Raw genomic sequence first — 110,235 nt, 5'->3', positions numbered from 1 at the left:
CACCACCAGCGCGCGGTACTCGGGCCGGAAGTCGTGGCCCCACTGGCTCACGCAGTGCGCTTCGTCGATGGCAAACATCGAGAGCTTGCCGCGCTCGTACAGCGCGTCCAGCAGCGCCAGGAAGCGCGGCGTGGTCAGGCGCTCGGGCGCGGCGTAGAGCAGCGTGATCTCGCCACGCAGCATCTGCTTCTCGACCGCCTGCGCCTCTTCGCTGCTGAGACTGGAGTTGAGAAAAGCCGCTGCCACGCCCGCTTCCAGCAGGGCGCCCACCTGGTCGTGCATCAGCGCGATCAGCGGCGAGACCACCACCGTCAGGCCCAGGCCGCCGCGCGCACGCACGATGGCCGGAATCTGGAAACACAGCGACTTGCCGCCGCCCGTGGGCATCAGCACCAGCGCGTCGCCACCCTCGCTCACATGCCGCACGATGTCGGCCTGCGGGCCGCGGAAGGCGTCGTAGCCAAACACCTCCTGCAGGACACCGGCGCAGGTTTCCAGAGTTTCACCCGCGCTGGAAATGTCGATCATGGCGCTCACATCTGTTCCCAGGGTAGGCCGTCGTGCCGCCAGCCGTTGAGCGACGAACGTTTGAACGCGTCGTTGAGGTCGCCCTCAAAGCCGTGCACCACGTGCGCCACGTCGGAAAAACCGGCCGCCTCCAGCGCAGCGCCCGCGTCCAGGGTGCGCTTGCCGCTGCGGCAGATCAGCAGCACCGGGCGATCCTTCGCGCCCGCCTCCGCCTCCACCGCGGTGGCAAAGCGTGCCGAGTCGGGTGTGAGGTCCGGGTACTCGTACCAGGGGATGTTGTCCACGCCGGGTGGGCGGCCCACGTAAAGTGACTCGATCTCCATGCGCACGTCGACAAACAGCGGTGCGTCCTGGCCGAGCGCCACGCGGCGCTCGGTTTCGGCCTGCAGCCAGGCCCAGGCTTCCTTTGGGAGCAGGTGTTTCATAGGCGGTTATTGTCGGACATGCGCGGCAACAGCCGGTGGGGCCGCTCAGACCGCGACGGGTCGGAGGTGCGCCCAGATCAGAGGGTTCGCAGGAGGCTGACCCCGAACGCACCCTGCTTACTCAGCCGCCAGCCGGATCAGCCGCTTGCCCAGGTTCTCTCCCCGGTACAGGCCTGCAATGGCATCGGGCGCCTGCTCCAGGCCTTCCAGCACGTCTTCGCGGTAGCGAATCAGGTCGCCTTTCACCCAGGCGGTCAGGGCACTGAGGCCCTCGGGGAAACGGGCCGCGTGGTCGAAGATCAGAAAGCCCTGCATGCGCGCCCGCTTCACCAGCAGGTGTCGCTCCACCCGCGGCCCCTGCGGCGGCGGGTTCCACGAAGCCACGGAGGCCGTGCCACAGATGACGACCCGCGCGCCCACCGCCAGGTGCTTGAGCACGGTGTCGCTGATCTCGCCCGCCGTGTTGTCGAAGTACACGTCAATGCCCTGCGGGCAGGCCTCGGCGATGGCTTCGTCCAGGTTCCCGGCCCGGTAGTCGATGGCCGCATCAAAGCCAAATTCGCTGCGACACAGCGCGGTCTTCGCCGGCCCGCCGGCAATGCCTACCGTGCGGCAACCCTGGATCTTCGCGATCTGCCCCACGCACGACCCCACCGAGCCAGCGGCAGTGGACACCACCACCGTCTCGCCCGCCTGGGGCTGCCCAACGTCGAGCAGCCCAAAGTAAGCCGTCAGCCCATTGATGCCGAGCACGCCGAGCGCGGTGGAGATGGGCAGACCGCTGGCTTCATCCACCCGCCGCAGGAGCGCCGATGCATCCACCACCGCATGGTCCTGCCAGCCCAGCAGGCCCGTCACCACATCGCCCACTCGCCAGTCCGCGCTGCGCGAAGCCACGATGCGCCCCACGGCGAACGAACGCATCACGCCCCCGATGGGCACCGGCTCCGAGTAGTTGCCCACGCTGCTCACCCAGCCGCGCATCGCGGGTTCGACCGACAGGTAGAGGTTGCGCACCACCACCTGGCCATCGGCGGGCTCGGCCAGCGGTGATTCGACCATCTCAAAGTGTTCGGCCTGCGGGATGCCGCTGGGGCGGGCTTTCAGGAGGACCTGGCGGTTGATGGAGACGGGCATGATTGCTGTACTTTCTGAATTTCACGGGTCGCCACCGAGAAGGGCCGGAGCTTTCGCCGTGCGAGCTTGCGCCCAAACCGGCGGTTTGCCAATGTGGTTCCTGCCCATGTCTTGCCGGCGGGTTGTGGTGAGCTCCGGGGCGGCGTTCCCATGGCTGGCTGAATCCCGGCCTTGGGTGGGTCTACCACCAGCCGCGCAAGTCCGTCCCACGCACACTTCCTACAATCTCGCCATGACCGCTCAACTGAACTACACCCGCGCCCAGGCGCTGCCCGCCATCCTCTCGCAACGCATCGCTGTGCTTGACGGCGCCATGGGCACCATGATCCAGCGCTTCAAGCTGGGCGAGGCGCAGTACCGCGGCGAGGGCTACAGCGGCCCGGACGGCGCCGGTGAGCGTTTCAAGGATTTCCCGCGCGACGTGAAGGGCAACAACGAGTTGCTCAGCCTCACGCGCCCCGACGTGATCCGCGACATCCACGAGAGCTACCTTGCCGCCGGTGCCGACCTGATCGAGACCAACACCTTCGGCGCCACGACGATTGCGCAAGAGGACTACGGCATGGCCGATCTGGCGCGCGAGATGAACCTGGCCTCGGCCCGGCTCGCCCGCGCCGCCTGCGACAAATATTCCACGCCCGACAAACCCCGCTTTGTCGCCGGCGCCCTCGGCCCGACACCCAAGACCGCCAGCATCAGCCCCGACGTGAACGACGCCGGCGCCCGCAACGTCACCTTCGAGCAATTGCGCGCCGCCTACTACGAGCAGACCGAAGCGCTGGTCGAAGGCGGGGCCGACGTGCTGCTGGTCGAGACCATCTTCGACACGCTCAACGCCAAGGCCGCGCTGTTCGCCATCGACGAGTACTTCGAGAAAAGCGGCGAGCGCCTGCCCGTCATCATCAGCGGCACCGTGACCGACGCCTCGGGCCGCATCCTCAGCGGCCAGACGGTCACCGCCTTCTGGGCCAGCGTGCGCCACATCCAGCCCCTGGCCGTGGGCCTGAACTGCGCGCTCGGCGCCACGCTGATGCGCCCCTACATCCAGGAACTGGCCAAGGTCGCGGGCGACACCTTCATCAGCTGCTACCCCAACGCCGGCCTGCCCAATCCCATGAGCGACACCGGCTTCGACGAGACGCCGGACGTGACCAGCCGCCTGCTGCGCGAGTTCGCCGCCGAGGGGCTGGTGAACATCGTGGGCGGCTGCTGCGGGACGACACCGCAGCACATCGGGGCGATCCATGAGGCGGTGGCGAGCCAGGCGCCGCGGTCGGTGGGGCGGTCGGTGTTTTATCGGGAAGCGGCCTGAACCGACGCCGGTCAGGCGCCCTGCAGGAACATCCAGGCACACACGGCCATCACGGCCAGGTCCAGAACCCGGCCGAACAGTCTTTGCCCGGTGTTCGCTGGCATTGCTTCATGACGACCGACTCACGGGATGGATGTGGGTCGACCATGCGCGAAGGCCCAGCTTTCGTGGGCGCTGAACAGGCCCCAGCCCGACACCAGCAACACCACAAATCCGTCACTTGGTTGCGTTGACACCGCGTAGACCAGCCACGCGTACAGGACGAAGATGACGATCCCTGCAGCGATCACCTTCCCCATCTTTCGACCCAGCGGATCACGTCCGAGTGAAACCCAGGTCCAACGATGTTGGCGCAGCAGATCAGGGTCGGGGTAGGCGTTTTCTCACGCCTCCAGTGGCGCCCCAAATTCCCGGCCTCACGAGGGGCAGCCCTTGGAGCCTGTCACCACCTGCGCAAGGCAGTTCGGGCAGCGAGGGAGCTGATGTTGGTGCGGTGACGGCATGGACTGCGGGCTGGCATCGCATGTTGCTGGACCGTATCGTTCGCCACCGACGGGTACGCTGTTCAGCATGAGCTGGCAGAGCATTCTCTGAGGACGGGGGGTCAACCTTCAGTTTTTCCCTGAAGCACCTTCGCCTTGTGGGGCCAGCCATCCGCCCCCAGAATCGCGGCTTCCCATCAAGGGGAGTAACCAACCCGCCACCGGACGCACAGCCCGGCCCCGGCGGGTGGGGTTTCCGTCAGTACGTGGCCTGATCTTCAGTGAGCAGGCCACCGGAAACCCCGGGTCGGGCGCCATGCCCGGCTCCGGCCAGACCTTGGAGGGTGTTTGTTCATCAACACCGTCCGTTCAGAAAAGGTCTTGTCATTCATGGAAACCATCGTGCCCCTGTGGCTCTGGCTGGTGTTCGTCGGCTTCGTGCTGGCGGCGCTGTTTGTCGATTTCGCCGTGCTCAAGAAGCAGGGCGCCCACGCTGTGGGCATCAAGGAAGCGGTCAACTGGTCGCTGATCTGGGTGGGCCTGAGCTTCCTGTTCAACGGCCTGCTGTGGTGGGCGGTGAAGGACAGCACCGGCTCCACGGATCTGGCGAACCAGAAGTCGCTCGAGTTCCTGACCGGCTACCTGATCGAAAAGAGCCTGGCGGTGGACAACATCTTTGTCTTCCTGCTGATCTTCAGCTACTTCGCGGTGCCCGCGGCCTACCAGAAGCGGGTGCTGATGATCGGCATCGTCGGCGCCATCGTGCTGCGCACGGTGATGATCCTGGTGGGCGGCTGGCTGCTGGCGCAGTTCCACTGGCTGCTCTATGTGTTTGGCGCTTTTCTGGTGCTCACGGGCGTGAAGATGTGGCGCGGCGCGGGTGAGGAGCCGGCGCTGGGCGACAACCCGGCCCTGAAGCTGTTGCGTCGGCTGATGCCGGTGAGCCAGCACTACGAAGGTGAGAAGTTCTGGACGGTGGAGAACGGCAAGAAGATCGCCACCCCGCTGCTGATGGTGATCGCCATGGTGGGTCTGACGGATGTGATCTTTGCTGTGGACTCGATCCCGGCGATCTTCGCCATCACCAAGGACCCGTTCATCGTGCTGACCAGCAACGTGTTCGCCATCCTGGGCCTGCGCGCGATGTTCTTCCTGCTGCAGGCCGCGGCCAGCCGCTTCCACCTGCTGAACTACGGCCTGGCCGTGATCCTGGTGTTCATCGGCAGCAAGATGGTGCTGATCGACGTCTTCAAGATCCCGGTGGCGGTGTCGCTCGGTGTGGTGATCGGCATCCTGGCGATCACCATGGTCTGGAGTGCCAAGACGGCACCCAACACCTGAGGCTCAGGCGACCGGCAGGCCGACCAGCGCCAGCAGCGCGGCGGCGGCCGGCACGGTCTGGATGAAGAGGATCTTCTTGCTGGAGGTGGCCGCGCCATACAGGCCGGCCACTGCCACGCAACCCAGGAAGAAGGCGAGGGCGGGCGTATCGACCCGCCACAGCGCCCAGGCAATGCCGGCGGCCAGGAAACCGTTGTACAGGCCCTGGTTGGCGGCCAGCACCTTGGTGGCCTTGGCGAAGTCGGGCTTGAGGCCAAAGGCCTTGTGGCCCTTGGGTGTGTCCCACCACAGCATCTCCAGCACGACGATGTAGACGTGGATGAGGCAGACGATCAGGGCGAGGGCGATGGTCAGGGTGTGCATGGACAGGCCTTGGTGAATGAAGTGTTAGGTTTGTACCCGAACAGGCTCAGGCGCTGGGGTAGCGCCGGGCCGCCCCAAGGCAGGTCCAGTCCCCTCGGAGGGCAGCGACCCGCGCAGCGGCGGAGCCCCGGTCCGCGCCGGTAGAGGCGCGGGACGCAAGGGGGCGCTATCACTACAGCCGCCGGTCCGGTGTCGGCATCAGCGCGTCGATCTCCTGCTGCATGGTCTGCACCAGCTGGCTGTAGATCTGCAATTTGTGGCCGCTGTCGCGCAGCCGCTCGGCCAGGCGCTGGGCCACGGCGGTCATGAGCTTGGCGGCGGTGGCGGGCTGTTCGGCGATCAGGGCTTCGAGCGCTTCGCGCGTCAGCACGGCGCAGTGCACGTCGCTGCTGGCGGTGCACGAGGCCGAACGCGCGGCGCCGTCCACCAGCGACATCTCGCCGATCAGGCTGCCCGGGCCGAGCACCGTCACCGTGACGGGGTTGCTGCGGCGCGCGATCAGGGTCTCCACCGTGATCTCGCCGTCCAGCACCAGCACCATGAAGCCGGTGTCGGACGCTTCGCCCTGGCGGATGATGGTGGTGCCGCTCGCGAAGCGGCGCGGGCGCATGAAGCCCACCACCGTCAGCGCCTCGGTTTCGCTGAGCTGCATCAGCGCGGTGGGCGCGCGCAGCATGCGCGCGGCTTCGTGCGCGCTGGGCGAACCGTCCACCACGGCCTGGCGCTCGGCGGGCAGGCGCGACTCGGGGCGGTCTTCGGGGCGTGAGCCGAACAGTCTGTCGAACAGGGCCATGGCGAGCGTGGGTGGGGGTATCGCACCATTGTGCCGCGCCCGCCGGGGTCTGGGGGTGTGACCGAGTGCACCGCTTTGGCACATCCATTGCTTGGGAAGGGCATGCAGACCGATGCCCCCACCACCTTCCGCCACCCGCAGGCCCCGCCGGCCGAGGCCTGGCGCGACCCGCTGGCGCTGCTGCTCGCGTCCACGGGCGAAGGCATCTACGGCGTGGACCTTGACGGGGGTTGTGTCTTCATCAACCCGGCCGGCGCGCGCCTGATCGGCTACGAGCCCGAAGAGCTGATCGGGCTCAACATGCACGATCTCACGCACCACTCCCGCCCCGACGGCAGTGCCTACCCGGAAGCCGAGTGCCCGATCTTCAACGCCTTCCGCCAGGGCCTGCCCTGCCGCATCGACAGCGAGGTGTTCTGGCGCCGCGACGGCACGGCCTTTCCGGTCGAGTATTCCAGCCACCCCATCGTGGAAGACGGCCAGGTGCGCGGTGCGGTGATCACCTTCGTGGACATCACCGAGCGCCGCCGCGCCGCCGACGCGCTGCAGCGCGCCAAGGACCAGCTGGAAGAGCGCGTTGGTGAGCGCACGCTTGCGCTTGAAACTGCATTGAAGCAGGTTCGTGAACTGGCGGCCTGGTCGGAATCCGTGCGCGAGGACGAGCGCACGCGCATCGCCCGCGAGGTGCACGACGAGCTCGGCAGCCTGCTGGTGGCGCTGAAGATGGACGTCAACTGGATGGACAAGCGCCTGGCCGAGCAGGCGCAGCGCAGCGCCGACGCGGCCGAAGACATGCGCACACGCATGCGCTGCAAGTGCCAGAACATGAGCCGCCTGATCGAGAACGCGGTGGACAACGTGGGCCGCATCATCACCGACCTGCGCCCCAGCATCCTGGACCACCAGGGCCTGTGGGCGGCATTGGAGTGGCAGGCGCAGGAGTTCGTACAGTCCGCCGAACTGGCACTGAACTGGTGCATGGACGTGGACGACGCCCCCGACCCGCCCGAGCCGCTGGCCATGGCGGTGTTCCGCATCTTCCAGGAGATGCTGAGCAACGTGGGCCGGCACGCGCGCGCGCAGCACCTGCGGGTGGCGATCCAGGTCACGGGGGGTGAACTGTCGCTGCTGGTGCAGGACGACGGCGTGGGCGCACCCGCGCTCGCCTTCGAAGCGGCAGACGCCTATGGCGTGATGGGCATGCGCGAACGCGCGCGCCACTTCGGTGGCCGCATCGACATCGCCAGCGCGCCGGGCGAGGGCACCCGCATGTGCCTCACCATCGCCCTGCCACGGGGCGCAACATGAACGCCTCTGTCACCACCGACACCATCCGCGTGCTGATCGGCGACGACCACCGCATCGTGCGCGAAGGGCTCAAGCAGATCCTGGCCGACGCGCCCGACGTTCAGGTGGTGGCCGAGGCGCAGAGCGGTCCCGAGGTGCTGGATCAGGTGGCTGCGTTGCAGGGCCGCACCGGGCTCGACCTGGTGCTGCTCGACATCGCGCTGCCCGGCATCGACGGGCTCGACGTGCTGCAGGCGCTCAAGCGCGAGCACCCGAAACTGCCGGTGCTGATGCTCAGCACCTACCCCGAGAAACAGTACGCCGTGCGCTGCATCAAGCTCGGTGCCAGCGGCTACCTGAACAAGAGCGCCGACCCGGACGACATGCTCGCCGCGGTGCGCAAGGTGGCCGCGGGCGGGGTGTTCCTCACGCCGACCACGGCCGAAGCGCTGGCCGCCGCGGTGGGCCAGAGCGGTGCACAGGCCGGGCCCGAAGCGCTCTCGCACCGCGAGCACCAGGTCTACCGCCTGCTCACGCAGGGCCAGACCGTGAGCGAAATTGGTGCGCAACTCGGGCTGGCCCCCAACACGGTGAGCACCTACCGCGCGCGCATCCTCGAAAAGACCGGCACCAAGAACGATGTGGAGCTCGCGCTGTACGCCGAGCGCCACGCGCGCGCACCCAAAACGCCCTGAAACGGCCATCCATGTAGGGCCAGCCCTACACGGGGTCGGTGGGGTGTCTGCGAAATGCGGGTGGCGCCCCGAAATCCGCCGATCTGGCCCGCTGCTGGCCCGTCGCTTGCAATGCACACCCCGTCATCAACTCACGAGGTGTGCCATGTCCGAATTCTTCGATCCCTACAACGCCGACCGTCCGCTCATGATGAAGTGCAGCTGCGGGCGCGACCACACCGTGGCCGACCACCACGCCGAGGTCGCCGCCGACAGCGCGGCCATCGAGCTGCGCCGCCGCAGCGAGACCGCCGAGTTCGAGGCCTACAGCAACGAGTTCATCGAAGCCACGCTCGTGAAAGCGCTGTTCCCGCACGACGAGCAGCGCCGCCTGTTCCTGCGCGCGGTCGGCAAGGGCACGGCCATGGCCGCCATCGCCAGCGTGCTGCCGGTGGGCACCCTGCAGGCCATGGCGCAGGACAAGGGCGCGCTGGAAAAAACCAACCTCAAGATCGGCTTCATCCCGATCACCTGCGCCACGCCGCTGATCATGGCGCACCCGCTGGGCTTCTATGAAAAGCAGGGCCTCAAGGTCGAAGTCACCAAGACGGCGGGCTGGGCGCTGGTCCGCGACAAGGTGATCAACAAGGAATACGACGCCTCGCACTTCCTCAGCCCCATGCCGCTGGCCATGAGCATGGGCCTGGGCTCAAACGCCGTGCCCACCAACGTGGCAACGATCCAGAACATCAATGGCCAGGCCATCACGATGTCGATCCGCCACAAGGACAACCGCGACCCGAAGAACTGGAAGGGCATGAAGTTCGGCATCCCGTTCGACTACTCGATGCACAACTTCCTGCTGCGCTACTTCCTGGCCGAGCACGGCATCAACCCCGACACCGACGTGCAGCTGCGCGTGATCGCACCGCCCGAGATGGTGGCCAACCTGCGCGCCGGCAACATCGACGGCTTCCTCGGCCCCGATCCGTTCAACCAGCGCGCGGTGTACGAAGAAGTGGGCTACCTGCACACGCTCACCAAGGACCTGTGGCACGGCCACCCCTGCTGCGCCTTCGGCACCACCACCGAGTTCATCCAGAAGAACCCCAACACCTTCGCCGCGCTCTACCGCGCCGTGCTCACGGCCGCGGCCATGGCGCGCCAGCCGAAGAACCGCGAGCTCATCGCCAAGGTGATCGCGCCTTCGCAATACCTGAACCAGCCCGAGATCGTGGTCAGGCAGGTGCTCACCGGCACCTACGCCGACGGCCTGGGCAAGATCCAGAAAGTGCCCGACCGCGCCGACTTCGACCCCATGCCCTGGCAGAGCATGGCCGTCTGGATGCTCACGCAGATGCAGCGCTGGGGCTACGTGAAAGGCGACGTCGACTACAAGGCCATCGCCGAGAAAGTGTTCCTGATCACCGACGCGCGCAAGCACATGAAGGATTTGGGGCACGAGTTCAAGGCCGGCCCGACCTACATGAAGCACCAGATCATGGGCAAGGAGTTCGATCCGGCCAAGGCCGCTGCCTACGCCAAGAGCTTCGCGATCAGCAAGGCATGACATGAAACGCATCAGTCTCAACGCGCGCGCAGCGGTGGTCTCGCTGCTGCTGCTGTTCTGTTTTCTCGGCATCTGGGAACTGGCCACCGATGCGGCGTCCGTCGGTGGATCCTCGGCCGGCCTGACGGCCGAAGAGATCGAATACCTGCAGATGATGGGCAAGGACCCGGGTGCCGAAAAGACCGCCGGCGTGCCCGGGCCGCTGGCCGTGGCGCAGGCGAGCTGGGTGCACCTGTCGGACCCGTTCTACGACAAGGGCCCGAACGACAAGGGCATCGGCATCCAGCTCGGGCACTCGCTGGCGCGCGTGGCGGCGGGCTACCTGCTGGCCATGGTGGTGGCGATCCCGCTGGGCTTCCTGATCGGCATGTCGCCGCTGATGCGCAAGGCGCTCGACCCCTTCGTGCAGGTGTTGAAGCCCATCAGCCCGCTGGCCTGGATGCCGCTGGCGCTCTACGCGCTGAAAGACTCCGACGTCAGCGGCATCTTCGTCATCTTCATCTGCTCGATCTGGCCGATGCTGATCAACACCGCGTTCGGCGTGGCGGCGGTCAAGCGCGACTGGCTCAACGTGGCCAGCACGCTGGAAGTGAGCCCGCTGCGCAAGGCCTTCCAGGTGATCCTGCCGGCCGCGGCGCCCACCATCCTCACGGGCATGCGCATCAGCATGGGCATCGCCTGGCTGGTGATCGTGGCGGCCGAGATGCTGGTGGGTGGCACGGGCATCGGCTACTTCGTGTGGAACGAGTGGAACAACCTCTCGCTCACCAACGTGATCTTTGCCGTGCTGGTGATCGGCGTGGTCGGCATGTTGCTCGACCTGATGTTCGCGCAGCTGCAGAAGGCGGTGACCTATGTGGAGTGACACCAGCGTGCGCGAAAGCGCAGCCCTTGTGGCGCCTGCGAGCGCCCCCATTCAAAAGGTTTCTCCGATGTCCGGTTTCCTCAAGATCGAAAACCTGGCCAAGGCCTACCAGGCCGACAAGCCGGTGTTCGCCGACGTGTCTTTCGCCATCGACAAGGGCGAGTTTGTCTGCATCATCGGTCACAGTGGCTGCGGCAAGACCACCATCCTCAACGTGCTCGCGGGGCTCGACACCGCGACCAGCGGCCACTGCTTCATGGACGGCCGCGAGATCAGTGGCCCGAGCCTGGAGCGTGGCGTGGTGTTCCAGAGCCACGCGCTCATGCCCTGGCTCACGGTGCGGCAGAACATCGCCTTCGCGGTCAAATCGCGCTGGCCCGACTGGAGCAAGGCGCAGATCGACCAGCAGGTCGAAAAACACGTGGGCATGGTGGGGCTGCTGCCCGCCATCGACAAGAAGCCGAGCCAGCTCTCGGGCGGTATGAAGCAGCGCGTGGGCATCGCGCGCGCGTTCGCCATCAGCCCCAAGATGCTGCTGCTCGACGAGCCCTTCGGCGCGCTCGACGCGCTCACGCGCGGCACCATCCAGGACGAGCTGATGGCCATCGTGCGCGAGACGCACCAGACCGTTTTCATGATCACGCACGACGTGGACGAAGCCATCCTGCTGGCCGACCGCATCCTGCTCATGACCAACGGCCAGGAGACCGACCAGGGCTACCGCCCCGGTGGCATGGCCGAGGTGGTGGTCAACCCGCTGCCACGCAGCCGCACGCGGGCGCAGCTGCACCACCTCGATGGCTACTACGACCTCAGGAATCACATCGTTGATTTCCTCGTTTCCCGCGCAAGGGCTCATTGACCCCCTGCGCCGCTGCGCGTCTTCCCCCCAGGGGGACGGCGCTGGCCGTCCGGCAAAGCCGGCCCGGCGGCGCCCTTGATTGACTTCCCTTCTCTTCTCCGTTTCTTCCTTCTGTTTTAACCACCAAGAGGCAACACCATGAGCCGACTCGACGTCACCGAAAAAATCATTTCCACCAAAGTCAGCAAAGGCCTGAGCTGGGCCGACGTGGCCAAGAAGGTGGGCCAGTCCAAGGAATGGACCACGGCCCTGTGCCTGGGCCAGATGACGGCCACACCGGCCCAGGCCAAGGTGCTGGGCAAGATCTTCGGCCTGAGTGCCGACGAGCAGAAGTGGCTGATGGTCGTGCCCTACAAGGGCTCGCTGCCCACCAGTGTGCCGACCGATCCGCTGATCTACCGCTTCTACGAGCTGGTGAACGTGTACGGCACCACCTTCAAGGAACTGATCCACGAAGAGTTCGGCGACGGCATCATGAGCGCGATCGATTTCAAGATGGACATGCAGCGCCAGGCCGACCCGAACGGTGACCGCGTGAACATCGTGATGTCGGGCAAATTCCTGCCCTATAAACAGTATTGACCCCCCCGCGCCGCCTGCGGCGTCACCCCCCAGGGGGCGGCGCTGGCGGCCGGGCAAAGCCCGTTCCGCGGCGCCCTGGGTTTCGCGCACTGCGCGCCGGACGCAGCCGCTTTCGCCCTTTGTTTCTTCTTTGCTGAGGCTTCCATGGAACCCCGCCCACCGCTGCCGCCCTTCACCGCCGAGACCGCCGCGCAGAAGGTGCGCGGGGCCGAGGACGCGTGGAATTCACGGGACCCGGACCGGGTGGTCAAGGTCTATACCGAGGACACGCGCTGGCGCAACCGCGCGGAGTTCCCGGTGGGCCGGGCCGAGGTACACGCGTTTCTGGTGCGCAAGTGGGCGAAGGAACTGGACTACCGGCTCATCAAGGAGCTGTGGGCGTTTGACAGCCACCGCATCGCGGTCCGCTTCGTCTACGAATGGCGCGACGATTCGGGGCAATGGTTCCGTTCGCACGGCAACGAGAACTGGCAGTTCAATCCGCTGGGCTACATGGAGCAGCGCCACGCCAGCATCAACGACCGCCCGATCCCTGAGAGCGAGCGCCTGTTCCACTGGCCGCTGGGGCGCCGCCCCGACGACCATCCCGGGTTGACCGAGCTGGGGCTCTGAGCGGTCTCAGCCCGGCAACGGAATCCACTCGTCCTTGTCGTCCGGCGGCAGCGCAAAGTGGCCCGCCGCCCAGTCGGCCTTGGCCAGCTCGATGCGCTCTTTGCGCGAGGATACGAAGTTCCAGAAGATGTGGCGCTCGCCCAGCGGCTCGCCACCGAAGAGCATCAGCGTGGCGGGCGTGCGGGCGGTGATCACCGCGTCCACGTCGTCGCCGAACACCAGCAGCTGGCCGGGCTGGTAGACCTCGCCCGCATGTTGAATCTCGCCCTTGGCCACATACACGGCCTGCTCCTTGTGGCCGCCGGGCAGGGCCTTGCTGGCGCCGGCCTGCCATTCGGTGTGCAGGTAGAACAGCGGCGAGTGTGTGCGCACCGGGCTGCTCTCGCCGTAGGCGCTGCCGGCCACCAGGCGCATCCACACGCCGTCCGATTCGATCACCGGCAGGGCTGTCGCGGGGTAGTGCGTGAAGGCGGGTTCACACTCTTCGTCGGCCTCGGGCAGCGCCACCCAGAGCTGCATCAGCTCCAGTCCGCCGTCGGCATACGAATCGGGGTGCGTGAAACGCTCGCTGTGCGAGATACCGCGCCCGGCCGTCATCCAGTTCACCTCGCCGGGGCGGATGACCTGCAGCGTGCCCAGGCTGTCGCGGTGCGTGATCTGGCCGCTGAGCAGATAGCTCACCGTGGACAGGCCGATGTGCGGGTGCGGGCGCACATCGGCGGCGCGGTCGTACTGCGGCGGCAGCGGCACCGGGCCGGCGTGGTCCAGGAAGACGAAGGGGCCGACGTTGCGGCGCTTCGCGAAGGGCAGCACACGCCGCACCGTCAGGCCGTGGCCGAGGTCGGCGGCGCGGGCGTTGATCACCATTTCCAGCATCGTGTTCTCCCGTCTGTGGTTGCTCAGAGTCTGCCCATTCTTCCCGACTGGAAGTCGGCGAACGCCTGGTGGACTTCCGCTTCGCTGTTCATCACGAACGGACCATACCCCACCACGGGTTCGTCGATCGGTTCACCGGCCAGCCAGAGCAGGGTGGTGTCGGTCACCGCGGTCAGCGTCACGCCTTCGCCCGCACGCTCGTAGACGATCATCTCGGCGTCGGTGGCTTCGGCGCCGTCCTGCGTCTTCACCCGGCCTTTGAGCACCAGCGGCACGGTGGTGTGGCCTTCGGGTGCGGGCAGCGTCACGGTGTGTCCGGCCTTGATCCGCACATCCCACACCTGCATGGGCGTGAAGGTTTTGGCCGGGCCTTGCGCGCCGAGCAACGAACCCGCGATCAGGCGCGCCGTGCCGGCGCCATCGGGCAGGTCCACCGTGGGGGTCTGCGCGGCGGTGATGCCCTGGTAGCCGGGCGGCGCCATCTTGTCGCGCGCCGGCAGGTTCACCCAGAGCTGCACCATCTGGAACGGCCCGCCGCTGCGGCCAAAAGCCTCGCTGTGGAATTCCTCGTGCACGATGCCGGCGGCGGCCGTCATCCACTGCACGTCGCCCGGGCCGATGGTGCCGCCCGCGCCGGTCGAGTCGCGGTGCGAGACCTCGCCGTCGTAGACGATGGTCACGGTCTCGAAACCCCGGTGCGGGTGGGCGCCCACACCCCGGCGTTTCGTCGTCGGGTCGAAGGTGGTGGGGCCGCCGAAGTCGAGCAGCAGGAAGGGCGAGAACGCGCGCGGGTTGTCGTCGTACGAAAAGATGCTGCGCACCGGAAAGCCGTCGCCGACCCAATGGCCGTGCGGGTTGCGCTGGATATGGGACACGGATTTCATCGTGGGGTCTCCTGAGGAAGCGCATTGTCCGCCGCGGCACCGGATTCTTCCACCGACGTGGGCATGGTGCTTGTGGTACTTGCTGGGACAATCCACCCCATGCGCATCGAACAATTGCGCGAGCGCCTGCGCGCGCTCGGCGCCAACCCCCGCCACGAGCAGCGCGTGCTGCGCCTGTGGAGCCTGGCCCTGTCGCAGACCAGCGGCCGGCGCCAGGTGGAGCACTTTCTGCCCTCGGCCCTGGTGGCCGAGCTGCCGGCCATCACCGACGAGCTGGCCGCGCTGGCGCGCCTCGAATCACAACACCCGGGCGAAGACGGCTCGGCGCGCCTGCTGGTGAAGCTGGGTGACGGCCAGATGGTGGAGACCGTGCTGCTGCCGCGCGACGGGGTGTGTGTCTCGACCCAGATCGGCTGCGCGGTGGGCTGTGTGTTCTGCATGACCGGCACCACAGGGCTGATCCGCCAGGTGGGCAGCGCCGAGATCGTGGCGCAGGTGGCGCTGGCGCGCAGCCTGCGCCCGGTGAAGAAGGTGGTGTTCATGGGCATGGGCGAGCCCGCGCACAACCTGGACAACGTGCTCGAAGCGATCGACCTGCTGGGCACGGTGGGCAACATCGGCCACAAGAACCTGGTGTTCTCCACCGTCGGCGACCCGCGCGTGTTCGAGGCGCTGCCGCGGGGCCGCGTGAAGCCGGCGCTGGCGCTCTCGCTGCACACCACCCGGGCCGACCTGCGCGAGCAGCTGCTGCCGCGCGCGCCGCGTCTGTCGCCCGAAGCACTGGTGGAAGCGGGCGAGGTCTACGCCCGCGCCACCGACTACCCGATCCAATACCAGTGGACGCTGCTCGACGGCATCAACGACAGCGACGAAGAACTCGACGGCATCGTGCGCCTGCTCACCGGCAAGTACGCGATCTTGAACATGATCCCGTTCAACACCGTCGAAGGCATGCCCTTCCAGCGCCCGAGCTGGGAGAAGGCGGCCGACATCGCGCGCCGCCTGCACCGCCGCGGCATCCTCACCAAGCTGCGCCAGTCCGCGGGGCAGGATGTGGACGGCGGCTGCGGCCAATTGCGCGCCCGGGCGGAGAAGCCGGCGCGGCGCGTGATCCCGTTGCACGCCAGCAACTGAGCCCGGTCCTTACCGCTGGCGCTGGTTTCAGTGCAGCGTCATCGGGAGCGAGGTGGTCTTCACCCGCACCACCGCAGGCTTCGCCTCGTAAGGCGCTGGATCGCGGCCGCAGATGTGGGCCGCAATCGCCCGCGCCTGCCGCGCAATGGGTTCGATGTAGCGGCTGGCCTGGCCGTCGATGGTGATGCAGTCGCCCAGGGCGTGGACGCGCTCGTCGCTGGTGCGCAGCGTGGCCGCGTCCACGGCGATGCCGTTGTTCCAGTCCAGCGCGGCGCTTTGTGCCAGGCGCGGCGGGGTCATCAGGCCGGCGGCGGCGATCACCTGGTCGGCCACGAACTTCTGGCCGCAGGCGGTGGTGATGCGGTAGCTCTTGCCCAGCTTCTCCACGCTGGCCACCTGCACGCCGCCGACGAAGCGGATGGGCAGGTCCTGCCAGGCGCCGAGCAGTTGCGTGCCGGCCTGTTGTGCTTGCCAGCGCGCGAGCGGCTCGGTCATCACGTCGAGCAGGGTGATGCGGTGGCCGCCGAGCGCGAGGTCGTTGGCGAGCTCGCTGCCGATCAGGCCGGCGCCGACGATGACCACGTCTTTCGCCCCGGACTGCTCCACGGTGCCGAGCGCCGCGCGCAGGCGCTGGTAGGCGCCCAGGTGGTTGATGCGCCAGCAGTGGGCCGCGGGCAGGGCGGGCGGCAGCGCGGCCTGCGCGCCGTGGGCCAGCACCAGCTGGTCGTAGCGCAGGGTGCCGCGCGTGGTGCGCAGGCTGCGTGTGTCGGGGCAGATGCGCACCGCGTCGGTGTGGGCGAGCAGGCGCACGCCCAGGCGCTTCGCGGCGTCGGCGCCGGTTTCCTTCACCAGCTTGCCGGGGTCCATCTGGCGCGCCACGGCCACCGAGAGCAGCGGCTTGTCGTACACGTCGGCGGCGCAGGCGCTCACCAGGGTGATGGGCAGCGCGGCGTCGAGCGCGCGCAGGGCTTCGGCCATCTGCCAGCCGGCGCGCCCACCACCGACGATGAGCACGCCCGGCGTGCCGCCGCGTTTCGCCACCGGGGCCGCACTGCCGGCGCGCGCGCGCAGCTCGTCGAGGCTGGGTGCGCTGTAGGGTTCGAAGTCGCTCTTGGTCACGCCGCAGAGCGGGCAGGCCCAGTCGTCGGGGATGTCTTCAAAGCGCGTGCCGGCGGCCAGGCCGCTGTCGGGGTCGCCTTCGGCCTCGTCGTAGATGTAGCCGCAGGCGTGACAGATGTACTGCTTGAATGCAGGTGACCCCAGGGCTGCGGCGGCCTGGGCCACCGGGGTGGGTTGGAAGGCGGGTGTCATGCCGGCATCTCCTCGGCACTCAGCCGCGCGATCTCTTTGCGCAGGTGCTTGATGGCCGGCGTGACGATGGCGACGAACTGCGCCTCGCGCACGCGGCGCTGCACCTCGCTGCTCATCAGGTAGCCGCGCGCACCCTGGTGCATGAGCGCGGAGTTGGCGGCGCGCAGGCAGAGCTCGGCGCCGTGGGCGCGCGCGTCGAGCACGTCGATGAAGTAGTCGGTCGAGGTGTCGAAGGGCGTCTCAGCCAGCTTCATGATGCGCGCCACCAGCGCGTCGAACTCGGCCTGCAGCTCGGCGGGCCGGTCTTCCAGAAACTGGTTCACGTGGCCCAGCTGGCCCTCCACCGCCCACATGCTGTCGATCGCGCCCTGGATGATGCCGGCCGCGATGCCGCACTGCAGCAGCACGAAGCCGCCGCGGATGCGCGCGATATAGGGCTTGGCCGGGTCGGCCACCACGTCGTCGCTGCCGACGAAGAGGTCTTTGCAGTGCACGCTGTAGGTGCCCGTGCCCTCCATGCCCGAGAACTCGGGGCAGGCCTTGAGCGTGACGCCGGGTGCGTCGCAGCGCAGCATGAACATCATCTCGCGGCCCGCGCAGGCGCCGTCCACCTGCACCGACGCGATGGCGCCGAAGTAGTGGTCGGGCCCGAGGTTGCTGACCCAGGGCAGGGTGCCGTTGACGAGGTAGCCGCCTTCGACCGGCGTGGCCTTGAGCAGCAGGGCCTCGATCTGCGCGAAGCTCTTCATCGGGTTCGAGAGGCCCGTGCCGCCCAGCGTCTCGCCGCCCACGTGGCGTGCCAGCCGCTCGCCGGTGAGCGCCGGGTTGCCCGAGGCCTGCATGTACAGCCCGGCCACGCACTGGCACCACATCATGAAGCCCGTGGCGCCGCAGACCTTGGCCGCCTCGGCCATGGCCAGGATGGCCAGGCCGTAGTCGCCCGGCGTGCCGTCGGCCTGCGGCAGGTGCGCGCTCATGGCGCCGGCCGCCGCCAGCTGCTTCATCACGTCCACCGGGTAGGCCCCGCGGTCAATGGCGTAGGCCTGTTCGGCCAGCGGGCCTTGCGCGATGGCGCGCACGGCGCCGATGAGGCCGGGGGTGGTGGTCTGGGCGAGTTCGGGGGGCAGGTCGGCGGGGTTCATTGACAGGTCCAATGTGTGGGCGAACGGGAAGTCCCACTCCCTCTCCCGCTCGCGGGAGAGGGTCGGGGTGAGGGGCATTCAGGCCATCGAGATCTCAAACGGGATCGGGTTGCGCATGGTGTTGGCCACGGGCGAGTAGAAGTTCGCGTGCTGCACGATCTCGTCCAGCACCTCGCGCGGCGCGTCGCCCTCGACCAGCACCTTCACGCGGATCGCCTGGAAGCCCATCTGCGGCGGCGTCATCTCCAGCGCGCCACCGGCACCCCAGGCGGCCGGGTTGCCGATGTCGCCTTCCAGAAACACTTCGAGCTTGCTCAGCTTCACGCCCTTCCAGGTGGCCACCGCCGTCACGCCCACGGCGATGCAGCCGCCCAGGCCCGAGAGCACGATCTCGCCCGGCGCGGGCGCCGTGTCTTCGCCGAACAGGTGCAGCGGCTCGTCCACCACCACCACGTGCTTCTCGCCCACGTGCGACAGCGAGCGGTACTGCCCCTCCATCACGGTGTGGACCTTGTTGGTGCCGCGCCGGGCCGGGTTGGCTTTGCCGCCCGCGGCGAATTCGGCCAGGCCTTTGCCGTCAATCGGGCGCAGGTAGGTCTTGACGGTGGTCACGGGGGCGGTGGGTTCGAGGGTGTCGGTGGAGGACATGGGGTTTCCAGAAAGGTGAAAAAAAAACGGGGTTGAAAAGAAAGCGGTTCAGGCCGCCAGCGCCAGGCTGGCTGGTTTGCTGGACGGGGCGACCGGCAGGCCGGTCTCGATCGGCAGGCTGTCGTCACGCGACCACTCGTTCCACGAGCCGAAGTACATGCGCACGTCGGAGAAGCCGGCCTGCTTGAGCGCCAGGAAGGTGTTGGACGCGCGAGCGCCCTTGAAGCAATACAGGTAGACCGTGTCGTCGGGGGCGATGCCGGCGGTGGCGCATTCGGCCTTCACTTCGTCGGGCGTCTTGAACACCGGACCCTGGGCCGAAGGCTTCATGAAGCGGTACCACTCGATCCACTTGGCGCCCGGCAGGCGGCCCTTGCGCGGCGCGAAGTCCTTGCCGTAGGGCGAAGAGCTGTCGCCGATCCACTCGTCCACATCGCGCACGTCGAGCAACACCGTGTCGGTGCCCAGCGCGGCCTGCACATCGGCCTGCGTCAGCATCACGTCGCTCATCGGCAGATCAGGGAAGGTGGCGGGCGTGGGCGTGGCCGCTTCGGTGGACACCGGCAGGCCGGCGGCCTTCCAGGCGCTGAAGCCGCCGTTGAGCACCTTGATCTTGGGGTAGCCCAGCCAGGTGAGCAGGTAGTAGCCGCGGCACGACTGGCCGTAGCCGCTGTTCATCGCGTCTTCGTAAAACACGGCGGTTTCTTTGCCGGACAGGCCGGCCTTGCCCAGCGCGTCGGCGAAGGTGGCCTTGAGGGCCTGCAGGCCCTCGGGCGTGGAGGTGGCGAGAAAGGTGAACACCTCGCGCAGGTTCACCGCGCCGGGAATGTGGCCAGCGGCAAAGGTGTCGGCGTCGCGCGTGTCGATGATCACCACCGGTTCGGTGGTTTGCAGGGCGGCGAGTTGATCGGGAGCGATCAGGGTGGCTTCAATGCTCATGGGGACCTCTGAAAAAGGGCAAAGGCAGGATGGCCTGTTGTCCTCTTTGCAACCGGCGTGCCAGTGCGATGCGCGTGTGGATCAACGCGAACAAGTCCTTGATTGCGCTGGGTTTTTTGGGGTTCTGCGCGGGCATGCGCCGGGGTGTGACGCTGCTGGGTATCGCCACTGTGTTGACACAATGTCAACACAGTGGCGGATGAGTGAGTTGGGGCTGGGTGCCGAGCGGCGGGAAGGGAATGCCTGGTTGCGACCCGAAGCTGTCATCTGTCCTTGAGCCGTCATTCGCCGATCAGGGGTTGTCGGGTGCCAACAGGGTCTGCCATCCACACTGGCGACTCGAGGCTAGACTGTTTCGCAGATGGCAACCAAGATCAGTCGGGTTTGCCGTTTTTGTTATACCTGCTCATGCATCCAGCTTGATGCTGTACATGAGTGATTTGAAAAGACTTTCGGAGGTGTCATGCGACTTTGTTTAACGGCATCGGTTGTGGGTATCCGGCGTTTTGCCGTTTAAATCAAAATTAGGCGCCGCAAGCGTCAGGATCCACCATGCTTATCAACGGTCGCTGCCATTGCGGAAACATCTCGTTCAAGCTCACATGGGAGCCAGAGCCGCAGGAAATACCTGCACGCGCCTGTGATTGCTCGTTCTGTACCAAGCACGGCGGGGTCTGGACCTCCTGCAACACGGGGTCACTCAAGGTCACCGTAGGTGATCCTTCGTTCGTATCCAAATACAGCTTCGGCACCAAGACAGCTCAGTTCCACATCTGCTCCAAATGTGGCATCGTGCCCGTGGTCACCAGCCAGATCGAAGGTCGTACCTACGCAGTAGTCAACGTCAATGCATTTGAGGGCGTAGCACCTTCGCTTCTAAAGCGTGCTGCCGCGTCCTTCGAAGCAGAAGACGAAACGGCCCGCCTCTCACGTCGCAAGAGAAACTGGATTGCAAATGTTGAGTTCATCCAAGGCTGCGCCTAACCCTTCAATCGAGAGGACGTCACCTGGCAAGCCGGGCGCCGCCTCTCATATCAAACGTTAGACCTCGCAGGCCCCACCTCTCACATCCTGCAACCTATGCCCTGGCCGCCCGAGTACCAACGCGCGTCCGTCGACTTCGAGAAGTTCATGGTGGCAGCCCGCGATCACGCGGGCCTGGCGACGACGAATATGGCTTGGAACATGGTCGAGGGCGTACTCCATGCCTTCCGTCGCAGACTTAATATCGAGCAAGCGCTTCGCTTTGCGGACCAGTTGCCGCCAACTGTACGTGGTCTCTTCGTCGAGGGCTGGAAACCTGGAGAGCCAGTCGCCAATGTCGGCACTCAAGCTGAGATGCTTGAGGAAGTCCGTTCGCTTCGACGCGAGCACAACTTCTCGCCGGACAACGCTATAGAGTCAGTCGGCTTCGCGTTGTCTTCCGTGGTTCCATCGGATGCATTCGCTCGCGCGTTGAAAACGCTGCCGCCCGAGCTGCGCGAGTTCTGGGGTGGAATTGGTGGTCCCACCGGCGCCCAGCAAGTTCCGCGTAGCGAGGCCTAATACCTCAGTTAAGCGGAGCGCCACCGGCAGGTCACCAAGCCCGCGCTGCTGTGGTTTATCCTGCATCGCGCGGGCTTGGCGTCCTGACGTCGTCGCCCGCTTACCTCGAACGTTGAGCGACTGCCTTCCACTTGGCCATCCGGCCGCTCCTGGCCGGTGAATCGGCCAGCCAACCGCCCGGCGCGTCGCCTACCGGCAAACCAGATCGTCAGCATCCAGCGCAGGCGGGCGCATCAGGTCTTCGTCGATGCCCATGACCGCGCTGGCCCGTTCGACGGCACGCCACAGCAACGACGGCATTCTCAGAATCTCGTCGGGCGAGGCGGCCTGTGCGATCCAGCGGCTGATCTGCTGGTGCTCATCGGGGGTCAGCAAGGCCAGGTGCAGCATCTCGTCGATTGTTTTCATGGTGGCTTCTCGCAAATCTTGGTCAATGGCATGGATGCTGTCACAGATCCGTTGCGTCGGCTGTCAGCCCGACCCTTCAACCCTGGCTTTCATCGCAAACCCGCCTTGCGCAGCCGGTAGCTGAACTGCCGCAGCGTGAGCCCCAGGCTTTGCGCCGCGCGCGACTGGTTGCCCTGGTGGCGGGTCAGCGCGTCCTGCAGGGTCTGTGCGTCGTGCGACGTGGCGCTCTGGTAGTCGCGCACCAGCCCGGCCGCCGCGGGCAGGGCGGGCGGGATCGGGGCCGAGGCGGGCGCGGGTCGGGCATTGCTCAGCGCTTCGGGCATGAAGCGCTCCAGCGCCGCGGCCGTCACCAGCGTGTGGTCGGCCAGCAGCACCAGGCGCTCGATCAGGTTGCCCAGCTCGCGGATGTTGCCCGGCCAGTCGTGCGCCTCCAGCCGCGCCAGCGCGTCGGGGGCGAGGTTGACGTTGCGCTGGTGGGCCTGGTTGGCGCGGCTCACGAAATGCAGCGCCAGCGCGCGCACGTCTTCGCGCCGCTCGCGCAGGCTGGGCAGGCGGATCGGGATCACGTTGAGCCGGTAATACAGGTCCTGCCGGAAGCGGCCGGCCTGCACCTCGCGCGCCAGGTCGCGGTTGGTGGCCGCGACCAGCCGCACGTCGATGCGGATCTCGCGCGTGCCGCCCAGGCGCACCAGCGTGCCTTCCTGCAGGGTGCGCAGCAGCTTGCTCTGCATCGCCAGCGGCAGCTCGCCGATCTCGTCCAGAAAGATCGTGCCGCTGTTGGCCTGCTCGAACCAGCCGGCGCGCGCCGTGCTCGCGCCGGTGAAGGCGCCGCGTTCGTAGCCGAACAGTTCGGACTCGAACAGCGTGTCCGGAATGGCCGAGCAGTTGACCTTGATGAATGGCTGGTCGCGCCGGCCGCTGGCCAGGTGCACCGCGCGGGCAAACAGCTCCTTGCCGGTGCCCGACTCGCCCAGCAGCAGCACCGTGGCCTGCGACTGCGACACGCGCTCCAGCTCGCCCAGCGCCTGCAGCAGCGCGGGCGAGCGGCCGATCAGCCCGTAGCGCGCGCTGCCCACGTCGAGCGCGTGCTCCAGCGCCTGGTTGCGCGCGGCCAGCTGGCGCCGCTCTTCGGCCACCAGCTGCTCCAGCTGCAGCAGCTGGCCGGCCAGCGTGGCGAGGATGCGCAACAGAGCCAGGTCGTCGTTCAGGTGCCGCTGGCGGCTGCGGATGCGGTGGCAGGCCAGCACGCCGACGGTGGCGCCGTTCACCTCGATCGGCAGCGCGATGAAGGCCACGGTCTGCGGCGGCAGCTGGGCGCGTGCCACGGTGCGAAAAAGGAACAAGGGCTCGGCGTCCACGTCCTGCACGATGGCGGGCAGGCCGCTGGCGAGCACGCGGCCGGTGATGCCCTCGCCCCAGCGGAACACGCCACGCACCGCTTCTTCGGCGGTGAGGCCGTAGGCGTGGCGGACCGAGGCCGTGCGCTCCGCGCCCGGCACCGCTTCGTCGGCCAGCACCATGCGGCCCCGGTTCAGGCCCAGCAGCTCGCTCATCAGGTGCAGCATCTCGCGCAGCACAAAAGCCGGCGCCAGGCTGCGGCCCACGAGCTTCATGACCTCGCGCATGAGCAGCAGCTCCTGGGCGTGCCAGTCGGTGCCGGGCTGGGTGTCGGGGTCGGAGCGGTGGGGGGGCATGGCAGAGACGCTAGCAAGCATCGCGCCCGGGGACGCAGCCCTCACCCCAACCCTCTCCCAGAGGGAGCGGGAGAAAAACCGCAACGAGCGAAGCGGTGCAAAGCCCCGCCACGTCTGCGGCGCAGGGGGGCGTTCACGTCAGTCCTGCGGCAGCAGGCGCCCGGCGATGGCCGCCGCCGCTGATCGGGTTTCCACTCCCAGCTTCTCGAACACGTGTTCCAGGTGCTTGTTCACCGTGCGGTGGCTCATGCCCAGGATGTCGGCGATGTCGCGGTTGGTCTTGCCCTTGGCCAGCCAGGACAGCACCTCGGTTTCGCGCGGTGTCAGCGCCACGTTGCGCAGCCGCTGCAGCGCGGCGTTGTCGGCCTGGGTCTGGGTGAGCAGCAGCATGGATTCGCCCGGCCCGCCCTGGCCCATGTGGCGGGCGACCAGACGTGCGTTGTTGCCGGCGGGCGTGTGGGCTTCGCCATCATCGCGGGCGCGACCCAACCATTGCGCGGCCGTCGCCTGCGCCGCCTCATTCGCACCGAACGCCTGTGCCAGCCAGTCGGCCGCCTGGGGCGAGCGCCAGGCCATGCGGCCCTGCGAGTCGAGCAGCACCGTGCCCATGCCCGCCACGTCCACCGCCTCGCGGGCGAGTCGCGCAACCCGGGCGTTGCGCACATGGGTGGCCAGCCGCGCCATCACTTCGGGCACGCGCAGCGGCTTGACCACATAGTCCACGCCGCCGCAGGCGAAGCCCCGGATGATCTGGTCGGTCTCGGACAGGCCGGTCATGAACAGCACCGGCACGTGCGACCAGGCGGGCGTGGACTTGATCTGGGTGCAGAGGTCGAAGCCGTCGCGACCGGGCATCACCGCGTCGAGCAGCACGCCGTCGGGCACGGTGACCTCGAACCGCTCCAGGGCTTCGAGGGTGTCGCGGGCGGCGAGCACGTCGTAGCCCTCCAGCACCAGGGCATCGCAGAGCATGCGCAGCGTCTCGGGGGCGTCGTCCACCACCAGGATCACGGGTTGCGCCGGGGCGTTCGCCGGCGCGAGGGTTTCAGTCGGCAAAGGGTTCATCGGATGGCTCCTGGGTGTTCCGCAGATGGTCCACGAAGGATTGGAAGTCGAAACGTTCGGCATGGGACTGCAGCAGCGACAGGGTGGCGGCCAGTCCCGGTTCTTCATTGCGCGCGGTCCACAGGCGCTGCCGGAGTGCCACCGCCTGTCCCTGCCGCGCCAGCCGCAGCAGGTCTTCACGCAGTTCGGGAGACAGGGTGGCGCCGGGCACGTCCGACTCGGCGCCCACGGGGCCGAGAGCCGGCACGCTGTCCTGGTCGTCGCGGGTCCAGTCGAGCGCCAGCGCCGACTCCAGCGCGTCGAGCAGTTCGGACTCCAGCACCGGCTTGGATACGAAGCCCTGGCAATCCAGCACCGCCAGCCTTTCGGGCTGGTTGTCGAACAGGTTGGCCGAGACGAACACGATGGGCAGTTGGGCGGCCGGCAGCAGGCGGCGCACCTGGGCGGCGGTCTGCCAGCCGTCGAGCCCGTCCATGGTGATGTCCAGCATCAGCAGGTCCGGTGCCTGGTGCTGCACGATCTCCAGGCACTCCTGGCCGCTGGCCGCTTCCAGCACGGTGAAGCCCAGCGGCATGAGCCAGCCGGCCAGCAACTGGCGGTGCAGCGGCTGGTCGTCCACCACCAGCAGCGTGCGCCGGCGCCCCTGGTAGCCGGTGACGGCACGCAGCGCGTGGGTGGCCGGCAGCAGTTCCTTCGGGTCGGGGGTGATGCGCGGCAGGTACAGGCGCAGGCTGAAGGTGCTGCCCTGTCCGGGCTGGCTGCGCAAGGAGAGTTCACCGCCCATCATGTCGGTCAGCAGGTGGGTGATCGTCAGACCCAGGCCGGTGCCGGTCTCCCGGGCCCGGCGACCGGCGCTGCCGCGCTCGAAGGGCAGGAAGATGCGCTGCTGGTCCTGCACGGCGATGCCGATGCCGGTGTCGACCACGTCGATGCGGGCGACCTGCTGGCGAAAGTCCAGCCGCAGCAGCACGCCGCCTTCATCGGTGAAACGGACGGCGTTGCTCAGCAGGTTGATCAGGATCTGCCGCAGGCGCTTGGCATCGCCACGGATCCATTCGGGGATGTCGCCTTCGCGCTCGAGCGAAAAATGCAGGCCCTTGGCCTCGGCCTGGGGTCGCACCATGCGCTCGACGTCTTCGAGCAGCCGCACGAGCGGCACCGAGCTCATGTCCAGCTTGAGCCGACCGGCCTCGATCCGCGCCAGGTCGAGCGAGCCGTCGATCAGGGCGCGCATGTGTTCGCCGCTGCTCTGCATGGTGGCGATGGTTTCGCGCACCCAGATCGACAGGTCCTTGTGTTTGAGCAGGATGTGCGCATAGCCCAGGATGCTGGTCAGCGGGGTGCGCAGCTCGTGCGTCATGCCCGCCACGTGCCGCGTCTTGGCCTGGCTGGCCGTTTCGGCGCGGTCGCGTGCCGCCTGCAGCTCGGCGTCGGTGCGGCGGTGGGCCTCGATCTCCTGCATGAGCAGCTGTGTCTGGCGCTCGGATTCGTCCTGCGCCATGCGCCGGCTCTCGGTGGTCAGCACCCACCACCACGATCCCACGGCGGCCAGCAGCATCAGCAGCGCGTAGATCTTGAGGAAGGGTGAATACAGCGTGTCGCCCGGGGTGTTGAGGCTCTCCTGCACATACACCACCCCGATCAGGAAGGCCATGATCGCGCAGATGGACAGCCACACCAGGAAGTACTGGCCGACGCGGAAGTTGACCCGTATGGCCAGGCGGTGGGGCAGCAGCGCCGTGAGCCAGCCCCGGATCTGTTCGGAGGCGCGGGCGTTGGTCTTGCAGCGGTCGTGGCAGCGCGACTCCAGCGAACAGCACAGCGAGCAGATCGGCGCCTGGTAGGCCGGGCAGCGCGCCATGTCTTCGGATTCGAACTGGTTCTCGCAGACGGCGCAGCGCACCAGTTCCGCGGGCTGCCATTCGGTCGTGGGCGTGCGCGCGAGGTAGTAGCGTCCACGCGTCAGCCAGGCCAGCAGGGGCGCCAGCAGCATGGCCAGACCCAGTGCGATGAACGGCGAGAAAGCCGCCGCCATCTCGCCCATGGCGCCGGCGTAGGCGGCGCTGGCGACCGCCGCCGCGACCAGCATGGCACCCAGGCCGACCGGATTGAAGTCGTACAGGTAGGCGCGCCGGAACTCGATGCCCTTGGGACTCAGGCCCAGCGGCTTGTTGATGATGAGGTCCGCGACCAGGGCGCCGACCCAGGCGATGGCCACGTTGCTGTAGACACCGAGCACTTTTTCGATGCCGGCAAACACGCCCAGCAGCATGAGCAGGGTGGCGATGGCCACGTTGAACACGAGCCAGACCACGCGGCCCGGGTGGCTGCGGGTGACGCGGGCAAAGAAGTTCGACCACGCCAGCGAGCCGGCGTAGGCGTTGGTCACGTTGATCTTGATTTGCGACAGGATCACGAACACCACCGTCATGACGATGGCCAGGCCCGGGTGGCCCACCGCCTTGGTGAAGCCGGCCAGGAACATCTGTGTGGGTTCGGTGGTGCGCTCGGGATCGACCTCGAACTGCATGGCGGCAAAGGCCAGGAAGGCGCCGCCCACCATCTTGAGCATGCCCATGACCACCCAGCCCGGCCCGGTCACCAGCACCGCGCCCCACCAGCGCCAGCGGTTGGCGCGTGTGCGCGTGGGCATGAAGCGCAGAAAGTCCACCTGTTCACCGATCTGCACCACCAGCGAGAAGATCACCGCCGCCGCTGCGCCGAACATCAGCGGCTGGAACTCGTTGCTGCCCGAGCGCAGGCCCGACAGGCCGGCGAAGTTGCGGTAGAGCTGGGGCTGCGACAGCGCTATCCAGACGAAGGGCAGGATCAGCAGGAACAGCCACAGGGGCTGGGTCCAGGCCTGCAGCTTGCTGATGAACGTGATGCCGCGCAGGGCCAGCGGAATGATGACCAGGGCCGACACGAGGTAGCACACCGGCAGGGCCCAGCCCGTGGCCATCTGCACCGCCAGCGCCATGATCACCGCTTCCAGCGCGAAGAAGATGAAGGTGAACACGGCGTAGATCAGCGAGGTGATGGTGGACCCCATGTAGCCGAAACCCGCTCCGCGCGTGAGCAGGTCCATGTCCAGGCCGTAGTGGGCCGCGTAGTACGCGATGGGCAGGCCGGTGAAGAAGATCACCAGGCCCACCACCAGGATCGCCCACATCGCGTTGGAGAAGCCGTAGTTGATGGCGATCGCGCCGCCGATGGCCTCCAGCGCCAGAAAGGAGAGCGTGCCGAAGGCGGTGTTGGCCACGCGCCATTCGCTCATCTTGCGGAAGCTGCGCGGCGTGTAGCGCAGCGCGTAGTCCTCCATGGTCTCGTCGGCCACCCACGAGTTGTACTCCCGGCGAAAGCGGAAGATTTTTTGCGTGGCGACGGGTGCGCTGGTCTCTGGCGAGGACATGCCGGGGACGTTAGCAAGAAGCGTCCCAGATGGCCAGAGCGGGCAGGAAAACGGGGCTACGTTATTTGACGTATGGGCGCCAGCGAGGGCTTTCCCTAATCTTGCGACCAGTCGGCACACCGCCGGTTTCACTGTCCCAACCCTCCCTGGAGTTCCTCATGAACCACGATTCCGATCCGAACGCCGTTTCCCTTGAAACCCCGGCCGCCAGCCGCCGCCGGATCCTGCAGATGCTGGGCGCGGCCTCGGTGGCCGGATTGCCCGCCTGGAGCTTTGGCCAGCCCACCGCCTCGGTGAACACCACCAAGCTCGCGATCACCGACACCGAAGTCACGGTCGGCCAGCTGCACTCGGCCACCGGCACCATGGCGATCTCGGAAACCGGTTCCATCCAGGCCGAGCAGCTCGCCATCGACGAGATCAACGCCATGGGCGGCATCCTGGGCCGCAAGATCAAGGTGATCAAGGAAGACGGCGCCTCCGACTGGCCGACCTTCGCCGAGAAGTCCAAGAAGCTGCTGATCAACGACCGCTGCGCCGCCGTCTTCGGCTGCTGGACCAGCGCCTCGCGCAAGGCCGTGCTGCCGGTGTTCGAGAAAGAGAACGGCCTGTTGTACTACCCCACCTTCTACGAAGGCCTGGAGCAGAGCAAGAACGTGATCTACACCGGCCAGGAAGCCACCCAGCAGATCCTCTACAGCCTGGACTGGGCCAAGACCGAGAAGAAGGCCAAGACCTTCTTCCTGATCGGTTCCGACTACATCTGGCCGCGCACCTCGATGAAGATCGCGCGCAAGCACATCGAGAACTTCCAGAAGGGCAAGGTCGTCGGCGAGGAGTACTACCCGCTGGGCAGCACCAACTTCGGCTCGCTGATGAACAAGATCAAGCTGCAGAAGCCCGACTGCATCTTCGCTGCCGTGGTGGGTGGCTCCAACGTGGCCTTCTACAAGGCGCTCAAGGCCGCCGGCATCACCGGTGACAAGCAGCTGCTGGTGACGCTGTCGGTGACAGAAGACGAGATGACCGGCGTGGGTGGCGAAAACTTCAAGGGCTTCTACTCGTCCATGAAGTACTTCCAGTCGCTGGACAACGAGAACAACAAGAAGTTCGTCGCCGCCTTCAAGGCCAAGTACGGCAAGGACGCCGTGATCGGCGATGTGACCCAGGCGGGCTACCTCGGCCCCTGGCTGTGGAAGGCGGCGGTCGAAAAGGCCAAGAGCTTCGACGTCGACAAGGTGGTGGCCGCATCGAGAGCGGGCATCGAGCTCAAGACCGCGCCCGAAGGCTACGTGAAGCTCGACCCCAACCACCATTTGTGGAGCAAGTCGCGCATCGCCATGGGCATGCCGGACGCGACGTTCAAGGTGGTGGCCGAGTCACCCGAACTGATCAAGCCGGATCCATTCCCCAAGGGCTATCAGTAAGCCCATCCCCGTCGCTTGCTCACTGCGTGTAGCCGCATCCCCCCTCAAGGGGGCGACGCTGGCGGGCCGGCTACGCCGGACCCGCTGCGTTCCGGGGTGGCCTCGCGGTGCTCGCCACTGCAGACGGCGCCCTGGCGCCGGGTCCCTGTCGCACCCCATTCCCTCTGCCTTTCCGGAGTCGCATCATGAGTTTCAACGACCTGCTCAACATCGGCCTGATGCAGGGCTTCGCCGGCCTGAGCCTGTTCGCCGTGCTGCTCCTCATGGGCCTGGGGCTGGCCATCATCTTTGGCCAGATGGGCGTGATCAACATGGCGCACGGTGAGTTCATGACCATCGGCGCCTACACCATCTTCCTGGGCTCCACGCTGGCCGAGTCGATCAGCCCCGGGGCCACCGCGGTCTACTTTCCCTTCGCCATCGTGGCGGCGTTCCTGTTCGCGTTCGCCGCGGGCTGGTTCATCGAATGGAGCCTGATCCGCCACCTGTACAAACGGCCGCTCGACACGCTGCTGGCGACCTGGGGTGTCAGCCTGGCCATGCAGCAGTGCTTTCGCACCTTCATCGGTCCCAAGGAAGTGAGCCCCACGCTGCCCGACTGGCTGCTCGGCTCCTGGGCACCGGCCGAGGGGCTGGACATTCCCATCAACGGCCTGTTCGTGCTGGGGCTCACGGCCTTGGTCACCGGCGGCGTGCTGATCGCCCTGCACAGAAGCCGCTGGGGCCTGCGGGTGCGCGCCACGGTGAGCAACCGCGTGATGGCCAACGCCATCGGCATCGACACCAAGAAAACCGACCGGCTCACCTTCGCCATCGGTTGCGGCATCGCCGGTGTGGCGGGCGCGGCCTTCACCACCATCGGCTCCACCGGCCCGACCTCGGGTTCGCTCTACATCGTCGATGCCTTCCTGGTGGTCACCTTCGGCGGCGCGGCCAGCCTGCTGGGCACGGTGGTGTCGGCCTTCGGCATCGCCCAGACCCAGTCCATCACCGAGTTCTTCCTGTCGGGCTCCATGGCCAAGATGCTGACCCTTTCGCTGATCGTGCTGATCCTGATGGTGCGCCCCCAAGGGCTCTTCGCCAGCAAGGTCCGTCGCTGACCGCCCCGCACACCGCTTTTTTTATCTGCCCGGAGAACCCCCATGAACACTTTGAAGGCCTGGATCGCGCGCTACCAGCTCGCCAGCCTGGTGCTGCTCACCGTGCTGCTCGCGGTGGTGCTGCCACTGGCGCTGGACATCTTCCGCCTCAACCTGATCGGCAAGTACCTGACCTACGCCTTCGTCGCCATCGGGCTGGTGATGGTCTGGGGTTACGGCGGCATTCTCAGCCTGGGCCAGGGCGTGTTCTTTGGCCTCGGCGGTTACGCCATGGCCATGTTCCTCAAGCTCGAAGCGTCAGACCCCGAAGCCACCAAGATCCAGTCCACGCCGGGCATCCCCGATTTCATGGACTGGAACCAGCTCACCGAGTTGCCCACGTTCTGGGTGCCGTTCAAGAGCTTTCCGTTCGCGCTGGCGGCGGTCATCGTGGTGCCCACGCTGCTGGCCTTCATCGTGAGCTATGCCATGTTCAAGCGCCGCGTCGGCGGGGTGTATTTCGCCATCATCACGCAAGCCGTGGCGCTGATCCTCACCGTGCTCATCATTGGCCAGCAGGGCTACACCGGCGGCGTCAACGGCATGACCGACCTCAAGACCCTGATGGGCTGGGACACGCGCACCGACAGCGCCAAGTACATCCTGTATTACCTGTGTGTCGGTCTGCTGGTGGCCGCCATCGTGCTGTGCCGCTGGATCCAGACCAGCAAGCTCGGCACCCTGCTGCTGGCCATGCGCGACAAAGAAGACCGGGTGCGCTTCTCGGGCTACGACGTGGCCGACTTCCGCATCTTCGTGTTCTGCCTGGCCGCCGCGCTCTCGGGGATCGGTGGTGCGCTGTTCACGCTGCAGGTGGGCTTCATGTCGCCGAGCTTCGTGGGCATCGTGCCCTCCATCGAGATGGTGATCTACGCCGCCGTGGGTGGCCGCATGAGCCTGGTCGGCGCGGTCTACGGCACCTTGCTGGTCAACGCCGGCAAGACCTTCTTCTCCGAGAGCTTCCCCGACCTCTGGCTGTTCCTCATGGCCGGCCTGTTCATCGGCGTGACCATGGCCTTCCCCATGGGTCTGGCCGGTCTGTGGGAGAGCCACATCGTGCCCTGGTGGAAGTCGCGCCAGGCGGCTTTGCGCAAAGCCTCGGCCGCGCGGCCCCAGCCGCCATCGCCATCGCCGCTCGCGCCGATGACGGCCACAGGTGCCACCGTGCCCGATGTCAAGCTGCCCGACGGTGCCCGTGGCCAGGCCGTCTGAGTCCACCGGAGAACCTCATGAGCAATACCGACTTCGCCCTCGCCGTGGAAGACCTGACCGTGTCCTTCGACGGTTTCAAGGCCATCGACGCCCTCACGCTCTACATCGACAAGAACGAGCTGCGCGTGATCATCGGCCCCAACGGCGCCGGCAAGACCACGCTGCTGGACCTCATCTGCGGCAAGACCCGCGCCAGTGGCGGCAGCATCAAGTTCAAGAACGAAGAAATCCTGGGTGTGGCCGAACACAAGCGGGTGCGGCTGGGCATTGGCCGCAAGTTCCAGACACCGTCGATCTACGAAAACCTCTCGGTGTTCCAGAACCTGGAGGTGTCCTACCCCGCGGGCCGTTCGGTGTGGGGTGCGCTGGCGTTCCAGTGCACCGCCGACATCCGGACCCGGGTCGAGACGGTGGCGGCCGACATCGGTCTCGGCGGCGAGCGCCTGCAGACCGAAGCCGGTCTGCTCTCGCACGGCGAAAAGCAGTGGCTGGAGATCGGCATGTTGCTGATGCAGGAGCCCGAGCTGCTGATGCTCGACGAACCGATCGCCGGCATGAGCGCGCGCGAACGCGATCTCACCGCCGATCTGCTGCAGCGCATCTGCCAGAACCGCGCCGTGATCGTGATCGAACACGACATGGACTTCGTCAAGAAGATCGCTCACAAGGTCACCGTGATGCATCAGGGAAAGATCCTCGCCGAAGGGCCGATGGATCAGGTCCAGGCGGACCCCAAGGTCATCGACGTGTACCTCGGCCACTGACATGAAACACGCCGGACGGTTGGCATAACCAAGGATTCACCATGCTGCAAGTCAAAGACCTGTTTGTCGCCTACGGCCAGAGCGAGGCCCTGCACGGCATCTCGTTCGAGGGCAACGCCAACGAGACCGTGGCCATCATGGGTCGCAACGGCATGGGCAAGACCACGCTGTTCAAGAGCCTCATGGGCATCCTGCCCACCAAGGGTGGCCAGGTCACGGTGGCCGGTCAGGACGTGACGCGCGATGAGAGCTTCCGCCGCGTGGCCAAGGGCATCGCCTACGTGCCCCAGGGCCGCATGATCTTTCCCACGCTCACGGTGGAGGAGAACATCCAGACCGGGCTGGAAAACGCCAAAGACAAGGCCATTCCCGAAGACATCTACGCGCTGTTTCCGGTGCTGTGGGACATGCGCCGGCGCAAGGGCGGCAACCTGTCGGGCGGCCAGCAACAGCAGCTCGCCATTGCGCGTGCGCTCGTCACCGACCCCAAGGTGCTGCTGCTCGACGAGCCCACCGAAGGCATCCAGCCTTCGATCATCAAGGACATCGCCAAGGCCCTCAACGAGATCCGCAAGATGCGCCAGATCACGATCGTGGTCTCCGAGCAGGTGCTCTCGTTCGCCATGGACGTGGCCGACCGCCTGTTCGTCATCGAGGGCGGCCGCCTGGTGCACGAGACCGCACGCGCCGACACGGACCTGCAGCACATCAAGTCCTACCTGTCCGTCTGATTTCCTCTTCCCTGCCCACTTTTTCACACCAAGGAGCACGCCATGGCCGAAACACTGATCAAGGTCGATCTCACCCAGTCACCGCTGGAAAACGAGAACATCCACAACCGCTGGCACCCCGACATTCCCATGGCCTGCTGGGTCAAGCCCGGTGACGAATTCATCCTGGAGACCTTCGACTGGACCGGCGGTTTCATCAAGAACAACGACAGCGCCGACGACGTGCGCGACATCGACCTCACCACGGTGCACTACCTCAGCGGCCCGGTGGGCGTGAAGGGGGCCGAGCCCGGCGACCTGCTGGTGGTGGACCTGCTCGACATCGGCGCCAAGGAAGACAGCCTGTGGGGCTTCAACGGCTTCTTCAGCAAGAAGAACGGTGGCGGCTTCCTCACCGAACATTTCCCGCAGGCGCAGAAGTCCATCTGGGATTTCCACGGCATGTTCACCAGCTCGCGCCACGTGCCGGGCGTGAAGTACGCCGGCCTGATCCACCCCGGTCTGATCGGCTGCCTGCCCGACCCCAAGATGCTGGCGCAGTGGAATGCGCGCGAGCAGGCGCTGATCGACTCCGACCCCGCCACCAGCGGCCTGGCCAACCCGCCGTTCGCCGGCACCGCGCACATGGGCAAGATGAGCGGCGCCGCGCGCGACAAGGCCGCGGCCGAGGGCGCGCGCACCGTGCCACCGCGCGAGCACGGCGGCAACTGCGACATCAAGGACCTGTCGCGTGGCGCCAAGGTGTTCTTCCCGGTCTATGTTGAAGGCGCAGGCCTCTCGGTGGGCGACCTGCACTTCAGCCAGGGCGACGGCGAGATCACCTTCTGCGGCGCCATCGAGATGGCCGGCTGGGTGCACATGAAAGTCACCCTGATCAAGGGCGGCATGGCCAAGTACGGCATCAAGAACCCGATCTTCAAACCCAGCCCGATCACGCCCACCTACAACGACTACCTGATCTTCGAAGGCATCAGCGTCGACGAGGCCGGCAAGCAGTACTACCTGGACGTGAACGTGGCCTACCGCCAGGCCTGCCTGAACGCCATCGAGTACCTGAAGAAGTTCGGCTACTCGGGCGCGCAGGCCTATTCGATCCTGGGCACGGCGCCGGTGCAGGGCCACATCAGCGGCGTGGTCGACGTGCCCAACGCCTGCGCCACGCTGTGGCTGCCGACGCAGATCTTCGACTTCGACATCAACCCGAGTGCGGCCGGCCCCATGAAGCACCTCGACGGTTCGGTGGTGATGCCGCTCTCACCTGATTTGTGAACCACCCCCGCGCCGCTTCGCGTCACCCCTTCAAGGGGGCCACACCAGCGGCCCGGCAAAGCCGGTTCCGTGGTGTGTGTTGGCGAAGGCACGCGGATCAAGGAGACCTTGTATGCCGACCTACGACTACGCCTGCCCGTCCTGCGGTGGCTTCGATGCGTTCCGCTCCCTGAGCGCGCGCAACGAGCCCGCCGCCTGCCCCGACTGCGGTGCTGCCTCGCCGCGTGTGTTCGTCACCGCACCGCGCCTGGCGCTGATGGACGGCGGCACGCGCAGCGCGATGAGCATCAACGAGCGGGCGCGGCACGAGCCACAACGCTCCGGCGACTACGCGCGCCTCAAGCATCCGGCGGGCTGCGGCTGCTGCGGTAGCGGCCGCAGCAAGGCCACCGTCACGGCCCCTAACGGGTCAAAAGCCTTCCCGAGCAAACGCCCCTGGATGATCAGCCACTGAAACATCTTTCCTTTCGTTTTCAACCTACTTCGGAGCAAGCAGCGATGTCAAATAAACCTGTCGACGAGCTCGTACTCAGCGATGAGTATGAGCACCAGGCTGTGCCGGCCAAAGCGCGACGCAGCACCTTTTCCGTGTCCATGATCTGGCTCGGATTTCCGATGATCATCACCGGCGCCATGACCGGCTCGATTCTGGTCGCCGGCATGGGCTTCAAGTCAGCGCTGACGGCCATGCTGATCGGAAATGCGCTCATGTTTGCCTATGTCGGCGCCTTGGGAACCTTGGGCACGTCACGGGGATTCAATTTTGCGTTGCTGGCCAGTGCGGTGTTCGGCAAGAAAGGGTATGTGTTCGCCTCCGGCCTGCTGTCCACTCTGCTGCTGGGCTGGTTCGCGGTGCAGACAGGTATCACGGGCAACCTGATCCATACCGCGTTCGACCTCAACTATTTGGTGATGACGCTGATCGCGGGTCTGCTCTACCTGGCCATCACCTATGTCGGGATCCACGGGCTCCACTGGATCGGCCTCATCTCGGTCCCTCTGTTCGTGGTGCTCGGCGGCTGGGTTGCGTTCGATTCGGCATCTGCTGCCGGATGGAGCAAGGTGGTCGACTACGCCGGAACCAACCCTGAAATGCCGATGGCGCTCGGCGTCGGCCTGACGATCGTCATCTCGCTGTTCATCGATGCCGGAACCGTGACGGCCGACTTCAACCGCTGGGCCAAGGACACCAGGGGCTCGCTGATCGCCACCTTCTCCGCCTTCCCGTTCGCGAACCTGTTGGCCATGCTGGTGGGCGGTGTGATGACGGCCGCGCTGGCTGTCCCCAACCCCCAGCCTTTCGGGCTGGACAACATGTTCGGCTACATGCTGGCCCAGCATCTGGGCTGGTTGTCGGTGATCGCCTTCGTCTTCCTGTTCTGCAACCTCGGCTCGGTATGCGCGCACTGCCTCTACAACTCCGCCGTTGGTTGGTCGCGCATCGGCAACGGTCGCATGCGCACCTTTGCGATCGGCCTGGCGCTGATCGGTATTACGATCGCCGCCGCCAACGTGTGGGCGCTTTTCATTCCATGGCTGTCGCTGCTCGGCATCCTGGTTCCGCCAATTGGATCCATCATCCTCGCCGATCTGTACTTCGTGCGTCCCGGGGCTGAAATCGGAGCGAATTGGCGGCCGCGCGCATTCGCGGCGTGGTTCATCGGCTCGCTGGTTGCCTACGTCGTCGAGACCTACGCGCCCGAGCTCTCCACCGCTATCGCCGCTTTCATCGCTGGCGGCCTTGGCTATCTCGTGCTCAGCAAGCTGGGCGATCACAGCGCCAGCGCCGTTTCAGTCAGCCGCTGAGCCCACTTCACATCACACACCTTTCATCATGGACTACGAGATCTTTCAACTCGGTGACGTCGCGCTGCAGCACGGTGCCACGCTGCGCAACGCCTTTCTCGCCTACAAGACGTACGGCAAACTCAACGCCGACAAGAGCAACGTGATCGTCTATCCGACCTGGTACTCCGGCCAGCATCCGGACAACGAGTGGCTGATCGGCGAAGGCATGGCGCTGGACCCGAGCAAGTACTTCATCATCGTGCCGAACATGCTTGGCAATGGCCTGTCGTCTTCGCCCAGCAACACGCCTGCGCCGTACGACCGCGCGCGCTTTCCCAACATCACGCTGTATGACAACGTGATGCTGCAGCACCGGCTTGTGACCGAGCAGTTCGGTATCAGCGAGATCCAGCTCGTGGTGGGCTGGTCGATGGGCGCACAGCAGACCAACCAGTGGGGTAGCCTGTTCCCCGACATGGTCAAGCGGATCGCGCCGTTCTGCGGATCGGCCAAGACGGCGCCGCACAACTTCGTCTTTCTCGAGGGCGTCAAGGCCGCCCTGACGAGCGATGCGGCCTGGAACAACGGCTGGTACGACACGCCGCCGAACAAGGGCTTGAGGGCCGTCGGCCGCGTCTATGCCGGATGGGGCCTGTCGCAGCCTTTCTACATGCAGGAGCTGTGGCGCACCATGGGCTACAGCTCGCTGGAGGATTTCCTGGTTGCCTTCTGGGAGGGCTTCTTCCTGCCCAAGGACGCCAACAACCTTCTCGCCATGCTGTGGACGTGGCAGAACGGCGACATCAGCGACAACCCGGTCTTCAAAGGGGACTTCAAGAAGGCCTTGGGTGCGATCAAGAGCAAGGCCGTGGTCATGCCTGGCGCCATGGACCTGTACTTCCCTGTCGCTGACAACGAGGAGGAGGTTCGGCATATGCCAAACGCGGTGTGCAGACCGATTCCAGGGGTCTGGGGCCACTTCGCCGGCGGCGGCGCCAACCCGGTCGATACCAAGTTCATCGACGACAACCTCAAGGCGCTGCTCGCCAGCTGATGCAGGCGTCCCAGCGACCCATTCCCCCCTAATCAAACAGGAGTTGACATGTTTCACGGTGACATTTCCAGCAGCAAGGACACGGTCGGTGTGGCCGTCGTCAATTACAAGATGCCACGGCTGCACACCAAGGCCGAGGTGCTGGACAACGCACGCAAGATCGCCGACATGATCGTCGGCATGAAGTCCGGCCTGCCGGGCATGGACCTGGTGATCTTTCCCGAGTACAGCACGCACGGCATCATGTACGACGCGAAAGAGATGTACGACACGGCGGCCACGGTGCCGGGCGCCGAGACCGAGATCTTTGCCGAGGCCTGCCGCAAGGCCAAGGTCTGGGGCGTGTTCTCGCTCACCGGCGAGCAGCACGAGGAGCACCCCTACAAGGCGCCCTACAACACCCTGATCCTGATGAACGACCAGGGCGAGATCGTGCAGAAGTACCGCAAGATCATGCCCTGGGTGCCGATCGAGGGCTGGTACCCGGGCAACTGCACCTATGTGAGCGAAGGCCCCAAGGGCCTGAAGATCAGCCTCATCATCTGCGACGACGGCAACTACCCCGAGATCTGGCGCGACTGCGCCATGAAGGGCGCCGAACTCATCGTGCGCTGCCAGGGCTACATGTACCCGGCCAAGGACCAGCAGGTGCTCATGGCCAAGGCCATGGCCTGGGCCAACAACAGCTATGTGGCGGTGGCCAACGCGGCGGGCTGGGACGGCGTCTACAGCTACTTCGGCCACAGCGCCATCATCGGCTTCGACGGTCGCACGCTGGGTGAGTGTGGGGAAGAAGACTACGGCGTGCAATACGCCGCGCTCTCGACCAGCCTGATCCGCGATTTCCGCAAGAACGGCCAGAGCGAGAACCACCTGTTCAAGCTGCTGCACCGGGGCTACACCGGCATGATCAATTCGCGCGAGGGTGACAAGGGTGCGGCGGCCTGCCCCTACGACTTCTACGCGCGCTGGGTCAACGACCCCGAGGGCACGCAGAAGGCGGTGGAAGCGATCACGCGGCCCATGGTGGGCACGGAAGAATGTCCCATCGAGGGCATTCCCAATCCCGATTCCGTGGGGCACCGTTGACCGTGCAGCCCGTCGATGCGCTGGCCGACTGGCGCCTGTCCGAGGAACCGTTCTACCAGCCGGTGGGCGACGAAATGGCCGCCTTCGACGCGGCGCGGTCGGCCCGCCTGCCGGTGCTGCTCAAGGGGCCGACCGGTTGCGGCAAGACCCGCTTCGTCGAGCACATGGCCTGGCGGCTGGGGCTGCCGCTGATCACGGTGGCCTGCCATGAAGACCTGAGCGCGGGCGATCTGGCCGGGCGCTGGCTGCTCGATGCGCAAGGCACGCGCTGGATGGATGGACCGCTCGCCCTGGCCGCGCGCCACGGCGCCATCTGCTACCTCGACGAGTTGCTGGAAGCGCGCGCCGACACCACGGTGCTGCTGCACCCGCTGGCCGACACGCGACGTGTTCTGCCGCTGGAGCGCTGCGGCGAACTGTTGCGCGCGCACCCCGACTTCCAGCTCGTGGTCAGCTACAACCCCGGTTACCAAGGCTTGCTCAAAGGCTTCAAACCGTCGACCCGGCAGCGCTTTGTGGCGCTCGGCTTTGACTACCCGGCGCCCGCCATCGAGGCGGCCATCGTGGCGCACGAAGGGGGTGTGGACGAGGCGCTGGCGCAGCGGTTCGTGCAGTTGGCCGAGCGCACCCGGCGCCTGCACGACGCAGGTCTGGACGAAGGCGCCTCCACCCGCATGCTGGTGCATGCGGCCTTGTTGGTGCGGGCGGGTCGGTCGGCCCGGGCGGCGGCCGTGCAGGCGATCGCAGACCCACTGAGCGACGACCCCGAACTGGGGAACGTGCTGCGTGCGCTGGTCCATGCCAGCTTCTGAGCCGGTGACCGCCAGTGCGCCGATGGCGCAGACGCTGGCCCGGGCGCTCTGGGGCCAGTCCTGGTGCAGCGCCACGCAGCCGGGTGCCTTGCCCGAACAGCGCCCGGTGATCACCCTCGCGCCAGACCAGCGTTGGACCCTGCACCTGCCACCGGCGCCAGACACCCCAGGGCGCCTTGGGGCGCTCGCGGTGGCCAGCCATGCGGCGGCGCACGCGCGATTTGGTGGCGAGCCGCAAGAGCGGCAGGGGCTCAAGCCGGTGCAGCAGGCCTTGTTCGGGGTTCTGGAAGACGCGCGCGTGGAATGGCTGGCGCTGCAGGAGTTGCCTGGGCTGCGTGCCGTCTGGTGGCCCTGGCACGCCGGCCCGGCGGCCGGGTACGGCGCCTCTTTCGAAGATCTGCTGGCACGCCTGTCGGCCAGCCTGCTGGACCCTTCGCACCACGATCCCCACCCCTGGTTGGCGCGGGTGCACCAACTCTTCTTCGAGAACGATGGCCACACCCTGGCCCTGAAGACCACCGCCGATGTGCGGCGGGCGGCGTCGGTGCTGGGCCATGACATCGGGCAGATGCGCCTGCCGTTCAACGCCCGCAGCTACCGCGTGGCCGCGGGCTATCGCGATGACAACAGCCACCTCTGGTTGCAGGACGACAGCCTCCCGCCGTCGGAAACGACGCTGGCCAGTGGCGTTTCCGAGGCCCCCGGGGCGAGCGGTGCCCCCGCGCTGTCAGCGTCGTCTGCCCAGGGCCCGTCGGCTGATGGAGCGGCTGACACCGGCCCGCCCGACGAACCGCCCGACGCGCTGCACCCCGAATGGGACCACCGCATCGGCCGCTACCGCCCGCGCTGGTGCCGGGTGTACGACGCGTCGCTTGGACCCCTTTCTGGCGCCGGCCCCGAACGCACCGGACAGCCTGGCCGCGTGAACCGGCTCGCCCAGCGGCTGGCCCGGCTGGGCGGGCGTTACCAGGCCGGCGCCGGCCGTTCAGCCGTGGGCGACGAGCTTCACATCGACGCGCTGGTGGAAGGGCGCCTGGACCTTCGAGCGGGTCGCACGCCCGATGCCCGGGCCTACCGGCGGCCGTGGCGCCAGCCGCATCCGCTGGCCGTGCTGTTGCTGGTGGACGCCTCGGCCTCCACCGCCGGAGCCCTGTTGAACGACATCCGGCAGGCCGCGACGACGGCTTCGCTGGCGTTGCGGCATCTGGGCCATCGAACGGGCGTCTGGGCTTTTTCGAGCCACGGCCGGCACCGTATCCACATGCCCTGCCTGCAGCCCTGGGGCCAGGGCGCGTTGATCGCCGCGGCGCCCCGTCTGGCCGCAGAAGGGTCGACCCGGCTGGGTGCGGCCTTGCGCCACGCCTTGCACCTGACGGCGCAGGACGCACGCCGTCACCCGGGCTGGCGGCGCGTGGTGGTGGTCGTGACCGACGGCGAGTTGCACGACGTGGACGTGCACGACCCGGCATACCTGCCGGCCGATGCGCAGCGCGCCGCCCGGGAAGCGGAGGCCCAGGGGGTGGCGGTTCGGTGTCTGGTGTTTCCGCCGGGCGAGGCGGGCACATTGGCGCAAGCCATCGGGCGCGACCACTGCCGGACGGTGCCCACGGCGGCCCATCTGCCCCTTGCGCTGGTGCAGTTGCTTTCGGGGTTGGACCGGTCCCGTTAAAATCGCGGACTCTCAAGGAGCGCTGCAGCGCCACCCCGACGCGCTTGTGTCGGGGCCGGTGTCAGGCTTGAGAGTCCGGGCTTTCATCGCCCCGCCGGCCAGACCGGCCCCAACGGCGCTCACCAGTTTCAGAACCCTTTCTGGTGAGCCCCATGTCCGACGTGATTTCTTCCGTACCCGTTCCCCCCATGCTGCTGTCCGGCCTGGAGCCGCTGCGCATCGGCGAGGGCAGCCTGTTCGTCAACGTGGGCGAGCGCACCAACGTCACCGGCTCCAAGGCCTTCGCCCGCATGATCCTGAACGGCGAGTACGAGCAGGCGCTGGCCGTGGCGCGCCAGCAGGTGGAGAACGGCGCGCAGGTGATCGACATCAACATGGACGAGGCCATGCTCGACAGCAAGGCGGCGATGGTGAAGTTCCTGAACCTGATCGCCGGCGAGCCCGACATCGCGCGCGTGCCGGTGATGGTGGACAGCTCCAAGTGGGAGGTGATCGAGGCCGGCCTGCGCTGCGTGCAGGGCAAGGGCGTGGTCAACTCGATCAGCATGAAAGAGGGCGTGGACGAGTTCAAGCGCCAGGCCGGTCTGGTCAAGCGCTACGGCGCGGCCGCCGTGGTGATGGCCTTCGACGAAAAGGGCCAGGCCGACACCTACGAACGCAAGATCGAGATCTGCGAGCGCGCCTACCGCATCCTGGTGGACGAGGTGGGTTTTCCGCCGGAAGACATCATCTTCGACCCCAACATCTTCGCCATCGCCACCGGCATCGAAGAGCACAACAACTACGCGGTTGATTTCATCAACGCCACGCGCTGGATCAAGCAGCACCTGCCGGGCGCCAAGGTCAGCGGCGGTGTGAGCAACGTGTCGTTCAGCTTCCGCGGCAACGATCCGGTGCGCGAGGCGATCCACACCGTGTTCCTGTACCACGCGATCAAAGCCGGCATGGACATGGGCATCGTCAACGCCGGCATGGTGGGCGTGTACGACGAGCTGGAGCCCGAGCTGCGCGAGCGCGTGGAAGACGTGGTCCTGAACCGCCGGCCCGATGCGGGCGAACGGCTGGTGGAAGTGGCCGAAAACGCCAAGGGCGCGGCCAAGGACGACAGCAAGAAAAACGAGTGGCGCGCGCTGCCGATCCGCGAGCGCCTGAGCCACGCGCTGGTGCGCGGCATGAACGAGTTCATCAGCGAAGACACCGAAGAGATGTGGCGCCAGATCGAAGCCGAGGGCGGCCGTCCGCTCAACGTGATCGAAGGCCCGCTGATGGACGGCATGAACGTCGTTGGCGATCTGTTCGGCCAGGGCAAGATGTTCCTGCCGCAGGTAGTGAAGAGCGCGCGCGTGATGAAGCAGGCCGTGGCCCACCTGCTGCCCTACATCGAGGCCGAGAAGCTGGCCCAGGCCGCCGCCGGGCAGGACGTGAAGACCAAGGGCAAGATCGTCATCGCCACCGTCAAGGGCGACGTGCACGACATCGGCAAGAACATCGTCACCGTCGTGCTCCAGTGCAACAACTTCGAGGTCGTGAACATGGGCGTGATGGTGCCCTGCCACGAGGTGCTGGCCAAGGCGAAAGAAGAGGGCGCCGACATCGTGGGCCTGTCGGGCCTGATCACGCCCAGCCTGGAGGAGATGCAGTACGTGGCCAGCGAGATGGAGAAGGACGCCCACTTCCGCGAGAAGCAGATCCCGCTGCTGATCGGCGGCGCCACCTGCAGCCGCGTGCACACCGCCGTGAAGATCGCGCCGCACTACAGCGGCCCGGTGGTCTACGTGCCCGACGCCTCGCGCAGCGTGAGCGTGGCGCAGGGCCTGCTGAGCGACCAGGCCGCGACCTACATCGCCGAACTCAACGCCGATTACAACAAGGTGCGCACCCAGCACGCCAACAAGAAGCAGGTCACGCTGTGGCCGCTGGCCCAGGCGCGCGCCAACAAGACGCCGATCGACTGGGCCAGCTTCAAACCCACCCAGCCCAAGTTCATCGGCAAGCGCCAGTTCAAGAACTTCGACCTCGCCGAGATCGCGAAGTACATCGACTGGGCGCCGTTCTTCCAGACCTGGGACCTCGCCGGCCCGTACCCCGCCATCCTGCAGGACGAGGTCGTGGGCGAGCAGGCGCGCAAGGTGTTTGCCGACGCGCAGGCCATGTTGAAGAAGATCATCGAAGGCCGCTGGTTGTCGGCCAACGGCGTGATCGGGCTCTACCCGGCGAACACGGTCCACGACGACGACATAGAGCTCTACACCGACGAGACCCGCAGCCAGGTCGCGCTCACCTGGCACGGCCTGCGCCAGCAGACAGAGAAGCAGGAAGTGGACGGCGTGATGCGCCCGAGCCGCTGCCTGGCCGATTTCGTGGCGCCCAAGGGTGTGGCCGATGACTACGTGGGCCTGTTCGCCGTCACCGCCGGCCTGGGCGCGGAGAAGAAGGAAAAGCAGTTCCTCGATGCGCACGACGACTACAACGCCATCCTGTTCAAGGCGCTGGCCGACCGCTTGGCCGAGTCCTTCGCCGAGTGCCTGCACCACCGCGTGCGCACCGACCTCTGGGGCTACGCGGCCGACGAAGCGCTCGGCACCGAAGCGCTGATCAAGGAGCAGTACCAGGGCATCCGCCCCGCGCCCGGTTACCCGGCCTGCCCGGACCATTCGGTCAAGCGCGCCATGTTCGCGCTGCTGCAGGCCGACGAGATCGGCATGGCCCTGACCGAAAGCCTCGCCATGACGCCGGCCGCCAGCGTGAGCGGCTTCTACCTGAGCCACCCCGACAGCACCTACTTCAACGTCGGCAAGCTGGGCGAAGACCAGGTGCGGGACCTGGCGCAACGCAGCGGCGTGGCCGAGGGCGAGCTCAAGCGCTGGCTCGGCACCAACCTCTGAGCACCCCGCCCGGGCGCCTTTTCCGGGCGCCGACCAACCGCCCACGCCAGTGATTCACCCGCTGGCGCGCTGGCGTGTTGTGCCCCTGTCGCACGCCATGCTAGAAAGCGCCTAGAGTTTCAGTGGGTGGATGAATCATGGTGGTGTGTCAGGCGTGCGGTGCGGAGAACCGGGACAGGGCAAAGTTTTGCCGGGGATGCACTGCGCCCCTGGCACCGGTTGCCGTGCCCCACGCGGCGCGCAGGCGTGACCGGTCATCGAAGCCCGTCTGTCCGGCCTGTCAGGAGAACAACCCGGCCAGCGCCCGGTTTTGCCAGGCTTGCGGCGTGCCCCTGTTGCCCGCTTCTGCGTCGCACCGTTCGATGCCGGCGTTGCCGGCGGCGGGCGCCGCAACACGGAAGGTGGTGCTCTGGGGGCTGGTGCTGGTGCTCGCGGGCGCCGGGACCTGGTGGAAACTGAGCCACACCAGCGGGTCGGCATCGCAGGCCGCCACGCCCGAGGCCACCGCACCCGCGCCAGCGAATGGACCCGCGGCGCTGGCGCCGGAACAGACCCAGGCAGCCCCCACAGGGTTCGTCACGGTGGACCACGCCGACACCTTGCCGGCGCCCGGCGACGCGGCGCACCTCTCGGAGGCCGAGCGCCTGCGGCTGTCGCTGGAGCGCCTGGAGCGCGAGGACCGGGCACGCACCGCCGCGCTGGAGCAACAGCGCGCGGCCGCGGCGGCGGAGCAGCACCGGCGCGCCGAGCTGGCCAGGCGCCGCGCCGAAGCCACGGCGGCGGCAACGGCAGCGGCTTCGGCCGCCCCGGCGGCGACGCCAGCGGTGGCAACAACCGGAGCCGCCGCGCCGCCCGTGGCGCCCGCGGCGCCGGCCGCCACGGTGGAACTCGCCTGCGCCGGCAGCAGCAACTTTTTCACCCGGGACCTGTGCCGCCTGCGCGAGTGCGGCAAAGCGTCGTTTGCCCGCGACCCGACCTGCGTCAGGTTCCGTGAGATGGAAGAGGCCCGCCGAAGCGCGTCGGCACAGTGAACATTTCGGCCACCAGCCGGTGCTCGCCGCCGGGCGACAGCGTCACCACCTCGTCCGCCGCGTTGGCGGTTTCCACGCAGACAAAGCGCCGGTGGTCGCCGTCCGCCAGGTCGGCCATGCCGGCCGCCAGCGCCGCCCCCGGGTTCCACACCACGGCGGTGCGGCTGCCCTCGGCGCTGATGCGCAGCGTGTGGCCTGAAGCGCCATCCACGATGTCCAGTTCGGCGGGTGCGCCGGTGTAGATGCGGTCCACTTCGCCCGCGAAGCGCACCGCGCCGCGCTGCTGTGTGATCGCACCGTGGGCGCCAGCGGCCTTGTCCAGGTAGTTGCAGCCGTCGAGACCGCCCACCGTGGTTTGCGCTACATCGCTCACCGCGAGGTAGGTGTGCAGCGCCTGCGTGAGGGCGAAGGGTGCCTCGCCCGTGTTGCGCGTGCTCAGCGACAGCCGCAGCGCGGCGCCCACCGTGATCTCCAGTGTCAGCTCAAAGGCGTGGGGCCAGACGGCGCGTGTGTCGGGTGTGTCCGTCAGCGCCAGGGTGAGGCGGGTGGCGCCATCCGGCAGGGCCGCCGTGCTGGCCACCGACCACAGGCGCGTGCGCGCGAACCCGTGGTTGGGCCGCCCCAGCGCTTGCGGGTCGGCGCCGAACCAGGGCCAGCACACCGGCACGCCGCCCCGGATCGCCTTGCCGGCCTGGTACGTGGCCTGCTGGCTCACGAACAGCAGGTCGCTGATGGCATCGCGCGGCCGGAACCGCAACACCTGGCCGCCATACACCGACACCTGCGCCTCGGCGTGCCCGTTGTGGATCTGCACGAAAGGCAGGCCGCCCGGCCCGGCGGCAAAGCGCAGCTGGCCGGGCAGCCCGTGCCGGGCGTTCAGGGTGTCGAGAAGGGCGGTGTCGGGTGCGTCCATGTCCCGACTGTAGCGGGCCGTCCGAAGTGGGTCGGTGCCGTCTCAGGTGCGGCGGCCCGTGGGGCGGACGGCGGCCTTCCAGTAACCGAATTCGTCCTCGTGCACGTCGATGTCCAGCTCCTGCACGCGCGCCAGCATGCGCTCCTGGGCATCGGACACGGCCCGGTTGTAGACACAGGGGCCGATCTCTTTCAGGAAGAAGTTCAGCAAGCCACCCGCGGCCACGTTGCCGATGGGCTCGTCCATGTGTTCGCGGAAATAGCGCTCGATGGAGCTGATCGCCTGCTGGCGGGCTTCTTTGGAGAGTTCGATGGTCATGGCCGGGCCTGGAAATGCGGGTGGGATGCCCCTGCGCCCGGCGCCGGGTGGTTCATGCAGCGTCTTCGGGCTCCCAGGCCCGCAGGGCCCGGAGCAGGGGGGTCTTCTTGGTCTGGTGACCGGCCATCCGCCGCAGGATGTCGTCCAGCATGTGGATGGCCTCTGCAATGTAAGGCCCTTTGTTCAGCATCACGCACTCGGCGCGCACGCCCATGCTGGCATCGGAGATCTCCGCGCGCGAGGGCACGCCGGTCTTGGCCAGGGTCTCCAGCACCTGGGTGGCCCAGATGACGGGCATGTGCGCGGCCTCCGCACACCAGAGCATTTCTTCCTGCACCTCGGCGAGGCGTTCGTAGCCGCACTCCACGGCCAGGTCGCCGCGCGCGATCATCACCCCCGCGCTGGGCGCGGCCATGGCGGCCAGCAGCAGCTCGGGCAGGTTCTCGAAGCCCTGCAGGGTTTCGATCTTCAGGATCACGCCCACCTGGGTGGCCCGCAGCTGCTGCAGCGCCTGCAGCAGCTGGTGAACGTCGTCCGGTTGCTGGGCGAACGACAGGCCGACCAGGTCGGCGACCAGGGCCACCGTCTGCAGGTCTTCCAGGTCCTTGTCCGTCAGCGCGGGCAGGGCCAGCTGGCTGTCGGGAAAGTTGATGCCCTTGTCGGCCATCAGCTGTTCGCCGCCCGCGCGGGCCTGGACGATCTCCACCTCCAGCCCGCGCGACGATGCGCGGCGCACCACGCCGCCGATGCGACCGTCGTCAAACCAGACCCGTTCACCGACCCGCACCTGGCCGAAGACCTGCGGCAAGGTGCAGGGTATGCGCGGGATGGCGGCATCGCCCGATCCGGCGTGTTCCGGCGCTTCGCCATCCAGCTGGACCCGGTCGCCCTGGTGCAGGCGAAGGGCACCCGGCAAGGCGGGAATGCCCTCGGGATACACCGTGTGCAGCTTGTGACCGCGCGGGCTTTTGCAGGTGAGCGCGGTGTCCGGCGTCAGGTAGCAGGTCTCCAGGCACTCGGCGACCACGCCGTCTGCATCGCACGCCACCACCAGCCAGCGCCGCTTCTTGCCGCGCGCGTCGGTCAGGTGGATCTGCGTGCCCACGCGCAGACGGGCCAGCCAGTCGGGGTCCACCACCACCTGCGCGTCGGTGTCCGGCAGCGCGGGGGCCGCGCCATCGTGGACGAGGCGCAGGCGCGCGGCCTGGACCGCGAAACCCAGCTCGTCGCGGACCGGCTTGAGCTTGAGCACCGGGGCACGCGGCGCGATGGCTCCGGTGCGGATCTTCGGGCCACCCAGGTCCATGAGGATCTGGATGTCGCGCTGCGCCCGCTTGGCCGCGCGACGGACCAGCCGGGCCATGGCCTTCCAGGCGGTGGCGTCGTCGTGCGCGCAGTTGATGCGGGCCACGTCCATGCCCGCCTGCACGAGCCGGCGCACCAGGGCCGGGTCGGTCGCCGCTTCGCTGGGCAGGGTCACCATGATGCGCACGTGGCGATCGCGCACGGCGGGGCCCAGCAGCATGTCGGTGTGGCGTTGCAGCAGGAGCGGCCCTGTGACGCTGCCCGCGGGCTCTTCCGGGGAAAGTTCTTGCCAGGCTTGTCCGGTGAGCCGGTGCAGGATGCCCAGCACCTTGTCCACATTGGCCAGCACATGGGACTCCGAGCGGCCCAGCGACGACACCCCCAGCCAGGCCAGCTGGTTTTGCAGGCCGCGCAGATCGGTGGCCCGCATCGCCAGGAAATGCACCAGATTGCGCGCGCTGTCCCGCTGGTGGGCGCCCGCCCGCTCGATGGCCTGGGCGTAGCGGTGTTCGGCGGCCAGCATCGACTTTCTCAGCGCCCACAAGCGCTGAATCAGCGCCAGGCACACGTCCGTGTTCCAGGGGTGGTCGCTGGCGGACGGCGGCGTGGAACGGGCGGAGGTGTGATCGACGAGCATGCCCCTTTGTATGTCAACGTCATGTCAAAGACATGACGCCGCGGGACGCAACGCGGATCACCCGTTCTGCCGCAGGGCCCGCCGGTACTGCACCGCCTCGGCGACATGCCCCACACCCACCGTGTCCGCCTCGGCGAGGTCGGCGATGGTGCGCGCCACGCGCAGCGCGCGGTGGGTGCTGCGCGCGCTCCAGCCCAGGCGGGCGGCGGCGGTGTTGAGGAACTTGAGGGCCGCGGCATCGGCCAGGATGTGCTGGTCCAGTGCCTGGCCGGCCAGCGCCTGGTTGGTGCAGCCCTGCCGGACCTGGGCGCGCTCGCGCGCTGCCACCACGCGTTCGCGCACGGCGTCGCTCGGCTCGCCCGCCACGCCGTGCAGCAGGTCGTTCGGCGGCAGGGCGGGCACCTCGACGTGCAGATCGATGCGGTCCAGCAACGGGCCGCTGAGCTTGCCCTGGTAGCGCGAGATCTGGTCGGGTGTGTCGCGGCAGGCGCGGGTGGGGTGGCCCAGAAAGCCGCAGGGACAGGGGTTCATGGCGGCGACCAGCTGGAAGCGCGCCGGAAAGTCGCTCTGCATGGCCGCGCGCGAGATGCGGATGTGGCCGCTTTCCAGCGGTTCGCGCAGCGCCTCCAGGGCGGCCCGGGGGTACTCGGGCAGTTCATCGAGGAAGAGCACGCCGTGGTGTGCCAGCGAAATTTCGCCCGGCCGCGGTGGCGAGCCCCCGCCCACCAGCGCCACGGCGCTCGCCGTGTGGTGCGGTGCGCAGGTGGGGCGCTGCCCCCAGTGGTCCAGACGAAAGCGCCCGGCGAGCGACGCCACCGCAGCGGATTCGAGCGCTTCCGACGCGCTCATGGGAGGCAGCAGGCCGGCGAAGCGCTGGGCCAGCATGCTCTTGCCCGAGCCAGGCGGCCCGACCATCAGGACGCTGTGTCCGCCGGCCGCCGCGATCTCCAGCGCGCGTTTGGCCGCGGCCTGGCCCTTCACTTCGGCGAGATCGGCGTAGGCCGGGGTCTGACCGATCTGCGTCGGAGCCAGGCGCACCCAGCCGCCGTCGTCGGGGGGCGCCTCGCCGCCCGCTGCGCCATCGGGCAGGAACCGCGCCACCACGTCCAGCAGGTGGCGGGCGCGGTACACCTGCGCCTGCGGCACCAGCGCGGCTTCTTCGGCGCTGCCCGGCGGCAGCACCAGCCGGGAGGGTGCGGCCGTCGCGGCGTTGGCGTCGCGGTGCAGCGCCAGGCTCATCGCCAGGGCGCCGCGCACCGGGCGCAGCTCGCCGCCCAGCGAGAGTTCGCCCGCAAACTCCCAGCCCGCCAGCCGGGCGGCGTTGATCTGACCGTTGGCGGCGAGGATGCCGAGCGCGATCGGCAGGTCGAAGCGGCCCGAGTCCTTGGGCAGATCGGCCGGGGCGAGGTTGACGGTGATGCGCTTGTTGCTGGGGAATTCGAGCCCGGCGTTGGCGATGGCCGAACGCACGCGCTCGCGCGCTTCCTTGACCTCCGTGTCGGCCAGACCCACCAGCGTGAAGCTGGGCAGGCCGTTGGCGAGGTGGACTTCCACCTGCACCGGACGGGCTTCCAGGCCCAGCAGCGCACGGCTGTGCACCAATGACAGACTCATCTGAATTTCCTCCCTGTTTCGGTGCATGTCCGTCCTGAAGCGCCTCTCCGGGCGTTGGAACTTCGATGCACAACTTTGGTGCCTGGGTTCGGTGGTGACAGCCACCCCTGTCGGCACGAGCGCGCTCATCATGGCACAGGCCGCCGATCCGCCGGCCACCAGGCTGGCGTTGCGCGGTGTTTTCACGACAGCGCGGTGTGCCGCGGCACGATCCGATCGGAGCTCGGTTGGCACGGTCCGTGCTTGGGGGTGTAAGCGATTGAATCAAGACCATGGCGCTGCCATGAAACAGTCCGCATCCAAAGTGGTGTCAGCCCTCGTGGCCAGCACTGCCCGTGTCAGCCCCGGTGCATGCCTCACGGCGTGAGCACCACGTACTAGAAGAGGAATCACAGCATGAAAATGGTTTCAGCCATCATCAAGCCGTTCAAGCTGGACGAAGTGCGCGAAGCGCTTTCCAGCATGGGCGTGCAAGGCATCACCGTCACCGAAGTCAAGGGCTTCGGCCGCCAGAAGGGCCACACCGAGCTGTACCGCGGCGCGGAGTACGTGGTCGACTTCCTGCCCAAAGTGAAGATCGAAGCCGCCGTGGACGACGGCCTCGTGGACCGCGTGATCGAAGCGATCGAAGGCGCCGCACGCACCGGCAAGATCGGCGACGGCAAGATTTTCGTCACCGACCTCGAACAGGTGGTTCGCATCCGCACCGGTGAAACCGGCAAAGAAGCGCTCTGATCAACGCCCTGCACAAGAAAGATCACGAACATGAAAAAACTACTTGCAACCCTGTTGTTGGGCGTTGGACTGGCTTTTGGTGGCCTGAACGCCGTGGCCCAGACCACGACCGAAGCGCCGGCCGCTGTCGCAGCACCGGCCGCCGATGCGGCACCCGCTGCCGACGCGCCGGCCGCAGCACCCGCTGCCGAGGCACCGGCTGTTGAAGCCCCTGCTGCTGCTGAAGCGGCACCCGCTGAAGAGGCCGTCAAGGAAACCGTCGACAAGGGCGACGTGACCTGGATGATGATCTCCACCATCCTCGTGCTGCTGATGGTCGTGCCCGGCCTGGCCCTGTTCTACGGCGGCCTGGTGCGCAGCAAGAACATGCTGTCGGTGCTGATGCAGGTGATGGTCGTCTTCTCGCTGATCTCCGTGCTGTGGGCCGTCTACGGTTACAGCCTGGCTTTCGGTGGTGAGGGCCTGATCTTCGGCAACCTCGACAAGGTGTTCCTGAAGGGCATCACGCCCGACTCGCTCGCCGCCACGTTCACCGCTGGCGTGATGATCCCCGAGTACATCTTCATCGCCTTCCAGTGCACCTTCGCCGGCATCACCTGCGCGCTGATCGTGGGTTCGTTCGCCGAGCGCATCAAGTTCGGCGCCGTGCTGCTGTTCTGCGCCATCTGGTTCACGTTCAGCTACATCCCGATCGCCCACATGGTCTGGGGTGCTGGTGGTTACCTGTTCGACAAGGGCGCGCTGGACTTCGCCGGCGGCACCGTGGTGCACATCAACGCCGCCATGGCCGGTCTGGTCGGTGCCTACGTGCTGGGCAAGCGCATCGGCTACGGCAAGGAATCGATGGCGCCTCACAGCCTGACGCTGACCATGGTCGGTGCCTCGCTGCTGTGGGTGGGCTGGTTCGGCTTCAACGCCGGCTCCAACCTGGAAGCCAACGGCGGCACGACGCTCGCCTTCATCAACACCCTGTTCGCCACCGCCGCCGCCGTGCTGGCCTGGTGCGTGGGTGAGACCCTGGGCAAGGGCAAGGCCTCTATGCTGGGCGCTGCGTCCGGTGCGGTTGCTGGTCTGGTCGCCATCACCCCCGCTTGCGGTACCGTGGGCCCCATGGGCGCCATCATCATCGGTCTGGTGGCCGGCTTCCTGTGCCTGTGGGGTGTCTCGGGCCTCAAGAAGATGCTCGGTGCGGACGACTCGCTCGACGTGTTCGGTGTGCACGGCGTCGGCGGCATCGTCGGTGCCTTGCTGACCGGCGTGTTCTCGGCCGGCTCGCTCGGCGGCGTCAAGGGCGACGACTACTCCATCGCCAGCCAGCTGCTGATCCAGGCCGAAGGCGTGGTCATCACCATCGTGTGGTCCGCCGTCGTGGCCTTCATTGCCTACAAGATTGTCGACCTGATCATGGGTCTGCGCGTCTCGGAAGAGTCCGAACGCGAAGGTCTGGACATCACGTCCCACGGCGAAACCGCCTACAACCGCTAAACGGTTCCAGCGCGGCGCGCGACCAGGTTCACCAACCGTCGCCACCGCGTTGTAACCCAGAGTCTCCTTTGGATGTTGACCCCGTGCTGCCGCAAGGCACGCGGGGTTTTTTTCGTTTTGCTCCGTATCATCGTGGCAGGACACCACAACATCAGGAGGAAACCATGTCCCAGGCACTGTCACGCGGGTGGACCGGTCGGATCGCGGCCGGATCCCTTGTTTTTGCATTGACGGCGATCACGTCCATCGCGCTCGCCGCGACGGGCCAGGCCCCAGGGAGCACGGGTGGCCAGAAGGCGCCCAGCAAGGTCAGCTTCATCGACGCGCCCTCCAGCGAGAAACCCGCGGCGCGGGAAAAACGCCTCAAACGCGAGTGCAAGGGCCGGCCCAACGCGGGCATGTGCCTCGGGCACACGCGGTAGTCGCCCTGCCGGGTCCTTGCGCCGCATTTGCAGCCTCGCGTGCAAAAAAATCAAAACCCGCTTCGGTGTGGCCGCTACGATGGCGGCCATGAGTTACAGCCCCACCGACCCCCCCCGCCAGTTGATCGACCAGGTGCGCGCCGCCGCGTCTGCGCGCCGGCCCCTGCGCATCATCGGTGGCGACACCAAGGCCTTTTACGGGCAGCCCGTCGCGGGTGAGCCCGTGTCCACCAGCGGGTGGGCCGGCATCGTGAGCCACGAGCCGAGCGAGCTGGTGGTGACGGTGCGGGCCGGCACGCCGCTGGTCGACCTGGAAGCGGCACTCGCCGAACAGGGCCAGTGCCTGCCGTTCGAACCACCACGCTTTGGCCCCGCGTCCACCATCGGAGGCGCGGTCGCCGCCGGCCTGGCCGGCCCAGCGCGCGCCAGTGCCGGCGGTGTGCGCGACTACGTGCTCGGCGTGCAGTTCATCGACGGCCGCGGCGAGTGGCTCACCTTCGGCGGCCAGGTGATGAAAAACGTGGCCGGTTACGACGTCAGCCGCGTTCTGGCCGGCTCGATGGGCACGCTCGGCATCCTCACCGACATCTCGCTCAAGGTGCTGCCGTTGGCGCCGGCCGAAGCCACGCTCGTGTTCTCGCTGGGCCAGCACGACGCGCTGGAACAGCTGCACCGCTGGGGTGGCCAGCCGCTGCCTTTGAACGCCAGCTGCTGGGTGACGGACCAGACCCAGGCCGAGGCACCCGAACTGCTGTTCCTGCGCCTGCGTGGCGCCGTGGCCGCGGTGGAGTCCGCCTGCGAGCGGCTGTCGCGCGAGGCCGGCGGCCGGCGCATGGACAACGCCGAGACAGGACCCGACTGGGCCGCCTGCCGGGACCAGACCTTGCCGTTCTTCAACGCGCCCGCACCCGATCTCTGCCTGTGGCGCCTCTCGGTGCCGCAGACCGCACCGGTCATTTCGCTGCCCTTTGCGCAACTGATCGAGTGGCACGGCGCGCAGCGCTGGCTCTGGGCGCCTGCGTCGGCGGCGGCAGAGATCCGCAGCGCCGCCGCGGCGGTGAACGGCCACGCGACGCTGTTCCGCGCCGGCGCCGATGGCGCCCCCGGCGTGCCGCGCTTTGACCGCCAGACAGCCGTCATCGACACCATCACGCAACGCCTGCGCGCCGAGTTCGATCCGGCAGGCATCTTCAACCCCGGCCGGATGGGCTGACCCACATGCAAACCCAGCTCTCCCCCGAATACCAGGCGCGCGCCGATGGCCGCGCCGCCGAGGCCATCCTGCGCAAGTGTGTGCACTGCGGTTTCTGCACCGCCACCTGCCCGACCTACCAGCTGCTCGGCGACGAGCTGGACGGCCCGCGGGGCCGCATCTACCTGATGAAGCAGGTGCTCGAAGGCGCCGAGCCGACGCGCAAGACGCAGCTGCATCTGGACCGCTGCCTCACCTGCCGCAACTGCGAAAGCACCTGCCCCAGCGGCGTGGACTACGGCCACCTGATCGACATCGGTCGCAAGATTGTGGACGAAAAAGTGCCGCGCCCGGCGGGCGAAACAGCGGTGCGCTGGCTGTTGAAGGAAGGTCTGCCTTCGCCGCTGTTCGGCCCGGCCATGAAGATGGGGCAACTGGTGCGCGAGCTGCTGCCGGCCTCGCTGAAAAACAAGGTGCCCGCCAAACAGGACGCCGGGCGCTGGCCGACGCAGACCCATGCGCGCAAGGTGCTGATGCTCGCGGGTTGCGTGCAGCCGGCGATGATGCCCAACATCAACTCGGCGACCGCGCGCGTGCTCGACGCCGCCGGCATCCAGACCGTGATCGCGCCCAAGGCGGGCTGCTGCGGCGCGGTGAAGTTCCACCTGAACGACCAGGACGGCGGCATGGCCGAGATGCGCGCCAACATCGACGCCTGGTGGCCGCACATCGAGGCCGGTGTCGAGGCCATCGTGATGAACGCCTCGGGCTGCGGCGTGACAGTGAAGGAATATGGCCACATCCTGCAGTACGACGCGGCCTACGCGGCCAAGGCCGCGCGCATCAGCGAACTGACCCAGGACCTGAGCGAGCTGCTGCCCGCGCTGGTGCCGGTGTTGAAGCCCAAGCTGGCGAAGCAACCCGACGCGAAGAAGGTGATCGGCTTTCACCCGCCCTGCACCTTGCAGCACGGTCAACAATTGAAAGGCGGTGTGGAGCAGCACCTGTCGGCGATGGGCTTCACGGTGATGGTGGCGAAGAACGAGGCGCACCTGTGTTGCGGCTCGGCGGGCACGTATTCGGTGCTCAACCCCACGCTCTCGTACCAGCTGCGCGACCGCAAGCTCGGCCACCTGAGCGAGCTGAAGCCGGATGTGATCACCAGCGCCAACATCGGTTGCATCACGCACCTGCAAAGCGGCACGGCCACGCCGGTGCGGCACTGGGTCGAGCTGCTGGATGAGGCGTTGGCCTGACACCGTCAGGCATTTCCGCACAGGCACCGGCCTGTCCCGCGCCCGGCCTCCACGGCGATACAAATAAGTAACGCCCCTGTCGCCATACGGCGATAAGCTGGGGCCGCGGTGCCATCAGCGTCTGGCGCCGTGCTTTGTGTTCACGACGCCATTGGAGATTTGACATGGGTTTCTTCAGCAACATCCTGGAAAAGTTGGGTATGAAAGAGGCCGCTGCTGCGCCCGTCATCACACCGCCCCCTGCGGCTGCGCCGGCCCCCGCCGCAGCACCCGCTCCGGTCGCCGCGGCCCCGGCAGAGCCCGTGGTCAACCCCATCGCCATGGTGGACGTGGTTGCCCTGCTGACGGAGAAGGCCGCCAAGCACCCGGAGAAACTCAACTGGAAGACCTCCATCGTTGATCTGCTCAAGCTGCTGGGCCTGGACAGCAGCCTGGCCGCGCGCAAGGAACTGGCCAAGGAGCTCTACTGCCCCGACGACAAGATGGCCGATTCCGCCCAGATGAACATGTGGCTGCACAAGAATGTGCTGGGTCACATCGCTGCCAACGGCGGCAACATCCCGAAAGAGCTGCTCTGAGCGTCTGAGCGTTTTCGGATGATCCCCGCGCTCGCCACCCTGCTCGTGTTCCAGCTCATCGGCGAGGCGCTGGTGCGCGCGCTGGCCGCGCCGGTGCCGGGCCCGGTGGTGGGCATGGCCTTGCTGCTGCTCGCGCTGGTGCTGCGGCCTTCGCTGCTCGGCGCCATCAAGCCCACCGCCCAGACGCTGCTGCAACACCTCTCGCTGCTCTTCGTGCCCGCGGGCGTGGGTGTGATGCTGCACCTGCAGCGCCTGGGCGACGAGGCGCTGGCCATCGGCGTGGCGCTGGTGCTCAGCACGCTGGTGGGCCTGACCAGCGCCGCGCTCACCATGGCGTGGTTGATGAAGCGTGTGACGCCACCCGCTGATCACGACCAGGCATGAACGAAGGCCTGCCCCTCGCTGGTGTGGCGGCCGACCGCCTGGCCGATGTCTGGGTCTATCTCTCCGCCTCACCGCTGCTGGGGCTCACGGTCACCCTGCTGGTCTACCACGGCGCTTTCGTGACCTACCGCAGAAGCGGCTTCCATCCTCTGGCCAACCCGGTGGCCCTGTCGGTCATCGTGCTCGGTGCCTTGCTCTGGGTCACGGGCACGCCCTACGCCACCTACTTCGAAGGTGCGCAGTTCGTGCACTTCCTGCTCGGCCCGGCCACCGTGGCCCTGTCGGTGCCGCTGTTCGAACAGCTCACGCGCGTCAAGCGCCTCTGGCTGCCCATGGCGGGTGCGCTGGTGGTGGGCACGCTGGCCGCCACGGTCACCGCCATCGGTGTGGGCTGGGCGCTCGGCGCGTCCAAGGCCACCATCGCGTCGCTCGCGCCCAAGTCGGTCACCGCGCCCGTGGCCATGGGCATTGCCGAAAAGATCGGCGGCCTGCCCACGCTCACCGCCGTGCTCGTGGTGTGCACCGGCATCCTGGGAGCGGCGAGCGCGCGCTATGTGCTGGATGCGCTGCGCATCAAAGACCCGACGGTGCGCGGTTTCGCGCTCGGCACCGCGGCGCACGGCATCGGCACCGCGCGGGCTTTTCTGGTGAGTGAAGAAATGGGCGCCTTTGCCGGCCTGGCGATGGGGCTCACGGCCTTGTTCAGCGCGGTGGCGCTGCCACTGGTGGCGGGCTGGTTGCTGAGCTGGATCTGATCAGATCAGCGCAGCTTCAATGTCCTTGGCCAGCTTCTCGGGCGCGTCCTGGGGTGCGTAGCGTCTGATCACCGTCCCGTCCTTGCCGACCAGGAATTTGGTGAAGTTCCACTTGATGGCTTTGCTGCCCAGCAGGCCCGGGGCTTCGGCCGCGAGCCACTGGTAGAGCGGATGGGCCTCGGGGCCATTGACGTCGATCTTGCTCATCATGGGGAAACTGACGCCGAAATTGCGCTGGCAGAAAGTGGCTATTTCGTCGTTGCTGCCCGGGTCCTGGCTGCCAAACTGGTTGCACGGAAAGCCCAGCACCACCAGGCCACGCGGGCCATAAGTCTGGTGCAACTGCTCCAGACCACCGAACTGCGGCGTGAAGCCACAGGCACTGGCGGTGTTGACGATGAGCATCGGACGGCCGCGAAACTGCTCAAGGGCGACCGGTTTCCCGTCGATGGACAGGGCGTCGAAGTCGTAAATGGTGTGCATGGAGGCTCCTGAAAAGCAGGGGCCACTATGGCAGATCGCACACACCCTGTGCGCTGCGCGGGAACTGGATCACGTTCGCGCACGCGGGGAAGCGTTAACCCCCTCAGGGTATGCACCAAAAATAGGCATACTCTTGATCGGTAGTTCCTTTGTGTTCGTTGGAGACGTTTGAATGGCTGTTGCCTATACAGTGGCCCTGGTGGGTTTTGCGCAGAACGAGTCGGCGACCTTCGAGTCGTTTTTCCGGCTGGCCGCTCGCCGGCCGCCTGCATACAACGTTCAGGACGAGGTGATGGATGCACAGATCCTGATCGTCAACGCGGACAACACCCAGGCACTGCACCTCGTGCGCTATGCCGAGTTGCCGGGCAAGGTGCTGCTGGTGGGACACAACGATGGGGGCACAGGCTGGCCCCTGCAGCGCAAACCCGTCAAGCTGGTGTCGGTGCTGGCGGCGATGGATGAACTGGTGGGTGTGAGGCAACCGGCCGCTGCCCGAAACAGTGCCCATGCACCGGTGTCACCCCTTCAAGGCGCCGATCGTGGCTTCGCGCTCACCGAGCCGGCGGACAACCGCAAAGTGCCCTTGGCGCCCGCTGCCCGGCTTCGGCCGCGCTCGGTTGACACAGAGTTTCCACCCACGCGGCCCATGGTGCGCAGCCGTGGGGCGCCCGTTTCCCACACGTCCCCCCACCCGACGGTCGCGGTGCGCCCTTCGCGCATGCCGCGACCCGGGGTGATGGGTTTGACCGACTTTGGTGGCCTGGATGTGTTGCCCACGCTCACGGCGGTCGCCCGTTCGACGGCCTCGCGGTCCACACGCTCCGCGGCCGAACGCAGCAAGGCGCCAGTGCCCGACGTCCAGCGGGGCGACGCGCTGCTGGTGGCTGAAAGCCTGGTCGAAGGCCGCATCCTGCACAAGCGTTTCAAACGCTACAACCTGGCCATCGACTGGTCGCGCGAGGCCGCTCAGTCACTGGCGATGCTCAAGGCCCATCCCTACCGGCTGGTGATCATCGACCGGCTCAATGGTGAGCCCGACGCCTATCAGGTCTGTCGCAGTGCCAAGCAGCGCAAGCTGCCCAACGGGCAGAGCCCGGTGGTGGTGATGTTTGCGCCCAGTGCGGGCAGCATGGACCGCCTGAAGGCGGGCCTGGCGGGCAGCGACGCCTACCTGTCGCGCTCGGTGGGGGAGGGCGAGCTCTACAAGGTGCTCGCACAGCACCGCCTGGTCAGCCTGGACGGTTTCGAAAAGACCAATATCAGTTTTTGATCCCCCCGCGCCGCGCGGCGCGGGGGTGGGTCACCCATGGAGATCATCGCGGCGTGCGATTTCCATCAGGCGTTCGAGTTCGTGCGGGTGCGCGCGCTGGTTGTGCTGGTGCCACTTCATGATCAGCCACATGAAGCCCGCGACCACCAGACCAAACGCGGTGATGGCGGCGAAGGCCGACAGGCCGGCGGCCGTGGAGAAGCTGTAGAGCGCGCCGAGGCTGAGGATGCAGGCCTGTTCGTTGAAGTTCTGCACGGCGATGGAGCGGCCGGCACCCATCAGGTTGTGGCCCCGGTGCTGCAGCAGGGCGTTCATCGGCACCACCAGGAATCCGCCCAGTCCACCCAGCAGCACCAGAAACGGCGCGGCGATCCAGACGTTGTCGATGAAGTTCATGCAGATCACCAGCACGCCCATGGCAATGCCCAGGGGCATCACCCGCGTGGCCTGGTCCAGCCGCATGCGCAGCGAAGCCACCACGGCACCCACGGCGGTGCCCAGCGCGACCACGCCGACCAGCGATGACGCCTGGGTGGTGCTGTAGCCCAGCGCCGCGCCGGCCCAGGCCAGCACGATGTAGCGCAGGTTGCCCGAAACGCCCCAGAACAGCGTGGTGGTCGAGAGCGAGATCTGCCCCAGGTGGTCGCGCCAGAGCCGGCTGTTGCAGCGCCAGAAGTCGGGCAGCAGGGCCAGCGGGTTCGTGGGCATGTGGCGGGGCGTCACGCCCGTCAGCGGGATGCGGGTGTTGAACCAGGCGGCAAGGGCATAGACGATCACCAGCGCGCCGATCGCCGCTTCGGCCGGGTGCGTGATGCCGGTGTGCAGCAGCGGCACATCGATCGCCAGCAGGCGCGACGAAATCCAGGGGGCGACCAGTTGCCCGCCCAGCAGCACGCCCAGGATGATGGAGGCGATGGTCAAGCCCTCGATCCAGCCATTGGCCTTGACCAGTTGCGAAGGCGGCAGCAGCTCGGTGAGGATGCCGTACTTGGCGGGTGAGTAGGCTGCGGCGCCCAGTCCCACCAGCGTGTAGGCCAGCAGTGGGTGCACACCCACCAGCATCAGCAGACAGCCCGCCACCTTGATGGCGTTGCTGATGAACATGACCTGCCCCTTGGGCTTCGCGTCGGCAAACGCCCCCACAAAAGGGGCCAGAACCACGTAAAACAAGGCAAACAGGGGCACCAGTGCGGCACTCTGCCATTCAGGTGCGCCGCGTGAACGCAGCAACTCGATGGCAGCCACGAACAGCGCGTTGTCAGCCAGGGAGCTGAAAAACTGCGCCGTCATGATGGTGTAGAAGCCGCGCTTCATGGATTTTTTTGGTCTTTTGCGGCTTGACGGCCCAGGCAGAAGGCCGTGGGGATGGGTGAGCGAGCGACCTCTGGTCTCCAATGAGGTGTTGGTTATAGCACGCCAAATGTGACAGCTTGTAATACCAAGTGTGTATTCCGTGGGGCCGTGTGTGGGCCGGTTTTGGGTGCCGAGGAGTTCCCGCTGTGGCGGTTCGCGTGTGCCAGTTTGGCGCAGCTGTTCCCTCGCAACGCAGGGCCTGCCCAACGCCCGGCGCCCGCCCGGGCCACCCCTGGGGCCGGGCCGACCCGGTGGCGCCCGCGCGTTGTGGGGCTGGGCGTGAACAGCGTCACGGTGGGCCGCCGTTCCAGGGGGCGGCGTCGGCCCGTCGGCTGGCGTGGAACGGCAATTGCGGTCCGGGCGGCATCCGGGGTGTCTGTGTCACACCCGGATGGCCTCACCCCAATTCAAACAACCGAGGAGACAAACACCATGATCAGTATCGACAAGGCGCTGCTGCGGCAACTGCTGTTGATCGAGCGCCCCTGGGAGGTGCGCGAGTACCAGTTCGACCCACGCAAGCGGCGCTGCGACGTCTGGGTGGCGCCGGAGGTGGAGCGCGGCTGGTTCGGGCGCGAGCGCAAGCCGGCGGCTTCCACGCTGACCTGCTCCTGGCGCCACCTGTCCATCGGGCCGATCAAGTGCCATCTGCACGTCGCGTTGCCGCCGGGGCAGGAGCACCCCGGCCTGGAGTGGCTGGGCGAGCCGGGCATGCCCTTCACGCGAGCGCTGTCGCAGCGCGTGTTCGCACTGTTCAACCAGGGCGTGTCGCTGCAGTCGGTGTGCGCGCTGATGGACCTGAGCCTGCAGGACGTCTGGCGTTACCGCTACGCCATTGACAGCGGCAGGCCCAGCGGGGTCGCCGAGGCACCCGTGCCAGCGCAGCCGGCGGTGGTGCCCCGCGCGACCTGGGCCGACGAGCCCGGGCACCCGAACGTGCCCGACCTGACCGATCCGGTCTGGCTGCGCCTGCTCAACGCCGACCTGGGTCTGGACATCAAGGTGCTCAGCCTCAAGCTCATGCTCACCCGCGTGCGCTCCCAGCTCGAACTCATCAACGACGAGGAAGTTCGCCTGCTCAAGCTGCGCGAACTGCACCGCTACTTCGTGAAGAACGAACGCGTGCTCACCCACGAACTCGCGCAACTGCGCCAAGGGTAAGGAGCCCTATGACGACCCCCCAACCCCGATCTTCCAGCGCCGTGCCAGCCGGTAGCGGCGTGTTGATGAGCCTGGAGCAGGCCACGCAGGCGATCCGCAGCGGCGCGGTCCTGTGCCTGGCCGCCGACGAGGCCCTGCTGCGCCAGTTGCCGCGCGGCAACTGGACCGCCGGCAGCATTCCTTATTTCATGGGGCAGGACGGCGGCGAGGCCTCGCGCCAGAAGCTGTTCGTGAGCGAGTTGCCCGTGCTGGACGCGGCGCCCACGCTGCGCTGGTACGGCGAGCAGAACCTGGAGCAGGTTGCGCTGGACGCGCCCGCGCACGGCCTGAGCGTGTTGATCATTCCGGCGTTCTCCGGCGTGCATTCGCTGTACGCGCGCCAGGCGCCGAGCTACGAAGACATGTACCTCAAGCCCCTGGTGGGCTGGATCGCCGGCGTGCACCTCGACGACCTGGGCAGCGCCGCGCCCGTGGTGGCCAATGGCCAGACGCTGGAATTCCGCAGCGATCAGGCGCTGGCCCTGCACCTGCCGCTGCCCGAGAGCGTGTATCCGCGCATCGACATCGTCAACCTGTTCCAGCCCGGGCCGGGTGACACGATCCGCTTTCCCTCCACCGGCTTTTCGGCGCGCGAGGCCTACGTCAACGGCCAGCTGCGCGACTTTGCCCAGTACCTGGGCGAGCGCGCCATCGACACCCGTCTGCCCCTGGTGGCCGACTACTCGGGCGCCCTCGTCAACGTGTCCTTCAAGGGGGTGGACGCTGCCCATGGGCAGGTGGACTTCTACGCGCCGGTGTTCGACGACGTGGAGTACCGGCTGGCCCAGCCCGTGCCCGACGCCGCCCGGGCATTCGGCCAGGGTCTGCCGGCCGACGCACGCGCCGCCGGCTGGAGCTGCAACTGCATCCTCAACTACCTGCACGCCAACCTGGAGGGGCAGCGCACCGGCCCGCTCACCGGGCCCATGACCTTCGGCGAGATCGCCTACCAGTTGCTCAACCAGACCCTGGTGTACGTGAGCCTGGAACGCAGCTGAAGGGGCCGGAGGCCGGTTCCAGAAGGCCGGCTGCTGGCCGATGAAATCGACCCAGCCGGGCCCTGGAACCGGGTGGGCAGGCTGACGTGGAGGGCCGTATTTGTGCGAAAGTCAGCCGGTTCATCCCCGTGGCCCGGTCGCTCCGGCTACCCCTTTGCACCCGACTTCGCACCCAAGCACCATGCCCCGCCCCATTCTCGCCACCGTTCACCCCGATGCCTTGCGCCACAACCTGAACCAGGCCCGCGTGCGTGCGCCCGATGCCCGGGTCTGGGCGGTGGTCAAGGCCAATGCGTATGGCCACGGCATCGAGCGCTGCTTTGACGCGCTGCGTTCGGCCGACGGCTTTGCCCTGCTCGATCTGACCGAGGCCGAACGCCTGCGTGCGCTGGACTGGCGCGGCCCCATCCTGCTGCTCGAAGGCGTGTTCGAACCGCGCGATCTGGAACTGTGCTCGCGCCTGCACCTGTGGCACGCGGTGCACTGTATTGAACAGATCGACTGGCTCGCAGCCCACAAGACACAGGTGCCGCACCGCGTGTTCCTCAAGCTCAACAGCGGCATGAACCGCCTCGGCTTCACACCCACCGCCTTCCGCGCCGCCTGGGCGCGCCTGAACGCGCTGCCGCAGGTGGAAGAAATCTCGCTCATGACCCACTTCAGCGACGCCGACGGTCCACGCGGCGTTGCCCACCAGGTGGCCGTCTTCGAGCAGGCCACGGCCGACCTGCCGGGCGAACGCACCCTGTGCAACAGCGCGGCCCTGCTGCGCCATGCCAGCACCCCGCTGCGCGGCGACGGCGTGACGACGCTGGCCGGCGACTGGGTTCGCGAAGGCATCGCCCTGTACGGCTGCGCACCCGACTACCCGGAAAACACCGCCGCGGGCTGGGACCTGCAGCCCACGATGACCCTCGCCAGCCGGCTCATCGGCGTGCAGCAGCTGCAGCGGGGCGACACCGTGGGCTACGGCTCGGCCTTTGCCGCCGAAGCCCCCATGCGGGTGGGCGTGGTGGCCTGCGGCTACGCGGACGGTTACCCGCGCCACGCGCCCACCGGCACGCCGGTGCTGGTGGCGGGCGTGCGCACCCGGGTGCTGGGCCGCGTCAGCATGGACATGCTCGCGGTGGACCTGTCACCGCTGGACGCGGCGGGCGTGCCGGCCGGGTTCGGGACCGAGGTGGTGCTGTGGGGCCGCTCGGTTTCGGGGGCGGTGCTGGCGGCGGATGAAGTGGCGGCTTCGGCCGGTACGATCGCTTACGAGCTGTTGTGCGCGGTGGCGCCGCGGGTGCCGTTTTCGCCTCCGCCGTGATCGGCTGAGGGGCAGGGCGGTCCAGGCAAAGGCGCAATATCCCTGCTTTGGGATTCGGTTGCTATTGTACCCCTGGGGGTATGTGTGTATACTACGACCCGTATAGGAGAAAGCCATGCCCGTCCATTTCACCCGACCCGTTTCAAAGCCCCTCAAAACCACCGTCCTGGCGCTGGCGCAGTGGCAGCCTGCCCAGCGCCGGCTCGTGCTCGGCGCCCTGTCGCTCAGTCTGATCGCCGGTGCGGCGGTGCTGATGGCGGGGTCGGTCAGGGCGGCCGGTGAGGCGCAGGCCGCCGTCGGGCCCCAGGTGCCGGTGATGACGCTGGGCGCGCAGGCCGTGGGCGCCGGCCTGGAGCTGGACGGCAGCCTGCAGGCCGTGCGCCAGAGCGTGCTCTCGGCCCAGGCTTCGGGCCGCATCGCCACGCTGTCGGTCAAGGCCGGCGATCGCGTCCAGGCGGGTCAGGTGCTGGCCGTGATCGACGACCGAGCCACCCAGGCGGGCGTGGCACAGGCGCAGGCGGGTTTTGCCCAGGCCGATGCCAACCTGGCCAACGCCAAGGCGGCCTACGAACGTTCGCGCGATCTGCGCGCCCAGGGTTTCCTGGCCCAGGCCGCGCTGGACACGGCGCAGGCCCAGTACAAGGCCGCCCAGGCCGCTGCCGCCGCCGCCCGTGCCGGCCAGACCCAGGCCAGCGTGGCCCAGGGCTTCACGCGGCTGACCGCACCCTACGACGGCTGGGTGTTGCAGACGCACGCCGAAGCCGGTGGGCTGGCCATGCCTGGCACCCCGGTGCTCACGGTCTATGCGCCGCAGCCGATCCGTGCCGTGGTGCATGTGCCGGCTTCGATGCAGACGCTGGCCCAGCAGGCGCAGCGCGTCGAGGTGCAGCTGCCGGGAACCAGCCAGTGGGTGGCGCCCGCGAGCAAGACCAGCCTGCCCGCAGCAGACCCGGTGTCGCAGACGGTCGAATGGCGGCTCGACCTGAGCGCGGCCGACGGCGCCAGCCAGGTGCCTGGTCGCCAGGTGCGTGTGCGCTTTGTCGGCGGCACGGCGCAACCCGACAACCAGCGCCTGGTGGTGCCCGAGTCGGCGCTGCTGCGCCGCGGCGAACTCACCGGCGTGTACGTGGTGGCCACCCGCGGCGAGGGCCAGCCCGCAGGCTTCGCGCTGCGCGCGGTGCGCACCGGTGCCTCGCACGGAGCCGCTGGCGTCGAGATACTGGCTGGCCTGAAAACCGGTGACCGCGTGGCGCTGGACCCGGTGCGCGCCGGTCTGGCCGGTGCCCAGCCTGCAGCGAAATAAGGGGCCAGCATGAGCCACCCCAACGATCCATCCATGCCCGAGAAGCTGGGCTTCTCGGGTTCCGTGGCACGGGCCTTCCAGTCCAACGCCATCACGCCGCTGCTGGCGCTGGTCGCGCTGCTGCTGGGCCTGTTCGCCGTGCTGGTCACGCCGCGCGAGGAAGAGCCGCAGATCAACGTGACCATGGCCAACGTGATCATCCCGTTCCCTGGTGCTTCCAGCGCCGACGTGGAGAAGATGGTCGCCGCGCCCGCCGAGCACGTGCTCTCGCAGATCCAGGGCATCGAACACAGCTACTCGGTGGCGCGCCCCGGCGTGGCCGTGCTCACGGTGCAGTTCAAGGTGGGTGTGCCGCGCACCGAGGCGCTGGTGCGCCTGTACGACGTGCTCAATGCCAACCAGGACTGGCTGCCCGAGGGCCTGGGTGTGCTCACGCCCATCGTCAAACCCAAGGGCATCGACGACGTGCCGGTGCTCGCCGCCACGTTGTGGACGAAGGACGCTCAAAGCGCGATGGACCTGGAGCGCGTGGCGCACGCGGTCGAGACCGAACTCAAGCGCGTGCCCGGCACGCGCGAGGTGGTCACCATCGGCGGCCCCGGCCGCGCGGTGCACGTGTGGCTGGAGCCGAACAGGCTGCGCGAGCGCGGCGTGAGCGTGCAGGCGCTGCAGGGTGCGATTGCCTCGGCCAACCAGGCGATGCCTTCGGGTTCGGTGGTCAACCCCAGCCCCGCCCCGGGCGAGCCCGGCATGCTGTCGGTGGAAACCGGCGAGTTCCTGCAGAACGCCAAAGACGTGGGTGACATCGTGGTCGGTGTCTCGAACGGCCGCCCGATCTACCTGCGCGAGGTCGCGCGCGTGGAAGCCGGTGCCCAGCTGCCGCAGCGCTACGTGTGGTTCACGCCCGGTGCCGCGGATGTGGGCCACGCGGGACAACAAGGTCAGAACCACCCGGCCGTCACCATCACCGTCACCAAGAAACCCGGTGAAAACGCGGTGGACGTGGCCGCTGGCGTGCGCGAGCGGCTGGACAACCTGAAGAACACGGTGATCCCGGACGACGTGGAAGTCGCCATCACGCGCGACTACGGCGAAACCGCCGCCGCCAAGGCCAACAAGCTGATCCAGAAGCTGATCTTTGCCACCGGCAGCGTGATCATCCTGGTCGGTCTGGCGCTGGGCCGGCGCGAGGCGGTGATCGTCGGCGCGGCCGTGATCCTCACGCTGACGGCCACGCTGTTCGCCAGCTGGGCCTGGGGCTTCACGCTCAACCGCGTCTCGTTGTTTGCGCTGATCTTCTCCATCGGTATCCTGGTGGACGACGCCATCGTGGTGGTGGAAAACATCCACCGCCACCGCATGCTCACACCCGACGTGCCGCTGAGCGTGATCATCCCGCGCGCAGTCGATGAAGTGGGCGGCCCCACCATCCTGGCCACCTTCACCGTGATCGCGGCGCTGCTGCCCATGGCCTTCGTGAGCGGCCTGATGGGTCCGTACATGAGTCCGATCCCGATCAACGCCAGCATGGGCATGGCGATCTCACTGGCCATCGCCTTCACCGTCACGCCCTGGCTCGCGCTCAAGCTGACGAAAACGGGCGAAGGCCACGCTGCCCACGGCCCGGGCAAGATCACGCGCACGCTGCAAAGCAGCTTCACGCGCATCCTCACGCCGCTGCTGCAGAGCGCGAAGAAGCGCTGGCTGCTGGCCGCCGGCATCGCTGGCGCGCTGCTGCTGTCGGTGAGCCTGGCGCTGGTGCCCAACTCGTTCGTCGGCGTGGTGCTGAAGATGCTGCCCTTTGACAACAAGAGCGAGTACCAGGTGGTGGTGGACATGCCCGCCGGCACACCGCTCGAAAGCACCACCGCCGCGCTGCAGGACATGACGGCCTACCTCGCCGCACAGCCCGAAGTCGCCAACGTGCAGGGCTACGCCGGCACCGCCAGCCCCATCACCTTCAACGGCCTGGTGCGCCAGTACTACCTGCGCGCCGAAGCCGAAGGCGGCGACCTGCAGGTCAACCTGATCGACGCGCACGCCCGCAGCGAGCAGAGCCACGCCATCGCGCAGCGCCACCGCCCCGAGCTGGAAAAGATCGCCGCCAGCCACGGCGCTCGCGTCAAGGTGGTGGAAGTGCCGCCTGGCCCGCCGGTCATGTCGCCCATCGTGGCCGAGGTCTACGGCCCCGACCAGGAAGGCCGCGCCGAACTCGCCTTGCGGGTGGCCGAGGCCTACAAGGCCACGCCCGACATCGTGGGCGTGGACACCTCGCTCAAGGAACACGCGCCACGCGCCTTCCTGCGCATCCAGCGCCAGCGTGCCGAATCGCTCGGTATTCCGGTGCAGGTGATCGCGCAAACCGTCTACGCCGCGCTCTCGGGTTCGGACGCCGCCTACCTGCACGATGGCCACGCCAAGTTCGCCGTGCCGGTGCGCCTGCAGCTGCCGCTGGACCAGCAGATCGGCCTGGACGCACTGCTGGCCCTGCCCCTGAAGGCGGCCAACGGCGCCATGGTGCCGCTGTCCGAGCTGGTCACGGTGGAGCGCGGCGTGATCGACCAGCCGCGCTACACCAAAGACATGCTGCCCGTGACCTATGTGTTCGGCGACATGGCCGGCTCTCTCGACTCGCCGCTCTACGGCCTGTTCGGCATCCGCTCTTCCATGGACAAGGCCGCGCTGCCCAACGCCGGCGAACTCGGCGAGTACTGGATCAGCCAGCCGAAAGACCCGTACCGCCAGTACGCGGTGAAGTGGGACGGCGAGTGGCAGATCACCTTCGAGACTTTCCGCGACATGGGCGCTGCCTACGGCGTCGGCCTGATCCTGATCTACCTGCTGGTGGTGGCGCAGTTCAAGAGCTACCTCACGCCGCTGATCATCATGGCGCCCATCCCGCTGACCATCATCGGCGTGATGCCGGGCCACGCACTGCTGAACGCGCAGTACACCGCCACCAGCATGATCGGCATGATCGCGCTGGCCGGCATCATCGTGCGCAACTCCATCCTGCTGGTGGACTTCATCGAGCTGGAAACCCAGCGCGGCGTGCCCTTTGCCGAGGCCGTGGTGCAGTCCGCAGCGGTGCGCGCGCAGCCGATTGCGCTGACCGGCCTGGCCGCCATGATGGGCGCCTTCTTCATCCTGGACGACCCGATCTTCAACGGCCTGGCCGTGTCGCTGATCTTCGGCATCGCCGTGTCGACCTTGCTCACTCTCGTCGTGATCCCGGTCTTGTATTACGCGGTGTACCGCCGCAAATACGAAGCGCTGGCGGCCACTGCCACCTGATCTTTTTCCAACCTGTTCTCTTAGGAGTTTGAAATGACCGTTGAACGTTACATCCGCATCATGGCTGGCTTTGTTGTCATGTTGTCGCTGGCCCTGGGCTACGCGGGCAGCCCGATCTTTGTCAGCGAGTGGTTCCTCGCGCTGACCGCCTTCGCTGGCTTCAACCTGTTCCAGTCCGGCATCACCGGCTTCTGCCCGCCCGCCATCCTGTTCAAGAAGCTGGGTGTGCCCGAGGGCAACGGTTCCTGCTCCGGCGGTAAGTGCAACTGACCTCCCTGTGCCGCATCGCGGCCTCCCCTTTGCACGGATAGCACCATGACCTCGCCGACCCCTCTGAAATTCCTCATGCCCGGCTGGTTCGCGCTGGTCATGGGCCTGTGCGGCCTGACGCTGGCCTGGCACCGTGCGCACAGCGTGCTGGGCGACATGGCCAGCGGCATCGCGCTGGTGATCGGCGCGCTCGCGCTGCTGGTGTTCCTCGTGTTGCTGGTGGCTTCGCTGCTGCGCATCTCGCGCTACCCCGCCGCGCTCGCCGAAGACCTCAAGCACCCGGTGCGCCACGCCTTCGTGGCGGCGCTGCCGGTGTCGCTTCTGCTGCTGGCCACCGTGGGCGTGGCGCTGGGGGGCGCCGAGGGCGGTCTGGCTCCGCTCTGGCGCGTGCTCTGGTGGGCGGGCAGCCTCACCCAGCTCTGGGCCACGCTGTGGGTGCTGAGCCGCTGGATCTCGCCGGCCGCCGCGGCCCAGCCCGGCCAGGGCCCGGGCAACACGGGGCTGTGGCCGTCGGTCACGCCGGTGCTGCTGATCCCGGTGGTGGGCAACGTGGTCGCGCCGCTGGCGGGTCTGCCGCTGGGCATCGACGGCTGGTCGGCCGCGCAGATGGGCATCGGTGTGTTCTTCTGGCCGGTGGTGCTGACGCTGGTGCTGGCGCGGCGCCTCGCCCACAGCCCGCTGCCCGAGCGCGTGTTGCCGGCCTGGTTCATCACCATCGCGCCGCCCGCGGTGATCGGCCTGGTGCTGATCCAGATGCAGGCGCCGGTGGCGGCGGTGCAGGCGCTCTGGGGCGTGGCGCTGTTCTTCGTGCTGTGGCTGCTGCCGGTCGTGCGCCGCATCGCCGGCCAGCCATTCGGGGTGCCGTTCTGGGCGCTGTCGTTCCCGTTCGCCGCCTTCACCACGCTCACCCTGCGCCTGGCCGAGTTGCAGCCCGACAGCGCCTGGCACGGCGTGCTGCAGAACGCCGGCGTGCTGCTGCTCGCGGCCACCACCATGATCGTGCTCTGGCTCAGCTTCGCCACCGTGCGCGGCCTGCGCGAAGGCTCGCTGCTGGCGCCCGAACCGGTGGCCAACATCATTCCGGTTTCGGCCTGAAGCCGCTCGACCATGACCGACGCCGCCGTCCCGCCACAGCCGCTGGCCGCTGACCGCAAGGCCGAGCTCATGCACCGCCTGCGCCGCGCCGAGGGCCAGGTGCGTGGTCTGCAGAAGCTGCTCGAAGACGGCGCCGACTGCACCAAGATCGCCCAGCAGCTGCTGGCCACGCGCCACGCGCTCGACAGCACCTATGTGCGTCTGAACCTGTCCGTGGCCGAGCACGAGCTGGCCCATCCGGCGGGCGACATCGCTGACGCCAAGTCGATCAGCGACGTGCTCGACCGCCTGCAGGCACGGCTGGGTCGTTCGCGGTAGCAGAAACACCCCCGCCGCGCTGCGCGCGACCCCCTCCAGGGGGCGATGCGATGCGGCCCGGCAAAGCCGGTTCCGCCGCATCCTGGGGTGGGCATTTCTCGCCGGAGGAAGCTCCCCAACCCCGCCGCGTTCCCGGCTCGGACACTGTGCTCCGGAGATGTGACGCAGGGTGCAGGGTTGTTGCGGAACAGTTTTGTCCGCCATGCAGGCAATCGAGCGCGGGTCGCCCGGAATAATCGGTGCATGGACTTTCTCACCGCTTCGCCTCTGCTCGCCGCCGCCGCATTCGCTGCGGGTGTGCTCAACGCCATCGCCGGCGGTGGCAGTTTCCTCACCTTTCCTGCGCTGGTGTTCACCGGTGTGCCGCCCATCGTGGCCAACGCCACCAGCGCGCTCGCGGTCAGCCCCGGATACCTGGGCAGCACGCTCGGCTTCAAAGCCGAACTGCGCGAACTGCCGGCCCGGCGCCTGCGGCGCGAGATGCTGATCTCGGCCCTGGGGGGCATCGGTGGCGCCCTGTTGCTGCTGGTCACGCCCGCGAAGGTGTTTTCGGGCATCGTGCCCTGGCTGCTGTTGTTCGCCACGGCGCTGTTTGCCGCTGGCCCGGCCGTCGCCCGGCGGGCGCAGGCGGCGTCGGCCGAAGGCCACGGTCTGGCCCGCTGGCGCGAACCGGCGCTGGCCGTGGTCGCGGTGTATGGCGGCTATTTCAACGGCGGCCTGGGCATCCTGCTCATGGCGCTCTACACCGTGGCCGGCGAGACGCGGCTGAACACGGTCAACGCGCTGAAGAACCTGAACTCGCTGGTGCTGTCGTGGTTGTCGGTGGCGGCCTTCGTGATCGCTGGCGCGATTGCGTGGAAAGCCGGGCTGCTGATGATGGTGGCGGCCACCGCGGGTGGCTTCTTCGGCGCCCGCTGGTCCAAACGCCTGCCAGCGGCCTGGGTGCGCCGCGGCGTGATCGTCACAGGGCTGGTGATGAGCGCACTGTTCTTCTGGAAGGGCTGACCAGCGCGGGAGGGCGTGTGTTTCCTTTCAGGCGTTCGCGCCCCGCAGCGCTGTCGGCCCGGCGAACCGCCCCACCAGCCAGTGCAGCAGGCTCGCCACCGCCAGTAGTGTCAACAGGCCGAAGCCCCAGCCCACCCACAACAGCGGACCGACCCAGGCCATGAGCGCATCGCCCGAGGGCAGCACCGCGCCCAGCCACTGCACCATGTCGGCGGCCAGGGCCTGCAGGGTGGCGAGTTCCGCGGTGTTGACCCATGGCGCCAGCCAGGCCGGCGCTGCCGGGACCGACCAGCCACCCACCGCGCCGCCCGCCTGCGTGAGCGCACCGGCGTCCATGGTGCCCAGCAGCCAGGCGGCGAGCTGCTGGGTCAGGGCCACCAGTCCGGTCCACGCGGCGGCCAGCAGGGCCGTGAGGCTCCAGATCAGTGTCTTCATGGTCAGACCCCCACCGGCCGGCGCCAGGCGACGCCCAGCGCATCCAGCAGGTCCGCCTCACCGTCGGCCAGGTGTCCGTCGGCCAGCGTCAGGGCCTCGCACTGCTGCGCGATCAGGTCCTGCAAGTCGGGCCGGGTGATTTCCGCCATGAGCTGCGCGCGCGTGGCGGCATCGACCGTCCCGGTCCAGCGGCCGTTCCCGATGGTGAGCAGGTCCTGGCAGAACCGGTCGAGCACGTCCTTGAATGCCTCCGGGCTCAAGCCCAGACGGGCGGGCGCGTCGAGGCGGTCCAGCGCCCGGAGCTCGGTCATCGAGTAGTGGCCGTCGGCCACCAGGGCCATGGCCAGCACGCGGGCGGCGGCTTGCGGGCTGTTGACGGGAAGGGATTGCATGTGCATTTCCTTGCTGTGATTGGATGGAGTCAGTCGTTGCTGCCGATGCCCATGAGGCTCAGCAGGCTGGTGAACAGGTTGAAGGCCGAGACGAACAGGCCCACGGTGGCCAGCACGTAGTTGGTCTCGCCGCCGTTGACGATGCGGCTGGTCTCGAACAGGATCAGGCCCACCGACAGCAGCGCCACCAGACCCGACACCGCCATCGCCAGGGCCGGCATCTGGAAGAAATAGGCGCTCACGGCCAGCACCAGCGCGATCACCAGGCCGGCGAACAGGAAGCCGCCCATGAAGCTGAAGTCGCGCCGTGTCGTCAGCACATAGGCCGACAGCGCCACGAAGGTGGCTCCGGTGGCGCCGAGCGCGGCCACGATGGTGCCGGCGCCGCCAGGCAGGGCCAGCGTGTGCGTCAGCAGCGGGCCGAGCGTGTAGCCCATGAAGCCGGTGAGTGCGAACACGGCGGGCAGCGCCCAGCCGCTGTTCTGCAGCCTGTGCACCGCGAACAGCAGGCCGAAGTAGCCCACCAGCGTGATCACCAGTCCGGGCGCGGGCCAGCTGCCGGCCACCGCCAGTGCGGCCACGCCAGCGCTGAACAGCAGCGTGAGCGAGAGCAGGGCGTAGGTGTTGCGCAGCACCCGGGCCACCTGCGGGCGGTCCAGGGTGAGCGAAGGGCGGGCAGGCAGGGAAGGGTGGCGTGTTGTGCGTTCCATGAGGGTTCTCCAGAGGTGAACAGGGAGCCTCGAAGATAGGGCTGCATTGAGTTCTGAAAAAGCAGACAATAACGAACATTCAATCAGTTAACGGCGAAGTATGAGTCAGGACATCAACTACAAGCACCTGTATTACTTCTGGGTCACGGCCAAGGAGGGCGGCATGTCCCATGCGGCCGAACGGCTGGGCATGGCGGTGCAGACCATCAGCGCCCAGGTGCGCCTGCTGGAGCAGTCGCTGGGCCACGCGCTGTTCAAGCCCGCCGGGCGCGGTCTGGCACTCACCGAGGCGGGGCAAGCGGCGCTGCAGGTGGCTGAGCAGATCTTCCAGCTCGGCGAGCAACTGCCCGGCGCTGTGCGCGACGCCACCAGCCAGAGCAGCGTGCGCCTGGTGGTCGGCATCTCCGACGGCCTGGCCAAACTCGCCGTGCGCGAGCTGCTGGCCCCGGCGCTCGAGGAGTCGCGCCTGCGCCTGGTGTGCCACGAGGACGACTTCGACGACCTGCTGGCCGATCTGGCCCTGCACCGGCTCGACGTCGTGCTGTCCGACCGGCCCGCGCCCGCCAATCCCAACCTCAAGCTCTACAGCCACGCCATGGGCTCCTCGCCGCTGTGCTGGTACGCCCCCGAGGCGTGGTTCGACCGGGCCCGCGACAACTTCCCGCACAGCCTGGCCGAGGTGCCGGTGCTGCTGCCGAGTTCACACGCCTCGGTGCGCCTGCGCATCGACCAGTGGTTCGAGCAGCAGGGCGTGGTGCCCCGCGTGGTGGGCGAGTTTGAAGACAGCGCCCTGCTCGCCACCTTCGGGTCGTCGGGCATGGGGGTGTTCCCCGCTTCCGAACGCATGCGCGACAAGCTCTCGCAGGGCTATGGCCTGCGGTGGTTCGCTTCCTGCGAGGGCGTGCAGGAGCACTACTACGCCATCGGCACAGCGCGCAAGGTGCAGCACCCGCTGGTGCAGAAGCTGCTCGATGCCGGGGGTGCGCTGAAATGAACACCCTGACTTCCGCCACCCAGGTGCCCTGGGCCGTGAGCAGCCCGTTCCGCATGCGCCCGGGGCTCGCGCGATTGGCTCCGGGCGGCCATGCTCCGGCCGAGACCCCCGCGCTCTTTGTGCGCGATGCGCTCGCCAGCGCCTATGCCGGACACAAACGGGCGGCGCTGCAGGCGCACCGGGTGCGTTGCCAGATCGGCCAGGCCGACCCCGCCGTGCTGCAGGCCATCGCTGACGCCTATGCGGCGCAGACCGGTGTCGTGCTCGCGCCGGAGGCGGACGCGCTGGCGCTGGGCCTGCAGGAAGACTTCGTGATCCTGCACGACGAGCCCGATGGCGAGGCCGGTGCACGCACCCTGCGCACCCGCTTCCTGTCAGTGTGCTTCCCGTCGAACTGGAGTCCGGCCGAAAAACACGGGCTGGACTTTGCCGCCATCCACGCCCCCGTGGCCGACAACGCGCTGCTGCAGGCGGGCGGCAAAGGCATCGTCGACATGGCCTTTCGCCAGGCGCCGATGCTGCGCCACGTCTGGCTGCTCACGCCCAGCGGCGACCTGCCGCAACACCCCGAGACGCGCCGCACCCGCTGGGAAGACGCGCTCGCCGCGGCCGACGCACCGGGCGCTTCGGGCCGGCTGATCGACCAGGTGTTCTACCGCGTCGAGCGCCAGACCACGCTGCCGCTGCCGGCGTTGCAGCGCGGCGTGTTTTTCATCCGCGTGATGGTGTGCCCGCTCACCGAGGCGCTGGGTGCCGGGCCCGGGCGCGCCGCGCAACTGGCCGAAGCGCTGGCCTCGATGAGCGAGGCGGTGGTGGCCTACCGGGGCATGGGCGCGGTGCGCGAGCGCCTGTGTGCCGAACTCGGTGCCATCGGGGCCTGAACCGCCCATGAAAAAAGGCGACCCGCGGGTCGCCTTGTCGGCGAACGGCGGCGATCAGACGGTCTTGACCGTGGTGCTCGTGCCGTGGGTCTTCACCGACTCGATGCCAGCGTCACGCCCCGCCGCCGCCTTGTACATCTGGCTCGTGCCGATCACCTGGTGGTTGGCGGCCTTGAGGTTGAAGTAGCAGCGCCCGTCGGACGCGTCCTTGCGCTCATAGCGTGCGTCGTCACCGCAGTTGGCCTGCACCGACTGGATGCCGTTCTCCGCCGCCGCCTTGCTGGTGTATTGCTCGCTGCGCAGAATCACCTCGCCGTTGCCCGCTTTCAGGACAAAGGAAAACTGACCCTTGTCGTTGGAACCCAGTTCGTAGCTGCCTGCCATGTCTGCTCCTGGTTGGTGATTGAAGAGTGCCGAAGCAGCCGGATGATAGGTCGGGCGCGCACCACAGAACAGCCCCCCGGTCGAGCCCGGCGCCACGAATCGGCGCTCAGGGCATCGGCGCGTGACAAATGCCCTTGCCGTGTGGCGCTGAGCGACACCCTGGCTACCACCCTGCGACCGGGAAGGTCATTCGCCAGATGGGAAACCGTGCTTAAATGCCATCCATATAGATTCCATATGGATGGTAAACGGATGGTAGAGACCAAGCTGACCGACCCCAGGACCCGGGTCGGCGAGACCGAGAAGATGACGATCAACCTCGGCGTGGTGGATCTGGGCCAGGTGGACCTGCTGGTGCAGGAAGGCTTTTATTCCAACCGCTCCGACCTGATCCGCACCGCCGTGCGCAACCTGCTGGCCACGCACGCGGACACGCTGCGCCAGACGGTGGCACGGCGCATGCTCATGCTGGGTCTGCAACACCTGAACCGCACCGATCTGGAGCGCGCGGTGGCCGCCGGTCAGCGGCTGAACATCCATGTGGTCGGTCTGGCGCGCATCGCCGACGACGTGACCCCCGAGCTGGCGCTGGCCGCGATCGAGTCCGTGTCGGTGCTGGGGGTCTTTCAGGCCAGCCCTGAAGTGCGCCGGGCACTGGCCGGGCGCATGGTCTGACAGATCGCCTGACATCAACCCCCTTCAACATGGCAGCCGGTGCACACAGGCCAGCGCCCACCCAAAGAACCCCCCGATTTGAAACACCGTTTCCAACCGCCCGTCCTTCCCTTGTCCGTCCCGAGAGCCACCGCCATGAACATCCAAGACACCATTGAACGTGCGCTCAAGGCCGCCGGGTTGAACACCACGAGCGGGCCCATGCGCGGCGTGACCGAAACGATCCGCAAGGCCCTGTCATCGGCCGGTCTGGGTGGTGCGGCCGAACCGCCCCACGCAGCACCGGTGCAGCACGCGCCCCGTGACAGTGACACCATCGAGGTGGTGGCGCGTGAAGTGGCGGGTTCGGTAGAAGCCGAGACGGTCGAGGGCCAGTTCCTCGCGCGCAGCTTCAGCTCGGCGGCCGGCTCCCGTGCCTACAAGCTGTACCTGCCGCCGCAGGCCGCGAAGGCCCAGGCCAAAGCCCTGCCAATGGTCGTGATGCTGCACGGCTGCACACAGTCGGCCGACGACTTCGCCGCCGGCACGCAGATGAACCGCCTGGCCGATCAACACGGCTTTCTGGTGCTCTATCCCGAGCAGGCCGCGAGCGCCAATCCCTCGCGCTGCTGGAACTGGTTCAGCCCGCACGACCAGGTGCGCGAGGGCGGCGAGCCGGCGCTGATTGCCGGCATGGTCCAGGCGGTGGCGGCCGAACAGCCGGTGGACCCGCGCCGCATCTATGTGGCGGGCCTGTCGGCCGGCGCGGCCATGGCCGTGATCCTGGGGCAGACCCACCCCGAGTTGTTCGCCGCGGTGGGCGCCCATTCCGGTCTGCCCTATGCGGCCGCACACGACATTCCCTCCGCCATGGTCGCCATGAAGGGCCGCGTCGTGATGGGCCGTGCGCATTTTCCCGGCACGCCCGAAGACCCACGCCGACCGGCGACACAGGCCGTGCCGGTGATCGTGTTCCACGGCGACCGTGACCACACGGTGCAGCAGAGCAATGGCGACCAGATCGTGAGCCAGGCGCTCGCCGCGTACGCGAGCGAGGCCGGAAAAAACGGTGTCGAGGCGAGCAGCGAAGAAGGCACCACCGACGCCGGGCAGCGCTACACCCGCACCCGGCACCTGGCCGCTGACGGGCGTTGCCTCGTCGAGGCCTGGACCCTGCACGGTGCGGGTCACGCCTGGTCGGGCGGCAACGCCGAAGGCTCGTTCACCGACCAGAAAGGCCCGGACGCTTCGGCCGAAATGTTGCGCTTCTTTCTGGCGCAGCCGGCCGCTTAGCGCCACGCCTTGGCGTCAACCCCGCCCATGGGTGTGTAGAATCGCGGGCTTCGCGGCTGTAGCTCAGCTGGATAGAGTACTTGGCTACGAACCAAGGGGTCGTGGGTTCAATTCCTGCCAGCCGCACCAGACGGAAAGCCCGCAACCTGAAAAGGTTGCGGGCTTTTTCTTTGCCGGTACGGGAAGCCTGTGGGGTGCCTGGGCAAGGGTATCGCTTCACCGATTCGCCCAAAACACCCGCCAGGGCGCATAATGCGTTGGTGCGAGTTGCAAAACACCCGCACAAGTCAGGTGATCGGTCAGTTTCGCGCGCTACGGCGGCACTTTCGAGTTTGTTGTGCTTTCGGGACCCCATCGCTTTGTTTTTTGGTATTTGAGGAGTCCCCATGGGCAATAAACTTTACGTCGGCAACCTGCCGTACACCGTCCGCGACGAAGACCTGCAACAGTCTTTCAGCGAATTCGGCTCTGTTTCCAGCGCCAAGGTCATGATGGAACGCGACACCGGTCGCTCCAAAGGCTTTGGTTTCGTCGAAATGGGCAGCGATGCCGAAGCGCAAGCCGCCATTTCCGGCATGAACGGTCAGTCGCTCGGCGGCCGCAGCATCACGGTGAACGAAGCCCGTCCGATGGAGGCACGTCCTCCCCGTACCGGCGGCTACGGCGGCGGCGGTGACCGCTCCGGTGGCGGCGGCTACGGCGGTGGTGGCGATCGCGGCGGCTACGGCGGCGGCGGCGGTGGCCGCGGCGGCTACTAAGCCCTGCAGTCCAGCCGTCTCAGCCCTGCGCTGAGCACAGCACAAAAGGCCTCGGAACTCCGGTTTCGAGGCCTTTTTCTTTGGCGGGCGCCGGTGACCCCGCGACTCAATCGGACTCCACCGGGACCGCCTGGTCCCGCTCCCCGATCTGCTGACGCCACATGGCGTAGTACAGGCCCTTCTGTTCCACCAGATCGGCGTGGCTGCCACTTTCGGTGATGCGCCCTTTTTCCAGCACGTAGATGGTGTCGGCGTGCAGCACGGTGGACAGGCGGTGGGCGATCAGCAGCGTGATCTGGGTGCGCGCGCTGGAGACCTCGCGCATGGTCTCGGTGATTTTCTGCTCGGTGATCGAGTCCAGTGCCGACGTTGCCTCGTCAAAAATCAGGAGGCGCGGTTCGCGCAGCAGCGCCCGGGCAATCGACAGCCGCTGGCGCTCGCCCCCGGACAGTTTGGCGCCCGACTCGCCGATCAGGGTGTCCAGTCCCTGGGCCAGGCGCCCCAGCAGGCTGGTGCAGGAGGCTTGCGCCAGCGCCTGCAGGATCTGCTCATCGCTCGCATCCGGGCGGACAAACAACAGGTTCTCGCGCACGGTGCCGGCAAACAGGCTGGTCTCCTGCGTCACATAGCCGACCTGGCGGCGCGCCTCGCTGTAACGCAGGTTGCGGCTGCCCACCTCGTTGTAATAGACCTCGCCCTCGGCGGGCCGGTACAGGCCCAGCAGCAGCTTGACCAGCGTGGACTTGCCCGAACCCGAGGGGCCGACAAAGGCAATGGTGTCGCCGCGCACCGCCTGGAAGGACACACCGTCGATCGCATTGCCCAGCGCGCCGCGGTGGCGGAACACCACGTTGTCAAAACGCAGCGACTCGATCGGGCCGATCGGCAGCGCGTGCGGCGGACGGCGGTCCACCGGTCGCGCCATCAGTTCGGCGAATTGGCTCATCGACGAGCTGGCTTCTCGCCACGCCAGGATCACGGTGCCCAGCTCCTGCAGGGGCGCCAGGATCGCCACCGCAATGAACTGCATCGCGATCAGCTCGCCCGTGCTCAGCACATCGCGAAAAATGAGCCACAGCAGCGTGAACAGCACCGACAGTTTGAGCAGGCTGAGCGTGGAGCCCTGCCAGAACGTCAGCCAGCGGATGTGCCGCACTTTGGCCATTTCAAGCGCAAACACGGCTTCGGTCCTGGCTTCCAGGCGACGGATTTCGCGAAAGGTCAGCCCCAGGCTCTTGATCAGCGCCACGTTGCGCAACGACTCCGTGATGAAGCCGGCGTTGCGCGTGGTTTCGCGGTTGATCGAGCGTTGCTGACCGCGGATCTGCCGGCTGAGCAAGCCACTCAGGCCACCCAGCACCAGCAGGCCGATCAGGAACACCGGCACCAGCGCCCAGCTTTTGGTGACGGCGTACCAGACCAGAAAACCCATGCCGATCGCGGAGGCGAACAGCACATTGATGAAGGCGTTGAGAAAGCGCTCGGTGTCGGCGCGCACGCGCATCAACAGCGACAGGGTTTCGCCGCTGCGCCGTTCTTCGAACTCCTGGATTTCCAGGCGCATGGTCTGGCGCAGGCCGTCGTTGAAGATCTGCGTGCCAAAGCGCTGCACCACCAGCCGGGTCATGTACTCCTGCACCGCTTTGGTGGCCCGTGACACCAGGGCCACGACCACCGCCAGGCCCAGCAGGAGCAGCGCACCGCGCACCAGCTCTTCGTCGCTCTTGACGTGGCGCTGTGTGGCGTAACCATCGATCAGCCAGCCGAAGATGATGGGGTCGACGAGCGCCAGGATCTGGCTCACGGCGGCCAGCAGCAAAGCCAGCGCGACGAGCTTGCGCTGAGGGCGAAGGTATTTCCAGAGGATGTGCATGGGTTCCCCAATGGGCAGGCCCATGGAGCGTACCTCTGAACGCCCCGCCGGGCGACCGCTCAGTTCGCGCCGGCCAGCGACCGGCGCACGTGCTGCATCAGCCCTTCGCAGCCGTCTTCCACCAGGTCCAGCACCTCTTCAAACCCGCGGGCGCCGCCCTGGTAGGGGTCGGGCACCACCGGGCTGTTGTGGTGTTGAAAGAACTCGGCAAAACGCCGCAGCTTGTGCGCGTGCTGCGGCGGGCAGCGCTCGCCGGCCAGCGCGAGGTTGTCCCAGTCCATGGCCAGGATCAGGTCGAAGTCCTCGAAGTCGCCCGCGGTGAGCTGGCGCGCGCGCTGGGTCGAAAGGTCGTAGCCGCGCTGCGCCGCGTGGGCCTGGCTGCGCGCGTCGGGCGGGGCGCCGACGTGGTAGCTGTGTGTGCCGGCGGAGTCGACCAGCACCCGGTCACCGAGCCCGGCCTCGCGCACCCGGGCTTCAAAAACGCCGTGCGCCGTCGGGCTGCGGCAGATGTTGCCCATGCAGACGAAGAGTACGCGATAGGGAGGGCGCTGGGAGGTGTCGTTCACGGTGCAATCGGGTGGGTGGTGGGGGCCTTCGGTGGCGCTGGTGCCATTTTGCGCGAGGGCCGCCGTGGTGCTGTACCGCCACCCGTTTCAAGCCTCAGCCGATACGCACTATGCTTGCGCCTGAGTGGGCCTGAAGTGTTGCCACCAGCGACAAGTCGGCCCGACGACACGGAACCCATCACCGGAGCCCCCATGGCGAGCGATTTGGATACGGTACGCGTGCTTCGTGCACTTTTCAACGACATGCCGCAGGCGCCGCAAGGGCTCACGCAGCTGGAAACCGTGGCCTGGATCCAGCAGGCCATGAGCGAGTTCGAGGGCGGCGAGACGGCCTACACCATCGAGCACATCACCCGCAATTCCATGCTCGACCTGGTGCTGCGCATGCGCGAGGACGGCCCTTACCAGAACGACACCGCGTTCGACCAGGTGGTCGAGCAGATATCGACCCCCGAAGGGCGCAAGCAGTTCATGGACTGGTGCATCCTCGCGCGCAAGAGCGTGGACGCGACCGCGCGGCTGCTCAACCGGGCCAAGCCCGCCTGGTCGGAGCCGGGGCCGTTTTTCACCGCCGACGCCGACGAGGTGGCGCGCTTCGTGGCGGGCGACGCCAGCGGGCCGGGGCCGCTGTTCGCCGAATACGCCGGGCGTGACGATGTGCGCGGTGTCGGGGTGTTCGAGCAGGAGCCCGGACGCGTCCACGAGTTCGACTGGGGCTTCGTGACCGAGGAACCCGGGGCCTGGAGCTTCTACGTCGCCGAGGTCTGGCGCCGCGGCACGGTCGGCTATTTCGAGCGCTTCCTGAGTGCCTGGCTGCTGGAGACCGGCGCGGCCCCGGCCACCGGCGCGGCGCCGCCACCGGTGCCCTTCGGCCTGGAAGTGGGCCACGGCATCGAAACCTTCAGCGCACTGCGCCTGCTCACCGAGGGCGACATGGCCGACCCGGCGCTGCGGCTCTGGCTGGGCGATGTCTTCGTCGGCCTCATGCTGCCGGCCATGGCCGGGCGGGCGCTCGACCCGGACTACGACTTTCCTCTGGCGGTGCAGCCGGACGCCTGAGGCGCCAGCGCCGAACGGCGCTCAGGCCGCCGCAGCGCCCGATCCACCGCTCGCATACAGCGCCCGCGTCGCGGCCAGCTCGCCCAGCAGGTGCTGGCGCAGCGCGGCCGGCGCCAGCACCTCCACCTCGGCCCCGTAAGACAGCAGGCGCCGCGCGCCGTGCTCGATGGACTCGATCGGCAGCAGCACACACACCCAGCCCTCGCGCCCCGCGCCGGGCGCCACCGCGTCGTCGTCCACCCGGGCAAACGGCGTGCGCGCATTCACCAGCCAGCCCATCGCCCGTGGCGACACCCGCACCCGCGCCTGCAGCCGCTGCAGCTCCGCCTCGAAGCGCGCCGCCGACGCCTGCCAGTAGCCCGCCAGGTCAAAACCCGCCGGGCGCCTGAAGCGCGTGGGCAGTGTGCGCAGCGCCCGCACCGCGGCCAGCCGGTAGGTGCGCACCTCGGGCTGGCCCTGGGTGCGCGCCGCCATGTACCAGGTGCCCGCCTTCAGCACCAGGCCCAGCGGCTCCAGTTCGCGCTCGGCCTGGCCGCGCCAGCTCTCGTAGCGCAGCGCGATGCGCCGGCTGTTCCACACCGCCTCGGCCACCTCGCGCAGGTGCGCTGGCGTCTCCTGCGAGCGGTACCAGTCCACCGGGTCGATGTGCAGGCGAGCGCCCACGCGGTCGGCCTGCTCGCGCCATTCGGCCGGCAGGCTGGCCACCATCTTCAGCCGCGCCGATGCCGCCGCCGCGCCCAGGCCCAGGTCGGTCGCCGCGCCCGGCAGCCCGGCCAGCAGCAGCGCCTGCGATTCGGGCTCGGTCATGCCGGTCAGCGTGGTGCTCCAGCCCTCGCGCAGCTGGAAGCCGCCGAACCGGCCTGGCTCGCCCCAGAGCGGCACGCCCGCCGCCGAGAGCTGGTCGATGTCGCGCAGGATGGTGCGCGGCGACACCTCCAGTGCGCGCGCCAGCGCAGGCGCCGTCATGCGGCCGTGGGCCTGCAGCAGCATCAGGATGGACAGCAGGCGGCTCGCTTTCATCGCAGGAATTTCCAGGCGTTCTTAAAACATGACATCAGGTGACATGGTATGCGGCGCAGCATGCAGCCACTTCAACTTTCAGGTCGTTTCACCATGGAATGGTTCTCCCTCGCCCACGCTTCACAGCTCTGGCTCTTCTTCGTCCTGGTGCTTGGCATCATCGTGTTGCCGGGCATGGACATGGCCTTCGTGCTGGGCAGCACCCTGGTCGATGGCCTCAAGGGCGGCGTGGCCGCGCTGGCCGGCATCGTGGCCGGCGGTGTGGCGCACACCGCCATGGCGGCGCTGGGCGTGGGCCTGGCCTTGAAGGCCGTGCCGCAACTGCTCAGCGGGATGCTGATGGCGGGGGCGCTCTACCTGGGCTGGATCGGCTGGTCGCTGCTGCGCGGCGCCTCGGCGCTGGGCGAGGTGCGGGCCGAGGCCTCGCGCCCCTGGGGCGCCACCTTCCGGCGCGGGCTGCTCACCTGCCTGCTCAACCCCAAGGCCTACCTCTTCATGATCGCGGTCTACCCGCAGTTCGCGCGGCCCGAACACGGCTCCATGGCGGTGCAGGCCGTGGCCATGGGCACCATCATCGCGATCACGCAGGCCGCCGTGTACGGCGCGGTGGCGCTGGGCGCCGTGCGGGTGAAGGCATGGCTGCGCGGCAGCGGCCGGGCGCAGGTGCTGGCCGGGCAGTCGGTGGGCGCCGTCTTGCTGCTGGGGGCTGCGTGGTCGCTGGCGCAGGCCTTCGGGTTTCACGGATTCGAAGCGGGGTGACCCGTGGCACGATCGCTGCTTCTTGAGACAATCCGGCCCCCGCCCTCTGCAGAACACCCCCGCCATGGAACTCCCCGCCCACCAGTTGAGCATGACCGTGCTCATGACCCCCGACACCGCCAACTTCTCCGGCAAGGTGCACGGCGGCTCCATCCTCAAGCTGCTCGACCAGGTGGCCTACGCCTGCGCCAGCCGTTACGCCGCCGCCTATGTGGTGACGCTCAGCGTGGACCAGGTGGTGTTTCGCCAGCCCATCCACGTGGGCGAGCTCGTCACCTTCCTCGCCTCGGTCAACCACACCGGCAGCTCGTCCATGGAAGTGGGCATCAAGGTGATCGCGGAAAACATCCGCACCCAGGAAAACCGCCACGTCAACAGCTGCTTCTTCACCATGGTCGCGGTCGACGACGCCGGCAAGCCCACCACCGTGGCGCCGCTGCGTCCCTTCACACCCGACGAGCGCCGCCGCCACGCGGCGGCCGAGCTGCGCAAGAGCATGCGGCGCGAGATGGAGCAGCGCTTCGCGGCTATTCGCTGACCGGGTCGGTGGGTTCAGTGTCGTGGCGCAGGTAGGCCTTCGAAGGCGGTAGCGGGCGCGACCGGGTGCAGGGCGCTGGAGCCTGAGCTACACCCGCATGAAGATCTTTGGCAGGCAGGTGTCGGCCAGGAGCAGTTGATGCTGAATCGGTGAAACTGACGTTCAAGTTTTGAATTCAACAGCCTACACGCCATCTTTCGATGATCATGGCGACATGAAAGTTGGCAATTGACCAGTTACTTGTGGTTTGCTTGCAAATTTGCAGTACAAGATTGCAATGATTCGGCAGCACCTTCAACAAAGGTGGTCAAGTCTGAAACTGCATCAGCTTCCCGATCCGTCTCAATTGGTGTCTTGAAGTATCGAAGTCCTGCCACCTCAACTCGGCTACCGTTGTGAACGAACAGACGATGGACAGAAATTGAGGCAAGGTGCCCGTCAGGGCGGGACACAAAGGACCTAGCAAAGGGAAATGGAGAACCCTTATTACCTTCCAAGGAGTTCCGTATTGTCCAAGCTAGGGATGGGCCAAGTATTCCGTCGGTTCGGTGAAGCGTGAAAATCCCGGGAAATTTCTCCACACTTTTTAGATGTTCAGAAGCCTGTTTCTCGATTTCTATTTCTAATGACCTTCCCGCCGGAATAGTTGAGGCAACGACGTAAAGCGCCGTCGTATCATCGTAGGTGGCACGACTGAAATAAAGGGTGTTGTTGTTATAAAGCGCGTATGCAAATCCTTTTACCTCGTTGCCGCGGGGAAATTTGAGGCAGAAAACATTACCGAAGCGGTGATTTCCGCTCCAGATTCTTGAGCGAGTGAAGTCCGCTTCATAGAACTTGGAAGACAGTTGGAAATTCTGCTGGGCTGATAAGCTTGAAACCCCTAGAAGTGAAACCAACATGAATGAGAAAAATGAAAAATGTTTCGAGTATTTCATTAATGCCTTCTGATTTGGCGAGCGTAAGCAACTCACAGATTTTTCAGGAAACAGAGGACAGATTGGTATTTTTGGTCACACCTTCTACTGAAGGCAGGGCAAATAATTGATCTTGTGGCTGATACTTGCAATCTTGCACATACTCAGAGTGATCACGGAAATCAAGCAACCCCTATCTATGATGACCCCCCCCTGGGATCGATTTCGGGGCACATTGATCGTTGGCACTATAGCACTATGACGGAAATATACTATTTGAATAGGGTGCCTCGGCATTTCCGCTCTGGAATTTTGACTCGGATGCCCGCTCTGGGTCGCAACGCGTCAACCGGGTACTTTCCTCACCCCCAAACCGCCTCCAGCGCCCCCCAGGCACTGGTTATCACCGGCTCCCCCGCCCGTTCGGCCAGGCAAACAAAACTCAGGTCGCATTCCAGCGCCACCTGATCCGCCACCACCAGGCCGCGGGCCTGGGCTTCGCGCATGGCGATGGCGTCGCGCACCAGGCTCAGGCCGACGCCGCTTTTCACCAGGTCGAGCATGGACGCTTCCTGGTCTACCAGGGCCACGCGCCGGGGCTCCAGCCCGGTGAGCGAGCCGGGGCCGAACACGCGGCGCTGCAGCCGGTGGTGGGCGCTGGCCGGTGGCGTGGCGAGCCAGGGCAGGGCGGCCAGGGCTTTCCAGTCTTTGCCGCGCACCTGCGGACCCCAGCCGGCGGGCGCGAGCACGCGGTAGGTGAAGCGGGTCAACGCGCGCAGCCGGTAGGGCGCGCCCACTGGGTCGTCGGGCAGGTTGAGGAAGAAGCCCACGTCGAGCTCGCCGCGCGCGATCTGCGCCAGCACGTCGCCGCTCATGCCCTGGCGCAGCTCGGTGCCCACCTGCGGGCTGGACTCGACGAGCTGTTTCAAAAACGCGCCGAGCCGGGTGAACTCGGGGTCGAGGATGGTGCCGATGCGCAGCGTGCCGCGCACGGTGGTGTGCAGGGCGGCGGCGGCCTGGCCGAAGTCGGCCAGGGTGGCGAGCGCGCGCTCGGCCATGGGCAGCAGGGCCGCGCCGTCGTGCGTGAGCGCCATGCCCTGGGGCGTGCGGGTGAACAGCGCCAGGCCGGTGGCCTCGGCCAGGGTTTTCAGCTGCAGGCTCACCGCGGGCTGGCTCAGGTGCAGGCGCAACGCGGCGCGCGACACATTGCCTTCGCGCGCCACGGCCACGAAGGCGCGCAGGGTCTGCGGGTCCACCGTGGGCAACCGGCCGGGCAGGGCGGTGGAGTGTGTGGGCAGGGTCATGGGGGTTTCATTATTTGCCGAACTTATACCAAGGCGCTGGCGATTTCATTGGACTTTTGCGCAGCTGGTCCACAAACTCGCGCCATTCCTGGGAGCAGACCATGAGCATTTCAAATACCGAGCGCCTTCGCTGGCGCCCCTGACCATGCACGGCGACAGCCCCTACGACCCGGACGAAGGCGACTGGCAGACGCTGGCCACCTTCTTCAGCCCCACCGAGGCCTACCTGCTGCGCGGCTGCCTGCAGTCGGCCGGGGTGCCCGCGGTGGTGGCCGACGCCCACCTGGTGCAGGCGCACACGCTGCTGGCCGGCGCGATCCCGGTGCGCGTGCTGGTGCCCGCGCACCGGTTCGCCGAGGCCAAGGCGGTGGTGGCGGCCTTCCACCGCGGCGACTACAGCCTGCCCGACGACAGCTTGCCACCTGAGTGAACCCACCATGAGCGACAACACCACCTTTGACCACATCGTCATCGGCGCCGGCACGGCCGGCTGCCTGCTGGCCAACCGGCTTTCGGCCGACCCGTCCCGCCGTGTGCTGCTGGTCGAAGCCGGCCGCAAGGACGACTACCACTGGATCCACATCCCGGTGGGTTACCTTTATTGCATCGGCAACCCGCGCACCGACTGGCTCTACCAGACCGAACCGGACCCGGGCCTCAACGGCCGCCAGCTGCGCTACCCGCGCGGCAAGGGCCTGGGCGGCTGCTCCAGCATCAACGGCATGATCTACATGCGCGGCCAGGCGCGCGACTACGACCAGTGGGCCGATCTCACGGGTGACGCCGACTGGCGCTGGCACAACAGCCTGCCCGACTTCAAGGCGCACGAGGACCATTACCGCCTGGACGCCGCGAACGAGAGCCAGAGCAACCCCGCCTTCACGCTGCTGCACGGCAACAAGGCGGTGGGCAGCACCGGCGAGTGGCGCATCGAGAAGCAGCGCCTGCGCTGGGACGTGCTCGATGCGTTCGCGTTGGCCGCGCAGCAAGCCGGCATCCCGGCCACGGACGACTTCAACACCGGCGACAACGAGGGCGTGGGCTATTTCGAGGTGAACCAGAAAGCCGGCTGGCGCTGGAACGCGAGCAAGGCGTTCCTGCGCCCGGTGATGCGCCGGCCCAACCTCACGGTCTGGACCGAGACCCAGGTGGAGCGCCTGCGGCTGGAGCGCGATGCGGCGGGCGCGCTGCGCTGCACCGGCGCCGAGCTGCGGCGCGGCGGCCAGAAGGTGAGCGTGTCGGCCAGGCGCGAGGTGGTGCTCAGCGCGGGCAGCATCGGCTCGGTGCAGATCCTGCAGCTCTCGGGCATCGGCCCGGCGCCGGTGCTGCGGGCCGCGGGTGTCGAGGTGATGCACGAGCTGCCCGGCGTGGGCGAGAACCTGCAAGACCACCTGCAGATCCGCTCGGTCTACAAGGTGCAGGGCGGCAAAACGCTCAACACCCTGGCCAACTCGCTCTGGGGCAAGGCCGCCATCGGCCTCGAATACGCGCTCAAGCGCAGCGGCCCCATGAGCATGTCGCCCAGCCAGCTCGGCGCTTTCACCCGGAGCGACCCGGCGCAGCCGCATGCCAACCTTGAATACCACGTGCAGCCGCTCAGTCTGGACGCGTTTGGCGAGCCGCTGCACAGTTTTCCGGCCTTCACCGCGAGCGTCTGCAACCTCAACCCCGGCAGCCGCGGCCATGTGCGCATCCGCAGCGCGCGCGGCGAAGACGCGCCCGCCATCGCGCCCAACTACCTCTCCACGGCCGAAGACCGGCAGGTCGCGGCCGACAGCCTGCGCGTGACGCGGCACATCGTGGCGCAGCCGGCGATGGCGAAATACCAACCCGAAGAGTTCAAGCCCGGTGTGCAGTACCAGACCGACGACGAGCTCGCGCGCCTGGCCGGCGACATCGCCAGCACCATCTTCCACCCGGTGGGCACCACCAAGATGGGGCGCGCCGACGACCCGCTGGCCGTGGTCGACAGCCACCTGCGCGTGCGCGGCGTGGCGGGCCTGCGTGTGGTGGACGCGGGTGTGATGCCCACCATCACCAGCGGCAACACCAACAGCCCGACGCTGATGATCGCGGAGAAGGCGGCGCGCTGGATCGCGCGCGGCATTTGACGCTCTAACGGATCCCGCCCACGTAACGCGTGTCCGGCCCGTCGGCATCGGTTCGTTTGCCGCCGCCAAACCCCGAGGGCAGTGAAGACTCGCGGAACCCGCTCGCCGGCACCGAGTCGGCGAAACCACTGGGGCGGCTGGCCGGGGGCGCTGGCGTCTGCGCGGCACGCAGGGCCTCGGTGGCGCTCTGCAGCAGGGGCTTGCGCACGGGTGCCCCCATGCCGGTGCTCGCGGTTTCCAGTTTCTCAGCCCAGGGCAGCAGTTCGTCCAGTCCTTCGCTGACCGCCTTTTCGCGGGCGAAGCGCACGATGGCGCGCGCGTAGTCGGCGTTGGTGGCCATCCACTCGGTGTCGGTCACGCGCCCCGTCTTGCGGCGCAGCAGCACATGCAGGTGGGCGGCGGTGGCGAAGATTTCGGTGGAGGTCATGGCGGCGCCCTTCCTACAACAACGAGCGAAGTGGTGAAAACCCCAGGGCACCGCCCGGCCGGCTTTGCCGGAAGGCCAGTGCCATCCCCCTTGAGGGGGGTGACGCGAAGCGGCGCGGGGGGTGTTCCATCTCAATGCCCGAGCTGTTCGTTGTGCAGCGACAGGTCGAGCCCGGCGCGTTCGTCGACCTCGTGCACGCGCAGGCGCGCCACCCGCGAGGTGATCCACAGCACCACGCCGGTCATCACCAGGCTGTAGGCCAGCACGGCCGCGCAGGCGATCAGCTGCGTCAGCACGCTGCCTTCCACCCCGGCGATGGCCGGGTCGGCCAGCAGGCCGGTGAGCAGCGCGCCCACCAGGCCACCGACACCGTGCACACCGAACACGTCGAGCGAATCGTCGGCGCGCAGGCGGCGCTTCAGGCCGGTGGCACCCCAGTAGCAGACCGCGCCCGCCACCAGGCCAATGACCAGCGCCGAGCGCAGCGTGACGAAGCCCGCCGCCGGCGTGATGGCGACCAGCCCGGCCACCACGCCCGAGCACAGGCCCAGCAGCGAAGCGCGCTTGCGCGCCAGCCATTCGGCGGCCATCCAGGAGAGCGCGCCCGCGGCGGCGGCGATGTGGGTCACCGCCAGCGCCAGCCCGGCGCGCCCGTCGGCGGCGAGCGCCGAGCCGGCGTTGAAGCCGAACCAGCCGACCCAGAGCAGGCCGGTGCCGGCCATGGTCAGGCCCAGGTTGAACGGGATGAAGGGTTCGCGCCCGTAGCCCTGGCGCGGGCCGAGGGCGTAGGCGCAGACCAGCGCGGCGGCACCGGCGTTGATGTGCACCACGGCGCCACCGGCAAAGTCCAGCGCACCGAGCTGGGCCAGCCAGCCGCCCGGCTCCCAGACCCAGTGGGCCACGGGCGCGTACACCAGCAGCAGCCACAGGCCGGCGAACAGCAGCAGGGCGCCGAAGTGCATGCGCTCCACCAGCGCGCCCACCACCAGGGCGCAGGTGATGATGGCAAAGGTGAGCTGGAACATGGCGAACACCGATTCGGGCACGTGGGGCGCGATGTGGCTCACCGCCACCTGGCCGGTGGCGCCCAGGAAGTCCAGCCCGGCAAAGCCCATGCGCTGGACGCCGCCGATCCAGCCCGCCAGTGCACCGTCGCCGGGCGTGAAGGCCAGCGAATAGGCAAGCGCAAACCACAGCACGCTGACGACGGCCGCGATGCCGACCACGCTGGCCATGGTGTTGATCACGTTGAGACGGCGCACCATGCCACCATAAAAGAGCGCGATGCCCGGCAGCGTCATGAGCAGCACGAGCGCGGTGGACACCATGAGCCAGGCGGTGTCGGCCCCGCTGATGGTGCTGATGGCAGCGAGCGCCGGGCCGGGCAGAGTGGCCGCTGCGTCGGTTGCGGGGCTGGTGGCCACGGGGGGTGCGGTCTGCGCACAAGTCAGCGAGGGGATGGCGAACGCCAGCCCGGCCGCCACGGATCCAGGGGATCTACGGTTTTGGTGCATCTTGTTACCTTTTCCAACGACCAGTGACACAGAGCACATCCTGTGCCACCCGTTCGAGGAACCAAGGGAAACCCCCGATGCACAGCGCTGGTGCAAAGTATTACAGTCACACCACTCGCACACAGCGCCCAGCGCTGGTGACCGCGGGAGGACCGAGGAGACAACCCCGTCCAACCAGAAAGAATGGTTTCAGCGTCCCAAGAGATGCCACGTATCACAAGCCGACCCCAAAAGGGTCGGCTTTTTTTTGCCCGTGCGGGTGGCACGCGGAATTCCGGGGGTGAGTTGAAATCTTCCGTTTTGTACGTGGAAGTGGAATGCATCTGTCCACTGTCGTGATGCCCGGGTTTTGAGTCGACAAAATCCGTTGAAAAATGTTGATGCAAATCAATGCTTTAAACGCGTTTATCGGTGTTTTCCCTTGGTTGGCCCATCGTGGCCTGGCGATTGCAAACGGTCACACACCTGCCTGCAACGGCGGGACCCGGTTCTGCCCCACACCAGCCAACGGAGACAAACCCATGATGGAAACCTTTTACGAGGTGATGCGCCGCAAGGGCATTTCGCGCCGCAGCTTTCTGAAGTACTGCTCGCTCACCGCCACCTCGCTCGGGCTGGCCCCCTCGTTCGTGCCGCAGATCGCGCACGCCATGGAAACCAAGCCGCGCACCCCGGTGCTCTGGCTGCACGGTCTGGAATGCACCTGCTGCACCGAATCGTTCATCCGCTCGGCGCACCCGCTGGCCAAGGACGTGGTGCTCTCGATGATCAGCCTGGACTACGACGACACCCTGATGGCCGCCGCCGGCCACCAGGCCGAGGCCATCCTCGAAGAGATCATGACCAAGTACAAGGGCCAGTACATCCTGGCCGTGGAAGGCAACCCGCCGCTGAACGAAGACGGCATGTTCTGCATCCAGTCGGGCAAGCCCTTCATCGAGAAGCTCAAGCACGTGGCGAAAGACGCCAAGGCCATCATCGCCTGGGGCTCCTGCGCTTCGTGGGGCTGCGTGCAGGCCGCCAAGCCCAACCCGACCCAGGCCACGCCGATCCACAAGGTCATCACCGACAAACCCATCATCAAGGTGCCGGGCTGCCCGCCCATCCCCGAGGTGATGACGGGCGTGATCACCTACATGCTGACCTTCGACAAGATCCCCGAGCTGGACCGCCAGGGCCGGCCGAAGATGTTCTACAGCCAGCGCATCCACGACAAGTGCTACCGCCGCCCGCACTTCGACGCCGGCCAGTTCGTCGAAACCTGGGACGACGAGTCCGCGCGCAAGGGCTACTGCCTCTACAAGGTCGGCTGCAAGGGCCCGACCACCTACAACGCCTGCTCCACGGTGATGTGGAACGAGGGCACCAGCTTCCCGATCAAGGCCGGCCACGGCTGCATCGGCTGCAGTGAAGACGGCTTCTGGGACAAGGGCTCGTTCTACGACCGCCTGACCGACATCCACGCCTTCGGCATCGAGGCCAACGCCGACGAAATCGGCGGCACGGCGGCCGGTGTGGTAGGGGCCGCGGTCGCGGCGCACGCCGCCATCTCGGTGGCCAAGCGCTCGCGTGACAAGGCGGTCGAGAAAAAAGCCGCGTCCACCAACAGCTGATCCAGAACAACGAGGAAGAACACCATGGGTGCTTACGAAACACAGGGCTTCAAGATGGACAACACCGGCCGGCGCATCGTCGTCGACCCGGTCACGCGCATCGAGGGCCACATGCGCTGCGAGGTCAACCTCGACAGCAACAACGTCATCCGCAACGCGGTGTCCACCGGCACCATGTGGCGCGGTCTGGAAGTGATTTTGAAGGGCCGCGATCCGCGCGACGCCTGGGCCTTCGTGGAGCGCATCTGCGGCGTCTGCACCGGCTGCCACGCGCTGACCTCGGTGCGCGCGGTGGAAGACGCGCTGGGCATCAAGATCCCGCTGAACGCCCACCTGATCCGCGAGATGATGGCCAAGACGCTGCAGGTGCACGACCACGCGGTGCACTTCTACCACCTGCACGCGCTCGACTGGGTCGACGTCGTGTCCTGCCTGCAGGCCGACCCGAAGAAGACCAGCGAACTGCAGCAGATGGTGTCGCCCGCGCACCCCATGTCGTCGCCCGGTTACTTCCGCGACGTGCAGAACCGCCTGAAGAAGTTCGTCGAGAGCGGCCAGCTCGGGCCGTTCGCCAACGGCTACTGGGGCAGCAAGGCCTATGTGCTGCCGCCCGAGGCCAACCTGATGGCCGTGACCCACTACCTGGAGGCGCTGGACCTGCAGAAAGAGTGGGTCAAGGTGCACACCATCTTCGGTGGCAAGAACCCGCACCCCAACTACCTGGTGGGCGGCGTGCCCTGCGCCATCAACCTCGACGGCAACGGTGCCGCCGGCGCCCCGATCAACATGGAGCGGCTGAACTTCGTGCAGGCCCGCATCCAGGAAATGATCGACTTCAACAACAACGTCTACATCCCGGACGTGCTCGCCATCGGCACCATCTACAAGAACGCCGGCTGGCTCTACGGCGGTGGCCTGAGCGCCACCAACGTGGCCGACTACGGCACCTACGAGAAGGTGCCCTACGACCACAGCACGCACCAGCTGCCCGGCGGCGTGATCCTCGACGGCAACTGGGACAAGATCCACGCCATCGACCCGCGCGACCCCGAACAGGTGCAGGAATTCGTGAGCCACAGCTGGTACAAGTACGGCGACGAAACCAAGGGCCTGCACCCCTGGGACGGCGTCACCGAAGCCAACTACGCCCCCGAAGGCCCGAACTTCAAGGGCACGCGCACCAAGATCGAGAATCTGGACGAAAGCGCCAAGTACTCGTGGATCAAGAGCCCGCGCTGGCGCGGCCACGCGGTCGAGGTCGGCCCGCTGTCGCGCTACATCCTGGGTTATGCCCATGCCATGCAGGGCAACAAGTACTGCCAGCGCGTGAAGGAGCAGGTGGACGCGTCCGCCGTCGCCATCAACAGCGCGATCCCGAAAGCCCTGGGCCTGCCGGAAACCAACTTCACGCTCAAGCAGCTGCTGCCCACCACCATCGGCCGCACCCTGGCCCGCGCACTCGAAAGCCAGTACGCCGCCGAGATGATGATGGACGACTTCAAGCAGCTGATCGGCAACATCAAGGCCGGCGACACCAGCACCGTCAATGCCGACAAGTGGGACCCGTCCACCTGGCCGAAAGAGGCCAAGGGCGTGGGCACGGTCGCCGCACCGCGCGGCATGCTGGGCCACTGGATCAAGATCAAGGACGGCAAGATCGAGAACTACCAGTGCGTGGTGCCCACCACCTGGAACGGTTCGCCGCGCGACACCAAGGGCCAGATCGGCGCCTTCGAGGCCTCGCTCATGAACACGCCCATGGTCAACCCCGAGCAGCCGCTGGAGATCCTGCGCACGCTGCACAGCTTCGACCCCTGCCTGGCCTGCTCCACCCACGTGATGAGCGAAGACGGCCAGGAGATGGCACGCGTCACCGTGCGCTGAGTCCACGCAACCCATACGAGGAGAAACACATGCAATCGAAAAACATCCGTCGCGCCACCGCGGCCGCGCTGCTGGCTGGTCTGGCCGGCGCCGCCCAGGCGCACACCGGTCACGGCACGCACAGCCTCATGGAAGGCCTGGTCCACCCCTTCGGTCTGGACCACCTGCTGGCCATGGTGGCCGTGGGCGTGTGGTCGGTGAATGCCCTGCCGGCAGGCAAGGCTTGGCAAGGACCGGCCACCTTCCTGCTGGCGCTGGTGGCCAGCGCCGCACTGGGTGCGGCCGGCGTGAGTCTGCCGTTCCTGGAGCAGGGCGTGGCGCTGTCGGTGGTGCTGTTCGGCGCCATGCTGGTGCTGGCCCGCCAGCCGATGCCGGCCGCCGTCGGCCTGGGGCTGGTGGCCGCGGCGGCTTCGCTGCACGGCCTGGCGCACGGTGCTGAAACGCCGGCCACGGGCTTCGCGGGCTATGCCGCGGGCTTCCTGCTGACCACGGCCGCGCTGCACATCGGCGGCGTGGTCGCCGGTCTCGGCATCCGCCGCGCACTGGCCGAACGCAGCGGCTGGGCGCTGGGTGGCCTGGGCGCGGTGCTGGGCGCAGCCGGCCTGGTGCTCTTCGGTCAACTGGCGGCCTGACGGCCACCCCGATCCACGGCAACCGCACTTTGGAGGCCACCATGTCCACCACGTCCCCCGAACGCCTCGCCGATGTCACCGGCATCGACGAGAGCGCCGTCTCGCACGGCCAGACCACCAAGTCGGTCTATGTGTACGAAGCGCCCGTGCGCCTCTGGCACTGGATCAACGCGGCGTCCATCACCGTGCTGGCCCTCACCGGCTACTTCATCGGCCAGCCGCTGCCCACCATGCCCGGCGAGGCCAGCGCGCACTACCTCATGGGCTACATCCGCTTCGCGCACTTCACGGCGGGCTACCTGCTGGCCGTGGGCCTGCTCGGCCGCGCCTACTGGGCGCTGGTCGGCAACCACCACGCGCGCGAAATCTTCTGGGTGCCGATTTTCCAGAAGGCCTACTGGCAAGAGGTGCTCACCATGTTCAAGTGGTACGCCTTCCTGATCCCACGGCCCGGCCGTTACGTGGGCCACAACCCGCTGGCGCGACTGGCCATGTTCGCAGGCTTCCTGATGCTCTCGATCTTCATGATCGTCACCGGCTTTGCGTTGTATGGCGAAGGCTCGCAGATGGGTTCGTGGCAGGAACAGATGTTCGGCTGGGTGATCCCGTTGTTCGGCCAGAGCCAGGACGTGCACACCTGGCACCGCATGGGCATGTGGGCGCTGATCATGTTCATCACCTTGCACATCTACGCTGCGATCCGCGAGGACATCATGGGGCGGCAGAGCATCGTGAGCACCATGATTTCCGGCCGTCGCACTTTTAAGGACTGAGCACCATGAAGCCGGTTGCCGTCAGCTGGTCCATCCCGCCGCGGGGCGTGCCGGTGCGCACGCCCATGCATCCGGGGCGGCTGCTGGCGCGCACCTGCCTGGCGCCGCTGGGGCTGAGCCAGAGCGAGGCGGCCCGTGTGCTGGGCCTGTCTCGCCGACGCCTGCACGAGCTGGTGCACGGCCAGCGGGCGATGTCGCCCGACACCGCCATCCGTTGCGCGCGCCAGTTCGGCATCGACGCCGGTTTCTGGCTCGCGCACCAGGCCGCCTGGGACAGCTTCCACGCCTGGAAGCGCTTCTGTTCCAGCCCGGTCACCCCTTCTTCCCATTGAGTTTTTCGGGACCACCCACCATGAGCGCCCATCCGTCCGAATCCACCTGTCACCCCGGTGGTGACACCCCCGCCCAGCCGCAGTCCATCGTGGTGCTCGGCATCGGCAACCTGCTCTGGGCCGACGAAGGTTTTGGCGTGCGCTGCATCGAAGCGCTGCAACGCCGCTTCGAGTTCGCCGAACACGTGTCGCTGATCGACGGCGGCACGCAGGGCCTGTACCTGATCCAGCACGTGCAGGCGGCCGACGCGCTGCTGATCTTCGACGCCATCGACTACGGCCTGGAGCCGGGCACGTTGAAGCAGGTGCGCGACGACGCCGTGCCGCGCTTCATGGGCGCCAAGAAGATGAGCCTGCACCAGACCGGTTTCCAGGAAGTGCTGTCGCTCGCGCAGCTCACTGGCAAGTACCCGGCGCAGGTGCTGCTGATCGGCTGCCAGCCGCAGGAGCTGGAAGACTATGGCGGCAGCCTGCGCCCTGTGGTCAAGGCCGCGATGGAAGAGGCGCTGGCCCTGGGCGTTGCCGAAATCGCACGCTGGGGCGGCGAGCCTGCGCCGCGCCGCACGCCGCTGGGCGAACGCGAGGCCGTGACCATGGACGAGCTGGCCTTGGCCGCCTATGAGACGCAGCGCCCGGCGTCAGACGCAGCCTGCCGGATCGGCGACGACCGCTTCATGCCCAAGGAGGCCTGAACCATGTGCATCGGCATGCCCATGCAGGTCACCGCCACCGAGCCCGGCCACGCCTGGTGCGAAGGCCGCGGCGAGCGCCGCCGCGTGACCACCGCGCTGGTCGGTCCGCTGGCGCCGGGCGACTGGTTGCTGGTGTTCCTCGGCGACGCGCGCGAACACATCGACGCCACCCGCGCGGCGGAAGTCAACAGCGCGCTGAACCTCGTGCTCGGCGCCATGCAGGGCTTCGATGCCAGCGGCGACGCGGGCTTTTCCCTGCCTTCCCGGATGACCGCCGAGCAGCTGAAGCAGCTCTCCGGCCAGTTTTAAAGATTCACTCAGGAGACCCCATGAACACCGCCACCGAAACCCCCAGCCGCGCGTTTGCGCTGCCCGTGCCCGACACCAACCCCGCGCCCCCGCTGGTGATGCGCCTGGCGCGCGACTTCGGCGCCGCCTGGGTCGATGAGACCACCGTGGCCGCGTGGAGCGCGGGCGGTGGCGACCGCGTCGTGCTGCTCGCGGGCGACCCGGTGCGTTTCCCCGAAGGCCAGGACGTCGCGGCCGTGCTGCCCGAGCTCATGAAGAGTTTCCCCAGCCGCTTCCAGATCGCCGTGGTGCCGCGCGACAACGAGGACGCGGTGGCGCGCCGCTACGGCTCGCAGCGCTGGCCCACGCTGCTGTTCTTCCGCGACGGCCAGTACGTCACTGCCATCGCCGGCATGCAGGACTGGGACGTGTACCTGAGCGGTGTGGCCGCCGCGCTCACCATGCCGCCCTCGCGCCCGCCCACCATCGGCATCCCCGTGGTCAGCCAGACCGGCGCGGCGAGCGACAGCGGCTGCCATTGAACCGACCTACACCGAAGGACACCCCATGAAAGACTTCCCCATTCCGCTCGTCGCCCTCGGCCCGGGCACACAGTCCGAAGACGAATCGCTGGACTACCTGCCCATGCCCAAGGACATGGACACCTACCGCCCGCCGGTGCTGCCCGAGCCCGAAGAGCTGGCCGGGCGCGACGCGGCCCGCGCCGTGCTCGGCCAGGTGCTGGCGCTGCTCGACCGCACGGCCGAGCGCGGCCCCGGCGGCCAGGTGTCGCTGACCGCATTGCCCGCGGCCGACCTGCGGCTGGTCAACCAGATCCTGGGCGAAGGCGAGGCCAGCGCCCTGGTGCGCGAAGAGGACGGCGCGCTCGAAGTGCGCATCCAGGAATCGGTGCTCGCGGGCGTGTGGCGCCTCATCACCTTCCGCACCGTGGACGGCGAGCGCACGCTGATCGACGACGTGATCGAAGTCGGCCCGGTGCCGGCGCTGCTGCGCGCCATCGCGGTGGACGACGTGTGGCCCCAGGGCGCCATGCCGCACTGGGCCGGCCCGCTGCCGCCCAACGTGCAGAACGCGCCCCTGCTGGTCGAGGAAATCCGCGACCAGGTGGCGGGATGGAAACCCGGCCAGGTGTCGCACGTGGTCAACCTCACGCTGCTGCCGGTCACGCCCGAAGACATCGGCTTTCTCGATCACCACCTCGGCACCGGCCGCGTGCTGATGCTCTCGCGCGGCTACGGCAACTGCCGCATCTCCAACACCCGCTTGCCCAACTGCTGGCGCGTGGTGTACTACAACTCGATGGACAAGGTGATCCTCAACACGGTCGAGGTGGTGGACATGCCCGAAGTGGCCATGGCCGCGCCCGAAGACCTGCGCGATTCGCACGAGCGCCTGGCCGACGTGATGAACTATCTGGAAGGAGTGTGACCATGGCCGGCGCGGACCTCTCCACTGGTTTTGAAGGCTCGTACCTGGGCAACCGCGACGTGCTGCGCCCCGGCTCGCGCCTCGAATGCAAGATCTGCTGGTGGGTCTACGACCCGGCGCTCGGCGACCCGCAATGGCAGATCGCCCCCGGCACGCCGTTCGCAGACTTGCCCGCGCACTGGCGCTGCCCGAACTGCGACTGCGAGTCCGATCAATTTCTGCTGCTGCCGCCCGAAGAGAGCTGAGCCCATGTCTGCACCATCTCAACCCAACCCCGAATGGCTGGACCAGCGCGTGTCTGCGCTGGTCACGCATTTCGTGCGCGTGCAGACCGAACGCATGGTGGGCATCCCCTTGCTCAACCCGGCGCTGTCGGTCGAGGCGGTGGGTTTTCAATGGGCGGGTCCGGTGGGGGAGGGTGCCGAACCGGTGGCCGAAGGCGTGCTCATCACCCCCTGGTTCATGAGCCTGCTGCGCCTGCCCTCGGTGAACGGGCCCCACGGCAACCGCGTGGGGCGCAAGGCCGTGCGCGATTTCGGCAGCGAACGTTTTGATTTCATCGGCGCGCACGACCCCGCCATCGGTTACCACGAGACCTGCGCGCTGTTTTCGCCCATGAACGGCTTCACCAGCCAGGACCTGGCGCGCGAGACCGCACTGGCTTCGCTGGCCCTGGTCCGTCCCCCACCCGAAGCCGATGGGGTGGCGCCGGTTGCAGCCGAGCCGGTGCCAGCGCGTCGCGCGTTTTTCATGGCCCGCCGCCCGGACGCGGGAGCCGCAACATGACCACCGCGCAGTCCACCCTGGCCGGCAGCCTGCGCGTGGCACCGGGCGCGCCGTTGCCGCTGGCCCTGCACAGCAGCCGCCAGGACTGGGCGCCGCGCCTGGCCCGTGGTCAGGCGGTGAGCGCCTTGCCCGGCCTGATGGCCAGCCTGTTCAACCTCTGCAGCCACGCGCACCGCCTGTGCTCGCAGCTAGCCATCGAAGCCGCTTCGCCCGGCCTGCTGCCCGCGCCGCAGCAGGTGGCGCAACGCCTGCGCACCGAGACCGCGCAGGAACACATCCGGCGCATCGGCCTGGACTGGCCACGCCTGCTGGCCACTGAACGCGGCGCCGCGGCCACCGCCTGGACCGAGGCCGCACACGCCGCCCTGCAAACCTGCCCGCTGCTGTTGCCGGTGGCCACGCTGCCGGCCGACCCCTGGCCCGCCACCCTCACCTGGTTGCAAGACGAGCTGCTGCAGATGCCGCCCCACACCTGGCAACGCGCCTGGAATGCCTGCGGTGCCGACTGGCAAAACGACTGGAGCCGTCGCCACAGTGGCTGGCTGCCATCGTTGCTGCGCGCCGCGCGCGCGGCCGACAGCGCCGCACCGCTGGACCCGGCCAGCGCCCTGCGTGCCCACGCGGACGCCGAGGGTCAACGCATCCTGTCCACTGCGCTGGCGCTCCAACCCGGCTTCGCGCTGCACCCACGGTGGCAGGGCGCCTGTGCCCACACCGGCAGCTGGACGCGCTTGAACGACCTGTCAGCCGACTTGCCGCTCACGCCCTGGGCGCTGCTGGGCAGCCGCATCGCCGAGCTGATTCGCCTCTGTCAGCCCGACGCACCGGGGCAGAGCGGCGCGGGCTGGTTGTCCTTCGGTTCGCTCCGCACCGGGCCGCGCCAGGGCATGGCCTGGGTGGAGATGGCGCGTGGCCTGCTCGTGCACCAGGTGGAGATCGACGGCACAGGTGGCGACGCGCGCGTGGCCGCCTGCCGCGTGCTCGCGCCGACCGAATGGAATTTCCACCCGCAGGGGGTGGTGGCGCAGACCATCGCCGCGCTGGATGTGAATCAGACCGCCGATGCCACCGAGCGCCGCGTGCGCCTGCTCATGGCCGCGTTCGACCCCTGCGTGCCGTTTGACGTGGTACACACGCTGCCCGCCGGTCAGGAGGTGCAACATGCATGAAGCCAGCCTCGCCGGTGGCGTGTTGCAACTGGTCGAAGACACGGCGGTGAGCGAAGGTTTTTCGCGCCTGCTGTCGCTGCGGCTCGAAGCCGGCCAGCTCGCGGGGGTGGACGTGCGGGCGCTGCGTTTCGCGCTGGAGAGCCTGGCGCCCGGCACCGTGCTCGACGGGGCGTTGATCGAGATCGAAGAACCGCCCGGCCAGGCCTGGTGCATGGGCTGCGCCCAGACCGTGGCCATCGCCCAGCGCGGTGACGCCTGCCCGAGTTGCGGCAGCTACCAGCTACAACCCACGGGCGGCATGGAATTGCGTGTCATCGACATGCAAGTCAGTGATGATTGAGTGAACCAGGAGACAGAACATGTGTGTCGTATGTGGATGCAGTGACAACAGCCCGGCCCATGCCCGGCACATCCAGACCCACGCGGGTGAGGCCGGTGTGGTGCAGGTGAACCCCGGCAACGGCGACCTGCATTTCGGTACCGGCGCGGCCCGCGTCTCGGTGCCCGGCATGAGCCAGGCGCGTGCCATCAAGCTGGAGACCGACATCCTCGGCGCCAACAACCGCGTGGCGCAGCAGAACCGCGCGCACTTCGAGGCGCACGGCGTGACCGCGCTGAACCTCGTGTCCAGCCCTGGCTCGGGCAAGACCACGCTGCTCTGCGCCACCATCGAAGCCCTAAAGACCCACGCGCCCGGCCTGCGCGTCGCCGTGATCGAAGGCGACCAGCAGACCAGCTTCGACGCCGACCGCATCCGCGCCACCGGTGCGCCCGCGATCCAGGTCAACACCGGCAAGGGCTGCCACCTCGACGCGCCCATGGTGAGCGAAGCCTTTGCACAGTTGCACGACCACGGTCATCACAGCCATGACCACCACGGTCACGGGCACGGCCACTCGCACGATCACCACCACCATGACGAAACACACAGCCTGCTGTTCATCGAGAACGTGGGCAATCTGGTCTGCCCCGCCGTGTGGGACCTGGGCGAGGCGGCCAAGGTCGCCATCCTCTCGGTGACCGAGGGCGAAGACAAGCCGCTCAAGTACCCCGACATGTTCGCGGCGGCGCAACTCATGATCCTCAACAAGACCGACCTGCTGCCGCACGTGAAGTTCGACGTGGCGCGCTGCATCGAACTCGCCCGGCGCGTGAACCCCACCATCGAGATCCTGCAGCTCTCGGCCACCACCGGCGAAGGCATGGACGCCTGGCTGCACTGGCTGGACCACGCCATGGGCCACGGTCATCACCACCCCGAAGAGCCCACGCCCTCGGCATCCGAAGCGGCGCTGCGAGATCGTGTGGCGCAGCTCGAAGCCGAGCTCGCGCAAGCCCGCGCGGCATTGAACCCCCACGCTCCGCCGCTTCGCGGGTCGCTGCCCCCCGAGGGGGCTGGTTTCGCCTTGGGGCGGCCCCGCGGCGAAACCCCCCTCTCCGCCGACACCGCGCTCTGACGCCATGAACACCGCGCCTTTGCCCACCGTGCTCGCCTGCGGCGCCTGGCTGAAGAACGCCGCCTGCCTGCTGGTGGATGGCGCACCGGTCTGGTCGGCGGTGCACGGTGACCTCAGCGATCCGGCGGCCTGCGCCGCGCTCGAAGCCTCGGTGGAGGCCCTGCTGGCCGGCCACGGCGCGCCCATCGCGGCGGTGGCGCACGACCTGCACCCCGACTTCTTCAGCACCCAGCTGGCGGTGCAGCTCGCCGCCGCGCTCGGCGTGCCCGCCATCGGTGTGCAGCACCACCACGCGCACATCGCGGCCGTGGTGGCCGAACACCGCATCGAAGGCCCTGTCATCGGCCTCGCGCTCGATGGCGTGGGCCTGGGTACAGACGGCCAGGCCTGGGGCGGTGAACTGCTCTGGGTGGACGGCGCGCAGTGGCAGCGCCTGGGCCACCTGGTGCCGCTGGCGCTGCCCGGCGGCGACCGCGCCGCGCGCGAGCCCTGGCGCATGGCGGCGAGTGCACTGCATGCGCTCGGCCAGGGCGATCAGATTCCTTCACACTTTGCATCACAGGTCGGTGAGCCTGTGGCCGCAGGTGTGCAGCAGATGCTGGCCAAAAACCTGAACTGCCCGGCCACCAGCAGCACCGGCCGCTGGTTCGACGCGGCGGCCGGCGCGCTGGGCCTGAGCGTGCGCCAGACCGACGAAGCCCAGGCCGCCATCGCGCTCGAAGCCGCCGCCGCGCGCTGGCTCGCCGCGCATCCCGACACCACCGCGCTGCCCGGCGCCGTCATTGACGCGCAGAACCGCGTCGACCTGCGCGGCCTCATGCCCGCGCTGTTCGACGCCGGCCCCGATGGCGCGGACGCCGCCGCCGCGGGCTTCCACCTGGCGCTGGCCGACACGCTGGCCGACTGGGCTGTCCGCGCTGCCTCGGAGCGCGGCAGCCGCGACGTGTGCCTCGGCGGCGGCTGCTTCTTCAACCGCATCCTGCGCGAGCGCGTGACCGAACGCCTGCAGGCCGCTCAACTGCGCGTGCACCGGCCGCTCGACAAGGGCTGCGGCGACGCCGGCCTCGCGCTCGGCCAGGCCTGGGCCGCCGTCCAGCAGCTGGCCGCGAGCGCCTCACAAGAACACACCACGAAGGAAACCGAACCATGTGCCTAGCCATTCCCGCCCAGCTGGTGGAGCTGCGCCCCAACGACCAGGCCGTGGTCAACCTCGGCGGCATCCGCAAGGAAATCTCCATCGCCCTCGTGGCCGACGTGCAGGTGGGCGACTACGTGATCGTGCACGTGGGCCACGCCATCGGCGTCATCGACCCCGAGGAGGCTGAAAAAACCCTGGCCTTGTTTGCCGAGATGCAGGCCATCAACGACGGAGGTGCAGACATGGGACCCAGCGCCGGGCCGCCCCAAGCGGGGTCAGCCCCCCTGGGGGGCAGCGAACCACACGAAGTGGGGAGCGTGGGGGCGGAGGTGCTGTCATGAAATACATCGACGAATTTCGCGACGGCGAGCTCGCCCGCCAGATCGGCGCCCGCATCGCTGCCGAAGCGCACCCGGACCGCCGCTACAGCTTCATGGAGTTCTGCGGCGGCCACACACACGCCATCAGCCGCTACGGCGTGCTGGAGCTGCTGCCGCCCAATGTGCGCATGATCCACGGACCGGGCTGCCCGGTCTGCGTGCTGCCCATCGGCCGCATCGACCTCGCGATCCGCCTCGCGCTGGAGCGTGGCGCCATCGTCTGCACCTACGGCGACACCATGCGCGTGCCGGCCAGTGACAGTCTCTCGCTCATCAGGGCCAAGGCGCGCGGCGGCGACATCCGCATGGTCTATTCCGCGGCCGACGCCATGGTCATCGCACGCGCGAACCCGCAGCGCGAGGTGGTGTTCTTCGCCATCGGTTTCGAGACCACCACGCCGCCCACGGCGCTGGCCATCCGCGACGCGGCGCGCGAGGGCCTGGCCAATTTCAGCGTGTTGTGCTGCCACGTGCTCACGCCCTCGGCCATCACCCACATCCTCGAATCGCCCGAGGTGCGCCAGCTCGGCACCGTGCCCATCGACGGCTTCATCGGCCCGGCGCACGTGAGCATCGTCATCGGCTCCGCGCCCTACGAGCACTTCGCCGAGGAGTACCGCAAGCCGGTGGTGATCGCCGGCTTCGAGCCGCTGGACGTGATGCAGGCGATCCTGATGCTGGTGCGCCAGGTCAACGAAGGCCGCGCCCATGTGGAAAACGAGTTCACCCGCGCCGTCACGCCCGAGGGCAACCTCAAGGCCCAGGCCCTGGTGTCCGAGGTGTTCGAGCTGCGACCCAGCTTCGAGTGGCGCGGCCTGGGCGAGGTGCCCTACAGCGCGCTCAAGATCCGCGAGGCCTTCGCCGCCTTCGACGCCGAGCGCCGTTTCGACCTGAGCTACACGCCCGTGGCCGACAACAAGGCCTGCGAGTGCGGCGCCATCCTGCGCGGCGTGAAGAAGCCGACCGACTGCAAGATCTTCGGCACCGTCTGCACGCCCGAGAACCCGGTCGGCTCGTGCATGGTGTCGAGCGAAGGCGCCTGTGCCGCGCACTACACCTACGGCCGTTTCCGCGACATTCCCATCGTCGCGGCCACCGCCACCGAAGAGGTCACCCCATGAGAACCGACATCGAGCAACCCGCCGGCGGCGAAGCGCCCGCGCCCCGGCCGGTGAAGAAGGCCTACATCCGGCCGCTGGACATCAAGCACGGCCGCATCGACATGGGCCACGGCGCGGGCGGCAAGGCCGCGGCGCAGCTGATCGAGGAGCTGTTCCTCGCGGCCTTCGACAATGAGTTCCTGCGCCAGGGCGACGACGGCGCGGTGCTGGCGCTGCCGGCCTTCGACCCGGCGCAGGGTCGCCTCGTGATGGCGACCGACGGCCACGTGATCTCGCCGCTGTTTTTCCCGGGCGGCGACATCGGCTGCCTCTCGGTGCACGGCACGGTGAACGACGTCGCGATGTCGGGCGCGAAGCCGCTGTACCTGAGCGCGAGCTTCATCATCGAAGAAGGCTTCCCGCTGATCGACCTGCAGCGCATCGTGAAGAGCATGGCCGCCGCGTCGCGCGAGGCCGGTGTGCCCGTGGTCACCGGCGACACCAAGGTGGTGGAGCAGGGCAAGGGCGACGGTGTGTTCATCAGCACCACCGGCGTCGGCGTGCTGCCACCGGGCGTTTCGATCAGCGGACGCAACGCGCGCCCGGGCGACGTGGTGCTGCTCTCCGGCAGCATCGGCGACCACGGCGTGGCCGTGCTCTCGCAGCGCGAATCGCTGGCCTTCGAGACCACGATCGAGAGTGACACCGCCGCGCTGCATACCCTGGTCGCCGCCATGCTCGCGGCCGCTCCGGGCGCCGTGCGCGTGCTGCGCGACCCCACGCGCGGCGGCCTTGCCACCACGCTCAACGAGGTGGCGCGCCAGTCGGGCGTGGGCATGCTGCTGCAGGAGGCCGCCATTCCCGTGAAGCCGCAGGTGGACGCGGCCTGCGAGCTGCTGGGCCTGGACCCGCTGTATGTCGCCAACGAAGGCAAGTTGATCGCGGTGGTGGCGCCCGAGTTCGCCGACGCGGTGCTCGCCGCGATGCGCGCGCACCCGCTGGGGCAGGACGCGGCGTGCATCGGCGAGGTCACCACCGACCCGCACCACTTCGTGCAGATGGCCACGCGCTTCGGCGGAAGGCGGGTGGTGGACTGGTTGAGTGGGGAACAGTTGCCAAGGATCTGTTGATCCCCGTGCACTGTTGACCCCCCCGCGCCGCCTTCGGCGTCACCCCCCAGGGGGCGACACCAGCCGTCCGGCAAAGCCGGCCCGGCGGTGTCCTGGGTGGGGCGCTGCACGCGCTCCGGAACGGGGGCATGTTGGTCGTTGTTTTCGCCAGCCCATAACAAAAGAGACGAGGAGACGGGCATGTCGAGTCAGGTGTTTCGGAAGACCGAAAGCGGCAAGGCCGAAATCGCCCGGCGGCAGGCGGGGCTGTCGCCCGCCACGCGCACGGTGCTGATCATGGTCAATGGCAGCGATTCGGTGAACGCGCTGGCGGCGCGTGGCCTGCCGCAGCTGCAAGGGCATCTGGAAACGTTACTGGCGCAGGGGCTGATCGAGCCGGTGGTGGCGCGTGCTCCGCCTGTCGCTGCGCCGTCACCACCTGCCGTGGCGCAGCCGCCGCTGGCCGCCTCGGCCCCGACCTCCGTGCCGGCGCAGGCGGCGACCGCCGGCCCCGGCCTCGACGTGCTGCGCCGCCAGGCCGTGGCCTATCTGGGCCACCATTTCGGACCCGACACACCGCTGGTGGCGCAGGCTCTGCTGGCCGCGCCCACGGTCGCCGAGTTCAACGCCGCGCTGGACGGCATCGAGTCCAAACTCGCCATCTACCTGGGGCGCAAGCAGGCTGCGCGCGAGCTGCAGGCGTTGCGCCCCGCCATCTGACCACCCGATGAATCCCTTGCGCATCCTCCTGCTCTGCCACAGCTTCAACAGCCTCACCCAGCGGCTCTTTGCCGAGCTGCGCGCGGCGGGCCACACCCTGAGCGTGGAGCTCGACATCGCCGACAGCGTGACCGAAGAGGCGGTGGCCCTGTTCCGGCCCGACCTGGTGCTGGCGCCTTTCCTCAAGCGCCGCATCCCGGCCACGGTCTGGTCGCGCGTCACCTGTCTTGTGGTGCACCCCGGCCCGCCGGGCGACCAGGGGCCGTCGGCGCTGGACTGGGCGGTCTGGCGCGGCGAGCCGCACTGGGGTGTGACGGTGCTGCAGGCCAACGGCGAGTTCGATGCCGGCCCGGTCTGGGCCCATGCCTCGTTTGACATGCGCCCGGCCACCAAAGGCAGCCTGTACCGGCGCGAGGTCACGCAGGCCGCGCTGCAGGCCACGCTGGCCGCCGTGCAACGCTTCGCTGGTGGCGAGCGCGAAGCACCACCGCTCCGATTCGCCGCCGGGCCGCCCCAAGGCGAATCAGCCCCCTCGGGGGGCAGCGACCCGCGAAGCGGCGGAGCGTGGGGGCATGGATGGCAACCGCTGCTGCGCCAGAGCGAACGTGCGATCGATTGGGCTGCCGACAGCACCGCCACCGTGCTCGCCAAACTCCGCAGCGGCGACGGCCAGCCCGGTGTGCTCGACGCGCTCTGGGGCCAGCCCTGTTACCTGGGTGATGCGCACCCGGCCAGCGTCGCCACCATGGCCGAATTCAGCGACGGCGAACCCGGCGCCTTGCTGGCCGTGCGCGACGGCGCGCTGCTGCGCCGCACGGTGGACGGCGGCGTCTGGATCGGCCAGGCCCGGCGCGTCGATCCGCCAGACACGGACCCGGCACACCGCAGTTTCAAGCGGGTGGCGGCCGATGTGTTTGCGACGGAGGCGGCGGGTCTGCCGCAGCGCCCGGCGCCGCTGAAACGACCAGACGATGAATGGGGCGAGCTGCGCTACACCGAACACGGCCCCGAGGGCGCGCGCGTGGGCTGCCTCAGCTTCGACTTCTACAACGGCGCCATGTCCGCCGCGCGCTGCGAGCGCCTGCGCGCCGCGCTGCTGCAGGTGCGCGAGCGCGACACGCAGGTACTGCTCCTGCTGGGCGGCGAGGGCTTCTTCAGCAACGGCATCGACCTCAACAGCATCGAGGCCGCGGCCCACCTTCCGGGCGACAGCGCGGCCGACGCCTCGTGGCGCAACATCCAGGCCATGAACGACGTGGCGCTCGGTGTGCTGCAGACCACCGACCGGCTCACGGTCAGCGTGCTGCGCGGCAACGCGGGCGCGGGCGGTGCTTTTCTTGCACTGGCGGCCGACCAGGTGTGGGCGCACGGCAGCGTGGTGCTCAATCCGCACTACAAGAACATGGGCAACCTCTACGGCTCCGAGTACTGGACCTACCTGTTGCCGCGCCGCCTGGGCGAGGCCGGCGCGAAAGACCTGATGGGCCAGCGCCTGCCCCTGCTGGCGGCCGAAGCGCTGCGGATCGGCCTGATCGACCACAGCGATGAAGGACCGCGCGAGGGCCTGGAAGAACGTTGTCTGGAGCGCGCGCTGGCCCTGGCCGCCTCCTACAATCACAGCGAGGCGTTGGCCGCCAAACAGGCCCGGCGCGCGCAGGACGAAGCCCGTCGTCCGTTGGCCCTTTACCGCGAACAGGAACTGGCGCGCATGCACCGCAACTTCTACGGCTTCGATCCCAGCTACCACGTGGCGCGTCACCATTTCGTGCACAAGCAGCCGCACGCCTGGACCCCGAGGCACCTCGCGGTGCACCGGCTGTGACGTCACCCCTCATTTCCGAAGCCCTGCCCACCGTGCTCGTGGTGGACGACGAGGTGCGTTCGCAGGATGCGATGCGGCGCACGCTGGACGAGGACTTCACCGTGTTCACCGCCAGCAGCGCCGAAGAGGCGCGCGGCCTGTTGCTGCGGCAACCGGTGAGCGTGATCCTGTGCGACCAGCGCATGCCAGGGATGACGGGCGTGACCTTCCTGAAAGAGGTGCGCGAGCAGTGGCCGGAGACCGTGCGCATCGTCATCTCGGGCTACACCGACTCAGAAGACATCATCGCCGGCATCAACGAAGCCGGCATCTACCAGTACATCCTCAAGCCCTGGGCGCCCGACCACCTGCTCGACTCGGTGCGCAACGCGGTGGAAGCGCAGACGCTGCAGCGCCAGACCAGCCGGCTCGACCTGGAGCTGCGCACCAGCAACCGCGTGCTGCGCCAGCGCACGGCCACGCAGATGGCACAGGCGCGCAGCAGCTTCGGCTTTGACCGCATCGTGCGCGCACCGGGCAGCCCGCTGGACCTCGTCTGCGCCATGGCCGAGCGCACCGCGCGCTACGACATCCCGGTGCTGGTGCTGGGCGAATCGGGCACCGGCAAGGAGCTGCTGGCGCGCGCCATCCATTACGCCTCGCCCCGGCTCACCGCCCCGTTCGTGGTGGAGAACTGCGCCGCGATTCCCGACTCGCTGCTCGAATCCGAACTCTTTGGTCACAAGCGCGGCGCCTTCACCGGCGCGTACGAAGACCACCCCGGCCTGTTCCAGCGTGCCAGCGGCGGCACCGTGTTTCTGGACGAGATCGGCGAGACCTCGCCGGCGTTTCAGGTCAAGCTGCTGCGCGTGTTGCAGGAGGGTGAAGTGCGGCCGGTGGGCGGCGCGCGCCCGGTGCCGGTGGACGTGCGCGTGATCGCCGCCACCCACCGCCAGCTGGAGCAGCGCGTGCGCGACGGGCTGTTCCGCGAAGACCTGTACTACCGCATCGCCGGCATCACCATCACGATGCCACCGCTGCGCGAGCGTGTGGCCGACATCCCGCCCATCGCGCACCAGCTGGTGCTGGACGTGGCCGCCGAACTCGGGCACCCGGGCGCGACCCTGCCCGATGAAGCCCTGGCCTGCCTCGTGGCCTATCCGTGGCCGGGCAACATCCGCGAGCTGCGCAACGAGATCGCGCGCGCACTGGCGCTGCACGACGGCACCCGGCTGGACGCCGCCGCCTTTTCCAGCCGCGTGCTGCAGGGCCGCGCGTCGGGTTCGGCCGACGACCTCACCGCCGCCATTCCGCAAAGCGGCACACTGGGCGAACGGCTGGACGTGATCGAGGCCATGCTGCTGCGCGAAACCCTGCTGCGCCACCGCTGGAACAAGACCCGGGCGGCGCAGGAACTCGGCTTGTCGCGTGTGGGTTTGCGTAGCAAGATGCAACGTTTCGGATTGGACAAACCTTGAACCCCCACACTCCACCGCTGCGCGGGTCGCTGCCCCAGGACGGGGATGGGCCCCGGTCCATGCCGGGGCCGGGGGCTGATCCGGCATGGGGCGGCCCGGCGCCGGAGTCCATGAGCCCCCACGCTCCACCGCTGCGCGGGTCGCTGCCCCCCGAGGGGGCTGATCCGGCTTGGGGCGGCCCGGCGCCGGATCGCATGAGCCCCGACCACCACGCGCGCGTCGACGCGGTGCTGGCCCGCTGGGGCCACGACCCGCACGCGCTCGTGCAGGTGCTGCGCGAGACGCAGGCGTCGACCCACTGGCTGCCGCGCGCCCTGCTGACGCACATCGCGCAGGCCTTGCACCTGCCGCTGGCCCAGGTCGAAGGCGTGGCCACGTTCTACCGCTTCTTCCACACGCGCCCCGTGGGTCGTCTGCGGGTGCTGTTCTCCGACAACATCACCGACCGCATGCTGGGCAGCGAGGCCCTGCTGGCCCGGCTCTGCGAGAGCCTCGGCGTGGCGCCGGGCGAGGTCGATGCCCAGGGCCGGTTCAGCGTGGACCGGGCGTCCTGCACCGGCCTGTGCGACCAGGGACCGGCGCTGCTGATCAACCACCACCAGGTCATCACCCGCCTCGACGCCGCGCGGGTGGATGCGCTCGCCGCGCTCATGCTGGACGAGGTGCCGGTGGACGACTGGCCTGCCGACTGGTTCCGCGTGGACAACACCGTACACCGCGCCGATGTGCTGCTGAGCGGGTTGCCGGCGGATGCGCCGACCTTGCCCGCCGTGCTCGTGCGCGAGCCGCAAGCCCTGATCGACGAGTTGGCCCGCGCCGGTCTGCGCGGGCGTGGCGGCGCGGGCTTCCCGACCGCGCGCAAATGGCAGGCCTGCAGGGACGCCGATGCCAGCGGCCCGCAGCGCTGCGTGGTCTGCAACGCCGACGAGGGCGAGCCCGGCACTTTCAAGGACCGCCTGCTGCTCAGCGATCACGCCGATGCGGTGTTCGATGGCATGACCATCGCCGCGCGCGCCATCGGTGCGCAGCAGGGCTGGCTCTACCTGCGAGGCGAATACCGCTACCTGCTGCCGCATCTGCAAGCCGTGCTGGAGCGCCGCCGCGCCAACGGCCTGCTGGGCGCCAACGCCACCGGCCTGGCCGGGTTTCACTTCGACATCGGCATCCACCTCGGTGCCGGGGCCTATGTGTGCGGCGAGGAGTCGGCGCTGATCGAATCGCTGGAAGGCAAACGCGGCACGCCACGCATCCGCCCACCCTTTCCGGTGGAACGCGGTTACCTCGGTCGCCCCACCGTGGTCAACAACGTCGAAACCTTCTGTGCCGTGGCCCACATCGCTCGGCGGGGCGGCGCCTGGTGGGCCGCCATCGGCACGGGCGCGTCCACCGGCACCAAGATCCACTCGGTCTCGGGCGACTGCGAGCGCCCCGGCCTGTACGAATACCCGCTGGGCACGCCGATCGCACGCATCCTGGCCGACTGCGGCGCCCAGGGTGCCCAGGCGGTGCAGGTGGGTGGCCCTTCGGGCACCTGCGTGCCCGCGTCGGCCTTCGACCGGACCATCGCCTTCGACGACGTGCCCAGCGCCGGCGCCTTCATGGTCTTCAACGCCACGCGCGACCTGTTCGAGGTGGCGCACCACTTTGCCCGCTTTTTTGCGCACGAAAGCTGCGGCCTCTGCACGCCCTGCCGCGTGGGCACCGAGCTGGTGGTGCGGCGGCTGGACAAGCTCGCCCTGGCCCGCGGCGCCGGTCGCGGCTCGGCCTTCGACCTGCAACGCCTGCACGAGCTCGACACCCTGCTGCACAGCGGCACACACTGTGGTCTCGGGGTCTCGGCCTGCAACCCGTTGCGCGACACCCTGGCGCACTTCGGGCAGGTCTACGCGTCGCGCACGACCACAGCGCAGTTCGAGCCCGAGTTCGATCTCGATGCCGAGCTTTCGGCCGCGCGGCGCGTGACCGGGCGCACCGACCCGGGTGCGCACCTTTCCAACGAGCACCTGGCATGAACACTTTCCAGTTCGACGGTCAGCCCGTCCCACTGCAACCCGGCGACACCATCCTGCAGGCCGCGCAGCGCGCCGGACACGAAGTGCCCCACCTGTGCTGGCACCCCGACGTGTCGGCCAGCGCTTCGTGCCGGGTCTGCACGGTGCACCTGGACGGTCGGCCCGTGGCCGCCTGCACCACCGCCGCGGCCGCCGGGCAGCGCGTGGATTGCCACACCACCGACCTGCGCGCGCAGCGGCTGCGCCTGCTGCAGATGCTCTTCGTCGAGGGCAACCACTTCTGCCCCGGCTGCGAAAAAAGCGGCCATTGCCTGCTGCAACATCAGGCCGAACGCGCCGGCATGACCGACCTGCATTACGAGACCCTCAACCCCGAGCGACCGGTCGACGCCAGCCACCCAGACGTGTTGTTCGAGCCCAACCGCTGCATCCTCTGTCAGCTCTGCGTGCGCGCCAGCGACGAACTCGATGGCAAACAGGTCTTCGCCATTGGCGGCCATGGCATTGGCGCACACCTGCTGATCAACAGCGCCAGCGGCCGGCTCGGTGACAGCACGCTCACCGTGACCGACCG

The 110,235-nt window shown here is 67.8% G+C and carries 108 protein-coding genes, 1 tRNA gene, 2 pseudogenes and 1 riboswitch (2 of these 112 cut by a window edge); of the genes and pseudogenes, 79 read left to right on the top strand and 32 right to left on the bottom strand.

Annotated elements, in window-relative coordinates; all coding sequences use genetic code 11:
- The 3 genes from recQ to ACN5W5_RS16035 all read right to left on the bottom strand — a co-directional run.
- Positions 1–528, bottom strand: partial view of a DNA helicase RecQ gene (recQ, locus tag ACN5W5_RS16045; RefSeq protein WP_420049491.1) — the start only. The gene continues 1,374 nt to the left of window position 1, outside the view; 528 of the gene's 1,902 nt are visible here — the first part of the coding sequence; its start codon is at positions 526–528; its stop codon lies off the left edge, out of view.
- Between the two features lie 5 nt (positions 529–533).
- Positions 534–953: a rhodanese-like domain-containing protein gene (locus ACN5W5_RS16040; RefSeq protein WP_420049490.1), complete on the bottom strand. Its 420-nt coding sequence runs from the start codon at positions 951–953 to the stop codon at positions 534–536.
- Positions 954–1,070: 117 nt separating this feature from the next.
- Positions 1,071–2,090 carry an NADP-dependent oxidoreductase gene (locus ACN5W5_RS16035; protein WP_420049489.1) on the bottom strand — a complete coding sequence of 340 codons (1,020 nt, stop codon included), beginning with the start codon at positions 2,088–2,090 and terminating at the stop codon, positions 1,071–1,073.
- A 232-nt stretch (positions 2,091–2,322) separates the two neighbouring features.
- On the opposite strand from ACN5W5_RS16035, the gene ACN5W5_RS16030 reads away from it, so the two are divergent.
- Both ACN5W5_RS16030 and ACN5W5_RS16025 read left to right on the top strand, forming a co-directional pair.
- The gene (locus ACN5W5_RS16030) at positions 2,323–3,402 is read left to right on the top strand and encodes a homocysteine S-methyltransferase family protein (RefSeq protein WP_420049488.1); all 1,080 of its coding nucleotides are present in this window, start codon (positions 2,323–2,325) and stop codon (positions 3,400–3,402) included.
- A gap of 872 nt (positions 3,403–4,274) precedes the next feature.
- Positions 4,275–5,225: a TerC family protein gene (locus tag ACN5W5_RS16025; protein ID WP_420049660.1), complete on the top strand. Its 951-nt coding sequence runs from the start codon at positions 4,275–4,277 to the stop codon at positions 5,223–5,225.
- Between the two features lie 3 nt (positions 5,226–5,228).
- Here the strand turns inward: ACN5W5_RS16025 and ACN5W5_RS16020 are convergent, their stop codons facing one another.
- A complete protein-coding gene (locus ACN5W5_RS16020) occupies positions 5,229–5,588 on the bottom strand; it encodes a DUF1304 domain-containing protein (RefSeq protein ID WP_420049487.1) in 360 nt (119 codons plus the stop codon).
- Positions 5,589–5,760: 172 nt separating this feature from the next.
- A complete protein-coding gene (locus ACN5W5_RS16015; RefSeq protein ID WP_420049486.1) occupies positions 5,761–6,381 on the bottom strand; it encodes a cyclic nucleotide-binding domain-containing protein in 621 nt (206 codons plus the stop codon).
- Positions 6,382–6,483: 102 nt separating this feature from the next.
- Here ACN5W5_RS16015 and ACN5W5_RS16010 point away from each other — a divergent pair, with 102 nt between their 5' ends.
- The 7 genes from ACN5W5_RS16010 (at position 6,484) to ACN5W5_RS15980 (ending at position 12,833) form a co-directional block, all read left to right on the top strand.
- Positions 6,484–7,689, top strand: a complete 1,206-nt coding sequence (locus ACN5W5_RS16010; RefSeq protein WP_420049485.1) for a PAS domain S-box protein — start codon at positions 6,484–6,486, stop codon at positions 7,687–7,689.
- A complete protein-coding gene (locus ACN5W5_RS16005) occupies positions 7,686–8,363 on the top strand; it encodes a response regulator (RefSeq protein WP_420049484.1) in 678 nt (225 codons plus the stop codon). The genes ACN5W5_RS16010 and ACN5W5_RS16005 overlap by 4 nt, the downstream gene beginning before the upstream one ends.
- Positions 8,364–8,508: 145 nt before the next feature.
- The gene (locus ACN5W5_RS16000) at positions 8,509–9,912 is read left to right on the top strand and encodes a CmpA/NrtA family ABC transporter substrate-binding protein (protein ID WP_420049483.1); all 1,404 of its coding nucleotides are present in this window, start codon (positions 8,509–8,511) and stop codon (positions 9,910–9,912) included.
- Between the two features lies 1 nt (position 9,913).
- On the top strand, positions 9,914–10,777 hold the full coding sequence (gene ntrB, locus ACN5W5_RS15995) for a nitrate ABC transporter permease (RefSeq protein ID WP_420049482.1): 864 nt from the start codon (positions 9,914–9,916) through the stop codon (positions 10,775–10,777).
- Positions 10,767–11,639, top strand: coding sequence for an ABC transporter ATP-binding protein (locus ACN5W5_RS15990; protein WP_420049481.1), 873 nt, complete (start codon positions 10,767–10,769; stop codon positions 11,637–11,639). The genes ntrB and ACN5W5_RS15990 overlap by 11 nt, the downstream gene beginning before the upstream one ends.
- Before the next feature lie 138 nt (positions 11,640–11,777).
- Positions 11,778–12,221, top strand: a complete 444-nt coding sequence (gene cynS, locus ACN5W5_RS15985) for a cyanase (RefSeq protein ID WP_420049480.1) — start codon at positions 11,778–11,780, stop codon at positions 12,219–12,221.
- Between the two features lie 144 nt (positions 12,222–12,365).
- Positions 12,366–12,833: a DUF1348 family protein gene (locus ACN5W5_RS15980; RefSeq protein WP_420049479.1), complete on the top strand. Its 468-nt coding sequence runs from the start codon at positions 12,366–12,368 to the stop codon at positions 12,831–12,833.
- 6 nt (positions 12,834–12,839) lie between these two features.
- On the opposite strand, the gene ACN5W5_RS15975 is transcribed toward ACN5W5_RS15980, so the two are convergent.
- Positions 12,840–13,709: a pirin family protein gene (locus ACN5W5_RS15975; protein ID WP_420049478.1), complete on the bottom strand. Its 870-nt coding sequence runs from the start codon at positions 13,707–13,709 to the stop codon at positions 12,840–12,842.
- A gap of 23 nt (positions 13,710–13,732) precedes the next feature.
- Positions 13,733–14,593, bottom strand: a complete 861-nt coding sequence (locus ACN5W5_RS15970) for a pirin family protein (RefSeq protein WP_420049477.1) — start codon at positions 14,591–14,593, stop codon at positions 13,733–13,735.
- Between the two features lie 99 nt (positions 14,594–14,692).
- Here ACN5W5_RS15970 and ACN5W5_RS15965 point away from each other — a divergent pair, with 99 nt between their 5' ends.
- Positions 14,693–15,727, top strand: coding sequence for an RNA methyltransferase (locus tag ACN5W5_RS15965; RefSeq protein ID WP_420049476.1), 1,035 nt, complete (start codon positions 14,693–14,695; stop codon positions 15,725–15,727).
- Between the two features lie 27 nt (positions 15,728–15,754).
- Here ACN5W5_RS15965 and rd read toward each other — a convergent pair whose 3' ends face one another.
- The 4 genes from rd to ACN5W5_RS15945 form a co-directional block, all read right to left on the bottom strand.
- Entirely contained in the window at positions 15,755–17,038 is a 1,284-nt protein-coding gene (gene rd / locus ACN5W5_RS15960; protein ID WP_420049475.1) for a rubredoxin, read from the bottom strand.
- Positions 17,035–18,180 (bottom strand): acyl-CoA dehydrogenase family protein, encoded by a 1,146-nt coding sequence (locus ACN5W5_RS15955; protein WP_420049474.1) that lies wholly within the window; start codon positions 18,178–18,180, stop codon positions 17,035–17,037. The genes rd and ACN5W5_RS15955 overlap by 4 nt, the downstream gene beginning before the upstream one ends.
- Before the next feature lie 78 nt (positions 18,181–18,258).
- Positions 18,259–18,828, bottom strand: a complete 570-nt coding sequence (locus ACN5W5_RS15950) for an OsmC family protein (RefSeq protein ID WP_420049473.1) — start codon at positions 18,826–18,828, stop codon at positions 18,259–18,261.
- A 48-nt stretch (positions 18,829–18,876) separates the two neighbouring features.
- Positions 18,877–19,767, bottom strand: a complete 891-nt coding sequence (locus ACN5W5_RS15945) for a sulfurtransferase (RefSeq protein ID WP_420049472.1) — start codon at positions 19,765–19,767, stop codon at positions 18,877–18,879.
- 552 nt (positions 19,768–20,319) lie between these two features.
- On the opposite strand from ACN5W5_RS15945, the gene ACN5W5_RS15940 reads away from it, so the two are divergent.
- Together ACN5W5_RS15940 and ACN5W5_RS15935 are read left to right on the top strand one after the other, a co-directional pair.
- Entirely contained in the window at positions 20,320–20,751 is a 432-nt protein-coding gene (locus ACN5W5_RS15940) for a GFA family protein (protein ID WP_420049471.1), read from the top strand.
- Positions 20,752–20,898: 147 nt separating this feature from the next.
- Positions 20,899–21,312 carry a DUF2267 domain-containing protein gene (locus ACN5W5_RS15935; RefSeq protein ID WP_420049470.1) on the top strand — a complete coding sequence of 138 codons (414 nt, stop codon included), beginning with the start codon at positions 20,899–20,901 and terminating at the stop codon, positions 21,310–21,312.
- 189 nt (positions 21,313–21,501) lie between these two features.
- On the opposite strand, the gene ACN5W5_RS15930 is transcribed toward ACN5W5_RS15935, so the two are convergent.
- The 4 genes from ACN5W5_RS15930 to ACN5W5_RS15915 all read right to left on the bottom strand — a co-directional run bounded on the left by ACN5W5_RS15930 (position 21,502) and on the right by ACN5W5_RS15915 (position 27,891).
- A complete protein-coding gene (locus ACN5W5_RS15930) occupies positions 21,502–21,720 on the bottom strand; it encodes a hypothetical protein (protein WP_420049469.1) in 219 nt (72 codons plus the stop codon).
- 89 nt (positions 21,721–21,809) lie between these two features.
- Entirely contained in the window at positions 21,810–23,414 is a 1,605-nt protein-coding gene (locus ACN5W5_RS15925) for a sigma-54 interaction domain-containing protein (RefSeq protein ID WP_420049468.1), read from the bottom strand.
- Positions 23,415–23,552: 138 nt separating this feature from the next.
- Positions 23,553–24,479 (bottom strand): response regulator, encoded by a 927-nt coding sequence (locus tag ACN5W5_RS15920; RefSeq protein ID WP_420049467.1) that lies wholly within the window; start codon positions 24,477–24,479, stop codon positions 23,553–23,555.
- Positions 24,460–27,891, bottom strand: coding sequence for an ATP-binding protein (locus ACN5W5_RS15915; protein ID WP_420049466.1), 3,432 nt, complete (start codon positions 27,889–27,891; stop codon positions 24,460–24,462). Before ACN5W5_RS15915 ends, ACN5W5_RS15920 begins: the two co-directional genes overlap by 20 nt.
- 158 nt (positions 27,892–28,049) lie before the next feature.
- Here ACN5W5_RS15915 and urtA point away from each other — a divergent pair, with 158 nt between their 5' ends.
- The 15 genes and pseudogenes from urtA (at position 28,050) to ACN5W5_RS15840 (ending at position 44,761) form a co-directional block, all read left to right on the top strand.
- Positions 28,050–29,318: an urea ABC transporter substrate-binding protein gene (gene urtA / locus ACN5W5_RS15910; RefSeq protein WP_420049465.1), complete on the top strand. Its 1,269-nt coding sequence runs from the start codon at positions 28,050–28,052 to the stop codon at positions 29,316–29,318.
- 185 nt (positions 29,319–29,503) lie between these two features.
- The gene (gene urtB, locus ACN5W5_RS15905; protein ID WP_420049464.1) at positions 29,504–30,418 is read left to right on the top strand and encodes an urea ABC transporter permease subunit UrtB; all 915 of its coding nucleotides are present in this window, start codon (positions 29,504–29,506) and stop codon (positions 30,416–30,418) included.
- 42 nt (positions 30,419–30,460) lie between these two features.
- Complete coding sequence (gene urtC / locus ACN5W5_RS15900) at positions 30,461–31,669, top strand: urea ABC transporter permease subunit UrtC (RefSeq protein ID WP_420049463.1); 1,209 nt, start codon at positions 30,461–30,463, stop codon at positions 31,667–31,669.
- Between the two features lie 17 nt (positions 31,670–31,686).
- Entirely contained in the window at positions 31,687–32,433 is a 747-nt protein-coding gene (gene urtD / locus ACN5W5_RS15895) for an urea ABC transporter ATP-binding protein UrtD (protein ID WP_420049462.1), read from the top strand.
- 41 nt (positions 32,434–32,474) lie between these two features.
- Positions 32,475–33,164, top strand: a complete 690-nt coding sequence (gene urtE, locus ACN5W5_RS15890) for an urea ABC transporter ATP-binding subunit UrtE (RefSeq protein ID WP_420049461.1) — start codon at positions 32,475–32,477, stop codon at positions 33,162–33,164.
- 42 nt (positions 33,165–33,206) lie between these two features.
- Positions 33,207–34,433, top strand: coding sequence for a formamidase (gene fmdA, locus ACN5W5_RS15885; protein WP_420049460.1), 1,227 nt, complete (start codon positions 33,207–33,209; stop codon positions 34,431–34,433).
- A gap of 112 nt (positions 34,434–34,545) precedes the next feature.
- On the top strand, positions 34,546–34,887 hold the full coding sequence (locus tag ACN5W5_RS15880) for an FmdB family zinc ribbon protein (protein ID WP_420049459.1): 342 nt from the start codon (positions 34,546–34,548) through the stop codon (positions 34,885–34,887).
- A 44-nt stretch (positions 34,888–34,931) separates the two neighbouring features.
- On the top strand, positions 34,932–36,239 hold the full coding sequence (locus ACN5W5_RS15875; RefSeq protein ID WP_420049458.1) for a purine-cytosine permease family protein: 1,308 nt from the start codon (positions 34,932–34,934) through the stop codon (positions 36,237–36,239).
- A 28-nt stretch (positions 36,240–36,267) separates the two neighbouring features.
- Complete coding sequence (locus tag ACN5W5_RS15870; protein WP_420049457.1) at positions 36,268–37,275, top strand: alpha/beta fold hydrolase; 1,008 nt, start codon at positions 36,268–36,270, stop codon at positions 37,273–37,275.
- Between the two features lie 48 nt (positions 37,276–37,323).
- Positions 37,324–38,364, top strand: a complete 1,041-nt coding sequence (locus ACN5W5_RS15865; protein WP_420049456.1) for an aliphatic amidase — start codon at positions 37,324–37,326, stop codon at positions 38,362–38,364.
- The gene (locus ACN5W5_RS15860; RefSeq protein WP_420049455.1) at positions 38,316–39,176 is read left to right on the top strand and encodes a CbbQ/NirQ/NorQ/GpvN family protein; all 861 of its coding nucleotides are present in this window, start codon (positions 38,316–38,318) and stop codon (positions 39,174–39,176) included. Before ACN5W5_RS15865 ends, ACN5W5_RS15860 begins: the two co-directional genes overlap by 49 nt.
- Positions 39,163–40,845 carry a VWA domain-containing protein gene (locus tag ACN5W5_RS15855; RefSeq protein ID WP_420049454.1) on the top strand — a complete coding sequence of 561 codons (1,683 nt, stop codon included), beginning with the start codon at positions 39,163–39,165 and terminating at the stop codon, positions 40,843–40,845. The genes ACN5W5_RS15860 and ACN5W5_RS15855 overlap by 14 nt, the downstream gene beginning before the upstream one ends.
- 8 nt (positions 40,846–40,853) lie before the next feature.
- Positions 40,854–40,973, top strand: a riboswitch (S-adenosyl-L-homocysteine riboswitch).
- A gap of 24 nt (positions 40,974–40,997) precedes the next feature.
- Complete coding sequence (gene metH / locus ACN5W5_RS15850; RefSeq protein ID WP_420049453.1) at positions 40,998–43,730, top strand: methionine synthase; 2,733 nt, start codon at positions 40,998–41,000, stop codon at positions 43,728–43,730.
- A gap of 137 nt (positions 43,731–43,867) precedes the next feature.
- Positions 43,868–44,044: pseudogene (locus ACN5W5_RS15845) on the top strand (DUF7577 domain-containing protein); the annotation flags it as partial.
- A 12-nt stretch (positions 44,045–44,056) separates the two neighbouring features.
- Complete coding sequence (locus ACN5W5_RS15840) at positions 44,057–44,761, top strand: hypothetical protein (RefSeq protein WP_420049665.1); 705 nt, start codon at positions 44,057–44,059, stop codon at positions 44,759–44,761.
- On the opposite strand, the gene ACN5W5_RS15835 is transcribed toward ACN5W5_RS15840, so the two are convergent.
- The 4 genes from ACN5W5_RS15835 to ACN5W5_RS15820 are packed head-to-tail and all read right to left on the bottom strand — an operon-like array spanning position 44,712 to position 49,548.
- Positions 44,712–45,674, bottom strand: a complete 963-nt coding sequence (locus ACN5W5_RS15835; RefSeq protein ID WP_420049452.1) for a D-hexose-6-phosphate mutarotase — start codon at positions 45,672–45,674, stop codon at positions 44,712–44,714. The two genes, ACN5W5_RS15840 and ACN5W5_RS15835, sit on opposite strands and share 50 nt — an antisense overlap.
- A gap of 42 nt (positions 45,675–45,716) precedes the next feature.
- On the bottom strand, positions 45,717–45,992 hold the full coding sequence (locus tag ACN5W5_RS15830; RefSeq protein WP_420049451.1) for a DUF2164 domain-containing protein: 276 nt from the start codon (positions 45,990–45,992) through the stop codon (positions 45,717–45,719).
- Positions 45,993–46,044: 52 nt separating this feature from the next.
- A complete protein-coding gene (locus ACN5W5_RS15825) occupies positions 46,045–47,934 on the bottom strand; it encodes a pyruvate kinase (protein WP_420049450.1) in 1,890 nt (629 codons plus the stop codon).
- A 57-nt stretch (positions 47,935–47,991) separates the two neighbouring features.
- Entirely contained in the window at positions 47,992–49,548 is a 1,557-nt protein-coding gene (locus ACN5W5_RS15820) for a YifB family Mg chelatase-like AAA ATPase (RefSeq protein WP_420049449.1), read from the bottom strand.
- 396 nt (positions 49,549–49,944) lie between these two features.
- On the opposite strand from ACN5W5_RS15820, the gene ACN5W5_RS15815 reads away from it, so the two are divergent.
- The 8 genes from ACN5W5_RS15815 (at position 49,945) to ACN5W5_RS15780 (ending at position 56,355) form a co-directional block, all read left to right on the top strand.
- Positions 49,945–50,283 (top strand): P-II family nitrogen regulator, encoded by a 339-nt coding sequence (locus ACN5W5_RS15815; protein WP_177136805.1) that lies wholly within the window; start codon positions 49,945–49,947, stop codon positions 50,281–50,283.
- A gap of 30 nt (positions 50,284–50,313) precedes the next feature.
- Positions 50,314–51,768, top strand: coding sequence for an ammonium transporter (locus tag ACN5W5_RS15810; RefSeq protein ID WP_420049448.1), 1,455 nt, complete (start codon positions 50,314–50,316; stop codon positions 51,766–51,768).
- 164 nt (positions 51,769–51,932) lie between these two features.
- Entirely contained in the window at positions 51,933–52,190 is a 258-nt protein-coding gene (locus tag ACN5W5_RS15805; RefSeq protein ID WP_420049447.1) for a hypothetical protein, read from the top strand.
- Between the two features lie 88 nt (positions 52,191–52,278).
- Complete coding sequence (gene glcE / locus ACN5W5_RS15800; protein ID WP_420049446.1) at positions 52,279–53,403, top strand: glycolate oxidase subunit GlcE; 1,125 nt, start codon at positions 52,279–52,281, stop codon at positions 53,401–53,403.
- 5 nt (positions 53,404–53,408) lie between these two features.
- Positions 53,409–54,638, top strand: a complete 1,230-nt coding sequence (gene glcF / locus ACN5W5_RS15795; protein WP_420049445.1) for a glycolate oxidase subunit GlcF — start codon at positions 53,409–53,411, stop codon at positions 54,636–54,638.
- Between the two features lie 164 nt (positions 54,639–54,802).
- Positions 54,803–55,216, top strand: coding sequence for a DUF3597 domain-containing protein (locus ACN5W5_RS15790; protein ID WP_177136810.1), 414 nt, complete (start codon positions 54,803–54,805; stop codon positions 55,214–55,216).
- 18 nt (positions 55,217–55,234) lie between these two features.
- Positions 55,235–55,600, top strand: coding sequence for a CidA/LrgA family protein (locus ACN5W5_RS15785; protein WP_420049444.1), 366 nt, complete (start codon positions 55,235–55,237; stop codon positions 55,598–55,600).
- The gene (locus tag ACN5W5_RS15780) at positions 55,597–56,355 is read left to right on the top strand and encodes an LrgB family protein (RefSeq protein ID WP_420049443.1); all 759 of its coding nucleotides are present in this window, start codon (positions 55,597–55,599) and stop codon (positions 56,353–56,355) included. The genes ACN5W5_RS15785 and ACN5W5_RS15780 overlap by 4 nt, the downstream gene beginning before the upstream one ends.
- On the opposite strand, the gene ACN5W5_RS15775 is transcribed toward ACN5W5_RS15780, so the two are convergent.
- Positions 56,356–56,838, bottom strand: a complete 483-nt coding sequence (locus ACN5W5_RS15775) for a glutathione peroxidase (protein WP_420049442.1) — start codon at positions 56,836–56,838, stop codon at positions 56,356–56,358.
- A gap of 172 nt (positions 56,839–57,010) precedes the next feature.
- Here ACN5W5_RS15775 and ACN5W5_RS15770 point away from each other — a divergent pair, with 172 nt between their 5' ends.
- Entirely contained in the window at positions 57,011–58,111 is a 1,101-nt protein-coding gene (locus ACN5W5_RS15770) for a hypothetical protein (RefSeq protein ID WP_420049441.1), read from the top strand.
- A 30-nt stretch (positions 58,112–58,141) separates the two neighbouring features.
- Here ACN5W5_RS15770 and lplT read toward each other — a convergent pair whose 3' ends face one another.
- Positions 58,142–59,425 carry a lysophospholipid transporter LplT gene (lplT, locus tag ACN5W5_RS15765; protein ID WP_420049440.1) on the bottom strand — a complete coding sequence of 428 codons (1,284 nt, stop codon included), beginning with the start codon at positions 59,423–59,425 and terminating at the stop codon, positions 58,142–58,144.
- Between the two features lie 471 nt (positions 59,426–59,896).
- Between lplT and ACN5W5_RS15760 the strand changes: the two genes are divergently transcribed.
- The 9 genes from ACN5W5_RS15760 (at position 59,897) to ACN5W5_RS15720 (ending at position 70,259) form a co-directional block, all read left to right on the top strand.
- Positions 59,897–60,625, top strand: coding sequence for a hypothetical protein (locus tag ACN5W5_RS15760; protein ID WP_420049439.1), 729 nt, complete (start codon positions 59,897–59,899; stop codon positions 60,623–60,625).
- Between the two features lie 8 nt (positions 60,626–60,633).
- Positions 60,634–61,662, top strand: a complete 1,029-nt coding sequence (locus ACN5W5_RS15755; RefSeq protein WP_420049438.1) for a DUF6976 family protein — start codon at positions 60,634–60,636, stop codon at positions 61,660–61,662.
- Positions 61,663–61,843: 181 nt separating this feature from the next.
- Positions 61,844–62,974 carry an alanine racemase gene (gene alr, locus ACN5W5_RS15750; protein WP_420049437.1) on the top strand — a complete coding sequence of 377 codons (1,131 nt, stop codon included), beginning with the start codon at positions 61,844–61,846 and terminating at the stop codon, positions 62,972–62,974.
- Between the two features lie 115 nt (positions 62,975–63,089).
- Positions 63,090–64,277 (top strand): efflux RND transporter periplasmic adaptor subunit, encoded by a 1,188-nt coding sequence (locus tag ACN5W5_RS15745; RefSeq protein WP_420049436.1) that lies wholly within the window; start codon positions 63,090–63,092, stop codon positions 64,275–64,277.
- Between the two features lie 9 nt (positions 64,278–64,286).
- Complete coding sequence (locus ACN5W5_RS15740; RefSeq protein WP_420049435.1) at positions 64,287–67,571, top strand: efflux RND transporter permease subunit; 3,285 nt, start codon at positions 64,287–64,289, stop codon at positions 67,569–67,571.
- Positions 67,572–67,604: 33 nt separating this feature from the next.
- Positions 67,605–67,841: a YgaP family membrane protein gene (locus ACN5W5_RS15735; protein WP_420049434.1), complete on the top strand. Its 237-nt coding sequence runs from the start codon at positions 67,605–67,607 to the stop codon at positions 67,839–67,841.
- A gap of 45 nt (positions 67,842–67,886) precedes the next feature.
- On the top strand, positions 67,887–68,936 hold the full coding sequence (locus ACN5W5_RS15730; RefSeq protein WP_420049433.1) for an SLAC1 anion channel family protein: 1,050 nt from the start codon (positions 67,887–67,889) through the stop codon (positions 68,934–68,936).
- Between the two features lie 12 nt (positions 68,937–68,948).
- Positions 68,949–69,254, top strand: a complete 306-nt coding sequence (locus ACN5W5_RS15725; protein WP_290972829.1) for a metal-sensitive transcriptional regulator — start codon at positions 68,949–68,951, stop codon at positions 69,252–69,254.
- Positions 69,255–69,497: 243 nt separating this feature from the next.
- On the top strand, positions 69,498–70,259 hold the full coding sequence (locus ACN5W5_RS15720) for a sulfite exporter TauE/SafE family protein (RefSeq protein ID WP_420049432.1): 762 nt from the start codon (positions 69,498–69,500) through the stop codon (positions 70,257–70,259).
- A gap of 27 nt (positions 70,260–70,286) precedes the next feature.
- Here the strand turns inward: ACN5W5_RS15720 and ACN5W5_RS15715 are convergent, their stop codons facing one another.
- Genes ACN5W5_RS15715 through ACN5W5_RS15705 form a run of 3 tightly spaced genes read right to left on the bottom strand, consistent with a single transcriptional unit; the run spans position 70,287 to position 71,796 of the window.
- The gene (locus ACN5W5_RS15715) at positions 70,287–70,694 is read right to left on the bottom strand and encodes a hypothetical protein (protein WP_420049431.1); all 408 of its coding nucleotides are present in this window, start codon (positions 70,692–70,694) and stop codon (positions 70,287–70,289) included.
- 2 nt (positions 70,695–70,696) lie between these two features.
- Positions 70,697–71,086 carry a TerB family tellurite resistance protein gene (locus ACN5W5_RS15710; protein ID WP_420049430.1) on the bottom strand — a complete coding sequence of 130 codons (390 nt, stop codon included), beginning with the start codon at positions 71,084–71,086 and terminating at the stop codon, positions 70,697–70,699.
- Between the two features lie 29 nt (positions 71,087–71,115).
- On the bottom strand, positions 71,116–71,796 hold the full coding sequence (locus tag ACN5W5_RS15705) for a Bax inhibitor-1/YccA family protein (RefSeq protein WP_420049429.1): 681 nt from the start codon (positions 71,794–71,796) through the stop codon (positions 71,116–71,118).
- Between the two features lie 100 nt (positions 71,797–71,896).
- On the opposite strand from ACN5W5_RS15705, the gene ACN5W5_RS15700 reads away from it, so the two are divergent.
- Together ACN5W5_RS15700 and ACN5W5_RS15695 are read left to right on the top strand one after the other, a co-directional pair.
- Positions 71,897–72,790 (top strand): LysR substrate-binding domain-containing protein, encoded by an 894-nt coding sequence (locus ACN5W5_RS15700; RefSeq protein ID WP_420049428.1) that lies wholly within the window; start codon positions 71,897–71,899, stop codon positions 72,788–72,790.
- Positions 72,787–73,671, top strand: coding sequence for a heme-dependent oxidative N-demethylase subunit alpha family protein (locus ACN5W5_RS15695; RefSeq protein WP_420049427.1), 885 nt, complete (start codon positions 72,787–72,789; stop codon positions 73,669–73,671). Before ACN5W5_RS15700 ends, ACN5W5_RS15695 begins: the two co-directional genes overlap by 4 nt.
- 54 nt (positions 73,672–73,725) lie before the next feature.
- Here ACN5W5_RS15695 and ACN5W5_RS15690 read toward each other — a convergent pair whose 3' ends face one another.
- A complete protein-coding gene (locus tag ACN5W5_RS15690) occupies positions 73,726–74,055 on the bottom strand; it encodes a YegP family protein (RefSeq protein WP_420049426.1) in 330 nt (109 codons plus the stop codon).
- 252 nt (positions 74,056–74,307) lie between these two features.
- On the opposite strand from ACN5W5_RS15690, the gene ACN5W5_RS15685 reads away from it, so the two are divergent.
- From ACN5W5_RS15685 to ACN5W5_RS15670, 4 genes are all read left to right on the top strand, one after another.
- Positions 74,308–74,730: a CopG family transcriptional regulator gene (locus ACN5W5_RS15685; RefSeq protein WP_420049425.1), complete on the top strand. Its 423-nt coding sequence runs from the start codon at positions 74,308–74,310 to the stop codon at positions 74,728–74,730.
- 135 nt (positions 74,731–74,865) lie between these two features.
- Positions 74,866–76,002 carry an alpha/beta hydrolase family esterase gene (locus ACN5W5_RS15680; protein WP_420049424.1) on the top strand — a complete coding sequence of 379 codons (1,137 nt, stop codon included), beginning with the start codon at positions 74,866–74,868 and terminating at the stop codon, positions 76,000–76,002.
- Between the two features lie 52 nt (positions 76,003–76,054).
- A tRNA-Arg gene (locus ACN5W5_RS15675) sits at positions 76,055–76,131 on the top strand.
- A gap of 257 nt (positions 76,132–76,388) precedes the next feature.
- A complete protein-coding gene (locus tag ACN5W5_RS15670) occupies positions 76,389–76,760 on the top strand; it encodes an RNA recognition motif domain-containing protein (RefSeq protein WP_420049423.1) in 372 nt (123 codons plus the stop codon).
- A gap of 106 nt (positions 76,761–76,866) precedes the next feature.
- Here the strand turns inward: ACN5W5_RS15670 and ACN5W5_RS15665 are convergent, their stop codons facing one another.
- Positions 76,867–78,633, bottom strand: coding sequence for an ABC transporter ATP-binding protein (locus ACN5W5_RS15665; protein ID WP_420049659.1), 1,767 nt, complete (start codon positions 78,631–78,633; stop codon positions 76,867–76,869).
- 59 nt (positions 78,634–78,692) lie between these two features.
- Complete coding sequence (locus tag ACN5W5_RS15660) at positions 78,693–79,151, bottom strand: low molecular weight protein-tyrosine-phosphatase (RefSeq protein WP_420049658.1); 459 nt, start codon at positions 79,149–79,151, stop codon at positions 78,693–78,695.
- 267 nt (positions 79,152–79,418) lie between these two features.
- Between ACN5W5_RS15660 and ACN5W5_RS15655 the strand changes: the two genes are divergently transcribed.
- Positions 79,419–80,258, top strand: a complete 840-nt coding sequence (locus tag ACN5W5_RS15655; protein ID WP_420049422.1) for a hypothetical protein — start codon at positions 79,419–79,421, stop codon at positions 80,256–80,258.
- A gap of 21 nt (positions 80,259–80,279) precedes the next feature.
- On the opposite strand, the gene ACN5W5_RS15650 is transcribed toward ACN5W5_RS15655, so the two are convergent.
- Positions 80,280–81,278, bottom strand: a complete 999-nt coding sequence (locus tag ACN5W5_RS15650; RefSeq protein ID WP_420049421.1) for a helix-turn-helix transcriptional regulator — start codon at positions 81,276–81,278, stop codon at positions 80,280–80,282.
- A 93-nt stretch (positions 81,279–81,371) separates the two neighbouring features.
- Here ACN5W5_RS15650 and ACN5W5_RS15645 point away from each other — a divergent pair, with 93 nt between their 5' ends.
- A complete protein-coding gene (locus tag ACN5W5_RS15645) occupies positions 81,372–82,037 on the top strand; it encodes a LysE family translocator (RefSeq protein WP_420049420.1) in 666 nt (221 codons plus the stop codon).
- 64 nt (positions 82,038–82,101) lie between these two features.
- Entirely contained in the window at positions 82,102–82,575 is a 474-nt protein-coding gene (locus ACN5W5_RS15640; RefSeq protein ID WP_420049419.1) for an acyl-CoA thioesterase, read from the top strand.
- A 236-nt stretch (positions 82,576–82,811) separates the two neighbouring features.
- On the opposite strand, the gene ACN5W5_RS15635 is transcribed toward ACN5W5_RS15640, so the two are convergent.
- Both ACN5W5_RS15635 and ACN5W5_RS15630 read right to left on the bottom strand, forming a co-directional pair.
- Positions 82,812–83,513 (bottom strand): hypothetical protein, encoded by a 702-nt coding sequence (locus tag ACN5W5_RS15635; RefSeq protein WP_420049418.1) that lies wholly within the window; start codon positions 83,511–83,513, stop codon positions 82,812–82,814.
- Between the two features lie 341 nt (positions 83,514–83,854).
- A complete protein-coding gene (locus ACN5W5_RS15630; protein WP_420049417.1) occupies positions 83,855–84,796 on the bottom strand; it encodes a LysR family transcriptional regulator in 942 nt (313 codons plus the stop codon).
- Positions 84,797–84,941: 145 nt separating this feature from the next.
- On the opposite strand from ACN5W5_RS15630, the gene ACN5W5_RS15625 reads away from it, so the two are divergent.
- Positions 84,942–85,226, top strand: coding sequence for a DUF2007 domain-containing protein (locus ACN5W5_RS15625; protein ID WP_420049416.1), 285 nt, complete (start codon positions 84,942–84,944; stop codon positions 85,224–85,226).
- 7 nt (positions 85,227–85,233) lie between these two features.
- The gene (locus tag ACN5W5_RS15620) at positions 85,234–86,907 is read left to right on the top strand and encodes a GMC family oxidoreductase (RefSeq protein WP_420049415.1); all 1,674 of its coding nucleotides are present in this window, start codon (positions 85,234–85,236) and stop codon (positions 86,905–86,907) included.
- Positions 86,908–86,911: 4 nt separating this feature from the next.
- Here the strand turns inward: ACN5W5_RS15620 and ACN5W5_RS15615 are convergent, their stop codons facing one another.
- Together ACN5W5_RS15615 and ACN5W5_RS15610 are read right to left on the bottom strand one after the other, a co-directional pair.
- Positions 86,912–87,334: a hypothetical protein gene (locus tag ACN5W5_RS15615; protein WP_420049664.1), complete on the bottom strand. Its 423-nt coding sequence runs from the start codon at positions 87,332–87,334 to the stop codon at positions 86,912–86,914.
- A 131-nt stretch (positions 87,335–87,465) separates the two neighbouring features.
- Positions 87,466–88,848, bottom strand: coding sequence for an ammonium transporter (locus tag ACN5W5_RS15610; protein ID WP_420049414.1), 1,383 nt, complete (start codon positions 88,846–88,848; stop codon positions 87,466–87,468).
- Between the two features lie 524 nt (positions 88,849–89,372).
- Here ACN5W5_RS15610 and ACN5W5_RS15605 point away from each other — a divergent pair.
- The 23 genes and pseudogenes from ACN5W5_RS15605 to ACN5W5_RS15495 all read left to right on the top strand — a co-directional run.
- The gene (locus ACN5W5_RS15605; protein ID WP_210829762.1) at positions 89,373–90,461 is read left to right on the top strand and encodes a hydrogenase small subunit; all 1,089 of its coding nucleotides are present in this window, start codon (positions 89,373–89,375) and stop codon (positions 90,459–90,461) included.
- Positions 90,462–90,485: 24 nt separating this feature from the next.
- Positions 90,486–92,345, top strand: coding sequence for a nickel-dependent hydrogenase large subunit (locus ACN5W5_RS15600; RefSeq protein ID WP_420049413.1), 1,860 nt, complete (start codon positions 90,486–90,488; stop codon positions 92,343–92,345).
- A gap of 29 nt (positions 92,346–92,374) precedes the next feature.
- Entirely contained in the window at positions 92,375–92,977 is a 603-nt protein-coding gene (locus ACN5W5_RS15595; RefSeq protein WP_420049412.1) for a HupE/UreJ family protein, read from the top strand.
- Between the two features lie 41 nt (positions 92,978–93,018).
- Positions 93,019–93,750: a Ni/Fe-hydrogenase, b-type cytochrome subunit gene (gene cybH, locus ACN5W5_RS15590; protein WP_420049411.1), complete on the top strand. Its 732-nt coding sequence runs from the start codon at positions 93,019–93,021 to the stop codon at positions 93,748–93,750.
- 5 nt (positions 93,751–93,755) lie between these two features.
- A complete protein-coding gene (locus ACN5W5_RS15585) occupies positions 93,756–94,082 on the top strand; it encodes a HigA family addiction module antitoxin (RefSeq protein ID WP_420049410.1) in 327 nt (108 codons plus the stop codon).
- A 20-nt stretch (positions 94,083–94,102) separates the two neighbouring features.
- Complete coding sequence (locus ACN5W5_RS15580) at positions 94,103–94,774, top strand: HyaD/HybD family hydrogenase maturation endopeptidase (RefSeq protein ID WP_420049409.1); 672 nt, start codon at positions 94,103–94,105, stop codon at positions 94,772–94,774.
- Positions 94,775–94,777: 3 nt separating this feature from the next.
- Positions 94,778–95,083 (top strand): HypC/HybG/HupF family hydrogenase formation chaperone, encoded by a 306-nt coding sequence (locus ACN5W5_RS15575; protein WP_420049408.1) that lies wholly within the window; start codon positions 94,778–94,780, stop codon positions 95,081–95,083.
- Positions 95,084–95,103: 20 nt separating this feature from the next.
- Positions 95,104–95,604: a hydrogenase gene (locus ACN5W5_RS15570; RefSeq protein ID WP_420049407.1), complete on the top strand. Its 501-nt coding sequence runs from the start codon at positions 95,104–95,106 to the stop codon at positions 95,602–95,604.
- A gap of 25 nt (positions 95,605–95,629) precedes the next feature.
- Positions 95,630–96,511 carry a hydrogenase expression/formation C-terminal domain-containing protein gene (locus tag ACN5W5_RS15565; protein WP_420049406.1) on the top strand — a complete coding sequence of 294 codons (882 nt, stop codon included), beginning with the start codon at positions 95,630–95,632 and terminating at the stop codon, positions 96,509–96,511.
- Positions 96,512–96,513: 2 nt separating this feature from the next.
- The gene (locus ACN5W5_RS15560; RefSeq protein WP_420049405.1) at positions 96,514–96,756 is read left to right on the top strand and encodes a rubredoxin; all 243 of its coding nucleotides are present in this window, start codon (positions 96,514–96,516) and stop codon (positions 96,754–96,756) included.
- Between the two features lie 4 nt (positions 96,757–96,760).
- The gene (gene hybE / locus ACN5W5_RS15555; RefSeq protein WP_420049404.1) at positions 96,761–97,297 is read left to right on the top strand and encodes a [NiFe]-hydrogenase assembly chaperone HybE; all 537 of its coding nucleotides are present in this window, start codon (positions 96,761–96,763) and stop codon (positions 97,295–97,297) included.
- Positions 97,294–98,466 (top strand): hypothetical protein, encoded by a 1,173-nt coding sequence (locus ACN5W5_RS15550; RefSeq protein WP_420049403.1) that lies wholly within the window; start codon positions 97,294–97,296, stop codon positions 98,464–98,466. The genes hybE and ACN5W5_RS15550 overlap by 4 nt, the downstream gene beginning before the upstream one ends.
- On the top strand, positions 98,459–98,806 hold the full coding sequence (locus ACN5W5_RS15545; RefSeq protein WP_420049402.1) for a hydrogenase maturation nickel metallochaperone HypA: 348 nt from the start codon (positions 98,459–98,461) through the stop codon (positions 98,804–98,806). The genes ACN5W5_RS15550 and ACN5W5_RS15545 overlap by 8 nt, the downstream gene beginning before the upstream one ends.
- A 19-nt stretch (positions 98,807–98,825) precedes the next feature.
- Positions 98,826–99,923, top strand: coding sequence for a hydrogenase nickel incorporation protein HypB (gene hypB / locus ACN5W5_RS15540; protein ID WP_420049401.1), 1,098 nt, complete (start codon positions 98,826–98,828; stop codon positions 99,921–99,923).
- A 4-nt stretch (positions 99,924–99,927) separates the two neighbouring features.
- Positions 99,928–101,079: a carbamoyltransferase HypF gene (locus tag ACN5W5_RS15535; RefSeq protein ID WP_420049400.1), complete on the top strand. Its 1,152-nt coding sequence runs from the start codon at positions 99,928–99,930 to the stop codon at positions 101,077–101,079.
- A pseudogene (locus ACN5W5_RS15530) lies at positions 101,070–101,276 on the top strand (HypC/HybG/HupF family hydrogenase formation chaperone); the annotation flags it as partial. The gene ACN5W5_RS15535 and the pseudogene ACN5W5_RS15530, both read left to right, overlap by 10 nt.
- 122 nt (positions 101,277–101,398) lie before the next feature.
- Positions 101,399–102,562: a hydrogenase formation protein HypD gene (gene hypD, locus ACN5W5_RS15525; RefSeq protein ID WP_420049399.1), complete on the top strand. Its 1,164-nt coding sequence runs from the start codon at positions 101,399–101,401 to the stop codon at positions 102,560–102,562.
- The gene (gene hypE, locus ACN5W5_RS15520; RefSeq protein WP_420049398.1) at positions 102,559–103,671 is read left to right on the top strand and encodes a hydrogenase expression/formation protein HypE; all 1,113 of its coding nucleotides are present in this window, start codon (positions 102,559–102,561) and stop codon (positions 103,669–103,671) included. Before hypD ends, hypE begins: the two co-directional genes overlap by 4 nt.
- 180 nt (positions 103,672–103,851) lie before the next feature.
- Positions 103,852–104,370: a hypothetical protein gene (locus ACN5W5_RS15515; protein ID WP_420049397.1), complete on the top strand. Its 519-nt coding sequence runs from the start codon at positions 103,852–103,854 to the stop codon at positions 104,368–104,370.
- 7 nt (positions 104,371–104,377) lie between these two features.
- Complete coding sequence (locus ACN5W5_RS15510) at positions 104,378–106,192, top strand: enoyl-CoA hydratase-related protein (RefSeq protein WP_420049396.1); 1,815 nt, start codon at positions 104,378–104,380, stop codon at positions 106,190–106,192.
- Positions 106,189–107,649, top strand: a complete 1,461-nt coding sequence (locus ACN5W5_RS15505) for a sigma-54-dependent transcriptional regulator (protein WP_420049395.1) — start codon at positions 106,189–106,191, stop codon at positions 107,647–107,649. The genes ACN5W5_RS15510 and ACN5W5_RS15505 overlap by 4 nt, the downstream gene beginning before the upstream one ends.
- A 194-nt stretch (positions 107,650–107,843) precedes the next feature.
- On the top strand, positions 107,844–109,661 hold the full coding sequence (locus ACN5W5_RS15500) for an NAD(P)H-dependent oxidoreductase subunit E (protein WP_420049394.1): 1,818 nt from the start codon (positions 107,844–107,846) through the stop codon (positions 109,659–109,661).
- Positions 109,658–110,235 carry the 5' portion of a 2Fe-2S iron-sulfur cluster-binding protein gene (locus ACN5W5_RS15495; RefSeq protein ID WP_420049393.1) on the top strand. It continues 103 nt past the right edge of the window, so only the first 578 of its 681 coding nucleotides appear in the window; the start codon lies at positions 109,658–109,660; the stop codon falls past the right edge of the window. Before ACN5W5_RS15500 ends, ACN5W5_RS15495 begins: the two co-directional genes overlap by 4 nt.

The organism is Hydrogenophaga sp. ZJX-1 (assembly GCF_048590325.1).
GTDB lineage: Bacteria > Pseudomonadota > Gammaproteobacteria > Burkholderiales > Burkholderiaceae_C > Hydrogenophaga.
Note: the sequence above shows the minus strand (reverse complement) of the source record. Positions and strands in the feature narration are given on the sequence as shown.

What these genes read in the sequence shown, in the direction of transcription:
- ACN5W5_RS15945 (WP_420049472.1), bottom strand. Translation starts at nt 19,767, where the DNA reads ATGAGCATTGAAGCCACCCTGATCGCTCCCGATCAACTCGCCGCCCTG.
- hypB (WP_420049401.1), top strand. Translation starts at nt 98,826, where the DNA reads ATGTGTGTCGTATGTGGATGCAGTGACAACAGCCCGGCCCATGCCCGG.
- ACN5W5_RS15615 (WP_420049664.1), bottom strand. Translation starts at nt 87,334, where the DNA reads ATGACCTCCACCGAAATCTTCGCCACCGCCGCCCACCTGCATGTGCTG.
- ACN5W5_RS15805 (WP_420049447.1), top strand. Translation starts at nt 51,933, where the DNA reads ATGTCCCAGGCACTGTCACGCGGGTGGACCGGTCGGATCGCGGCCGGA.
- ACN5W5_RS15680 (WP_420049424.1), top strand. Translation starts at nt 74,866, where the DNA reads ATGAACATCCAAGACACCATTGAACGTGCGCTCAAGGCCGCCGGGTTG.
- ACN5W5_RS15955 (WP_420049474.1), bottom strand. Translation starts at nt 18,180, where the DNA reads ATGAACCCCGCCGACCTGCCCCCCGAACTCGCCCAGACCACCACCCCC.
- ACN5W5_RS15510 (WP_420049396.1), top strand. Translation starts at nt 104,378, where the DNA reads ATGAATCCCTTGCGCATCCTCCTGCTCTGCCACAGCTTCAACAGCCTC.
- ACN5W5_RS15600 (WP_420049413.1), top strand. Translation starts at nt 90,486, where the DNA reads ATGGGTGCTTACGAAACACAGGGCTTCAAGATGGACAACACCGGCCGG.
- ACN5W5_RS15720 (WP_420049432.1), top strand. Translation starts at nt 69,498, where the DNA reads ATGGACTTTCTCACCGCTTCGCCTCTGCTCGCCGCCGCCGCATTCGCT.
- ACN5W5_RS15810 (WP_420049448.1), top strand. Translation starts at nt 50,314, where the DNA reads ATGAAAAAACTACTTGCAACCCTGTTGTTGGGCGTTGGACTGGCTTTT.
- urtD (WP_420049462.1), top strand. Translation starts at nt 31,687, where the DNA reads ATGAGCAATACCGACTTCGCCCTCGCCGTGGAAGACCTGACCGTGTCC.
- ACN5W5_RS15705 (WP_420049429.1), bottom strand. Translation starts at nt 71,796, where the DNA reads ATGGAACGCACAACACGCCACCCTTCCCTGCCTGCCCGCCCTTCGCTC.
- ACN5W5_RS15620 (WP_420049415.1), top strand. Translation starts at nt 85,234, where the DNA reads ATGAGCGACAACACCACCTTTGACCACATCGTCATCGGCGCCGGCACG.
- ACN5W5_RS16035 (WP_420049489.1), bottom strand. Translation starts at nt 2,090, where the DNA reads ATGCCCGTCTCCATCAACCGCCAGGTCCTCCTGAAAGCCCGCCCCAGC.
- ACN5W5_RS16010 (WP_420049485.1), top strand. Translation starts at nt 6,484, where the DNA reads ATGCAGACCGATGCCCCCACCACCTTCCGCCACCCGCAGGCCCCGCCG.
- ACN5W5_RS15780 (WP_420049443.1), top strand. Translation starts at nt 55,597, where the DNA reads ATGAACGAAGGCCTGCCCCTCGCTGGTGTGGCGGCCGACCGCCTGGCC.
- ACN5W5_RS15515 (WP_420049397.1), top strand. Translation starts at nt 103,852, where the DNA reads ATGTCGAGTCAGGTGTTTCGGAAGACCGAAAGCGGCAAGGCCGAAATC.
- ACN5W5_RS15660 (WP_420049658.1), bottom strand. Translation starts at nt 79,151, where the DNA reads ATGGGCAACATCTGCCGCAGCCCGACGGCGCACGGCGTTTTTGAAGCC.
- ACN5W5_RS15820 (WP_420049449.1), bottom strand. Translation starts at nt 49,548, where the DNA reads ATGAGTCTGTCATTGGTGCACAGCCGTGCGCTGCTGGGCCTGGAAGCC.
- ACN5W5_RS15630 (WP_420049417.1), bottom strand. Translation starts at nt 84,796, where the DNA reads ATGACCCTGCCCACACACTCCACCGCCCTGCCCGGCCGGTTGCCCACG.
- ACN5W5_RS15605 (WP_210829762.1), top strand. Translation starts at nt 89,373, where the DNA reads ATGGAAACCTTTTACGAGGTGATGCGCCGCAAGGGCATTTCGCGCCGC.
- alr (WP_420049437.1), top strand. Translation starts at nt 61,844, where the DNA reads ATGCCCCGCCCCATTCTCGCCACCGTTCACCCCGATGCCTTGCGCCAC.
- ACN5W5_RS15695 (WP_420049427.1), top strand. Translation starts at nt 72,787, where the DNA reads ATGAACACCCTGACTTCCGCCACCCAGGTGCCCTGGGCCGTGAGCAGC.
- ACN5W5_RS15730 (WP_420049433.1), top strand. Translation starts at nt 67,887, where the DNA reads ATGACCTCGCCGACCCCTCTGAAATTCCTCATGCCCGGCTGGTTCGCG.
- ACN5W5_RS15700 (WP_420049428.1), top strand. Translation starts at nt 71,897, where the DNA reads ATGAGTCAGGACATCAACTACAAGCACCTGTATTACTTCTGGGTCACG.
- ACN5W5_RS15935 (WP_420049470.1), top strand. Translation starts at nt 20,899, where the DNA reads ATGGTGGCAGCCCGCGATCACGCGGGCCTGGCGACGACGAATATGGCT.
- ACN5W5_RS15535 (WP_420049400.1), top strand. Translation starts at nt 99,928, where the DNA reads ATGAACACCGCGCCTTTGCCCACCGTGCTCGCCTGCGGCGCCTGGCTG.
- hypE (WP_420049398.1), top strand. Translation starts at nt 102,559, where the DNA reads ATGAGAACCGACATCGAGCAACCCGCCGGCGGCGAAGCGCCCGCGCCC.
- ACN5W5_RS15875 (WP_420049458.1), top strand. Translation starts at nt 34,932, where the DNA reads ATGTCAAATAAACCTGTCGACGAGCTCGTACTCAGCGATGAGTATGAG.
- ACN5W5_RS15665 (WP_420049659.1), bottom strand. Translation starts at nt 78,633, where the DNA reads ATGCACATCCTCTGGAAATACCTTCGCCCTCAGCGCAAGCTCGTCGCG.
- ACN5W5_RS16020 (WP_420049487.1), bottom strand. Translation starts at nt 5,588, where the DNA reads ATGCACACCCTGACCATCGCCCTCGCCCTGATCGTCTGCCTCATCCAC.
- ACN5W5_RS15570 (WP_420049407.1), top strand. Translation starts at nt 95,104, where the DNA reads ATGAACACCGCCACCGAAACCCCCAGCCGCGCGTTTGCGCTGCCCGTG.
- fmdA (WP_420049460.1), top strand. Translation starts at nt 33,207, where the DNA reads ATGGCCGAAACACTGATCAAGGTCGATCTCACCCAGTCACCGCTGGAA.
- ACN5W5_RS15690 (WP_420049426.1), bottom strand. Translation starts at nt 74,055, where the DNA reads ATGGCAGGCAGCTACGAACTGGGTTCCAACGACAAGGGTCAGTTTTCC.
- ACN5W5_RS15990 (WP_420049481.1), top strand. Translation starts at nt 10,767, where the DNA reads ATGTGGAGTGACACCAGCGTGCGCGAAAGCGCAGCCCTTGTGGCGCCT.
- ACN5W5_RS15760 (WP_420049439.1), top strand. Translation starts at nt 59,897, where the DNA reads ATGATCAGTATCGACAAGGCGCTGCTGCGGCAACTGCTGTTGATCGAG.
- ACN5W5_RS15635 (WP_420049418.1), bottom strand. Translation starts at nt 83,513, where the DNA reads ATGAAATACTCGAAACATTTTTCATTTTTCTCATTCATGTTGGTTTCA.
- ACN5W5_RS15725 (WP_290972829.1), top strand. Translation starts at nt 68,949, where the DNA reads ATGACCGACGCCGCCGTCCCGCCACAGCCGCTGGCCGCTGACCGCAAG.
- ACN5W5_RS15550 (WP_420049403.1), top strand. Translation starts at nt 97,294, where the DNA reads ATGACCACCGCGCAGTCCACCCTGGCCGGCAGCCTGCGCGTGGCACCG.
- ACN5W5_RS15685 (WP_420049425.1), top strand. Translation starts at nt 74,308, where the DNA reads ATGGTAGAGACCAAGCTGACCGACCCCAGGACCCGGGTCGGCGAGACC.
- ACN5W5_RS15950 (WP_420049473.1), bottom strand. Translation starts at nt 18,828, where the DNA reads ATGTCCTCCACCGACACCCTCGAACCCACCGCCCCCGTGACCACCGTC.
- ACN5W5_RS15650 (WP_420049421.1), bottom strand. Translation starts at nt 81,278, where the DNA reads ATGAAAGCGAGCCGCCTGCTGTCCATCCTGATGCTGCTGCAGGCCCAC.
- ACN5W5_RS15575 (WP_420049408.1), top strand. Translation starts at nt 94,778, where the DNA reads ATGTGCATCGGCATGCCCATGCAGGTCACCGCCACCGAGCCCGGCCAC.
- urtA (WP_420049465.1), top strand. Translation starts at nt 28,050, where the DNA reads ATGAACCACGATTCCGATCCGAACGCCGTTTCCCTTGAAACCCCGGCC.
- ACN5W5_RS15545 (WP_420049402.1), top strand. Translation starts at nt 98,459, where the DNA reads ATGCATGAAGCCAGCCTCGCCGGTGGCGTGTTGCAACTGGTCGAAGAC.
- ACN5W5_RS15715 (WP_420049431.1), bottom strand. Translation starts at nt 70,694, where the DNA reads ATGAAGACACTGATCTGGAGCCTCACGGCCCTGCTGGCCGCCGCGTGG.
- ACN5W5_RS16015 (WP_420049486.1), bottom strand. Translation starts at nt 6,381, where the DNA reads ATGGCCCTGTTCGACAGACTGTTCGGCTCACGCCCCGAAGACCGCCCC.
- glcF (WP_420049445.1), top strand. Translation starts at nt 53,409, where the DNA reads ATGCAAACCCAGCTCTCCCCCGAATACCAGGCGCGCGCCGATGGCCGC.
- ACN5W5_RS15500 (WP_420049394.1), top strand. Translation starts at nt 107,844, where the DNA reads ATGAGCCCCGACCACCACGCGCGCGTCGACGCGGTGCTGGCCCGCTGG.
- ACN5W5_RS15915 (WP_420049466.1), bottom strand. Translation starts at nt 27,891, where the DNA reads ATGTCCTCGCCAGAGACCAGCGCACCCGTCGCCACGCAAAAAATCTTC.
- ntrB (WP_420049482.1), top strand. Translation starts at nt 9,914, where the DNA reads ATGAAACGCATCAGTCTCAACGCGCGCGCAGCGGTGGTCTCGCTGCTG.
- ACN5W5_RS15865 (WP_420049456.1), top strand. Translation starts at nt 37,324, where the DNA reads ATGTTTCACGGTGACATTTCCAGCAGCAAGGACACGGTCGGTGTGGCC.
- ACN5W5_RS15740 (WP_420049435.1), top strand. Translation starts at nt 64,287, where the DNA reads ATGAGCCACCCCAACGATCCATCCATGCCCGAGAAGCTGGGCTTCTCG.
- ACN5W5_RS15710 (WP_420049430.1), bottom strand. Translation starts at nt 71,086, where the DNA reads ATGCAATCCCTTCCCGTCAACAGCCCGCAAGCCGCCGCCCGCGTGCTG.
- ACN5W5_RS16025 (WP_420049660.1), top strand. Translation starts at nt 4,275, where the DNA reads ATGGAAACCATCGTGCCCCTGTGGCTCTGGCTGGTGTTCGTCGGCTTC.
- ACN5W5_RS15830 (WP_420049451.1), bottom strand. Translation starts at nt 45,992, where the DNA reads ATGACCATCGAACTCTCCAAAGAAGCCCGCCAGCAGGCGATCAGCTCC.
- ACN5W5_RS16040 (WP_420049490.1), bottom strand. Translation starts at nt 953, where the DNA reads ATGAAACACCTGCTCCCAAAGGAAGCCTGGGCCTGGCTGCAGGCCGAA.
- ACN5W5_RS15860 (WP_420049455.1), top strand. Translation starts at nt 38,316, where the DNA reads ATGTCCCATCGAGGGCATTCCCAATCCCGATTCCGTGGGGCACCGTTG.
- ACN5W5_RS15560 (WP_420049405.1), top strand. Translation starts at nt 96,514, where the DNA reads ATGGCCGGCGCGGACCTCTCCACTGGTTTTGAAGGCTCGTACCTGGGC.
- rd (WP_420049475.1), bottom strand. Translation starts at nt 17,038, where the DNA reads ATGACACCCGCCTTCCAACCCACCCCGGTGGCCCAGGCCGCCGCAGCC.
- ACN5W5_RS15825 (WP_420049450.1), bottom strand. Translation starts at nt 47,934, where the DNA reads ATGCTCGTCGATCACACCTCCGCCCGTTCCACGCCGCCGTCCGCCAGC.
- urtC (WP_420049463.1), top strand. Translation starts at nt 30,461, where the DNA reads ATGAACACTTTGAAGGCCTGGATCGCGCGCTACCAGCTCGCCAGCCTG.
- hypD (WP_420049399.1), top strand. Translation starts at nt 101,399, where the DNA reads ATGAAATACATCGACGAATTTCGCGACGGCGAGCTCGCCCGCCAGATC.
- ACN5W5_RS15640 (WP_420049419.1), top strand. Translation starts at nt 82,102, where the DNA reads ATGGAACTCCCCGCCCACCAGTTGAGCATGACCGTGCTCATGACCCCC.
- ACN5W5_RS15755 (WP_420049438.1), top strand. Translation starts at nt 60,634, where the DNA reads ATGACGACCCCCCAACCCCGATCTTCCAGCGCCGTGCCAGCCGGTAGC.
- ACN5W5_RS16005 (WP_420049484.1), top strand. Translation starts at nt 7,686, where the DNA reads ATGAACGCCTCTGTCACCACCGACACCATCCGCGTGCTGATCGGCGAC.
- ACN5W5_RS16000 (WP_420049483.1), top strand. Translation starts at nt 8,509, where the DNA reads ATGTCCGAATTCTTCGATCCCTACAACGCCGACCGTCCGCTCATGATG.
- ACN5W5_RS15625 (WP_420049416.1), top strand. Translation starts at nt 84,942, where the DNA reads ATGCACGGCGACAGCCCCTACGACCCGGACGAAGGCGACTGGCAGACG.
- ACN5W5_RS15940 (WP_420049471.1), top strand. Translation starts at nt 20,320, where the DNA reads ATGCTTATCAACGGTCGCTGCCATTGCGGAAACATCTCGTTCAAGCTC.
- ACN5W5_RS15770 (WP_420049441.1), top strand. Translation starts at nt 57,011, where the DNA reads ATGGCTGTTGCCTATACAGTGGCCCTGGTGGGTTTTGCGCAGAACGAG.
- metH (WP_420049453.1), top strand. Translation starts at nt 40,998, where the DNA reads ATGTCCGACGTGATTTCTTCCGTACCCGTTCCCCCCATGCTGCTGTCC.
- ACN5W5_RS15965 (WP_420049476.1), top strand. Translation starts at nt 14,693, where the DNA reads ATGCGCATCGAACAATTGCGCGAGCGCCTGCGCGCGCTCGGCGCCAAC.
- ACN5W5_RS15595 (WP_420049412.1), top strand. Translation starts at nt 92,375, where the DNA reads ATGCAATCGAAAAACATCCGTCGCGCCACCGCGGCCGCGCTGCTGGCT.
- cybH (WP_420049411.1), top strand. Translation starts at nt 93,019, where the DNA reads ATGTCCACCACGTCCCCCGAACGCCTCGCCGATGTCACCGGCATCGAC.
- ACN5W5_RS16030 (WP_420049488.1), top strand. Translation starts at nt 2,323, where the DNA reads ATGACCGCTCAACTGAACTACACCCGCGCCCAGGCGCTGCCCGCCATC.
- ACN5W5_RS15925 (WP_420049468.1), bottom strand. Translation starts at nt 23,414, where the DNA reads ATGCCCCCCCACCGCTCCGACCCCGACACCCAGCCCGGCACCGACTGG.
- ACN5W5_RS15565 (WP_420049406.1), top strand. Translation starts at nt 95,630, where the DNA reads ATGAAAGACTTCCCCATTCCGCTCGTCGCCCTCGGCCCGGGCACACAG.
- ACN5W5_RS15835 (WP_420049452.1), bottom strand. Translation starts at nt 45,674, where the DNA reads ATGGACGCACCCGACACCGCCCTTCTCGACACCCTGAACGCCCGGCAC.
- ACN5W5_RS15610 (WP_420049414.1), bottom strand. Translation starts at nt 88,848, where the DNA reads ATGCACCAAAACCGTAGATCCCCTGGATCCGTGGCGGCCGGGCTGGCG.
- cynS (WP_420049480.1), top strand. Translation starts at nt 11,778, where the DNA reads ATGAGCCGACTCGACGTCACCGAAAAAATCATTTCCACCAAAGTCAGC.
- ACN5W5_RS15670 (WP_420049423.1), top strand. Translation starts at nt 76,389, where the DNA reads ATGGGCAATAAACTTTACGTCGGCAACCTGCCGTACACCGTCCGCGAC.
- ACN5W5_RS15785 (WP_420049444.1), top strand. Translation starts at nt 55,235, where the DNA reads ATGATCCCCGCGCTCGCCACCCTGCTCGTGTTCCAGCTCATCGGCGAG.
- ACN5W5_RS15930 (WP_420049469.1), bottom strand. Translation starts at nt 21,720, where the DNA reads ATGAAAACAATCGACGAGATGCTGCACCTGGCCTTGCTGACCCCCGAT.
- urtE (WP_420049461.1), top strand. Translation starts at nt 32,475, where the DNA reads ATGCTGCAAGTCAAAGACCTGTTTGTCGCCTACGGCCAGAGCGAGGCC.
- ACN5W5_RS15745 (WP_420049436.1), top strand. Translation starts at nt 63,090, where the DNA reads ATGCCCGTCCATTTCACCCGACCCGTTTCAAAGCCCCTCAAAACCACC.
- ACN5W5_RS15645 (WP_420049420.1), top strand. Translation starts at nt 81,372, where the DNA reads ATGGAATGGTTCTCCCTCGCCCACGCTTCACAGCTCTGGCTCTTCTTC.
- ACN5W5_RS15790 (WP_177136810.1), top strand. Translation starts at nt 54,803, where the DNA reads ATGGGTTTCTTCAGCAACATCCTGGAAAAGTTGGGTATGAAAGAGGCC.
- ACN5W5_RS15585 (WP_420049410.1), top strand. Translation starts at nt 93,756, where the DNA reads ATGAAGCCGGTTGCCGTCAGCTGGTCCATCCCGCCGCGGGGCGTGCCG.
- ACN5W5_RS15970 (WP_420049477.1), bottom strand. Translation starts at nt 14,593, where the DNA reads ATGAAATCCGTGTCCCATATCCAGCGCAACCCGCACGGCCATTGGGTC.
- ACN5W5_RS15580 (WP_420049409.1), top strand. Translation starts at nt 94,103, where the DNA reads ATGAGCGCCCATCCGTCCGAATCCACCTGTCACCCCGGTGGTGACACC.
- ACN5W5_RS15855 (WP_420049454.1), top strand. Translation starts at nt 39,163, where the DNA reads ATGCCAGCTTCTGAGCCGGTGACCGCCAGTGCGCCGATGGCGCAGACG.
- glcE (WP_420049446.1), top strand. Translation starts at nt 52,279, where the DNA reads ATGAGTTACAGCCCCACCGACCCCCCCCGCCAGTTGATCGACCAGGTG.
- ACN5W5_RS15880 (WP_420049459.1), top strand. Translation starts at nt 34,546, where the DNA reads ATGCCGACCTACGACTACGCCTGCCCGTCCTGCGGTGGCTTCGATGCG.
- ACN5W5_RS15775 (WP_420049442.1), bottom strand. Translation starts at nt 56,838, where the DNA reads ATGCACACCATTTACGACTTCGACGCCCTGTCCATCGACGGGAAACCG.
- ACN5W5_RS15870 (WP_420049457.1), top strand. Translation starts at nt 36,268, where the DNA reads ATGGACTACGAGATCTTTCAACTCGGTGACGTCGCGCTGCAGCACGGT.
- ACN5W5_RS15920 (WP_420049467.1), bottom strand. Translation starts at nt 24,479, where the DNA reads ATGAACCCTTTGCCGACTGAAACCCTCGCGCCGGCGAACGCCCCGGCG.
- urtB (WP_420049464.1), top strand. Translation starts at nt 29,504, where the DNA reads ATGAGTTTCAACGACCTGCTCAACATCGGCCTGATGCAGGGCTTCGCC.
- lplT (WP_420049440.1), bottom strand. Translation starts at nt 59,425, where the DNA reads ATGAAGCGCGGCTTCTACACCATCATGACGGCGCAGTTTTTCAGCTCC.
- hybE (WP_420049404.1), top strand. Translation starts at nt 96,761, where the DNA reads ATGTCTGCACCATCTCAACCCAACCCCGAATGGCTGGACCAGCGCGTG.
- ACN5W5_RS15980 (WP_420049479.1), top strand. Translation starts at nt 12,366, where the DNA reads ATGGAACCCCGCCCACCGCTGCCGCCCTTCACCGCCGAGACCGCCGCG.
- ACN5W5_RS15735 (WP_420049434.1), top strand. Translation starts at nt 67,605, where the DNA reads ATGACCGTTGAACGTTACATCCGCATCATGGCTGGCTTTGTTGTCATG.
- ACN5W5_RS15815 (WP_177136805.1), top strand. Translation starts at nt 49,945, where the DNA reads ATGAAAATGGTTTCAGCCATCATCAAGCCGTTCAAGCTGGACGAAGTG.
- ACN5W5_RS15975 (WP_420049478.1), bottom strand. Translation starts at nt 13,709, where the DNA reads ATGCTGGAAATGGTGATCAACGCCCGCGCCGCCGACCTCGGCCACGGC.